We start from the raw sequence: 112,970 nt of genomic DNA on the forward strand, positions 1-112,970 counted from the left end.
GTGCTGGCGGTGGCCGCCGGCGGGGTGTGGTGGGGCATGCACCTGGGCGCGCAGCCCGTGGCCGTCCCGCACACGCCCGAGAACGAAATCATCACCGAGCGGGCCGAGCCGGCGGCGGTGCCCGTGGCCATGGCCGCCGCCGCCTCCGAGCCCGCTGCGGCGGCCTCCGCGGCGGTGCCGACGGAGCCGGAGGCTCCTGCCAGCGCGGCAGTGGCGGCTGCCGCTGCCGCGGCCTCCCGGGCTGCCGCGGTGTCGCCGGCCTTCGTCGTGGCTTCCGCGCCGAAGCCGCCGCGCCCGCCGGTCCGCAAGGCCTCCGAGGCCGTGGTGGTTCCAGCGCCGGCGCCCGTGCCGGCCGCGCCGGCCCCCGCCGTCGCTGCACGGCCCGCGCCCCGCGTCATCGGCCCGGACGAGGCCTGCGCCGATTCGGGGTTCCTGGCCCGGCCGATGTGCATCCACCAGGAATGCCAGCGGCCCGCCGTGGCGAACCACCCGCTCTGCGTCGAGAACCGCCGCCGGCTCGAAGCCGAGGAGCGCCGGCGCCAGCTGCAGCCGCAATAAGCCCGGGTTGCCAGGTGCGGACGGAATTTCATATAATGGCGGGCTTCGCAGCGAATTCCCAGGTCCCGCGGCGAGGCATGCACCCCACCTAAGAGGCTTCCATACAGAGAAGCACCGACCGTGGAAAAGGACCGCCAAACCCTCTTTTTGTGAAGAGAAAACTCATGTCCACTTTCAGCGCAAAGCCCGCTGAGGTCGTGCACGAGTGGTTTGTGATTGACGCGACCGACAAGGTCCTCGGACGAGTAGCCAGCGAAGTTGCTCTCCGTCTGCGCGGCAAACACAAGGCCATTTACACGCCTCACGTCGATACCGGCGATTTCATCGTCATCATCAACGCCTCCAAGCTCAAGGTCACCGGCACCAAGTCCCTGGACAAGGTGTACTACCGCCACTCCGGCTATCCCGGTGGCATCACGGCGACGAACTTCCGCGACCTGCAGGCCAAGCACCCCGGCCGCGCACTCGAGAAGGCCGTCAAGGGCATGCTGCCCAAGGGCCCCCTGGGCTACGCCATGATCAAGAAGCTCAAGGTCTACGGCGGCGCGGAACATCCGCACACCGCTCAGCAGCCCAAGGCGCTGGAAATCTAAGGAGCCGACATGATTGGTGAATGGAACAATGGCACCGGCCGTCGCAAGTCCAGCGTCGCCCGCGTGTTTCTGAAGAAGGGTTCCGGCAAGATCACTGTGAATGGCAAAGACATTCAGCAGTACTTCGGCCGCGAAACCTCCATCATGATCGCCAAGCAGCCGCTCGTGCTGACCAACCATGTCGAGACCTTCGACATCCAGGTCAACGTGCACGGCGGCGGTGAGTCCGGCCAGGCCGGCGCCACCCGCCACGGCATCACCCGCGCCCTGATCGACTACGACGCAGCGCTGAAGCCCGCACTGAGCCAAGCCGGCTTCGTGACGCGCGACGCCCGTGAAGTCGAGCGTAAGAAGGTCGGTCTGCACTCCGCACGCCGCGCCAAGCAGTTCTCGAAGCGTTAATCTCCGCTTTTCGCTGCACCCGGCCGGAAGTTCTCCCAGAAGGAGTGCTTCCACCACGAAAAACCGCCATCATTGGCGGTTTTTTGCATTGGGACGACCGCTTTTCTTGGAACGAAAGGGACCCGGTACATGCGACTCAAGCTGCTGCGTCGCCGGCTCACGGTGAGCGCCCCGCGCGTGGCCATCCGCAGTGCCATGCCCTGGCCGCTGCGCTGGATGGCGCTGGCCGTGGTCTTCGGCCTGTGCGCGGCCATCGCCCTCTGGGCCTTCGAGTTCGGCAAGAGCATCGCGGGGCTGGACTCCCGCTCGCGGGACGAACTGGTCGCGCTGCGGCAGGAGGTGGCCCGGCTGCGCGAGGAGACGCGCGTACGCGTCGATGCCTCCAGCGCCGAGGGTTCCCTGCTCACCGCCGAGCGCGCGGCCCTGGAGCGCGTGACGGCGCGCGTGCGCCAGCTCGAGGCCGACAACCGGACGCTGCGCGACGACCTGGGCTTCTTCGAGAAGCTGATACCGGCGGCCAGGGCGGACGGCGTCAGCATCCGCGGGCTGCAGGCCGAGCCCATCGGCGCCGGGCAGCTGCGCTGGCAGGTGCTGGTGATCCAGCCCGTGCGCAATGCCCCCGAATTCAAGGGCCGGCTGGAACTGCTGGTCGAAGGGACCCGGGACGGACGGCCGTGGACGCAGCCGCTGCCCGGCGGCGGGCAGGCGCTGCAGTTCGAGCACTACCGCCGCGTCGAGGGCGTGTCGGAGATCCCGGCGAATGCCGTGGTAAAAACCGTGACCGCGCGGGTTCTGGAGGGGAGCGCGGTGCGCGCCGTCCAGCACTTCCCGGTGGAGTGAGGTGAGTCCTGGCGCGCGCCTGCCGTCCCGGCGATCCCTCCGGCCATGCCGCAAGGAGATTCCCGCCATGTTTTCCCGCAAGAAGCAGCCGCCCATCAAGAGCCTGATCGCGCATGGCACCCGCATCAACGGCGAGGTCGTCTTCGCCGAAGGCCTGCGCATCGACGGCGAGGTGGCGGGCGACGTGCGCGCGCAGGATGGCGAGCACCCGACGATCCTCGTCGTGTCCGAGTCGGCGCGGGTGGAAGGCGCGGTGCATGCCGCCCACGTGATCATCAACGGCACGGTGGTGGGCCCGGTGCACGCGGCCGAGCTGCTGGAGCTGCAGCCCAAGGCCCGGATCACCGGCAACGTGCACTACAAGGCGCTGGAGATGCACCAGGGCGCCACCATCGCCGGCCAGATGAGCCCGACCACGGTGCTCATCGAGGAAAAGCCCACACTCAAATTGGCGTCAAAGGCGGGCTGAGGAGCGCGAAAACGCCGTTGCAGTACCATCGAAGGCCAATTCCTCCTTCAACCGGAGAACACCCCATGAGCGCAGTAGCCGAGAACGTACAGACCGAAATGCCCGCCCCCATCGTCTTCACCGACAGCGCAGCCGCGAAGGTGGCCGACCTGATCGCCGAGGAGGGCAATCCCGACCTGAAGCTGCGCGTGTTCGTGCAGGGCGGCGGCTGCTCGGGCTTCCAGTACGGCTTCACGTTCGACGAGATCACGAACGAGGACGACACCACCATGACCAAGAACGGTGTGTCGCTGCTCATCGATGCCATGAGCTACCAGTACCTGGTCGGCGCCGAGATCGACTACAAGGAAGATCTGCAGGGCGCGCAGTTCGTGATCAAGAATCCGAATGCCACCACCACCTGCGGTTGCGGATCGAGCTTCTCGACCTGATGCGCCGCTGACGCGATCCAAGCCGCCCGAGGGCGGCTTTTTCGTTCCCGAACCATCCCCCGACCCGTCCATGCCGCCGCCCAGCGCCTCCCCCGAATTCCCCGTGCCTCCGGCCCAGGCCCCCGCGGACCGCCGCATCCTGCTGTGGATCGTGGCGGTGGGGTTCTTCATGCAGACGCTGGACGCGACCATCGTCAACACGGCGCTGCCGGCGATGGCGGCGAGCCTGGGCGAGAGCCCCCTGCGCATGCAGTCGGTGATCGTCGCCTATTCGCTCACCATGGCCATGCTGATCCCGGCCTCGGGCTGGCTGGCCGACCGGTTCGGCACGCGCCAGGTGTTCCTCTTCGCCATCGCGGTGTTCTCGCTGGGCTCGCTGGCCTGCGCGGCGTCGCGGCACCTGAACGAGCTGGTGGCGGCCCGGGTGCTGCAGGGGCTCGGCGGCGCGCTGCTGCTGCCGGTGGGCCGGCTCGCGGTGCTGCGCACCTTTCCGCGCGGCGAATTCCTGGAGGCGATGAGCTTCGTCGCCATCCCGGGGCTGATCGGCCCGCTGCTGGGCCCCACGCTCGGCGGCTGGCTGGTGCAGAGCGCCTCCTGGCACTGGGTGTTCCTCATCAACCTGCCGGTGGGCGTGGCGGGTTTCCTGGCGACCGCGCGGTTCATGCCCAACCTGCGGGCGCCGGAGATCGACGGGTTCGACATCGCCGGCTACGCGCTGCTGGCCTTCGGCATGGTGTCGATCTCGCTGTCGATCGAGGCGGCCGGCGTGGTGGGGCGCGGCGGCGCCGCGGCGCTGGGCGTGGGCGGGCTGGTGGCGCTGGTGGTGTATTGGCTGCATGCTGCGCGGCACGAGCGGCCGCTCTATTCGCCGCAGCTGTTCCGCGTGCGCACGCTGTCGGTGGGACTGCTGGGCAACCTGTTCTGCCGCCTGGGGAGCGGGGCGATGCCGTTCCTGATCCCGGTGTCGCTGCAATTGCTGCTGGGCTATTCGCCGCTGCACGCCGGCCTGATGATGCTGCCCACGGCCCTGGCCGGCATGGCCATCAAACGGGCAGCGACGCCGCTCATCCGGCACTACGGCTACCGCAACACGCTGGTCGCCAACACCGTGCTGCTGGGGCTGATGATGGCCAGTTTCGCGCTGCGCGATCCGTCCTGGCCGCTGGCATGGCAGGTGGTGCAGCTGGCGGCGTTCGGGGCCGTGAACTCGCTGCAGTTCTCGGCGATGAACACGATCACCCTGAAGGACCTGGACGGCGCGAGCGCCAGCAGCGGCAACGGCCTGCTCTCGATGGTGCAGATGCTGGCCATGAGCCTGGGCGTGGCCGTGGCCGGCGCGGTGCTGTCGGAGTGGAGCCAGGCCTACGGCGGCGCGCAGGTGCCCGGCGCGGTGCTGCATGCGTTCCAGTCCACGTTCCTGACGGTGGGCTTCATCACGGTGGCGTCGGCAGCCGTGTTCTGGCAGCTGCCGCGGGAGGCGCGCATTCCGCCCAAGGAAGGGCCCGAGGTGTCGGGCCAGGGGTGATGCCAGCCGGCAGCAGGGTTCAGGCGGGATACAGCGCGCCGAGAACCCGCGGGCCGGCCGCACCCGTCACCTGCGGCAGGTTGCCCGGCAGGCGCTGCAGGGCGCGGCGCGCCAGCCAGGCGAACGCCGCGGCTTCGACCTGCTGGGAGGGCAACCCCAGCGCGTCGGTGGCATATACCCGCACGGCGGGCAGCAGGGCGGCCAGCCGGCGCATGAGATACCCGTTGCGCGCGCCGCCGCCGCAAACGGCCAGCTCCGTGCCGCCCTGGCCATGGGCATCGACGGCGAGCGCGCAGGCGCGGGCCGTGAACTCGGTGAGCGTGGCCTGCACGTCCACCGGGGCCGGTGCCGGCACGGGCAGCGCCTGCAGGTGCGCCTGCAGCCAGTCGGCATGGAACAGATCGCGGCCCGTGCTCTTGGGTGGAGGCGCGTGCAGATAAGGCTCGGCCAGCAGCCGGTCCAGCAGTTCCGGAACGACCTGTCCCTGTGCCGCCCAGGCCCCGTCGGCATCGTAGGGCCGCCCGGTGTGACGGTCGCACCAGAGGTCCATCAGCGCATTGCCCGGCCCGCAGTCGAAGCCCAGCACGCCGCCGTCCGCCCCGAGCACGCTGAGGTTGGCGATGCCGCCGATGTTCAGCACGCACACCGCCGTGCCGGCGCGGCCGAACACGGCCTGGTGGAAGGCCGGCACCAGCGGCGCCCCCTGGCCGCCCGCCGCCACGTCGCGGCTGCGGAAATCCGCCACCACGTCGATGCCCGTGCGCTCCGCGAGCAGGGCGGGGCTGCCCAACTGCAGCGTATAGCCCGTGCCATCGAACATCCCCGGCCGGTGCCGCACCGTCTGCCCATGCGCGCCGATCGCACGCACGTCCGGGGGCGCCAGCCGGGCTGCGCCGAGCAACCGCCCCACCACCTCCGCATAGGCCCGCGACAGCGCATTCCCCGCCAGCGCCGCCCGGTGCAGCTCATCCGCCCCGCCCGTGTTCAGCGCCAGCAGCTCCGCCCGCAGCGCCTCCGGCAACGGCGCCGACTGGAACCCCACCACCCGCAACCGATCCCCCTCGAACTCCACCAACGCCCCATCCACCCCGTCGAGCGACGTGCCCGACATGAGTCCGATGTAGCGTTCAGTCATCGAAGGAGGCGTCATACGGCTGGCGAAAGGAAGAGAAGAACGGCAAGAGACTGCGACTGTCCTCCGGTTGGGCATGCAAACGGCATGAAAGCCACCGCGGCCCCAGGCCAGCAGACGCCACGGAACCGGCTCCGCCGGGCCGTAGGCGTCGTCCCCCTTCCCGGCGAAGCCGAGAGAAGGGGGAAGCGGCGAAGCCGCTCAGGGGGATGTACCTTCTACTGCGCGCTGGCCTGCAACACCTGCGACGCGGCCGACAACTGCACGCGCATGTTGGAGGCCAGGCGTGCGAACGCGGCGCGCGATGCGGCGGACACGGGCTGCGCGGCCTCGCTCTGCTGCGCGATGGTCATCGGGTCCTGGTGCTGGCCGTTCACGCGGAATTCGAAATGCAGGTGGGGCCCCGTGGCCCAGCCCGTGGCGCCGACGGCACCGATCGTCTGGCCCTGCTCCACCGACTGGCCCTTGCGCACGTCGACGCGGCTCAGGTGAGCGTACACGGTGACGTGCTGGTTGCGGTGCTGCACGTAGACGACGTTGCCGTAGCCGTTCTGCACGCCGGCGAACTCCACCGTGCCGTCGCCGACGGTGCGCACGGCCGTGCCGGTGGGGGCCGCGAAGTCCGTGCCGAGATGGGCGCGCCACTTCTGCAGGATGGGGTGGAAGCGCATCTTGAAGCCGCTGGTCACGCGCGAGAACTCCACCGGCGAGGTGAGGTACGCGCGGCGCATGCTCTCGCCCTCGAGCGTGTAGTAGGCGCCCTTGGTGGCGCCGGGCTCCTGGAACCAGACGGCGTCGTAGGTCTTGCCGTTGTTGTGGAACTCGGCGCTCAGCACGCGGCCGCTGCGCAGCGGCTCGCCGTCGGCTTCCAGCGTCTCGTACACCACCGAGAAACGGTCTTCCTTGCGCAGGGCGCGGTGGAAGTCGATGTTGCTGGAGAAGACTTCCGCGAGCTGGATGGCCACGCCATCGGGAATGTTGGAGGCATCGGTCGCCGCGAACAGCGAGCTGCGGATGATGCCGCCGGCCAGGCGGTTGCCCACGGTGAGCGGTGCCGTCTCGATGCGCGAGGCGAACGTGCCGCCCTGGCGCTCGACCACGAGGCGGCGGAAGCTGCCGCTGTCGTCCTGCACCCAGCGGGCGGTGAGCTTCACGAGGCGGTGGTCGTCGGTCGTTTCGGCGGAGACGGAGCGGCCGCCGCGGCCCAGCAGGGTCTGGCGCACCTGCCCGTCGCCGCGCAGGAAGGCGGCGGCCTCTGGGTCGGCCACGCCCAGGCGCTGCAGGATGGCCTCGGCCGTATCGCTGCTGCGCGTCTGGTCGGTGCGGTAGAGGGAATAGCTGGGAATGTCCACCAGCGCGGAGAGCGGCTGGTCGGCCGCGAGGGATTCGACGGGGTACTCGACGATCGTGCGGGGCAGGTCGCCCGGATCGGGTGCGAACGACGCCACGGCGAAGGCGCCACCTCCGCCGGTGAGCAGGACGGCCGCGACGGCGGCGGTGATGCGCTTGGGATGGGTCTGGGCGAAACGCGAGAGCCGGTCCAGCAATGCGAGGCCGGCGGATGTCAAGCCGTTGTTCAAGAGTCTGTACCCCAGGGTGAAGCGCATGCAGGCCCGGAAGGGCGGCATGCGCGGAGTGTCTTTGGTCGCAGCGGGATGGCGCCGGGCCGGAAGGCGGAGCCGGCGGGCGCACTAGAATTCCGCTGCAAAGGTGGCAGGAAGTATAGCCACCGACCTACTTGGCGAACTCCGTAAAACCCTTATGAATCAATCCGCTGTTACAACATTCCCGGTCACCGATGGTGTAGGACGGGCGCTGGAGGTGTCGTTGCGCGGGACCGAAGAACTGCTGCCCCGGGAGGAGTGGACACGCAAGCTCGCGCGCTCCGAAGCGACGGGCGTTCCCCTGCGCATCAAGCTGGGGCTGGACCCCACGGCGCCCGACATCCACATCGGCCACACGGTGGTGCTCAACAAGATGCGCCAGCTGCAGGACCTGGGCCACCAGGTGATCTTCCTGATCGGCGATTTCACCACGCTGATCGGCGATCCTTCCGGCCGCAACTCCACGCGCCCGCCGCTCACGCCCGAGCAGATCAAGGCCAACGCCGAGACCTACTACACCCAGGCCGCCAAGGTGCTGGACCCGGCGCGCACCGAGATCCGCTACAACAGCGAATGGTGCGCGCCGCTGGGTGCCGCGGGCATGATCCAGCTGGCCGCCAAGTACACCGTGGCCCGCATGATGGAGCGCAACGATTTCCACCAGCGCTTCACGGACGGCAGCTCGATCAGCCTGCACGAATTCCTCTACCCGCTGCTGCAGGGCTACGACTCGGTCGCCCTGAAGAGCGACCTGGAGCTCGGCGGCACCGACCAGAAGTTCAACCTGCTGATGGGCCGCCACCTGCAGCAGGAATACGGCCAGGAGCCGCAGTGCATCCTGACCATGCCGCTGCTGGTGGGCCTGGACGGCGTGGACAAGATGTCCAAGTCCAAGAACAACTACATCGGCATCACCGAAGACGCCAACACCATGTTCGCCAAGGTGCTGTCGATCTCCGATACGCTGATGTGGGACTGGTACACCCTGCTGTCGTTCAAGAGCCTGGCCGAGATCGCCGCGCTCAAGGCCGAGGTGGCGGGCGGCCGCAATCCCAAGGACGCCAAGGTGGCGCTGGCCAAGGAAATCACCGCGCGCTTCCACAGCGCCGCCGCCGCCGACGCGGCCGAGCAGGACTTCATGAACCGCAGCAAGGGCGGCGTGCCCGACGAGATCCCCGAGGTGGCCCTGGGCGGCGCGCCGCTGGGCATCGGTGCGCTGCTCAAGCAGGCCAACCTGGCGCCTTCGACCAGCGAGGCCAACCGCCTGATCGACGGCGGCGGCGTGCGCGTGGAAGGCAGCGTGGTGAGCGACCGCGGCCTGAAGCTGGAGGCCGGCACGTACGTGGTTCAGGTGGGCAAGCGCAAGTTCGCCCGCGTGACATTGAACTGAGAAGGATCAGTCCAGGTCGTCGTTGAGGTCCGGGTCGGGCACCTCGCCGACGGCCTCGCGCGTGAGCTGCGCCTCGCGCAGCAGCCACTCGCAGAATGCCTTGATCTCCGGGCGCTGGCCGCTGCGGGGGCCCACCATCAGCCAGTACACCAGCGGTGAGTCCAGCCGGTAGCCGGGCAGGACCTCGACCAGGTCGCCGGTCGCCAGCGCATCGGCGATGAGCGGCATGCGCGCGAGGGCGAGGCCCTGGCCCGTGAGCGCAGCCTGCACGATCTGGTGGGCATAGTTGAAGTACAGCCACCGCTTGGGCTGCAGCTTGTCCTGGCCGTTCCGCTCGAACCAGCGCCGCCACGTCAGCCATTCGAGGTGCATCGTGCGGTGCGCGTCGCCCGCCTCGATGAGCGTGAACTGCGCCACGTCGGCGGGCTTGCGGATCGGCGGGCCGCTCTTGAGCAGCCAGGGGCTCGCCACCACGGCGAGCTGCTCGCCGAACAGGCGCTGCGCACCGTACACCTGCGAGCCCGGGACGGCATAGCGCAGCGCGAGGTCCACGTCGGCGGTTTCCAGATCGACGGGCAGGTCGCTCGCGTCGATGCGGATGTCGATGTCCGGGTTGTCGCGCTGGAATTCCTCCATGCGCGGAATCAGCCACATGGACGCGAAGCTCGCCCAGGTGGTGATCGCCACGCTCTTGCGGCCGGCCGTCTGGCGCACGAGCCGCACGCAGGCATCCACCCGCTCCAGTGCCGGGGCCACCGCGCGCTGCAGCTGCGCGCCCGCGCTGGTGAGTTCCACCGCCCGCGTGTGCCGCAGGAAGAGCGGCACACCCACCTCATCTTCCAGCGCCTGGATCTGCCGGCTCACGGCCGACTGGGTCAGCGACAGTTCTTCGGCGGCGGCGCGGAAGTTGAGGTGCCGGGCCACGGCGAGGAATGCGCGCCAGTGCCCGACCGCCACGGGCCGGGTGCGCAGGTGGGCGACGGGGGCGGGAAGGTTCATGGCGGCACGAAGGCAAATGGCATTGATGAAGGCGGCGCATGAAATTATGGCCGCGTTTTCATTGGACCGACGGGGTGTCCGCGAAAGAAACTCCTTCCATCTCAAAGGCTTGAGTGCCACAGGAGTCCGATCATGCAGCCGTCATCCGTTCCGCATCCGCAAGAATGGCCGCCCCGCGCCGCGACACCGACGCACCGAGATGGAGTCCATAGGCGGGCGGGCCACTGGCACCTGGCATGCGGCCAGGCCGTGGGCCTGCATCCGCGCCGCGGTGGCCGGCTGTCCATCGGCCAGGGCGCCGTGTGGGTCACCGTATCGGGGCCTGGGGCCGCTGGTGGCGACCAGTTCCTGGGCGAGGGCGAAACGCTCCTGGTCGCGGCAGGCCAGCATGCCGTGCTGGAGCCCTGGACCGGCGGTGGCCGCGCCCCGGCGGCCGTGGCGTTCACCTGGGCCGAAACCGGTGGGGCGGCGCGTTCGCCGGTGCGGACGGCCGGTGGCGAATTCGTCACGTCCCTGCGGGAGTCATGGCGCGCGCAGAGGGCGGTGGCGGCGGCGTTGCTGGGGCTGGGCCGGGCCGTGGCGGGCTGGATGGCCGGTCGAGCCCGCGGGGATGCCGTCGTGCCGGGGCATTGATGCGGCCTGCGCATGGAACGGGGCCGGTTTGCGCATTGATGCGAAAGGCGCATGGATGGCGATGCCGCTCTTCATTGGACGCAACCCATCCCCCAGAAGCACAATGGTTGAAAAATCAGGGTTAACCAGGGGATCAAGATGACCGCATCACAAGTTCTGAATTTTCAACAATCGCCCGCGCGCGACCGCTCTGCCGGGGCCGAGGTGTACCGCCTGGACGCGGGTTGCGCGCACAGCCTGCGCCCCCGGTCGCCGATGGCGCTGCGCATCGCCTCGGGCCGCGCATGGGTCACGGTCGACGACGGCCCGCAGGGGGGATGCGATCTCGCGCCAGGCGACATCTTCCTGCAGGCAGGCCAGACGTACTGGATCGCCGCCGGCCAGCATGCCGTGATCGAGCCGCTGGGGACCGAGCCCGTGCGGTACCGGTTCGACGCGGCGCGCGCCGTGAAGGGCGAGGCGGCTGCCGCGCACGGCGCGATGCCGGCCCGCGGACCGGTCGGCTGCGCCTGAACGGCTACATCTCCAGATCGACGGCGAGCGACTCGAACGCGGCCAAAGCGTGGTGGCCTGCCAGCGACTCCATGCGCGGCAGGGCATCCTCGTCCTCGAGCGTGCTGAACGCCAGGCTGAACCGCTGGAAGCGCCGTCGGTCCAGGGCCGCCTGGTGCAGCACTTCCATGCCCGTGTGCCGGGGGTCGGAGCGGATGCGCTCCACGAGCGAGAGCAGCGGGCCGCGCGGCCCCTCGAGCTGCTGGCAGAAGCGCTGGCCGTCGAACACGAGCAGGCCGGTGATGCCGTCGCGGATGTTGGAGAGGCGCGCACGCGCCGCTATGGCGGCCACGATGCCTACCGGCTGGCCGGGCGCCAGTGTGCTGACGTAGAGCACCTCGTGGAGGGGGGCCGTCAGCGGGGGGGATGAAAGGGTCATCAAGAGCCCACTGTAGGGTGGGCGGTGTGTGAAGGCAATGTCAAAAGACATAGCGCAGCAGCGCGGCCATTGCCTAGAATCGCCGCCGCGTTCGCCAACGCGTTCGCCTCCTCACCATCATTTCTTCCCTCGCATTCCTGGCCCCATGACCACCGATGCCGTTCCCGCGCGGGCCTTTCACGAGGCCCCGCGCGATTGCCATGCCTGCCGCCTGCGCCAGCGCACCCAGGCCTTCACCCCGGTCACGGACCAGGAGCTGGACTTCATCCAGGACTATCGCTGCGGCGTCGAGACGGTGAGGGCGGGCGGGGCGCTGATCCGCGAGCGCCAGACGGGTGCGCGGCTCTACACGCTCTACAGCGGATGGGCCTTCCGGTACAAGACGCTGTCGGACGGCCGCCGCCAGATCCTGAACTTCCTGTTGCCCGGCGACCTGGTGGGGCTGCAGCAGGAGTTCTCCGACACGGCGCTGCATGGTGTGGAGGCGGTGACGGACTGCTCGTTCTGCGCCTTCGACACGGATGGGCTGTGGTCGCTGTTCCGCGAGCACGCACGCCTGGCCTACGGGGTCACCTGGCTGGCCGCGCGCGGCGAGGGCATGGTGGACGACAACCTGCTCACGGCCGGGCGGCGCACCGCGATCGAGCGGGTGGCCGTGCTGCTGGTGCATCTCTACCGGCGGCTGGACCGGCTGGGGCTGGCCGAGGGCGGAACGGTGGAGTTCCCGATCAATCAGCAGCACATCGCGGATGCGCTGGGGCTCTCGCTGGTGCACACCAACAAGACACTGCGCCGGCTGGCCGACATGGGCCTGCACGAGATCTCCGGCGGCCGGCTGCGTCTCATCAACCCGCGCGCGCTCGCGCGCATCGCCGAGTACTACGACGCCATCCCCCGGCCGGTGCCGCTGCTTTGATACGGGTACGGATACGGACTCGGCATCACGGCGATCACCGCGTTGCTGCGCCTTGCCGTGCCGCAGCACGGTCCGCGGCTTCGCACCTTTTCTCGCTCTGGTGGTGAATCCTCGGGAAGCTGTGGCGCGGATAATGGGCTGCTCCCACCTCTCTCCTGATCTCCCATGAGCGCACTGGACATCATCATCATGGCCGCGGGCAAAGGCACGCGCATGAAAAGCCGCATTCCCAAGGTCCTGCAACGCCTGGCGGGCCGCCCGCTGCTGGGGCACGTGCTCGGCCAGGCGCGCGGCCTGCAGGCGCGGCGTGCCGTCGTCGTGACGGGCCATGGCGCGCCCGAGGTGGAGGCCTTCCTCGTGCGCGCGGCCGATGGGCTGGACGTGCGCTGCGTGCGCCAGGAGCCGCAGCTGGGCACCGGCCATGCCGTGCAGCAGGCGGTGCCGGCGCTGGCGGGCGACGGCACGGTGGTGGTGCTGTCGGGCGACGTGCCGCTCACGCGCGCCGACACCCTGCAGGCGCTCGTGGCCGCGGGCGCGGGCGGGCGCCTGGCGCTGCTCACCGTGACCCTGCCGGACCCGTCGGGCTACGGCCGCATCGTGCGCGGCGGCGACGGCGCGGTGCGCGGCATCGTCGAGCACAAGGATGCCGATGAGGCGCAGCGCGCGATCGACGAGGTCTACAGCGGCATCATGGCCGTGCCCGCGGCGCTGCTGGCCGGCTGGCTGGCGCGCCTCACCAACGACAACGCGCAGGGCGAGTACTACCTCACCGACATCGTGGCCATGGCCGTCGCCGACGGTGTGCCGGTGGTGGCGCACCGCATCACCGATGCGCTGCAGGTGGCGGGCGTCAACAGCCCGCTGCAGCTCGCGGAGCTGGAGCGGGCCCACCAGCTCGGCCAGGCGCGTGCCCTCATGGAGCAGGGCGTGCGCCTCGCCGACCCCGCGCGCTTCGACCTCCGGGACGATGCGCGCACCGGCGCGCGCGGCGAACTCGCCTGCGGCCAGGACGTGGAAATCGACGTGAACTGCATCTTCGCCGGCCGGGTGGAGCTGGGCGAGGGCGTGCGCATCGGCGCGCACTGCAGCATCGCCAACGCCCGCATCGCCGCCGGCGCCGTGGTCCATCCGTACACCCACATCGACGGTGAGCAGCCGGCCGGCGTGCAGGTGGGCGAGGGCGCGCTCATCGGGCCGTTCGCGCGGCTGCGGCCCGGCGCGCAACTGGGGCGCGAGGTGCACATCGGCAACTTCGTCGAAGTGAAGAATTCGCAGCTGGCCGACGGCGCCAAGGCCAATCACCTCGCCTACCTGGGCGATGCCACGGTGGGCGAGCGCGTGAACTACGGCGCGGGCAGCATCACCGCCAACTACGACGGCGCGAACAAGCACCGCACGGTGATCGAGGCCGACGTGCACATCGGCAGCAACTGCGTGCTGGTGGCGCCCGTGACCATCGGCGCCGGCGGCACGGTGGGCGGCGGCTCCACGATCACCAAGAGCACGCCCGCGGGCGCCCTGAGCGTGGCGCGCGGCAAGCAGATCACCAAAGAGAACTGGCAGCGGCCGGCGAAGCTGCCCAAGGCATGACGCAGGAGCACCGCGCCGGCGCCCCCGGGCCCTCCGGGCCAGGGACATCCCCGTACGACGGCCTGGATGCGCCCGTGCTGCGCGCGCTGCTGGCCGAGCGCGACCGGGCGCTCGCCGACATGGCGGCCGCGCACGACGAGTTCCTGCATGCGGCCTCGCACGATCTGCGCGCGCCGCTGCGGCACATCGTGTCCTTCGGCCCGCTGGTGCGGGAGCTGGTCGAGGACGGTGCGCAGGGCCTGCCCGCCGGTGCGCGCGAGGAGGCCTGCAGTTTTCTGGGCACCATGGACCAGGCGTCGCGCCGCATGGGCCGCATGCTCGACGGCCTGCTCGCGCTCTCGCGCATCGGCCGCGCGCCGCTGCACTGGGCGCTGGTGGATCTGAACGGATTGCTGGCGGGCATGCCGCCGGCGCTCGCCGGCGAGGCGCCCGGCCGCGACGTGGAGTGGCGCATCGCCCCCGGCCTGCCGACGGTGGCGGGGGATGCCGCGCTGCTGGGCCAGCTGTTCGCCGAGCTGCTCGGCAATGCGCTCAAGTTCACGCGCGGCCGCACGCCGGCGGTCATCGCCATCGACGGCGACATCGCCGAGGACGGCGCCCCCCGATTGACGGTGCGCGACAACGGCACGGGGTTCGATCCGGCGCGCGCCGGCATGCTGTTCGGCGTGTTCCAGCGCCTGCACCGCGATGCGGATTTCGACGGCATGGGCGTGGGCCTCGCCAAGGCGCGCGCGATCATGCAGCGCCACCGCGGCCGCATCGGCATCGACGCGGTGCCCGGCGAAGGCTGTACCGTCGTGCTGGCATGGCCGCCCGGCGGCGGGCAACCGACCTCGGCCTGAGCCGGTGTCTTAGAGGGGCTAACACGACCCTTCTGGCGTCGTTGGCGCATCTTGTCGTACTGCTCGTACTGTCTGCGATGCAGCGCCTAGCCAGAACCGCTTCGCTGGGTCGTGTTAGCCGCTCTCAGGAAGTGTGGGTGCCGTGCGGGCCGTGCGCGATGGCGTTGCGCCCGTGGCGCTTGGCCTGGTAGAGCGCCGCATCGGCCGCGTCCACCCAGTCCCGCACGCGGAGGTGCGCGGTCTCCATCGAGGCGACACCGATGCTGCAGGTGAACCGCAGCTCCGGCATGCCCTGCAGGCGTGCCTCCTGCACCTGCGTGCGGATGCGCTCGGCCACCACCCGGGCCGCCGTGCAGTCCTGGCCCGGCATGATGACCGCGAACTCGTCGCCGCCGTAGCGGCCGGCGCAGTCGGTGGCGCGCACGTTGGCGCGCACCACGCGGGCCACGGCCCGGATCACCTCGTCGCCCACGCTGTGCCCCCAGTGGTCGTTGATGTCCTTGAAGTGGTCGGTGTCCAGCATCAGCAGGCTGGTGGGCGCCTTGTCGGCGTGGAAGCGGCCCAGCGCGGCTTCCGCCTGTTCCTGCCAGTGGCCGCGCCCGTACAGGCCCGTGAGCGCGTCGATGCGCCGCAGCTCTTCGAGCTGCTGGTTCTGGTGGGACACCTTGCGGATCAGCCGGTAGCTGGCCAGGCTCACGGACAGCGAATGCAGCACCATGACGGGCAGACAGGCCAGGATGACCGCCATCGAGCTGTGCGGATCGAAGCGCAGGCCGGTGGCCGCGGCGCTCGCCAGCCCCGCGATCGCCATGCCCGGCAGCGAGCGCGCCCACAGCCCGCGGACGCCGCAGATGACCTTGTCCTGCATCGTCAGCAGGCACAGCAGCAGGCTGGGCAGCAGATCGAAGTGCATGAGCGGCACCAGCGATGCCACGAGCGCGGAATCCACCAGCAGATTGCGGACCTCGGCGCGGTAGGGGTCGGCGCTGCGCCCTGCCAGCACGAAGGCCAGGTGCGGCCATGCCAGCGTGACGGATGCGGCGAACGCCCACTCCGCGGCGGAGGCGCCGTGCTCCCACAGCACCGTCGCCACGGCAATGCCGCCGAGCCCCATGCCAAGGACGCGCAGGGGGTAGATGCGTTGGCGCAGCGGATGCTTGGCGGTGCCCATCGAAGCTGGAGGTGTGGAATGGCGGACTCGACTCTACCGTATGGCCTGGCGCCGGTGCACCGGGCGTTGTCCGGGACGCATTGTCCCTTCAAGTGCTGCGCACGAGTGGAACGCGCGTGTCGAACTTGGCGCGCTTGACGCCGAAGAACGCCTTCACGTTGCGCACGTTCGCATCCCCCGTGAAGAGCCGCTGGGTGAGCGCCAGGTAGCCGGGCATGTCCGGGGTATGGACCACCAGCATGAAATCCGGCCCCGGCGCCACGCGCCAGCACTGCTGCACCGCCGCGTCGGCCACGGCCCGCGCTTCGAAGGCATCGAGCAGTTCCGCCCCCTGGCGGTCCAGCGTCACCTCGACGAAGGCCGTCAGCCCGTGGCCCTGCAGCTGCGCGAGCCGGTCGGGCCGCAGGATCGCCACCTGCCGCTCCACCAGCCCGAGATCGTGCAGCCGCTTGGTGCGGCGCAGGCAGGTGGGTGGCGACACATGTGCCAGTTCGGCGATGGCCTGATTGCTCAGGCTGGCGTCCGTCTGCAGCAGATCGAGCAGCCGCAGGTCGGTACCGTCGAGTTCAATGGATTGCATCTATTGGTTATAGATGAAATTTTATTTCTCCATCAAAAATACAAGAAATAAAAGTCCAATCCGGATCAGAAATCGATCTCAAATTTTACGGAGCCCTGCCTACGATGGCACCCGCTCCGAACCTCTTACCCAAAGGACATCACCATGTGCGGCATCGTCGGCGCGGTCTCCACGCGCAACATCGTTCCCATCCTCGTGCAGGGCCTCCAGCGGCTGGAGTACCGGGGCTACGACTCCTGCGGCGTGGCGATCCACGACGCCAGCCTGGGCACCACGCCCACCGGCGGCCTGCGCCGCGCCCGCAGCACGGCGCGCGTGGCGGAACTGCTGGAGCAGGTGCGCACCGAGCACGTCGAAGGCGCCACCGGCATCGCCCACACGCGCTGGGCCACGCACGGCGCGCCGGCCGTGCACAACGCGCACCCGCACTTCAGCCACGGCTCCGGCCCGGACGAGCCGCTGCGCCTGGGCCGCGTCGCGCTGGTGCACAACGGCATCATCGAGAACCACGAGGCGCTGCGCGCATCGCTGCAGGCCCGCGGCTACGTGTTCACCAGCCAGACGGACACCGAGGTGATCGCCCACCTCGTGGACAGCCACTACAACGGCGACCTGTTCCAGGCCGTGCGCGCCGCCGTGGCCGAACTGCATGGCGCCTACGCCATCGCCGTGATCCACAAGGACGAGCCCCACCGCGTGGTGGGCGCGCGCGCCGGCTCCCCGCTGATCCTCGGCGTGGGCGAGGGCGAACACTTCCTGGCGAGCGATGCCATGGCGCTGGCCGGCGTCACCGACCAGATCGTGTACCTGGAAGAGGGCGACCTCGTCGATCTGCAGCTGGGCCGCTACTGGATCGCCGGCAAGGACGGCCAGCCGCTCGACCCCGCCAGCCGCCCCGTGCGCACCGTGCTGGCCCACAGCGGCGCGGCCGAACTGGGCCCGTACCGCCACTACATGCAGAAGGAGATCTTCGAGCAGCCGCGCGCCATCGGCGACACGCTGGAAGGCGTGCGCGGCGTGGCGCCGGAACTCTTCGACGGCGCCGACGGCACCTCGGCCTGGCGCGTGTTCAAGGAAGTCGATTCCGTGCTGATCCTGGCCTGCGGCACCAGCTACTACAGCGGCTGCACGGCCAAGTACTGGCTCGAATCCATCGCCGGCATTCCCACCCAGGTGGAGGTGGCGAGCGAGTACCGCTACCGCACCAGCGTGCCGAACCCGCGCGCGCTGGTGGTGACGATCAGCCAGTCCGGCGAAACCGCCGACACCCTGGCCGCACTGCGCCATGCGCAGGGCCTGGGCATGCAGCACACGCTGACCATCTGCAACGTCGCCACCAGCGCCATGGTGCGCGAATGCAAGCTGGCCTACATCACCCGCGCGGGCGTGGAGATCGGCGTGGCCTCCACCAAGGCCTTCACCACCCAGCTCGCGGGCCTGTTCCTGCTCACGCTGGCGCTGGCCCAGGCGCGCGGCCGCCTGAGCGAAGAGCAGGAGGCACGCCACCTGCAGGCCATGCGCCACCTGCCCGTGGCCCTGCAGGGCGTGCTCGCGCTCGAACCCCAGATCATCAACTGGGCCGAAGACTTCGCGAAGATGGAGAACGCCCTGTTCCTGGGCCGCGGCGTGCACTACCCCATCGCCCTGGAGGGCGCGCTCAAGCTCAAGGAGATCAGCTACATCCACGCCGAGGCCTACCCGGCCGGCGAACTCAAGCACGGCCCCCTGGCCCTGGTGACCAGCAGCATGCCGGTCGTCACCGTGGCGCCCAATGACGAACTGCTGGAAAAGCTCAAGAGCAACCTGCAGGAAGTGCGCGCCCGCGGCGGCGTGCTCTACGTGCTGGCCGACGCCAAGACCAACATCGACCCCTCCGACGGCATGCACGTGATCCGCATGCCCGAGAACTATGGCGCGCTCAGCCCGATCCTGCATGTGGTGCCGCTGCAATTGCTGGCGTACCACACGGCGTGCGCGCGGGGGACGGACGTGGACAAGCCGCGGAATCTGGCGAAGAGTGTGACGGTGGAGTGAGGCGGGGGCTCGCGGCCCCGGGTCCTTTAATTGACTAAAGTTGTGGACTTTCTCTAAACATAAACGCGAAAGTTGACAATTGTTTTTTGGTTGTGGACTTTTTCGACAAATAAGAATCAGAGGCGCTAGCGATGATCTGTACTGACTCCAAAAAATAAAGTGCGCCGGATGCAAACAAAGTCTGTCGGGGAAATTCCGCATTGGGAAATGAATACCGCCTCATGTGAGGCGGTTCATGTATCGAGGGATGTGTGCGGTGCCGTGTGCTTCAGGCTGCCTGCGGTCACTCGACGGGAGACCTGACCGCTGCATTGAATGCCGCAAACCGGTCACTGAGCGTCGAGGCCCCACTGCCGTCCATGATCCGATTGGCTAAAAGGGGCTCGCCGTTCAGCTTGGCCCTAGCTCGCAGGTATCCCGAGCAGCGCGGACCACTTCTGGCGCGTTCATGAGGGTCTCCGCTATGCCGCGGCTTCACGATCTGTGTGTGAGAAAGCGCCTGGGGAACCGTGTAGACCGGACGAGCGGGCACACAGGCATCGTTGAATCGACGCCACCAGCTCTCAGCCACCTGCGTAGCCATGTACGGCTCCATCAGCCAGAGCAGCAAGATCTCGACGCCTGTTGGTGAACTGGAAGATCAAAATCTTCAAAACTTGTTCTGCGATCCAATGGCAAGGTTGCAGGCAAGTTGCTGGACCGCCGTCAAACCCCGCTATGGATAGAGCACATGAGTTGGCCGGTCACCAAGATGCCGCCTACTGTCATCGAGCTGCGTCGTGTTCAAGGCATAGGTTCGAAGCAGCCATCTTGAGTGCCCGCCTATATCTCCGCCCACTTCTGCGCGGCCATGCAGGCACAGCCGATTGTTCACGAGCAGAACGTCTCCCGGCTCGATCGCCACAGGTTTGGCAATCTCGCCGCAAGCCGTTGCGAAATTCTCAGCTGCTATTTCTGCTGTCCCACCGGGTTCGGTTGGGGACACATTGGAGTGGCTAAAACGAACCTGAGGTTGCCCCTGAAAAGTGGAGTTCTTAACCCTTGTTGAAAATACCGACAAGGAGTTGAGCAATGAGTGACAAGCAAGTGCGTGCGCAGTACACGCGGGAGTTCAAACTGGAGGCGGTTCGGCAGGTGCGAGCTGGCCAGGCGATTGCGGTGGTGGCCAAGGTGCTGGGCATTCCCAAGGCCAGTCTGGGCAACTGGGTGCGACTGTCATCCAAGGGAGAGCTGAACGACGTTGGCAGCGCCGACAAGGCGACCAAAGTCTCGCCCGAGCAGATGGAGATTGCCCGGCTGCGCGCCGAGAATGCTCGCCTTCGCATGGAGCGCGACATCGCAAAAAAAGCTGCGGCGTACTTCGCGCAGGACACGCTGCGAGGTACGCCTGGATTGACCAAATGAAGTACCGTTACCCGGTGAGCGTGTCCTGCGGGGTGCTGGAGGTCAGCGCCAGCGGGTACTTCAACTGGCTGCGCCGGCGAGAGGATGGTCATGGCCGCAGCGGCCCTGGCCGACTCTACAGCGATGAAGCCCTGCTGGCGCACATCCGTGCCATCCACGCCGAGGTCAAGGGCGAATACGGCTGGCCACGCATGCACAAGGAGCTTGTGGCCCGAGGCATCCGGGTGGGCAAAGACCGGGTTCGCAAGCTCATGCAGCAGCACGGCATCAAGGCCAAAACGAAACGCAAGTTTGTGGTCACCACCGACAGCCGCCACAGCCTGCCGGTGGCACCTGACCTGGTGCAGCGGCGCTTCAACCCTGAAGCTCCCAACCAGCTATGGAGTGGCGACATCACCTACATCCAAACCGACGAAGGCTGGCTGTACCTGGCCGCCGTCATCGACCTGTTTAGCCGCCAGGTGGTGGGCTACGTCAAAAAGGCTCTCTTGCGGTTGCAAGATCCCCACGCCATGTAAGCCAGCAACATGCGCGGCGCCACGAGCGTCGTCGTGAACGTAAGGGGCCACTGCCGCCCAGCACAGTTGCAAAGGCAACAGTGCGATGAGCAGAGCGAGCAGTTTGGAGCGCATTCGAAAATTGTAGTGGCGCTGCCCGAGAACCTTCACTGCGAACGGCCGCGCCCATACAAAAAATGGCAGAAATCAGCCCAACGGAGAGAACTGGATAACGCTGAGTTTGCGCGCAGATTACATCTCTGTAAGGTAGCCCCATCGCAGTCGAAATTCGTTGACCTTGAAGCCACTACAAGCTTTCAAATAGACCCATCACTAAATGCACAGGAGGATGTGATGGGTTTATTCGACAAGCTTTTCAGCGGACATCACGGCGGTGGCCGCGGCCACCATGGCGGAAATTACCGAGACAGCGACCACAATCGCGGCTATGGCGATGGATCCAACACCCAACGACCAGCGAACCTCATTGCGTGCCCGAGCTGCAGTGGCGCTAACCAGCCAGGAGCAAGGTTCTGCCAACAATGTGGCACAAGCATGGTTGCAACGCAGTGCGCAAAGTGCTCTACGGTATTAGCACCCAACGCAAGATTTTGCGGTTCCTGCGGTCAGGGCAGAGGATGACGGAATCCAAATTGCTGCATGGCTAGCGCTGGAGCCGGGCTTGGGCCGGGCCCGCTGTTCCTTGGATAACGGTATCCAGGGCAGGATCTCGGTCAATCCGCTATGACACTACACGGAGCAAGGCGAGCAACATGCCATTGAAATTTCTTCGAGAGATCGAGGCTGGCACGTTGCCAAAGCAGATAACGAAGCCTGGCGACATCGACTTGCTCCGTCTGCTTTTGCACGCAGGGATGATTGAAGCAGAACTACCGGACGCAGCCGGCTCGGGCTTGGCAATGGTTAACCGGGTCACCGGCTTCGGTCGTGCATGGCTCGCTGCTGATGAAAGCAGTGCAAAAACGTCGATTCCTTCCTCAGCACTCAGGGCTTGATTGCACGGCGCATCAACGTGGCCCTTTGTAATTGGATGCCGCGGATACATGACGAACTTGTAATCTCTCGGTGCGCAACTTGTCGGCATACGGTCAGCAGACTGTCACACGTGCAATGTAGAGCGCCTGACGGTTGGTGCGGTCTGCAGAGCACGCCGATTCAACCAAGGAGAATCTCATGGCAGTTCGTACCGTACTCACCGCCCTTTCTTTCGTAGCCCTTGCAGCGCCCGCGATGGCAAGCAGTGTCATTCACCCTGCGCCTACTGAACTGGGCTACACCACCCATCCAGAACATGCCGAGCCTGGCAAGTCGCGGGAGCAGGTTCTCGCCGAGATGGACCAATCCAAGAAAGAGGGTACGTGGCAATACCACCGCTTCGGTGCACCAGTTCCAGCGAAGGGCAAGGCGATGACTCGCGAAGAAGTGCTGGCAGATCTGGAACGCTCCCAAAAGCACCCCAGTTGGGCTGCACGTCGTGTTGGTGCACCGGTCCCTGCCGTTCCCGCACCCTGACCCGGACACGCGTTGATTGCCCGTCAAATCCTTGTGATCGGGGTTTGACCGGCGACTCAGGGTTGAATGTCTGGGTCTATGCCACAGTCTTCATCACTACAAGGCCGATCTCGGTCGTTCCATTGACACTCGCTGCCGTGGTGCGACCTCCGTGCATGCGCGCAATCGCCGAGGTGATGGCCAAACCCAGGCCATGATTCTTCTGCCCATGTTCGCGAGAAGCAGAGGCGCGAAAGAATCTATCAAACATCCGCGCAAGGATCTCAGGTGACACCGTTTCGCCCTGGTTCGCGACGACCAGACTTACCTCTTTGTCTGACACTGCGGCTATGCTCACCTCAACCTCGGTGCCAGATTTGGCGTACTGCGTGGCGTTGCTGATCAGGTTGGAGACGGCACGCCGGAGCAGCGGTTCATCAAAATGGCCTGTACTGTCGCCTGCGACCTTCAGACGCAGATCAGCATCCGCCAAGGCTGCCTCGTGGTATTCAACGACCCTTTCGACAACTGCAGCGAGACTTGGAACAAAAGAACGTCTAGCGGTGGCGCCCCTATCTGCCTGCGACAGGAACAGCATATCGTTGATGATGCCAGTGAGGCGGTGTAGCTCCTCAAGGTTGGAGGACAGCACATCCGCCATATCGAAATTCCCCGGGTGACGCAGCGCAAGTTCATTGCTGGCGACGAGGATTGCTAAAGGAGTCCGAAGCTCATGTGAAACGTCTGCGTTGAATCCTTCGAGTTGGGTGTATGCAAGATCCAACCGGCCGAGCAGGCCGTTGAACTGCTCCACGAGAGGAACAAGTTCTGCGGGCTGGCCAGCACCATCCAAGCGCGGACGCAAATTGTCCGCGGACAAGGACCTCAGTTGGTGCGCAAGCCGTCGCACAGGAGCCAGACCGTAGCTCACGATGGACATGCCTCCGAGCGAAATGACGAACGTGCCCACGACAGCAGCGATCGCCAACGTGATGGCAAGTCGATTCAGGTGCTGGGCATCGGAGGAGATGTCCATTGATAGGTCGACGTTGAACGCCGGGCTCTTGTCATCCGCGGGCTGCACAGCGAACACCCGCGACACCCTCTGCGCGCTATCAGTATCCGGGGCGGCTTTGGGGAACACCAGGTCACCATCCTGGGTGCGCACGATCAGGCGAAAATCCTCGTGGCCTATGAGGAAATCGCTCAGCGGGTGCTCCTGCGAGCTTTCTTTGGCATGCTCGTCGATGTTGCTCAACAAGTGCCTGACGATGGCCTCTTTCTGAGCCAGGGTTTCTATCTGGCGTGCGCTGAGATTGTGGGCGGTGACCAGGTAGACGACGAGGCAAACGATGCCCAAGCCCACCAAACTCTGCACAGCGAGCCACAACGACAGACGAGCGCGCAACGAGTGCGCGCGCAGCGCGGGGTTCATTGCTGTCGGTCCTCCATCACATAGCCCATGCCACGCACTGTGTGAAGCAAGGTCTTGTCAAAGGGCAGGTCCATCTTCGTGCGCAGACGTCGAATTGCCACCTCCACCACATTAGTGTCGCTGTCGAAGTTCATGTCCCAGACCTGCTCCGCTATCTCAGTGCGAGAAAGGACTTCGCCCTTGCGGCGCAAGAACAATGCGAGCAGCAGGAACTCCTTTGCCGTGAGTTCAAGCCTCTGGCCTGCGCGTGTGGCCTTGCGACGTATTAGGTCGAGTTCAAGGTCCGAGATGCCCAACACTGTCGGTTCGCCGGCATCTCTGGCACCGTGCGCTCGGCGAAGCAGCACCTGCACGCGGGCAGATAGCTCTGAGAAGGCGAAGGGTTTGACCAGATAGTCATCAGCACCGGTTTGCAAGCCGCGCACCCGATCCTCGACGCTAACCCGCGCGGTGAGCATCAAGACGGGAGTCTGCTTCGTCTTGCGAAACGCCGTCAAAAGCGTGAATCCGTCGTAAGCGGTCAATAAACTACGCCCTTGCGCGTGGTGGCGGAGCCGATGCGCGCAGAGCGCTCTACGATGCGCCGAGCTCGATGTTCCGTAAGCGCTCTATTGACCACGCCCTTGCACTCGGGTGCCCGTTGAGGCAATGAATGTTCTCTCGGCGTGGTGCGGTCTGCGACGCGCGAGAATCTGGGTCAACGCCGCATTTCACATTCAGTTGATGACAGACCCATTTGCTCCCTTGTCCGAGGAAGAGTTCGAAGAACTCGACCACTTTCTGCTGTTCGGCGTTGACACGGAAGAAGGCATGACCATGGACATGGTCGATGGGTTCTTGCACGCCATTGCGGTCGGGCCGACGACCGTACATCCCAAGCAATGGCTGCCCAAGATCTGGGGTACCAAGGAGATGATGCCTCCGATGGGTTCCGTCGAAGAGCTGAACCACATGCTGGGCTTGGTCATGCGCCACTTCAACACCATCATTGCCGGCCTGGGGGATGACCCCCGGGAGATCAGCCCGTGCTGGTCAACGATGGCCTACGACGGTGACGAGCGTGAATACGACGACGCAGAATCGTGGGCGTACGGCTTTGTCCAGGGGATGAGGCTTTGCTGGAAGGACTGGCAACCGTTGCTGTCCACTCCCCAAGGGCAAGTTTGGTTCAGACCCATTGCCCTGCTGGGCGAAGACGACTATTGCGTGGATCAGGACGAACTCACCCGAACACCGGCCATGCGATCGGAGCTGGCTCAACAAATCCCGCCGGCTGTTCTGGACATGCACGCTCACTGGCTGCCACTTCGGCTCGCTGTCTATCAGCGGGAGATGGCCAAGTCGATGCAGCCCAAGGTGGGGCGCAATGATCCGTGCCCTTGTGGGAGCGGGGCGAAGTTCAAGAAGTGCTGTGGTGCTGCGGCCGATTTGCACTGAGCCATCTCGCGCCTCGAACTGTCAGGCGGTGGATCACCGCGCCAGTCGCCAGGGCAGCAAGGCCTCGTAGTCATCGACGGTCCTGGCCCGTGGAAGTGCCACTAGCAGCGAGCGCAGGTACTGGTACCCATCAACGCCGTTGACCTTGCAGGTCTCCAGCAACGAGTACAGGTTGGCGCTCGCGTTGGCGCCGGCCACGGTGTCGGCGAAGAGCCAGTTGCGTCTTCCGATGACAAACGGGCGGATCGAATTCTCGCAGCCGTTGTTGTCTATCGGGTAGTTGCCGCTGGTGACGAAGCGCTCCAGCTTGGCCCACTGCGAGGACAGGTAGTGCAGCGCCTTGCCCAGCAAACTGCCTGGCAGCACCGCATGAACGTTGGCCAGCAGCAAGGCCTGGATCTCTTGCAGCACGGGCACACTGTTGGCTTGGCGGCTATGCAGCAGCGCATTCGCATCCAGCCCTTGCTCTTTGGCCAGGGCCTCCACGCGGTAGAGCTTGCCGATCAGCGCGATGAACCTGGCCGCCAATTGCTCAGCCCCCCGGTTGGCTTTGGGCAAGGCCTGCAGCGCGTCATTGAAGTAACGCCGGCAATGTGCCCAACACCCGATTTGCACGAGCTTGTTCGCCAAGGCGATCTTGTTGTAGACCTCGTAGCCGTCGGTCATCAGCACGCCGCCCTCGCGCGCACCGACGTACAGAAGCTGCGCCGCCTCTGTGCTGCGTGAGGGTGAGTAGGCGAACAGGCGTATGGGCGGACCTGTGCCGCTGGCGCCTGAACCATCGGTCATCTGCGCCCACATGTAGCTCTTGGACTGGGCGCTGCGACCGGCCTCCTTGAGCACCTGAATCTCGGTCTCGTCACCGAAGATCAGCGGGGCGTCCAGCACCCGGTCGCGCAGCAGGTTGATGACGGGCTGCACCGCCTGGCCCACCCGCACCACGCTGGCGGCCATGGTGTTGCGCGAGAGGTCGCGGCCTCCGAAGCGCCCCAGCAAGGCCGCCTGGCGGTACAGCGGCAGGCCGTCCACATACTTGGAAGTGATCACCCAGGCCAGCAGGCCTTCGCTGAACAGCCCCTTGGGGATGACTTGCTCGGGCTTGGCCGCCAGGCGCAGCGTGCCATCGCAGCACGGGCAGGCGTACTTGACCCGCTCGTGGCGGATCACGCGCACTTGTTGCGGAATGATGTCGAGCTGCTCGCTGGCCTCCACGCCAATCTCCCGCAGCACGGCACCGTCGTGAGGACAGACACGCTCGGATTCGGGCAGTTCGTGGCGCACCACCTCGCGCGGCAGGGCTGGGTCCAGCGGCTTGCGCCCGCGCTTGGTCCGTTTGTGAGCGGGAACCTCGACAGTGTTGTCGTCGGCCTCGGTTTCTTCCTGGGCCGGCTGGGTTGCCGAGCCGAGCGCCTCGGCCTCGTTGAAGAACATGTCCTTCTGGTGGCCTGCGCTGGCCTCGCTCTTGGCGGCGAACAACTGGCGCTTGAATTTGTTGAGCTGCTCCTTGAGCAGGTCGCGCTCGGCGCGCGTGATGCGCAGCTCACCAGCGAGTGATTCGCTGGTCTGGGTGGCCTGGGCCAGCGCCTTTTGCAAGGCTGCAAATTCTTCGGCGGTGGGCATGTGAACCATCGCCTGCTTCGATCTGCTTGTCGCTCAGGCGGTTCCTTGTGCTGGGGATTTTGCGGCAAATATTCTCAGCAGTGGCATTGCTCATTTCGGCAGCACCAGCCTCACGCAACGCGCTCGTAGAACCGCTGTGGGTGTCGCTGTGTGACCGCCAGATCAATGCCATCAAGCAACCAGTGCAGTTGTTCCACCGTCAGCGTCGGCACCACCGCCTCGTCCGGCCAGATGAAGCGGTCTTGCTCCAGGCGCTTCATCAACAACCAGAAGCCGTTGCGCTCCCAGACCAGGATCTTCACCCGGTTGCGCTGGCGGTTGCTGAACACATACACCGCCGCCGCGAACGGGTTCATGCCCAGGGCTTGCTCCACCAGGATGGCCAAACCGTTGATGCCCATTCGGAAGTCGATGGCCGGGCGGTGCAGGTACACCGTCAGCGTGTCGTCGAGCCGGAACATGGCAGGCGCCCCAGAAGTTCAAGGACGGGCAGCAACCCACCCGGGTCTGCATCGCTGAGGTCGATCTCCACCCCATTGGGCAGTCGGGCGTGCAGGCGTGTCTTGACCTCAGCGGCGGTGACGGGAGATGCCTCGGGGGCCGCCAGCCGCAACGGCACAAAAGCACTGGTGCTGGCCATGGCCACGGTCGGCAGGTTGGCACGACTTGCCTTCAGGTCCGAGCCCATGCTCTGGGTGATCCAGCGGCGCAGCAAGTTGGCGTTGATGCCGCATTGCAGCGCCATGCGCGCCACCGACACATCCGGCTGCAGGCACGCCCGCACCACCTCGGCCTTGGCCTGCGGGTCGTACACGGCACGTCCATCGTTCTTGCGCCCCGTGACCAGGCGCCTCACCACCTCTGCATCGATCTCTGACATACGTGTCCACCTTGTTCTACATGGACACGTAGCTTCCCCTCTCAGACGCTCTGTGGGAAGACGTAGTTGGCGGATCGCTTACAATCCGTCAATGCCGGGCAGCATGCCATCCAGGATCAGGAGGTCGTACGCACCCTCCAGTGCCATATGCAGCCCATCAACACCGTTGTGAACGATATCGACGTTGTACCCCGCTTCGCCGAGGCCTTTTTTGAGGTACTCGGCGAGCTTGATTTCATCTTCAATGACCAAGATTTTCATGCATTGATTCTCCCGGAGATCGATCGCAGCATCGATTACAAATTCGTAATCTGAGTGTTTGCAACTTGTCCCCCCTGCCTTTTTAGAGTTCGCTGAAGGTCGTCGCACGTTGTGAGGACCATATCAAAAGGCAAACACCATGAACAAACAGACAAAACTCATTCTCTCGCTGACTGCCGCAGCCTTTCTGGCCCCAAGTGCAGCGATGGCCTCGTCCCTGTATCACGACGCAGGTGGCGAAATCGGCGCAACAACTAATCCGAGCCACACCTCCGATGACCTGATGCGCGGCGAAGTGCAGCGGACGGTTGACGCTGCACGCAAAGACGGATCGCTGGCCATTCTGTCTCGAGGAGGTGTGGTGCCGACCAAGGCCACTGAACCGGCAAAGACCCGAGAGCAAGTCCGCAACGAGTTTCTCAGCATGACGCCGCAGGAGAAGGCCAAGCTGAAAGAGATGCATGGCGGCTGATCTGCCGCACACCAGGTGCACCGACGGAATAGGTGCTCCCTGCGTGACCTCCATCGCGTCACGGTAGACCTACTGCGATAGCCAACCTTCACTTGAGTACATGCGGCCCATTGTGGGTCGATCCACCGTACTGATCAATGCCCTCGACACGAGATGAGCTTTAGACAGCGCGGCTTCGCGGAGCCTGGGCGATGGCCCACTCGTTGGGGGCAGTTGCTCCTGCGACGCCCTTCAATGGCAACAGAGAGTTTGGTTTTGTGGATCAGCGTGTACGTCGCGCTGGCCTACAACGGCTCTTTCCTGAGGGCGACCACGACTGGCCGCAGTTGGGAGGCGACAGAAACATGGTTTTTTGTCGGCGCACTGGTAATTTCATTGATTGCGCTGCACGGGCTGATCTTCAGCATCGCTGTGGCCAGGTGGAGCGTTCGCCCTCTGCTCACAGCATCGGTGCTGGTTGCAGCTTTTGCAACCTTCTACATGCAACGCTACGGCGTCTATTACGACCCAAGCATGCTGCGCAATGTGCTGCGGACAGACACTGCTGAAGCCAGCGAGTTGATCTCATGGAGCTTGATCGCTCACGTCTCGCTGTACTCGGCAGTCCCATTGTGGGCGATATGGCGCGTTCGCCTCACACGAACTTCCCTATGGCGCGCCGTCCTGCGGCGCATTGCCTTCAGTGCCTTCTGCGCGGTGGCAGTCGTGGCGGCTGTTCTCCTCATCTTCCAGGACTTCTCTGCGTTGATGAGAAACCAGAAGGAGTTGCGCTACCTGATCACGCCGGCCAACGTGATCTACTCGACAGCTCGCGTCTTATCGACCGATGCCGAGAGGCCCAAGATCAGGCAGTCCGTCGGCTTGGATGCGCGCGTGGCAACGCCATCGAGAACCCAGAAGCCTAAATTGCTCTTCATCGTCGTGGGAGAGACTGTGAGAGCAAGCAATTGGGGTCTTAACGGCTATGAGCGGCAAACCACACCGAACCTTCAGGCGCTCAACGCTCTGAACTTTGGCAATGTCACAGCCTGCGGAACAGACACAGAAACATCACTTCCATGCATGTTCTCGGCGATTGGAAGGCGAGACTACGATGAGGCCCGAATTCGCTCGTCCGAGTCGCTGCTTCACGTCTTGGCTCGTGCCGGCATTGCGGTGCATTGGAAGGACAACCAGTCAGGCTGCAAGGGCGTCTGTGATGACCTCAGCGTGATTCCTGTGGATCCGCCGGCCGCTGCGGGCCTGTGCTCAGAGGGTAGGTGCCTTGACGAAGCACTCCTGCATGGGTTGGAGTCCGTCGCAGAAGCCTCCGAGACCACTACGGTAGTAGTCCTGCACATGCTTGGTAACCATGGACCCGCCTATTTCAAGCGCTACCCTGCAGCTTTCAGGCGCTTTGAACCCACCTGTGACACGGGCGAGCTGCGCAAGTGCGATCGTCAGAGCATAGTGAATGCCTATGACAATGCAGTGCTCTACACCGACCATGTTCTGGGGCAGGCTGTAGCCTTTCTCAAGCGCCAGGAGAGCCGCTTCGATACGGCGATGCTCTACGTGTCCGACCACGGCGAGTCGCTGGGCGAGAAAGGGCTGTTTCTTCACGGCTTGCCCAGGGCGATTGCACCTGACGAACAGACCAAGGTACCCATGGTTTGGTGGTTGTCGGACGGCTTCAAGGAGAGTCGCATGATCAACAGCGATTGCTTGAAAGAAAAATCCCCGGCCGCCCTGTCGCATGACAACCTCTTTCACTCTGTACTTGGGCTACTGGGTGTGTCGACTCAGGTCTATGAGCAGGGCCTGGACATTTCAGCGGCCTGTCGGCCGATTGGTTGAGAAATATAAGTCCTCAGCACCTAGGGGCCCTTGCTTCAATGCCGCGCCTGTCGATCAGCGTCCTTCGGCTCCGGGATCGCATTTTTGTCAGCATTCCGTGACTCTCTTCGCGCCGGACGATGGAGCGTCAATCGAGTACAGCATGAGCGTTCACTCCATACCGCGCAGTCTGGCACCGCCCGAGCGATTCCGCTCGTAGATGGCGGTCTGGGCTTTAGATCCATTCCTGGCGGACCCCAGCAACCGCAGGCGTTTCGAGCAGTTGCGGCTGCTCCAGCAGGCCGGTGAGCCCATGCCGCACGCAAAGCTGTTTGAGACGGTGCTCGACCATTTCCGCTACACCTCAGCCAACGGCTGAATCAGCAGCGCAGACAATTGATGCCACGTGCAGGAAATTGAGTCCGCTGTATCAATCTAGGGAGATCACCTCGGCGGATTTAGTGGCACTGCGATTTGCAAGATCGTATGGTGATCTACAGCTTTCCGGCTTGCTTCCATCGACGCGGCAGCCACCACCATAGGAGAAATATCAACCCGGCTACCAGCGCAGCTGCCAAACTACCGACCACATGGCCAAATATTGTGGACAGTACAAGCTGCGCGCCGGAAACGAGAGCGCTCGCGAGCGCGACCGCGCCCGCCAGAATCTGGCGGGAAGCAAGCGACTTGAATCGAGGTCGATCAAGCAACGGCCGAATCAAGCGATGCTGCACAGCCGGTGCACTCAGAAGTACCAAGCCGACAACAGCCAGCACAAACGTCGCAAGGAAGACCCATTTCTCCGTGTAGGCGATTGCACTGAAGCCAGGGGTAAATGGCACAGTTATCAGGAAAGCAGACAGGAGCTGCGCGGTCGGCAATAGAACCCGAAGCTCCCCCAGCATGTCCGTTAAGTCGCCATCGTCCGAAAGTTCATCTGGCTCGTTGCCAAATCCTTCTGGTTTCGACATCAGTGTCCTCGTTTTTTGGCCAAGCTATCACGATAGTGCGTTCTCAGATTCGCGTATGCGCTATGCATAGCCTTCTGCTTGTCCACCAACGTGCTTTGCCGGCGCCGTAAAGCTGTCCATCTCATCCGCCAGACGACAGGGAACCGACTCCATCTGTAGCGTCGTATGAAAAACTGCGAACCTGTCAGCAAGAATCGCGTTGATGGCTTCCCGCACGATCTCAGGAGTGGACGAAGGGTCGTGCACGACATGTGCCGTGAGGCTGGGTTTGCCACTGGTCAGGGCCCAGATGTGCAGGTCGTGAACCGACGTCACGCCGCTTACTTTGGCAATGCTGGTCCTGACCTCGGCAATGTCCATCCCATTTGGCACACCCTCCAGCAGGATGTTCAAGCTTTCCTTAAGAAGAACCCACGTGCGCGGCAAGACCCACAGTCCAATCAGCACGGCGATGATTGCATCTACCGTCGTCCAGCCCGTGTAACGGATGATGATCGCTCCGATGATCACACCCAGTGAACCAAGCATGTCGCTCCAGACCTCGAGGTAGGCACCTTTAACGTTGAGGCTTGCATCCTTGCCGCTCTGCAGCAACTTCATGCTGATCAGATTTACGACCAGGCCCAGGATTGCGACCACCATCATCGCGCCGGTCTGTACCTCCGGTGGATTCTTAAAGCGAGAGTACGCCTCTATCAGGATGTAGATCGCAACCCCAAACAACATCAGGCAGTTGAAAGCTGCCGCCAAAATCTCAAATCGGTAGTAGCCGAAAGTCCGGAGAGAGTCTGCCTTCCTCTTGCCGATTTGTACTGCAGCAAGGGCGATAGCCAAAGCGGCCGCGTCGGTCAGCATGTGTGCCGCATCGGAAATAAGCGCGAGGCTGTTGGTGAGAATCCCCGCAACAACCTCGGCGATCATGAAAGACGCCGTCAGCCCAAGAGCGATCCAAAGCCGTCGCTCATTCCCAGTTGTTGGTAATGCATGTTCGTGTGAGGCACTCATACCGGTACATCCTATGTTTTCGCTTATTTAAAAAGCATTTGCACTACCACTATCTCAGCATCAATGGCGGCGGCGCCTATCGATGTTCTTTCCCTGCCGGGATTGCAACTGCAGCACCCTACGATCTCTGAGCCGCTTGGCCAAGCGCTGGCTGTACTTGAGGCCCTTGTCCCGTTCGGGATGCCGTTTTAGCCACATGTGGCGGACCCGCCAGAATGTGATCACTGTCACGATCAGGCTGATCCAGATCCAAAAAAGCTTGGCGGCGAGTCCGTAACCCATCTTTGAAACCGTTCAACGTGCTGACAAAACCTGGACCCTGTGCGGCGAGGTGCATCGCCAGGGGCAATTGCAACGATGACGGCTCATCGCAATTGAATTACTTCAAAGCGAAGCGGACCGATGCGACGGACTTGCCGCCTTTCGAGACTACTGCGACGGCTTTTGTGCCTGCGGCAAGCTTGAAGCTTCCCGACGCCTCCAGCTTTCCATCCACCGGCAGCAACTCGACGTCCTGCTTTTCTGAGCCTGTCAAAAGCGTTACCTTCGCAGTCATTCCGACAACGTCGGCTGGCTTGCCATGGTCCCGTACGTAAAGCTGCAACTTGGCTGCGCTGGTCACCAGTTCGTAGTCGATGTCTTTTGCCTGTGAAACGATGCCTCCGTGCATTGGTTTTGCGTCATGGTTGTTCGCGGCCATCGCAGTTCCAGAAATGGAAAGGGCCAGCGCGAGAAGGATATGCATTGCTTTCATGGTGTTTCCTGAGTACGTGAAAGAAAAAAATGGGCCCCGCAATTTGCGGAGCCCGAAGGCCCACTTGTCAGTGGGCGGAGGGAACAGGGTGCACGGGCTCTGCCGACACGTCTTCGTCCTTCTCGTCGGGCTTGTGAGCCAGTCGATAGAGGATTGGCAGCACCAACAGAGTGAGCAGAGTGGAGGAAAGAATGCCGCCAATTACCACCGTTGCCAGTGGGCGTTGAACCTCAGCGCCGGTACCTGTTGCAATGGCCATTGGAATGAAGCCCAGAGACGCCACGAGAGCGGTCATAAGCACAGGTCGCAGACGTGTCAACGCTCCATCGCGGATGGCATCGTCCAGCGGAACGCCTTCCTCTCTCAACGTCCGGATGTATGAAATCATCACAAGCCCGTTAAGAACAGCAACGCCTGAAAGCGCGATGAAGCCAACGGCCGCAGAGATCGACATGGGTATGTCGCGAAGCCATAGTGCCAAGATGCCACCAGTTAGCGCGAATGGAATTCCGGTGAAGACCAGCAGCCCGTCTTTGGCATTTCCAAACATTGCGAACAACAGAACGAAGACCAGCAGCAGTGAGACGGGCACCACAATCTGCAGACGCTTGGAGGCAGATTGCAGGTTTTCGAATGTTCCGCCCCAGCTCGTCCAGTAACCCGTGGGTATCTTGATCTGAGCCAGCCCTTGCTCTGCCTCCGCAACGAAAGATCCCACGTCGCGGCCACGCACGTTGGCGCTGACCACTATGCGGCGCTTTCCGTTCTCGCGGCTGACTTGATTGGGGCCAGGGGCGAGTTCGAAAGAAGCGACCTCGGCAAGCGGGATGAAATTGGTCCGTGCTTCGGCAGTGCCCACTGAGCGAGGCAGCGGGATAGGCAGTCGCTTCATGCCTTCCATGTCATTGCGGATCGTTTCGGGCAGGCGCACCAGGATGTCAAATCGCCGATCACCCTCGAACATCGTTCCGGCTTCACGTCCACCGATGGCTGTGGCCACGGTGTCCTGGATGTCGGCCACGTTCAGGCCATAGCGAGCCGCCTTCTGGCGGTCGATATTCACCGTGAGCATCGGCAGCCCGGTTGTCTGCTCGACCTTCACCTCCGATGCCCCTTGGATCTTCTGCAGCATCGAAGAGATCTCTTCTGCCGACTTGTTCAGGACGTCCATGTCGTCCCCGAAGATCTTGACCGCGACGTCGCTACGCACGCCGGAGATAAGTTCGTTGAAGCGCAACTGGATCGGCTGCGAGAACTCGTAGTTGTTGCCGGGAATCTTACCGACCACTTCCTGGATGGCGGTAAGCAGTTCGTCACGAGTCTTGCGCGGCTCGGGCCATTGGTCCATGGGCTTGAGCATGATGTACCCGTCAGAGATGTTCGGCGGCATGGGGTCCGAGGCAATTTCTGCAGTGCCGGTTCTGGCAAATACCCGGTCGATTTCAGGGAACTTCTCTTTCAGCGTCCCTTCGATCTGGCGCTGCATGGCGATAGATTGCGAGAGGCTGGTACCGGGGATTCGCAGCGCCTGGATGGCAAGGTCGCCCTCATTGAGTTGGGGAACGAACTCGCTGCCCATGCGGGTCGCGATCAATCCGCAGAGCACCACGGCCACCGCGGCAATGGAGAGCACCACGGCCTTGGCGGACATGACGCGATCCAGAAGGGGGGCATAGATTCGCTTCGCATGACCGAGAAGGAAGTTTTCCTTCTCGCTGACCCGGTTGCCTATGAACAGTGCGACCGCGGCTGGGATGAAAGTCACCGACAGGGTCATTGCGCCGACAAGTGCCGCGACCACGGTAAACGCCATCGGATGGAACATCTTTCCTTCGACGCCAGTGAGGGCGAAGATCGGCAGGTACACCACCATGATGATGAGCTGACCGAAAAGAAGGGCGCGGCGAGACTCTTTGGACGCCAGAAACACTTCGTGGAAGCGCTCGGCCCGGGTCAGTGGTCGACCATGGTGGGCTTGGGCGTGCGCCAGGCGGCGAACGCAGTTCTCCACGATCACAACCGCTCCGTCAATGATGATGCCGAAGTCCAGCGCTCCAAGGCTCATCAGGTTGGCGCTGACCTTGTAGTTCACCATGCCGGTGAACGTGAAAAGCATCGACAGCGGAATCACCGTTGCCGTGATCACCGCAGCCCGGATATTGCCCAGGAACAGGAAGAGAATCACGATCACCAGGATCGCGCCTTCCATGAGGTTCTTCTTTACCGTACTGATGGCCTTGTCCACCAGGACTGTGCGGTCGTAGACAGTGACCGCGTGCACGCCTTCGGGAAGGCTGCGATTGATTTCCACCATCTTCTTGTCCACGGCTTGTGATACCGTACGGCTGTTCTCGCCGATCAGCATGAACACCGTGCCCAGAACCACCTCACGGCCGTTGTCGGTGGCGGCGCCGGTACGCAGTTCGCGGCCCAGCGCGACCTCGGCAACATCGCGCACGCGCACAGGCACGCCGTTGGCGCTGCTCAATATGACGTTGCCGATGTCCTCGATGGACTTCACCTGGCCAGGCGCACGAATGAGGTACTGCTCGCCACGCTTCTCGATGTAGCCAGCGCCAACGTTTCCATTGTTGCGATCGAGTGCGGTGACGATGTCCTGGAGGGTTACGCCCAAGGACGCGAGCCGTTCGGGAATCGGGGCGATCTGGTACTCCTTGGCAAAGCCGCCAATGGAGTTGATTTCTGTCACACCAGGCACATTGCGCAGTTGCGGCTTGATGATCCAGTCCTGGATTTCACGCAAGTCGGTCGGGGTGTAGGGATTGCCGTCCGGCTTCTTGGCACCGTCCTTGGTCTCAACCGTCCACAGGTAGATTTCGCCCAGGCCAGTGGAGATGGGTCCCAGAGCGGGTGTGATGCCTGCAGGCAACTTGTCCCGTGCTTCCTGGATGCGTTCATTCACCAGTTGGCGAGCGAAGTAGATGTCCGTGCCGTCCTTGAAGATCACTGTGACCTGGGAGAGGCCATAGCGGGACAACGACCTCGTCTGCTCCAGGTTGGGCAGACCCGCCATGACTGTCTCGATGGGGTAGGTGACCCGCTGCTCGGTCTCAAGAGGCGAGTAGCCGGCAGCCTGTGTGTTGATCTGGACCTGGACATTGGTGATGTCCGGAACAGCATCGATGGGAAGTTTCTGGTAGTTGAAGACGCCCAGTGCACCCATCGCAAGGGCAGCGAGCAGCACTAGCCATCGCTGCTCGATCGAGAATCGAATCAGTTTTTCAAACATGTGTGAGGCTCCGTGGTCAGTGCGTGTGCTCGGCGGATGCCTTGCCCAGTTCGGACTTCACGACGAAGCTGCCCGACGCTGCGTAAGGCGTTCCAGGCTTGATGCCCTGAAGGACCTCGATCCGCTTTCCGTCGCTGCGCCCCAACTGCACGGGCTGCGCAATGAAGCCTCCATTGACCTTCAGGAAGACCACGGGTTTCTCGCCAACCGTCTGGACTGCGTCTGCTGCAATCGTCACGGGCACGGTGGCCTCGTCGGCCACGACCTCGACATTCACGAACAGGCCGGGCCGCCATGCTCCCTTGGGGTTGTCCAGCACCACCCGCGCCTTGGCGGTTCGGGTTTGCTCGCCGATGAGTGCGCCCACGAAGGCAACCGTACCCGTCGCTGAAGCGTCGAACGCGGTGGCCTTGATGGTGACCTTCTCGCCGACTCGCACGAGAGGCAGATCCTTGGCTGGAACATTGATTTCAGCCCACACCTGGGTCAGGTCAGAAATCGTGAACACAGCGGCGTCTTCCTTGACGGCTTCGCCGAGGCTCAGGTGCTTCTCGATGACGATTCCATCGAAGGGAGCACGCAGTTCGAGCCGGTTCAGGCCCGAAGCGGACGAGGAAGAGAGGCCCAGTGCGCCCAGCTTCTGGTTGGCGTTGGCGACGGCCACTTCTGCCTCGTTGAGCGCCTGCTTGGCCTGCAGGTAGTCCTGCTCTGCAGAGACTTTCTGTTCCCAGAGCTTCTTTTCCCGCTCGTAGGTTGTCTTTGCCAGCGCCATGCGCTTCTGGGCTGTCTGCAGTTCGCTTCGTTGTTCCGACGCCGTGGGACTGGCGATGGCGGCCAGCACCTGCCCCTTCTTGACGACCTGGCCCAAGCTGGCATTGACACTCTCGACCACGCCGGCAAGACGTGGGACTACGTGCGAGGTTCGATCTTCGTTGAGGCGAATCTCGCCAGGCAACAGCAGCGCGGACTTGATGCTCGCGGCGGATGCCGAGTCAACACCAATGGCTGCCGCCTTGATCTGGGCATCGGTCAGCTCTACCTTGCCTTCTTCTTTGCTCATCACGAACATGAAAGGCTCATTGCCCTTCTGCGCAATGATCTCGATGTCAAAGGCATGCGGCTCTGCCACATTCTCGCGGCTCACCCATCCATCCTTTTCCTGGATGAACGAGAGCGTCTGCTTTTCGCCGGTAGGCCGGGTGACCGTTGCGGCGACAGTGGCGGCGCTCTGTGGCAGCGACTTATCCTTGTCGAACATCCAGATGCGAAGACGTGGCTCACCACCGTCTTCTGCGAGCAGGGCTTCCAGGCCGAAGTCTCCCTCCTTGAAGAGGCTGCCACCGTTCGCACCCTTGGACTCACTCTTCTCGTGGTGTTCTCCGTCGGCGTGGCCCTTGTCGTCATCGTGGCCCTTACCGTCGGCTTTTCCGTGATGCTCGCCATCGCCGTGCCCCTTGGCTTCAGTGTGGGTGCCATGGCCGTGGCCGTCTCCCTCACCTGCCGCCGCCTTGGTCTTGCCCCCCTGCAGGATGAGGGCGCCAGCACCGACGCCCATCGCGATGACGACGGCGATGGCAATCAGGTGCTTCTTGCTGATGCTTGATTTGATGGAGTTCATGGTTGATCTCAGTTTTGCTGGTTGGTCGGTGCATTGGGAGTCGGACCGCCCAGCAAGCGGTCGATCTCCGCGGCTGCGCGGTGGGCTTCGGCCAACGCCTTGAGGTATTGCGACTTGGCGGTGAAATACGTGCGCTGTGCGTCAAGAACTTCGAGGAAGTTGAACTTGCCGTTCTCAAACCCAACGGTTGCGGCGTCGTAGGCCGACTTGGAGCCGGGGAGCACGTCACCTCGCAGTGCCTGTACTTCGGTGGCGATCGTGGAAAGCCGATCGTGGGCTTGAGTCACCTCGCTGTGCAGACGCACGGTGGTGGCTTGCAGTTCGTCCCTGGCTTTGTCTTCGAGCTTCAGGGCCTCCAGCAGGTTGCCTTGGTTGCGGTCGAAGACCTGGAGAGGTACCGACACTCCGAGCAGGAGCATGTTGCGCTGCGTCTCGTTGCTGCGCTGCATACCTGCGCTCACAGTGACGTCTGGCACGCGTTTGCTTTGCTCCACCTCGGTCAAGGCTCTGCGTCGGTCCACTTCTACCCTGGCCACAACAATGGCTGGAGATGATGCGACCAGGGATTGCAGTGCAGCGAGATCCGGGACGGCTGGAAGGCTCTCGGCTTCGCCTTCCAGCTGGAGGGCGGCCGCGGTGGTTCGACCCAACAGTGCATACAGGCGGGTCAGCGCATTGCGTTCTTCGCTCGCCGCCTGAGTCAGTTCCACCCGTATGCCGGCCTCCGCAACGCGTGCCTTCGTCTCCTCGACTGGGGAGACCTTGCCTGCAGCGACACGTTTGGCGACGGTATCCGTGGATGACTTGGCAAGCGCTGCGCTGTCCTTTGCCAGTGCCAGCCGCTCTTGGGCTGTCAGCGCGTCAAAGTAGGCGGCAACCACATTGGCGCGCACAGTGGACTTCACCTCGGCGAGCTGGGCTTGTGCCTGCTCCCGGGCCCTTTCCGCGGCTTTGGTCCGTGCGGCCCGCTTCCCGCCGAGTTCAATCGGAAGGTTGAGTTGCCAGCTTTGCGTGCGAGTTTTCGAGCGTGTGTCTTCGAGCGAGTACGCGAACTCTGGGTTTGGGCGCGCGCGTCCTTGAATGACTTGCCCTTCCGCCGCCTCAACCTGGCGCGTGGCCGCAGCAACGTCTGCATTTCCCTCCAGCGCCAAGTCGATGGCCCTGGCCAACGACATCGGAGCAGCGGACGATGCCGAGGCGCTGTGAACAACTACCGGCTGGCTTCCTACGGCGCCCGAAGACACGCCCTGGGCGAGCGCGATTGATCCAGCCGCAAACAACGTGGCTGCAACGATCGTTGTGACCGCAAAATTCTTCCGGCCGGGCGCAGCGACCAGACCATTTGAAATATGAATTCCCTTGAACATCCGATTCTCCAGTGACCTTGAAACACGAGGAAATCGGCGGTACGGCACTGACAAAGATGCCTGGCTGTTCAAGTCCATTTCGGCCACGACGCGCGCGGCGATACCGCCTTATCGAAGGCGGATGAAAAATGGATCGAGTAAGAAGCCCCGCCGACTAGGCGAGGGAGGGCCACTGAGGGCGATCGGGCGGGATAGGGCTGATGCCAGCTAACCGTGACAAGACCGGAGCATTCATGCCGCTGCCGCGATTGGCAGGCATTTTGGCAACTGGCACGTGGACTGCACCGAGTCCAAGGCCATGGCATGAGCGGCAATCGGGGTCGAACTTATCGAGGTTCTTTTCGCCTGCCTTGGTTTTGCCGCCAGAGGCACCTGAATCATGCTGGTGTTCGTGGTGACCTACATGCTGCACGGTAGAGGCGGACGTAGATCGCTCATGCTGGCAATACGTAGCTACCGCTGCCCAGCTGAACTGGAGCGGTAGCAATACGAGCATCAAAGCGACGACCCAGCGACTCATTTTTTTAGTCTAGCATGGCAGCCAGTCAGCGCCTTAAAGACTTTGGGAGTGGCCCGTGAAGCCACGCTCAGTGGCAACGTCAGTGTGGCTACCACGGTAGAGGCCAGGAAATACTTCCTTCACCGAGCGGCCGTCTTCGCCGTTTGCCATCATCTCGCCGTGGAAGATTGCTTCCTCCAGTTCGTGGCGAACCTCGTCTCGCGTCTTGGCCTGTGCGGTCACTGCCTGCGATGGATAGCTGCCGGGTGCAATTTCGTTGAGCTTGGCACCGGACTCACCGGCGGCCAGAATTTCTCCTGTCCGCATCGCCTGGTTCAGTTCCTGAGCCACTTGCGAGCGTGTCTTTGAGACAGTGGCTGCGGGGGCTGGGTAAGCACGCGGATTGATTTCTCGCAACGTCATGCTTGCCTCGCCGCGGGACAACATCTCGCCGCTACGCATCGCCTGCGAGAGTTCTGCGCGAACCTGTTCACGGGTCAGAGGTGCCGACTGGTCGGCAGCGAATGCGGGTGCGGCGCCCAACGAGAGGATCAGCAGTGCGGTCTTGAAGTTCATGATGGTTACCGCAAGCTCACCCTGGACATGCGCGACCTGGGAGAGCACTGCGGCAAACACCGCGTGGCTCGATTGCTCAAGCTCGAAGGGCTGCGCTCCCAGACTGGCTATCGCCGCCGCCCCGGCATGCGTGGCGGCAAGCCTGCTGTCGTGGCGCCCAACCATTTGCAGCGCCAGTTCACTGTGGCTCAGCCCAATCAGTCCTGGGTGACCGACATCACCTACATCCGCACCCACGAGGGTTGGCTGTACCTGGCCGTGGTAGTTGACCTGTTCTCACGTCAGGTGGTTGGCTGGTCAATGGGCAGCCGCATCGACACCGGGCTGGTGCTTGATGCGCTGCTGATGGCCTTGTGGCGTCGGCAGCCCAAGGCGCCGGTCACGGTGCATTCGGATCAGGGCAGTCAGTTCACCGGCCACGACTGGCAGGGCTTCCTGCGCGACCACAACCTGATCTCCAGCATGAGCCGTCGCGGCAACTGCCACGACAACGCCGTGGCCGAGAGCTTCTTCCAGTTGCTCAAGCGCGAGCGCATTCGCCGCCAGATCTACCCGACCCGCGACGACGCAAGAGCCGATGTTTTCAGCTACATCGAGATGTTCTACAACCCCAAGCGGCGCCACGGCACTGCCGGAGATACTTCACCGGTAGAGTTCGAACGACGCCATTCCCAACGGCTCACGAGTGTCTAGGGAATCCGGGGCGATTCAGCTGAGAGTTTGCAGATCCATCCTATGACGCTGATCGCGACAGCGTATTGCCAAGGTTTGGAGCTGAGGGTGTGCAGAATTTTGTGTAAACGGACAATCCACCGCCGGCGTAAGCCGGCCTGTCCGTAAGCACAATGAACACCAAGAAACACGACGTACCCGAAGAACTGCTGTCTGGCCTGCTGGCCAACTACAAGAAGCCCGAAGACCTCATCGGCGAGAACGGTCTGCTCAAGCAACTGACCAAGCTGCTGGTCGAGCGAGCCCTGGACGCTGAGCTGACTGAGCACCTGGGCCATGAACGCAACGAGGCGGTGGCCAAGGGCTTCCCTGACGCCATTGAGGCCGTCTTTCCCAAGGCGGTGGTGCAACTATGCATCGTTCACATGGTGCGCCACAGCCTGAACTACGTCTCATGGAAGCGCCGCAAAGAGGTGGCGGCCGACCTGCGCCGCATCTACACGGCCACCACCGCCGAAGAGGCCGAGCTGATGCTCGGTGAATTCGAGGCCCGCTGGGATGCCGAGTACCTGCCCATCGGCCAGTCCTGGCGCAGGAACTGGAGCCGCTTGACCCCGTTCTTTGACTACCCGCCGGAAATCCGCAAGGTCATCTACACCACCAATGCCATCGAGTCGGTGAACATGAGCCTGAGGAAGCTGACCAAGAACCGGGGCTCGTTCCCCAGCGACGAGGCGCTGACCAAGCTGTTCTACCTGGCGCTGCGCAACATCAGCCAGAAGTGGACCATGCCCATCCGGGATTGGAAGGCCGCGCTGACCCGCTTTACCATTCAGTTCGGAGACCGCATCTCCGTCAATTGAAGTCCGACCCGTTTACACAAAAATTCGGACACGCCCGAGAGATTCAGATCGACTAACGACTAGCCAACTCCCTGCCTTTGCTTACGAGTACGCACCAGATTGGGCTCGCGAGAGCAAGCTCCTCGCTACCTCCAGGCCATCGGGCTCATTGAGCACATCGATAGGTCTCCGATTTCCCAATGCTGGGACCACACCGGTAAGCCAACGGTCAAGCCACGCTCTTGCATCAAAACCGGCTATTTCTCCTGACTCTGCGAGCATGCCGTCAAACCCTCATAGTTTCTAGAGGCATGCAGTTGGCAGGGGAAAAGGCCCCTTGCATGCAGGCTCCCAGTTCACACACTACGTTAAGTCGCTTCGCATCAGCTATAGGCAGTTTCGCGGCGACTAGACGCCAGTGGCGCAGCGCGGCAGCAAGCGATCAGCTAAGGCGCAATTAAACTGTATTTAAAAGCAGACTGTATGTTTATACTGCGCTACTGGTAGTGTATTGACACTGGTTGAGACCCATATATAGTGTTTCTTAGCACTCGCCATCGCGGAGTGCTAGAAACAACCAGTTATCCCCAATGCCCCACAATGTGCGCAAGCCCTTTCAGATTCTCGCCCTCTCTGGTGGAGGCTTCCGAGGGCTGTACACCGCAAAAGTCATAGCGGATGTGGAGAAAGAGATCGAAGCGCCGCTTGCATCGCGTTTCGATCTGATCACAGGTACTTCAATCGGTGGGATCCTGGCGTTGGCACTTGCCCTCGAGATTCCGGCGCAAGATATCGTAGACCTGTTTGTCGACCACGGGGAGGAGATTTTCGACAAGCGCTGGTCACTCTTCGGATTCTGGCGGTCGCCTTATTCACCGGAGCCGCTGAAGAAGCTACTTTCTAACTCCAAGCTATTTGGCGACCGGCTGTTGGGTGCATGCAAACACCCTGTCATCATCCCGAGTCTGAATTACTCTACCGGTGAACCGGTAGTTTTCAAGACGCCGCATCATGTCGATTTCAAGCGGGACCGCCATTTCACCATCGTAGACGTCGCGATGGCCACCAGCGCAGCCGCGGCGTACTTCCCAAGACACTGCTTCAACAACAGCCAGTACGTCGATGGCGGCTTATACGCCAATGCCCCCGGGCTCCTTGGTTTGCATGAGGCCCACAAGTTCTTCGGCCAGGACATCGACAACGTCCGCCTGATGGCGGTCGGCACGATGTCGTCACGCTTCACTGTGGACCCCAGGCAAGACCGGGAAGGTGGGGTCCGAGACTGGGGCGGCGGGTGGCCGATCAAGATGTCCCGGCGTCTCTTCGGCCTCTCCATTTCGGCGCAGGAGGTCTTGAGCGATTTCATGCTGACGCACCGCCTGGGAAAACACTACTGTCATGTAGACGACGAACTTCACGACGAACGTGCCCGTGCTGTCGCATTGGACATTGCAGACAAAAACGCCCGCGAGGTTCTGCTGAGCGCAGCTACCCAACGCTCCAAAGTTTGCATCAGCAAGCCGGAATTCCAAACCTTTTTGGAGCACTCGCCCTCCAAACCGGTCTTCTTCCACGGCGAGAACGCAAGCACCTGAGGCCCTAGAAAACATGCTCAAACTCAACCGCCTGCTCTTCGCTACCGCCGAAGAAGTTTTCATCAACAGTATCGAACCTACCAAGGACCAGCGCCGGGTACTGGTTGAAGCCAAGAACGAGATACGCGATCACTTGCGGCCACGAATCCGAGAAGCGACGATCAAGGCGCTGGGCATGGACAAGGCCGTCACCCCGCGTTTCCGGACACAAGGCTCGTGGTCGTACCAAACCTGCGTGCAGCCAGCCTGGCATCCGCCCCAGGAAATGGACTGGGACTTCGGTGTCTACCTGCCAGTGTCTTTGTGGGAGGAAAGTGGGCCTCCGCACGCCATGGCCCAGCTCTACTTCAAACTGGTCGAAGGCCTCTTGAAGGATCTTTGCAAAGAAAAGGGCTGGAAGCTGTACAGCGGCAAGGACACATGCATTCGGGTGCAGATAAATGCCTGGGCGCATATCGATATCCCGTTGTACGCGGCGCCGGAAGCACAGTTTGCGCAAATCGTCGAGAAACGCGTGTTCGATGCGGCCGCTAAATCGGACGCACGTGAAGCGCTCGCCGCAGAATTTGCAGAAGAGGATTTCACCCTGCAGCAGTGGGAGGACATGGTCGACATCATGATGGCGACGCGCTCGGGCGAATGGAAACCGTCGGACCCCGAAGAGGTATCTCGGTGGTTCCTTGACCGTGTCGAGGAGCACACCGAGCAACTGCGGCGCGTGTGCCGTTACCTGAAGGCCTGGCGTGACCTGCACTGGAAGGCCGGCGACGGCCCCACTTCAGTGTGCATCATGATCGCCGTGGCGCAAGCCTTCGAACCCAAGCGTGGGCGCGATGACGTGGCGCTCGAGAGATCCGCGCGGGCGTTGTCGATCGCGCTGAAGGGCAACGTGCACGAGCCCGCTATCGCAGAAGGCAAGGAAGATTTCAACAAGCGCCTGGATGCCAATGGCCGCCAACACGCATCGACCCTTGCTGCAACACTGGCTTCCCAGATCCAGGCAGCCAGAATGAAAGCATCGCACTTGGCAGGTGACGCGATCGATATCCTCCGAGCACAGTTGGGCAGCCGCTTGCCCTACCGGACGGACCTGGTTGAGCCGGACAGCGGCGACGACGTCGTCCGGCTGGTCGGCGCAGATCGGGTATCTCGCCCAGTAGTGAATTCGACAAGCGCAGGCTGAGCAATGCCGGAGGCTGCGGCATCGCTCCTTGGCGAGGCGCTCCGACTGCTGAGGTCGCGCGGCTTCACGCCCAGCGGCTATCGGCGAGGCACGCGGTCATTCGATGGAGCACTTCCGTGCAAGGGCGGGCCGATCAAGGTTAGGCTCAGCGTCACCGACTGGGACTTTCTGACCTACCCCTCGATCAGGATCCTCGATCACCTCGATGTCCTGCCGCCCCTATCGCCGCACGTGTATGCATCGGGAGGTCTGTGCTACTTTGCCTCTGGCGCAGTGGTGTTGGACCGGTTCGATCCGGCAGAATCGATTGCGCAGTGCCTGGACCAGGCGCAACTCGTGCTGGATCGCATCCGGCATGACCCTGATTTCAGGCACGACGACATCCAGGACGAATTCCTGCAGCACTGGTCCCACGGCGAATCCTCATCCGTCTATTCGGTGCTGATCGGGAACGTTGACCGAACGACCCAGTCGTCGAACTACTGGTTCTTGAACATTGCAGGTGCTTCGCACGCCGTTGTCGCCGATAACAAGGAGGAAGTCGAAGCGCTTGCCTTGGCGTTAGGGGCCCAACCTCCCAAAGAGACGAAGTGTCCGTGCTGGCTGTTCGCAACGCAGACGCGGCCTGCGGTACCGAAAGCAATTCCGGCGACCATCAAAGAGCTATTCGCGTGGCTCCAGGCATGGGATCACCGGCTGTACCAGCAACTTCAACGCGTGCTCGAACGCGAGACGCAGTATCTCAAGTACTCCATCGCAACGTTCGCCATCCACACACCGCTGGGGTGGCTAGGGTTCGGTTTCGATCTGGATCCGCTACATCGGCTTGGCGCTGCCAGGAAGCCTAGGCTCTATCGCCAATTTCTCCACACGAGAGGGGGAACGAGCAAGATCAGCAGGCTGGCGATCACCGAGTTCGGCCCGGACTTCGTCCACAGCCGCAATCTGACGTTCCCCGACCTGAAAGGAAAGAAGATCACCGTAGTCGGCTGCGGTGCCATCGGCTCGCATGTTGCACCGGGTCTGGTGCGGCTGGGCGCCGGCACGGGGGCAGGATGTCTGGACCTTGTGGACTACGATGACATGAAGCCGGAGAACCTTGGCCGGCATGTGCTGGGCTACCCTGCGCTCTTCAAGAGCAAAGCCGAAGCATTGGCCGAAGAGCTCAAGCGACAGTTCCCATTCGCAAAAATCCGGGCGCGCGTCCGCAGTGTCAAGGGACGGACTCCCAGACCTCTTCGATGCGGATCTGGTGATTGATGCAACTGGCGAGGAGATTGTGAGCGAGATGATCAACGCCATGCGCCTGGACAAAGGCACTGAAGTACCGGTGCTCCACGTACGGATCCGGGGGAACGGGGAATGCGTCCAGACTTTCTGGGCGGAGGGGCGCCGCCTCGGATGCTTCCGATGCCTGTTGCAGGCTGAGCACAAGCACTATCGGCAGGAGCGCTTCCCGGTCCTGAAAGAGCTGCCCACGCGCAAACAGCTGGGCTGCAATGGCTTCACGCCGTACGCGGTCAGCGCACCGATGGCTGCGGCGGCGCTGTGCTTGGAAGTTGTAGTCGACTGGCTTCAATACGGACGGGCAAGCCCGCGATTCCGAACCAGCGCGATGGCCAATGCGAACGTCTACGGCGTCAAAAATCAGGACGTCTCTCGATTGGCTGCCTGCCCCGCTTGCGGGCCTCGTGATGCTCAAGCCACTGCCATTCGGCCGTAATGGCGCGATGCTGCTCATTGAGCCGCAATTATTGGAGCGGCTATTGGGCCTCAGGCAGCTGACGGCGTCCGCACCCGAGGCTGGCGGCATTCTGATGGGCTACCGCCGCGGCCCCCACACCCACGTGACAGAAGCTACCTTCCCGACGGTGGCAGATGTTCAGCGGCGTTTCGGATTCTTCCGTCATGCCACACATCACCAGCGGGTGGCGCGGCGTCGTTGGAAAGAAAGCGGCGAGACAATAGACTACGTCGGCGAATGGCACACGCACCCTGAAGACGTCCCCTTGCCATCAGGCGTCGACCTCAAGCACTGGCAGGACATTGCGCAGGGGGTTTCTAAACCGATGGTCTTCTTGATCGTCGGCCGAGTGTCTAACTGGTGCGGAGTTGGTATGGGGGCAGAATTGACATGCGTCTCCGACATGTAGGCCTCAATTCAAATCGCTGACCAATCAAAGATTGCCCCCCTGCAAACGGATCCATATTGGTGATCGTTTTTACAGCGTGCGTCGGAACTCGAAATGACCGCCGGATTCACGACTGGTGAAATAGTTGCCGCTGAGGCGATCATAGGTGGCGACATCGACGACCAAGGACGCGGCTCCCTGGTACACCATGTTCTGCCCGGGCGATTGATACTTTTCCCTCACCTCGTAGATGTAGTGGAGCAAGGGCCGCGCGGATTCCGGATCTTTCTTGACTGAAAGCGCTATGGTGCGCGACTCAGATCGTGGGGCATCCATCTCAATAGAAAGCGTGAAAAAATTCTGTTTGATCGACACGGTACCCAGTGCACGACCAGTTTTTCCATCCTTTACCCAGTCAATGGATGCAGCCCAGGTTCCGTTGAGATCGGGATAGAGCCATTGATTGAGACGGGGCACTTTTTCCCATATCCAGCGCCAACCAACGTAGACGAAGAACAGTAGTCCGAGATCGATCACTACCGCACCGCTAAACACGCGAAGGAAGCTGACCTCAATACCTAGCCGTTCCATTCCAAGCGCCACAAGAAAAGCCAGCAGCGCATACAGTCCAGCTAGCATCGAAATCACTTTTGTCATCGGAAGAAGGCTAAACATCACGCCACCTTTCCGTGCTCAAAAACTATCGGGCCATATTGCTTCGACACAACTCCCGTGCAAATCACGCCCTCAAGGCAAGACCCGAAGGCAGCTGCAAGGTAGCGCCCACCGAACCTCAGTCCGTTCGCTGGAGTCTCCACTTGCGCGGAAATCGCGGGTGAAAAATAGACTGACACCTGGATGAGCGCAAGAGCTGTGTCAACGACGTGAAATCCATCGTGAAAAGGGCTCCCCTCCCGCGAGATATTCATCAAGACTTCAAATGTGGTTTTTTCATGGATGCCCCTTGGCTGTTCACTTCGCATAGGGAGAATTGGTATCGTAGACACGCCATCCCACACAATGACCCCCAGTCCAGAGAACGTTGTGTCAACCTGGGTATGAATCCTATGGAGGAGCGCCTTGAGCTTAGTTTTAGGCTCCATGGACTCTGGGGGCTTAGAAATCATGTGATTGGGTGGGCACGAGTTGCGTAACGTATTGTCCGCCAGTATCTCCCGCATGCTCGTAGCGAACGCAGTAGGCTTACGCCACATCTCGTGGTAGATCTGATGTTGGCCGGAGCACAGGAACCATTTTTATACCCAGCAACTTTAACCGGCACCATACCCTGGTCAGGTCAGGTCAGGTCAGGTCAGGTCAGGTCAGGTCAGGTCAGGTCAGGTCAGGTCAGGTCAGGTCTGGTCTGGTCAAGTAGACACGGAACGCGTGGTTACCTTGCAGTGTACTTTGTGGTCAAGTGCATCTGGCTTCCGTAGCAATATACCTCTGCCGTCACATGCCTCCTGTATGGCCACTAAGACAATTGCTTTTAAAACGGTTGGTCCTGTGGGTAGTAGTCAATTTAGTCACTTTTGCTGCATCACTTAATTGATGTCTCACATTTTAGGTTCAGGCGACGAGTGAATGGCGCCTTGTCATCGTAATTTATGTGTTTGATGGTGCTGTAAATGCCGTCTGGCCCCCTCGAAGTTCTAGGCGCTGAGGAGGTCGGGTTCGTAGGGGGTACGGTATCAGCATCGGCGGCAAGCCGCCTCCGCAGCACTTGAAGGATTTTAGTTGAATGATTATTCGAGATATTTGACTAGAAGATGTTGCTTGTATTAATTGAGACGTTTTTAATCGGCTCGGGTGAGGCGGTGTAATCGGGCTATCTGCTCTGGGTCTGTGTTAGAAGATTCACGAATTGCTTGACGACTTAATCCACTTGAAAGCAAATCGATTGCAGAGCGCGCGTGTTCCCTGTTACGGGACGTCGTGTTGAGCCCTGCCGCTAGCAGAACTGTTGCAGGCGTCATATTCACCTCTGCAAGAGCTAACGCTTGTGCTGCCCACAGAGCCAATCTACGATCTTTGTCGGCATTGATTTTGCTTATCATTGTGTGCAGCCTACTGCCGGGTGGGGTTGCTCTGGTAATTGAAGAAACTCCTCTTGATGATAGTTGAGAAAGTCTCGATCTGGTGATTTTATGAGGGCGTCGTTCTATGCGAATTGCCTTCATTAATGCGAATGCGAGGTCTCTTTCAATATCATTTATTTTTGGATTTTTATGTTCTTTTTTTCTATTGGTGAGAGTGCTCAATTTTTTGGAGGCAGGGGTTTTTGTCGATGTGAGTTTGGTGATTGGTTTGAGTGGGTGATCTGTAAAATCTGATGGGCTTAATTTTGCAGTGCTTATCAGCCAGTCCTGGTCCCTTACAAGTGCTCTAAAGAGGGCGCGCGATGCACTAGCGAATATTTTTTTAAAATCTCCATTTTTCTTTAGTAGTCGGCCTAACTTCTCTCTATCGCTATCAATGGGCGGCAGTGTTTTCAACTTTGGACACCATCTTTTAATCGAATCTGGATGATGGATCCTCAGGAGCCAGTAGAGTCGAGGGTGAGCTCTCTGGAATTTCGTAGCCACCTCGCCTGGGTATGCTTTTGAAAATTTCAGGAGGACTTCTTCGGCGTGCTTCAAACCGTAGACGTACTTCGGACTCCTTTGCTTGATGTGAATGCCGACAGTTCTATTTTTTGAAATTAATAGGGCGGATTCGTCGAAGGTTAGTCCAGCGGCAGTGAAGAGGGATGCAAAGTCCTCAGCTTTAAACCTTCCCAACTCCAGATTGAGTCTGAGATGGCAGTCGCTGCTTGGTGGTGCGATAACGAATTTGTGAGGAGAAATGCTGATTGGCTTGCCGTAAACTTTGATAAGAGATTTGATATATCCTGTGGAGAAGTCATGCGGCGATAGTCCAAGAGCTTCGCTGGCGGCGGACTTGACTTGAGCGTGCGACCACAGTGAATTTTTAGAAAAAATTGAATCCGCACAAAATTGACTCAATCGCTTGAAGGCGCTGCTTGCTGGCGATTTTCTGACCGGCAATGACCGTAGATCCGCGCCGCATTCGCAGACGATGGGCATAGGTCGAAGTATCATTCTATTAATTGGCACAACAAGCATTTTGCACTTAGGGCATGAAATTCTTAACCATTCTTCATGAATTGTGCACGTCAATGCGGGCTGCATCTGATGAATTCGATGAAGATAGGGCTCACCGTATTTTTTGAAGTCCTCATCAAGGCAGGAAGGACAGAAACGCACAGCGGGTTGGTGATTGCAAGGAATGAATCCAAGGGACCTAAGTCTCCCACTTCGTGTTCCATACCCCGCTGTCTCTAGGTCCAGCGGTCTCTTGTGAGCCGTGTTGAATACTCGAAAGAATTGACTTGTAGTTAACCTATCGGTGACTTCATTTCCTGGTAGCCCCATTTGATCAGTGATGAATGCTACGACTGCAGGATGAGGCGGGCTTGCCTGATAAATTGAAAGATTGGGACTGAGGTGGGCTACAGAATTGGATATTTTTCGAAAAACACTCTCACCATTGTGAACTACAAATCTTGTGAGAGCCGAGCACAGAACTTCGTCTGGGTAAGGGGTGGGAACGTATGGCAGGAATACCATGAAGGGGCTTAGAGAGTTAGTTGGTGCCCAAGACCTTTAGGGAAGCTCATTGATTCGTCGTTGAGCGTACGCGATAAGGTCCGCAGGCCATATACGAAGGCCTGCAGCACGCTGAATTTTCCATAATTTAATGTCGGACTCTCGTTGCACTAAAGAATCGATTGCGAAGTTAACCCGCCGAATTCTGAACGACTCAGGTGTCTCCGAAAAACGTGACAAGAGCGCCTTAAAGTGGGGTAGTTTGTCGCGGCGCCATTGAGAAGATTGCCCCAGCCCTGAGCAAAGCCGAGCTACTGAGATTCGCATGGGTGGTTCAGCCCTTAATAGCAAGATCATCCTAGTGAGAACTTTCGAGCAGAGTTCCTGATCTCGGGCCGGCCAATTCACCGTACCACGCTTGCTCACCGATTTGCGATATTGCGCATTGGAAGTAAGTAGCCAACTACGATCATGTCGATAGAGCCAAGCATAGTCAGAAAAGCCCAGAGATCTTGCTTTAGAGATTCCCTCAACGCCAGGCGTTTTTAACACTCCCATCCACCGGTCACGCCGAGACGTAAGTTGTGCCATGAAAAGTGAACGTTGGCGGTGCAGTTTGGTGTCCTTCTCGTACGCTAATTCCCGATATATAGTTTGCACGGAAACCCCATTACGAAGGGCAATAGATTGCAATTCCAAACCTGACAGCAAGTCGTGCCCTATCGAAGTTCGAGTTTGGGCGCCGACGAATTTACGACGCTCTTTCACTTCGATTTTTCGCTGTCTACGATACTTGACGATGGTGCCGACACTCTTGCCCGTTTGTTGAGCTATCTGACGGCACGACAATGACGGGTTGCGTAGGAGATGTTCTATTTCAAGGCCTGGTACTTGTAGGGATGTCTTTGTCTCACCACGAGGAATCGTGTGCGCACTTCCTCGTGTCGCTTCGCGTGAAGACCGCTCTGCGTCAACTGCCAAGCTGAACTCTGCTATGGAGCCAAATAAAAAATCAATCATTAGCAGGTGGCATATCGGATGCAATGAGCGGTCAGGACGCTCAACCAGATCTTCAATCCAGCGCAAAGGACTTCTGGCGGTCTGCAGCAGTCGGGATTGATGCTGAAAGTTAGCGAAGTCGGCAAAGTAGTGCCTCACCTCAGTTGCAACTAATCGGTAGTCGAGGCTCCGACGGCTCGACTGAAAGCCTTTTGCCGACAGGCGGTTTCGATATACGTTGGAGCGATCGGCATTGTTTATCGGCGGTAGGGCTGCCAGCAGGAGATCCGCCGATAGTTGCGCAAATCGGAATTGAAAACCACATTCAGGGGTGGTGCATTCCTCGCCGCTAGGAAGGCCTGGATACATTAAGGGTTGGCCAAATAGGCCTTCCTTCGGGATACTTTGTTGTTGCAACTGCAGAGAATGGCGGACGCAGCAGATCACTCCGGGTAGATGGTGCTGCCGATGCCAGTAGTGGCAGCCGTTCATCTCAATATCTTCGGCTACACATGCGGGGCAAAAGCGGTGTGGCGTGTTGATTCCGAACCGGTTTGCAACGAGACCAAGCCGCAGTTTCAAGTCAAGGGAGTTACCTGAGCGCGAGTCCTCCATTAGTTGTGCATAGCGCTCGTGATCCAAGAACGGCCTGTGATACGGTAGCAGCGTACTAACTTCCATAAGATCGGCGAAAGAGTCGTGTGGCAGCGCCCTCGCGCATCGCTCGTTCATGGCATCGAAGTGACTGGGAAGGGTAAGGCTGGGTGTAACCGTCCTGCCGCCAAAAATTTTCCTCACTGCGTCTCGGCCCGTTCCCCACGCATTCAAGATTGCTAACCTGCACAGCCATGAATACAGCAGTTCGTCGTGGAGCAGCTCAGGCGTGTAGCAGATAGTGGTTGAAGCGAGACGAGCGCGGTACACGTTTGCTAACTCCAGTCAATCAGCAGTCTCGCGGGCCAGCGGATCTTCTAAGGGGAGGTCAACCGGCTCAACCGGCCGGGGCGTGGCCTTTTTTTTGTTCTTTGTCGCAGGGGGACTGGGGGGCATGCTCTCTTCGTGTACATCGTCAAACTCTTCGTTTTTTACCCCTTTGGGTCGAGCAGGCTCCTCTGCCCCAAGCAGGGCGCGCATAGCTTTGTACCTAGGACTGAACAGCAGATCGTCAAACATTCGAAGCTTTGCAGGCTTCTTGCTGAGCAAGGCTGCAATTGCCGGGCCAAGAAATGCCATGTCAGTCGCCGCGGTTCGCTGAAACGCAGTAGCGTCGATAATTTCGCGCCCGCCAATCTCATTGTGCTGAGATAGTGTGAACGCGAGCGCCGCGAAAGCCGTATTTCCAGCTGAGGCCGTGTACCAAGCATCAAGGATTTCTTTCGTCAGCTTTGTCTTGGTCTTGACAAACGTATAGTCCCAATACGTATCGCAGAATTCTTCCCACTGAGGGCTATTCCTTGCCATCGGCTCAAGTACCAAGCTCCCGAAGGAAGCAAGTTTGCGGGTGTTTCGTACTGCCCCTTCTACGACAGCTTGGACCGCTGGTGTTGCAAGCGCCAATAAGCTAATGCCGAGCCGCTCAATGATTTCACTGAACAGGTTTAGAACAAGCTCCGCATTTTGGGCGCGCGCGCTGCGCAAATTCTGAACTTCATCAACGACAATAAAGCCCAAGGAGACAGCTGTTGCGACCTTGTTCATCAAGTCGACCATGGGTGCAATATTGCGTAGCGCTGCCGCCTTCCTCGAATAGTCGGTTCCTAGCAGTCGGTCGATCTCGTTGAAGAATTGAAGGCATAACGACTTGAGTGTTGCGTCGTGAGGCACTCTTAGAAGAACGTATACGACCTGATGGCATTTCAGATCAGCTCCGTGATAATTAGAGTGGCAAATAACCTGCTTGTATCTCAGTAAAGCTGCAGCTGCGAAAGTAGTCTTGCCTTGCCCGCTAACAGACATCATAAAGTAGCCTTTAGCCGAAGGTTTCCAGTCAGCAGGCATTGGTAGACCATTGGTTCCGGTGGTGGCAATTGCGTGCCTCCTCTGCCGGTCCATCGCAGTCAAAGGGTGGCGCGCTACATAAGTGTCGCGGGCCATCTTGGCCAGGGTGAAGCCAGCCTTTTGATATTCTGGGAAAGGGTAGACGATGTCGTTGATGGTGGACAGCTCCATCAGTCTAACGACCTCACTACTCCTGCGTAGCGTTGCCGATGGCTTCGCTGGGTAGTGCGCGAGGTTAGTCAAAAAGTCACTTTTGCTTTGCTCCAGAGGCGGCATTGCCTCAATGAACGGATTGCCTGCAAAGCGAGAAACTCCTGTATCGTGATACACCGCAGGGAATATCTCAACATCCTTCATCGCTTGCTCCTGTTTAGCTTCACTAGTTCTACCAATCGAGCCTTCTCCTCACGCTCTACTTCGCTCCAGCTTTTCCCAACGGACGCAGTGACCGTGTGCTCCTCGAACTCTGTCCGTGTTTGGGCATGCAACTGGTTTTTGAGTTTTGCGGTTTCTTGATACCTAGCTCGTTGCATATCAGCATTGGGCAAACGTTCGGCGGGGGCGCTCTTCTGCCGGTTGTTGACAGGCTTGGCCGCCTTTGCGGCAACCCGTACGCGTCGACTTTCATGGTCGGAGCGGGCCCAAAGGCGTGCACTGACAGTCGCGAAAGCCTCTTCCTCTTCAATTGAAATTCCTTCGCTGTCCCTTGCGTCACCAGCGCCCATCACGAAACACGGCCATTCGCCGTGTCTGCTCGCTATCATGATTACCGCTGGCTGCGTCTTGTCGAGTCGGATGTCCAGAGAAGGCCTGTTTCTGGGCGATCGCCTGATGTAGTCGATTGCGGCCTCGTTAGAGGGATGATATGCACGAGTCTTGTAGCGAAGAACACCTCCTGAAATACTCGCTTTATCTGAACTGAGTAACAGTCGGTAATAGTCTTCTTCCGTGTACGGTGCAGACCGAAGTCCCGTTATGTTTTCGAGTCCCCAAACGTACGCATTTTTCGGCGTAGGTTCGATGCCGTGTTGTGTAAGGATTTTTCGACGCTTGAGAGCTCGATGGGGACGGTTGTTGTAGTCCTTCACAATTTCGATCAACGCTCGGTACGCATCCGCAAGTGTGTGCACTGCAGCAGCTTCAGCCTTACGTGCAGCCCTTCTTGATTGAGGATCTAAGGGACGGTCTGCGTAAACACCTTTCATCCCCGATGCAGCCATGCGCTGCTTGATAGTGCGGATTAGCCTCTCTACTATTGCTTTGCCGTCTGGGCATAGAGGGGGGAGTGGCGTCAGGTCGATGCGCAGATCATCGACCACGCTTTGCAACATAGATCCACTCATGAAGTCGGATCCACGATCAGGACAGATAACGGCTGGAATACAGCCTATAGGCCATTGATTGTCAGAAACTTCTATGCCCAATCTCGAGAAGCGTTTTTCGCGAGAGGTAAATGCAATTAAGAGCGTGTTGCGAACTTCCTCGTACGAAGGCGCGCGCAAAGAGATGTACGCTGAGACGATAAATCTACTCCACCGGTCAATTAGGAAGTAAATGGTTGGTTTGCCTACCACTACAGGATTTTTTTCGCTGGAGACTAGGTAGAGTCGCCCTCCGGTGGAGTCGATCTCATATATTTCACCTGGACCTGCCGAAACTAGCGAGTTGGTGTTGGCCGGGTCACGACGAAGCCTGCGCTCATTTCGTGCCAAGTCTTCCGTAAGCTGCAACTCGCCATTTATGTAGTAGCAAAACTGGCGATAGGTTACTGGCTCTGATATCTGTTTGTTTATGTACTGGCGATAAGTATCAGGGTGGCTCTTCTGGAAAAAAGTGCTTAAGTAGGTTTCGTGCGCAATGGTCTTATTTGTTGGCCCCTTTCTGAGCAATTGCTTATAGCATCTGAGCATGTCGTCGACATCATCCGGAGTGACAACAAAATTGTTAGGACTTAGTTCATCGCTCAGAATATTTTTCCGGCCGCGGCGATTATTGGTCTTATCCGGAATTTCGCCATTTGCATGGTCTTTTTCACCTGACTCTTCACGACCCCTCTTGGTGCGCTTGGGGCCGCGAGGCAGTGCAACCAGTGCTATTTTTGTGCTGCCGAAGTAGTAGTAACGAAGGATGAGACGGTGCAGCGTCTTTTCCGCAACGTCTATGCTTAAAGCTCTCTCTCGAATTAAGGCGGTAAAGTGATGTCTCGATAGGTTTGTCCTATTTTCAAATGCCTGTATTACAGGCGCGATCTGGTCCCATGCTGATTGAATTTTTACTGCCTGAGAACTACCGCTTTCGGCTGGCACGGAGAGCTGTTGTGGAAGTACTATGCGACCCCATTTCGATGTAGGTGAGGTGAGCGCGCTAAGTTGATTCCAAGAATAGAAAATCGGTCGTTTGGCATACCTGGCTTCTTCGGGTGTGCCCACCCACATCGCATATGCCCCATCCTCAAAAATATGAGTTAGGCGAAGATACCGACCTGGTCGTTCGGAGTCATGCAGTGCCAAGCCTGCGTGAAGGGTTGGCTGATTGGGTAGCGCACGAAAATCAGTCATCGCTTCTTCTGATTCAAAAACAGTGGTCGATTGAGCGCCAACGGATGACCAAGCGAGATATCTATTTGACCTGACCAAGCGCAGTACCGAAACATGTCCAGCACCTGCGAATTGGGGAGTCGAAGAGTCTTGGTGAGCCTTGCCACTAACTCGCTGAGCAACTCGTTGCTTTTGTAGACGCTCTCGAAAGCAAGTAAGAAGCGTGGATCAAGCTGTGTTTCCGGATTGAAACGATGGCGAAACCACCCACGCATGAAGCGGAGGATTTCGAGCAGCGTCTTATTGAAGCGCGACGTATCTACCAAAGTCCAAGGTATGCCTCGTTCTTGACACCATCTGTGCTCCACCTCTAAACGCAATCTCTTTGAGGGATCGGCCGCATCTTCAGAAGTCTTAACGCTCGCTGCACGGTAGCTCTTTCCGTCCGCCGTCAGTTCCGTGATCAGAAAGTCGATCGTGAAGGGCTCCGGCAACCCTCTCTTGTATATGTGTCGAACCTCAAGTTCCGTACAGAGCTCGAGAGTTCTATCCAAATCCAAGATAGGCCATTGCTCTCGAATGTCTATCACACTCTCACGACGTTCCATAAGGTACAGATAGGTGGCCTCCAGATCGGAAAGACCTTGATGCGGGCGACCCGTAACGATGCCATGCCCACCCAACGAAGTGCCGCGCGAAGGAACGTCGCGTATGTAAAGCCAAGGCAGGTACTCGGCGCCCTGGAGCAGGCCTCGTCCCCTCTTGACGCGTGCTCTTAGATGGCTGGGGTAGAGGAGGGGGTCTGCTTTCCAATGCACGCGTCCATTGTGAGGGAATCACCAAAAAAGTCCATAAAAATTGTTTAAAAAGTCCAAAACATTAGTCGAGTAAGGGGGTCATCGCTTCACGGCCGCGCCGAGGTGGTCGAGGGCGCCCAATTGCTTCAACCAGACGGACAGCTGGTTGTAGCAGTGGAATGCCTCCACCTTGCCGTCCCGAAGCCGGAAGACGTCGCAGCAGGGGACGTCGAAGGTGCGGCCCGTTGCGGGCAGGACGCCTTCACTGGTCATGAAATCCCCTTGGTGCGTGCCTTGCAGCCTGAGTTCGACGATCACCGCGTCGCCTGCCGTGTAGACCCGCAGCAGCTCGCGGTGCATGTCGGGAAAGGCTGCCGCAATGGCATGGATCAGTTGGCCCACGTCCCGGCCGGTCAGTCGCATGCCTGAGGCTTCGTCCTGGAAGAAGCCATCGGCGTGGAACAGGTCGGCGAACTGGTCCGCATCCCGGCCGGCGCCTTCCGCCAGGGTATAGAGGTGCCTGATGATGTCTTCGTTGGTGGCCATCTTCGTGTCGTGGAAGGATGAATGAATGTCCGTCTCTGGAGTTCCTGGGAAGTCCCGGACCGGATACGGCTTGTGTGAACGACGTTGGGGGGATGCCTGCGTTTTTCCAGCCCGCCGTTTTGTGAGCGCATTAACAAAAAGTGTCCGCCGACGCGCGGGGACTCTTGGATGCACCGTATGGCTGCCGTGACGGCCCGCCCCGAAGGCCCGTCATACCCCCAGCAACTTCTCCAGCACCTCCACCCGGTGCCGCCGCGGCACCGTGATGGCGTAGAAGCTCTCGGTCAGCTCGCTCGACTGGCCGGCAATGACCAGCAGGCCGCTCTTCAGCTCGTCCTGCACCACCACCTCGGACAGCAGCGCGAGCCAGCCGCTGTCGCGGGCGATCAGGCGCAGCAGGGCCATGTCGTCCACTTCGGCGCGCAGGCGGGGGGCCACGCCGGCCGAGGCGCAGAGCGCGTCGAAGGGGCCGCGCACGGCATGGCGGGGGCCGGGCAGGGCGATGTCCATGCCGTGCAGGTCCTGCGGTACGCGCAGTCCGCCAGCGGGCCAGCGGTGGGCCGGGCCCACGATCGAAATCGCCTGGCTGGCCAGGAAGCGGCAGTGCAGCGGCCGTCCGGGTTCGGCCGGCACGCTCTGGTTGGCCAGCACGACGTCCAATTGGTGCTCCATCAGCCGCTGCAGCAGATCGTCCAGCAGGCCGGATTCGAGGGTCAGCACCACGTCCGGATCGACCAATAGCGGGCGCAGCAGGTTCTCCTGGTAGTTGCGCGACATGGTGGCGACCGCGCCCACGCGCAGCCGCGTCAGCCCCTGGCTGCGGCCCTGCAGCCGGCCCAGCATTTCCTGCCCCAGGCCGAAGATGTCCTCGGCATACGACAGCACCACCCGGCCCGCTTCGGTGAGCACCAGCCGCCGGTTCTCGCGCGTGAACAGCGGCTCGCCCAGCCGCTCTTCGAGCTGGCGGATCTGCGCCGACAGGGCCGACTGCGAGGCATGCACTTCCTCGGCCGCCCGCGTCAGGTGGCCCAGTTTGGCCACCCGCCAGAAATAGAAGAGGTGGTGGAAATTGAGCTGTTCCAGGCGCATCGTTCTTTTTAAAAGATCAATTCGTTTCGTTTAATGAATTTTACAGAACAAGCGCCGAGCGCGACCATGGCGACCCATGAAAGCCCTCGACTCCGTTCTCTCCCTGGCCGCGCTGCTGCCCGCGGCGCTGATGCTCTGCACCGCGGCCGGCCTGTCGCTCCACCGCGGCGCGGTCCGCCCCGCCTGGAAGGCACTGCGTGCGGCGTCCGCGCTGGGCCTGTTGGCTGCGTTGGCCGGCTTGGTGGCCGTGGTGGTGGGCGCTCCGACACCGCTCGCTCCCTGGATCCGCCCCACGGTGCCCGGTACCGCCGTCGCAATACTCGTGCAGGCGCTGGGCGGGGTGGTGGGGGTGTTCTCCGCCCGCTACCTGGAGGGTGAACCGCGCCAGGCCCGCTACGCCGCCGCGCTGGCCGCGGTGCTGGGCGGCGTGCAGCTGTTGCTGCTGGCCGACCACTGGGCCGTGCTGATCGCCGCCTGGGCCGGCATCGGCCTGGCGCTGGAGCGGCTGCTGTGCTTCTACGCCGACCGTCCGTTCGCGCTGCTGGCCGCGCACAAGAAGCGCGTGGCGGACCGGGCGGCCGATGGGCTGCTGGTCGCTGCCGCAGTGCTCTGCTGGCAGGCCGTGGGCAGCGGCTCGCTGAGCGATCTCGCCGTGCACGTGCGGGCCGAGGGCCTGTCGGTGCCGCTGCAGGTGGCCGCGGTGCTGCTGGTGGGCGCCGTGGTGCTGCGCACCGCGCTGATGCCGGTGCACGGCTGGCTGATCCAGGTCATGGAGGCGCCCACGCCGGTGTCGGCGCTGCTGCATGCCGGCGTCGTCAACCTGGGCGGCGTGGTGCTGATCCGCTGCGCGCCGCTGCTGGAGCACGCCACGCCGGCGCGTACCCTGCTGGTGGTGCTGGGCCTGGCGACGGCGCTGGGCGCCGGCCTGGTGATGCTCACCCGCATCAGCATCAAGGTGCGGCTGGCCTGGAGCACCGTGGCGCAGATGGGCTTCATGCTGCTGGAATGCGGGCTGGGCCTCTACACCCTCGCGGCGCTGCACCTGCTGGGCCACTCCATCTACAAGGCGCATGCCTTCCTGGCCGCGTCCGACGCGGTGCGGCACACCCGGGCGCACGCGCTGCGGCCACCGCAGCAGCCCGCCCCTGCCAGCCTGCTGGCCGCGCCGTTCCTGGCCGGCGCGGTCGTGGTGGCCGTGGGCAGTGGCTGGCCGCTCTGGTGGACGGGGGTGATGGCCCTGGCCTGGGCGCCGTTGCTGTGGGTGCCGGCGCTGCCGCCGCTGCTCACCGGCCTGGCCGCCACGGCGCTGCTGACGGCGGTGGCCCGCGCCGCCCATGCGCTGCCGCTCGGCCTGCACGACGCGCCGCATGGCGTGCTGGGGCTGCTGGCCCTGGCCGGCATGGCCGTGCTCTACACCGTGCTCGTCGCGCTCCAGTGGCGGCCCGAGGCGCTGCGCAGCGCGCGGCGCTGGAGCTACGCCGGTTTCTACCTCGACGAGTTCTACACCCGCTGGAGCCTGCGCCTGTGGCCGCGCCGATGGACGCCCGCACGGCCGACACCGCCCACACCCCGCTCCGCCACCACGATCTGACCGCAAAGGACGACGCCATGCACACCGATACCCTCGAACGCGACGCCCTGGCCCGGGCCGAGCCGCACGCCCGCATCCAGGCCGCCTGCGCGCAGGCCTGCAGCGCGATCGCCCCCGCCTGGCCGCTGGACCGCGCCATCGCCGTCAATCCGCACTGGCAGCGCACGGGCCAGCCGCTGCGCCGCGTCGCTGCGCGCATGGCGCTGCTGGGCGGCATCCAGGTGTTCCCGCCGCGCGAGCGCCAGGCGGAGGCCTGGCACGGCGGCCACATCGCCCCGCAGGATCTGGCCCTGGCGTTGCAGCGGCTGCCGGATGCGGCAGGCCTGGGCGCGGAGGATTGCGTCGCCGCGCTGGGCCGCCCTGACGGGCTGCGGCCCCTGCCGCTGCTGATCGACGTGCTGGACAACGACCCGGCCCGGGACATGCGCCTGACCTGGCGCCAGGCCGTCACCCACCAGGTCAGCCAGACCTGCGCGGCGTTCTTCGACCGGGCGCAGGCCGACTGGCAGCCCGAGCGCGGCCCGGGCCTCTACGCCTTCTGGCGCGAGACGCTGACGCACGACCACGGCATCGGCACGCTGATGGGCCTGCCCGGCCTGCACCGCGGCGTGCAGGCCCTGCCGGCGACGCGCGAGGACGCGCAGGCCTGGGCGATGCGCCATCTGCAGCTCCCTGATGGCGCCTGGGCCGACTACCTGGAGGCGGTGCTGCTCACCGTCAACGGCTGGGCCTCGTGGTGCGCGTACCTCGCCTGGCAGGCGCCCGAGGGCGCGCCGGAGCGCGAGCACCTGCGCGATTTGCTGGCCATCCGCCTGGCCTGGGGCGCGGTGCTGCTGGAGTGCAAGGAGGACGCCGCCGCGCGCCAGGCCTTCGCCGCGCTGCAGGCCGAGTGGCGCCGCGCGCCCGAGCGGCTGCGGCAGGCCGAGCAGGCGCTGGTCGTCGACGAGGTCTGGCAGCTCGCGCTGGAGCTGGGCTACCAGCGCACGCTGGCCCGGGAACTGGCCCAGTCCCCGGGCGTCCGGCCCGCCGAACCCGAGGCGCAGGCCGTGTTCTGCATCGACGTGCGCAGCGAACCGCTGCGCCGCGCGCTGGAGGCCGTGTCGCCGACGCTGCAGACGCTGGGCTTCGCCGGCTTCTTCGGGGTGCCGGCGGCGTACACGCCGCTGGGCACCACGGCGCGCCGGCCGCAGCTGCCGGGCCTGCTGCAGCCGGCGGTGGAAGTGACCGACCAGCTGCCCGACACCGCAGCCGCCATCGCCGCGCGCCACCGCCGCCTGGGCTGGGCCGCGCAGTGGGAGTCCGCCACGCGCTGGCCCGGCGCGGCCTTCTCCTTCGTCGAGGCGCTGGGCGCGGGCTACCTCGGCAAGCTGGGCGGCTGGCTGTGGCCGCGCGAACAGGCCCGCGACAGCGGCGACCACGACGGCCTGCCGGCACGCTACCGCCCCGTCTGCCGGCCCATGCTGAGCGGCCTGTCGCTGCAGGAGCGCGCCGCGCTCGCCGCGCGCGTGCTCAAGGGCCTGGGCCTGGCCCGCGGCGCCGCGCCGCTGGTGATGCTGGTGGGCCATGGCAGCCAGTCGGCCAACAACGCCCAGGCCGCCGCGCTGGACTGCGGCGCCTGCTGCGGCCAGACCGGCGAGGTCAATGCGCGCGCCCTGGCGCTGCTGCTGAACGATGCCGGGGTGCGTGCCGCGCTGCCGGCGCTCGGCATCGCGCTGCCCGAGGCCACGCGGTTCGTCGCCGCGCTGCACAACACGACCACCGACGAGATCGAGGGCTTCGACCTCGATCTGCTGACGCCCGAGGCGCGGGCGCGGTGGGAGCGCTGGCAGCCGGTGTTCACCGCCGCGGGCGACCGCGTGCGCCGCGAACGCGCCCCCTCGCTCGGCCTGGACGCGCAGGCCGCGGCCGGGGACCTGCTGTCCGCGCTGCGCCGCCGCGCCAGCGACGGCGCCCAGACCCGGCCCGAATGGGGCCTGGCCGGCAATGCCGCCTTCGTCATCGCGCCGCGCGCCCGCACCCGGGGCGCGGAGCTGGGCGGCCGCGCCTTCCTGCACGACTACGACCCCGGCCAGGATGCCGACGGCAGCCTGCTGGAGCTGCTGATGACGGCACCCATGCTCGTGACGCACTGGATCAACTGGCAATACCACGCCTCCACCTGCGATCCCGAGCGCCTGGGCAGCGGCAACAAGCTGCTGCACAACGTGGTGGGCGGGCACATCGGCGTGTTCGAGGGCAATGGCGGCGACCTGCGCATCGGCCTGTCGCGCCAGTCGCTGCACGACGGCCAGCGCTGGATGCACGAGCCGCTGCGGCTCACCGTGGCCATCGACGCGCCCGCGGCGGCGATCGATGCGGTCATCGCAAAACACGCGGTGCTGCAGCAACTGCTCGGCCACGGGTGGCTGCACCTGTGGCGGTTCGGGGAAGCGGGGCTGGAGCGGCGCGATGGGGGGCGGTGGTGCGCTGTGGAAGCGGGTCCATCCACGGTGTGAACGGGGAGCAGCGGCAGACCGCCTACCGCGGGGCAGGGGGCCACGTGCCGGCGGCCAGGCGCGCTTCGAACCATCGGGGCATGGCCGCATCCTCGACCGCGTACTCGCCGCGTGCCGATTTCCATACCAGGGCCGGTGTGCGCTGCCGCAGCGATTCCAGCGCCTTCTGCGCCTGCTGAACGCTCACCGGGCGGTCCAGCTTCTCGCGGTAGAAGCGCAGGGCTTCGGCATCGTAGGGGCGGAAGCGCGGCCCCTGCGCCAGCATGCGCCACAGCACCGCCTGTTCGATCGGCTTGAGGCCCAGGTAGTCGGACTCCATCTGCGCTTCGTCCTGCGCCTGCTGGTCCTCGGCGGCCTGTTGCAGCGCCGGCTCGAAACGGCCGCTGTGGTCCGACAGAGGGCTGAGCACGGCGCCCATCGCCGCCATGAAGAACTGTGGCCGGTGACCGAAGGCGGCGAATGCCGCTTGCAGTGCAGCCCGGTCCACGGGGACCAGGTCCGGCCGCTGGGCTTCCACCCGCCCGGCCACGTGGGCGATGAAGTCGGTATCCAGCGGCGGCAGTGCCTGGATCTGCGAACCGTAGAACGGAGCCCCCGCGCTCACCACCAGACGCAGCAGCTTGTCGCGGTCGGAGCCCGACATCACCAGCATCAGGTTCACCCGACCGGGCTGGTTGATCTGGTCCCGCGCGGATTTCAGGGCCGTCATCGCCGCTTCTCCCGCCTCGCTGGTCAGGGCATGCTGCGCCTCGTCGATGATCAGCGCCACGGGCCTGCCCGCTGCCTGCTGCAGGCTGCGCAACGCGTCCACCAGGGTCAGACCGTCGATCTGGCCGATCCGGCTGGTGTCGATGTCCAGCGCGCCGGCCACCTTCACGCTCTTGACGCCGGCCTTCTTCGCGGTGCGGGCCACGAGCCCGAGATGGGACTGCAAGGCCTGTGCGATGGCCTCGGCAATCAGGGTGCCCGGATCGCGCCGGATGTCGGCCCACAGGTCCACATACACCACTTCAACGCCCGCCTGTTGCAGGGCCGGTGCGAGGTCGCCCTGCAGGAACGTGCTTTTGCCGGTGCGGCGGGGCGCAGCGAGGAACAGGCCATTGTGTGCATCGCCCAGCAGCAGGCGCCCCCCCAGGGCCTGCACCATGTGCTGCGCCAATGCCGCGCGGTGGTAGGCGATCATGCGATTACCCTTTTTTATCCGTAGAAAGATATTTTATCTTTTTTTGGATAAAACTCGATAGTCGATGCCCGCCGTTCAGCCGATGGATGACGCACCGCGTCGCCGGGCCGGTGGACAATTCCTTTCCACATGCTCACCATCCACGCCGACACCTCGCACGTCATCCAGCTCGCGGTGGGGCCCGCGTTCATGCTGGCCGCCATCGGCGGCACGCTCACGGTGCTCACCAACCGGCTGGCCCGCATCAACGACCGCACCATCAAGCGCCGGGACGATCTGGAACATGCGTCGGGCGAAGCCAGCCCGGCGCTGCAGCAGGAGCTGCAGGCCCTCAACCGCCGCGCGAAGGTTGTCAATGCCGCGATCACCGTCGCCGCCGGCTGCGCGATCCTGGTGTGCTTTCTGATCGTGTCGCTTTTCGTGGGCAACGAGCTGGGCATCGCCTTCGACCGGCCGGTGGCGGGCCTCTTCGTGCTCGCGATGCTGGGGCTCGTGGGCACCTACACGCTCATGCTGGTGGAGATCTACCTGGCGCAGCACAGCATCAATCCGACGTGACGGCAGATGGCGCCGGTGCGGGGCCGAGAAGCGTTCGCACCATTTCTCCGAGCGGCCCGCGCCAGCGGCGATGATGCGGGTACTACTACCCCAGGAGCCTCCATGTCCCGGCTGATGACTTTTCTTGCTTTCGTAGGCGTGCTGGCCGCGCTGTACTTCGCGTACCGTTACGGCGTTTTCTGAGCCGGCGAGGCGGGCCGAACGCAGGCGCGGCATACCATGGGCTGCCGCGCCCGCCCGGGGTCACCCCGCGTGCGCCCGCATCCACGCCACGATGTCGGCCGTCACTTCGTCCCGGTTGGTTTCGTTCACGATCTCGTGCCGGCCGGCGGGGTACAGCCTCACCGTCACATCCCGCAGGCCCGCGTCGCGGTAGCGCTGCCCCAGCAGCTGCAGCCGCTCGCCGCCGGCGGCGAGCGGGTCGGCGTCGCCGGAGGCGATCAGCAGGGGCAGGTCGCTGCGGATGCGCGCGAGCTGCGCCGGGTCGGCCACGCGCGGGGCGGGCGAAAGGAGGGCGGGGAACACGTCGGCGGGCACGTCCCATCCGCACCACGGGTCGGCGATGTAGGCATCGACCTCGGCGGCATCGCGCGACAGCCATTCGTAGCCCGTGCGGTGCTCGAAACCCGCATTGAGCGCCGCGAGGCCGGAGGGCGCGCCCGCCGGAGCCCGGGCCATGCCGGCCGCGAACAGATCCAGCGCGGTGGAGCCCGACAGCACCACGCCCGACCACGTGGCCGAGTGGTCGAGCAGGGCGGCCTGGGCCGCGAAGGAGCCCATCGAGTGGGCGAACAGGAACAGCGGCAGGTCGGCATGCCGGGACCGCAGCGCAGCGCCGAACTGGGCCACGTCGGCGATCAATCCGCCGAACCCGGCCGGGCCGAAATCACCCATGCGCCCGGCGGCGGTGCGCCCGTGCCCGCGGTGGTCGACGGCATGGACCAGGAACCCGGCGGCGTTCAGCGCCTTCGCGAACCGGTCGTAGCGCTCGCCGTGCTCGGCGAGTCCGTGGGCGATCTGCACCACGCCCGTGGGCGTGCCCGTGACGTCGGTCCAGGCGTACGCTGTGACGGGCGTGCCGTCCGCATCGGAGAGGAAGGAGGAGGTCGATGTGCTCATCGTTCCATTCTCACACCGCGGCGGCAGGGTCCGCCAGCGCGGTTCCCTCAGTCGCTGTCCGCGTCCGCGTCCGAATCCGTGTCCATGTCCGTATCCGGGCCGATGCCGGAATCCGCGCCGCGCTGGCAGTGCGGGGGCGGCGGCCATCCGCCTTCCCTGCCTCCCGCGCCATCGCGCCGTGCGCTTTCCTGCTGCCGCCACTCGCGGGGCGAGAGTCCGCATTGCGCCTTGAAGGCCCGCGACAGTGCCGCCTCGCTGCCGTAGCCCACGTCCACGGCGATGGCCTTGAGCTGCCGTCCCTGCAGCAGGGCCTGCTGCGCGAGCCGGATGCGCCAGACCTGGAGGTAGCCGCCCGGCGTGCAGCCCAGGGTGTCGCGGAAGGTGTTGGCGAATGCCGTGCGCGACATGCCGGCGGCGGCGGCGAGGGCGTCGAGCGACCACTCCTGCTCGGGCCGTTCGTGCAGGGCCACGAGCGCCCGGCGCAGCTTGGGATGGGACAGGCCGGCCAGCATGCCGCCCTCGATCCCCTGCGTTTCCATGAGGTGCCGCAGCACCTGGATCAGCACCACGCCGAACAGCCGGTCGATCAGCGCATGGCGGCCGCAGTTGTCGCCGAACGCTTCCGTGAACAGCAGCGAGAGCACGCCGGCCGCGCCATCGATGGACGCGAGCGGCACGCAGATCTCGTCCGGCAGGGCGCGGGCGACGGGATTCGCGGCACCGCCCTCGAAATCCAGCCGTGCGCACACCAGGTGCGCCCCCAGCTCCGTGCCGCACACGAACTGCCGCGGTACCGGCCGGGGATAGAGCAGCAGGCTGGGGACGTTCACCGTGAGCGGCGGATGCCCCGGCCGCACCACGCCGACCGGGCCGGAGCGGACCAGGTGCATGTGGCCGCCTTCGCCCGGGGCGAGGAGGTCCGTGACGCCGCACAGGGAGCCTGCGTGGAACATGTGCGTGCGCACGGGGAAATGGGTCAGCAGGGCTTGCAAGCGATCGGTGCAGGATTCGATCATTTGGTACTCGCTGTCAAGTTTTAGGTATTTTATGTGTTCTTCGATTCAGTCTTTCACTCTACAGTGTAGTTCGCGTTCGGCCTCTTCCCCCCATTCCCCTCTGCCAGGAGACATTCATGACCTCGGAACCCGTTCTGTACCGCGCTCTCACGGCCACCGCCGGACACAGTCCGGTGTGCGATGCCTCGCTGCAGGATGTCCTGAAGGGGCCCATGCCGTGGGACCGGTACGGAGACGGCGGACGGCCCGGCCTCTCCGCCGCGCAGCCGGCGCTGACCGGCTATTCGGCGTGTTTCCTCAGCGCACTGCAGTTCGTGGCGGCGCAGGACCGGGTGAGGTTGCCCGCCACCATCGTGGTCACCGAGACCGCGGCCCTCGCGGCCATTCCCACCGGCTTCGCCATCCAGGTGGATCTGCGCGTCAACGTGCCCGGGATGCCCCCGGGCCTGGCGCGCGAGTTGATCGACAAGGCCCACATCGTCTGCCCCTATTCGCGGGTGACGCGCAACACCGTCGACGTGCGCCTGACGCTGGTCTGAATTCCGCTGCCGCCCGCCGGGGTGCCCGGCGCGCGCGCAGCCCTTACCGCTTCAGGCGCTCGATCTCCGCGCGCAGCTGCTCGATCATCAGGCGCTGCTCCGCGATCGCGTCGCGCTGCTCCTTGAGCAGCGTGTGCAGGCCCTGGATCGCGACGAGGGCCGCGCCGTCGGCGTCCACCGTGTTGATGGTGGTGTCGTTCTCGCCCAGGCCGAAGGCCGCGCGGAAATCCTGCGCGGTGGGCCCGAGGTGGCGGATGGCCGGGGCCTGGGTCTTGTAGTTCCAGGTCTGGATCGGCATGGCCGCGATCTTCTCCAGCACGGCGACCGGGTCCACGTCCGCGAAGTTCTCTTTCTTGTTCCGGTCGCTGATGCTGTTCCATGCGCCCCCGCCGGCGGCCACGGTGACCCCTGAGGACAGGTTCTGGCTGGTATAGAAATAGATGCCGCCGCAGCCACGGGCGACGAACTGGTTGTTGGCGGTGGTCCGGACGTCGTCGCTGGAAAAACTCGCGCACCCATCGCCGAGCACGATGGCGCCCTGGTGGCTTGCAGTGGCATTCTTGCCGATGGCCACGCTGAACTGCCCCGTGGCCTTGTTCTGCAGGCCGATCGCCACGCCGAAGTTGCCGGTCGCACGCGAGGGCCCGATCGTGATCGAGGCAAGGCCGCTGGCAATGGAACTCGGCCCCAGGGCCAGTGCGTCGTCGTAGGTGGCTTGCGCGCCGCTGCCGATGGCGACCGCACCCACGCCCGATGCCGTGCCGTTGAAGGCGAGGGTGCGGTCGGATTGGGCGGTGCCGCTGTTGCCCAGCGCGACGGAGCTGTCGCCATGCGCAGAGGTGCTCTGACCGGCCGCGAAGCTGTTGGGCCCCACTGCCCGCGTGTTCGACCCGAACGCGGCGGAGGCATCGCCGATGTTCGCGTCGTCCCAGTAGGCTGCGCCGAAGCTGTCCACGCGGCCCGCGCGGAACGCGGACTTGGAGGGCACCCACATCATCCGCACGCCGGCCCCGCTGGCGGGCGTGGTGCCGTTGCCGGACGTGCCGCCGACGGTGAAGGCACCGTCGTCGGACAGCCGCATCAGGGCCTGGTCGCCGCCACCGGTGGCGACGTTGACCAGCGCGGCGGTGCCGGTGCCGATCGCGTTCGCCGACGCGATGTTCACCAGCGGCAGCGTGGCGCTGGCCTGGATGGCGGCGGGGGAGAGCCCGACCACCGTGCCGGAGGTGTCCGCGCCCCTGGCGGCCAGCAGCGACCAGTCGGCCGTCTGGCCCGGCGTGCTGCCCGCCGCCACCACGGAAGAGATGGCGACGTACGAGGAACCGAGGTATTGCACCGCGTCGCGCGCGACGTAGGAAGCAGAGGCCGACCATGCGCCCTGCCAGGTGAGTCCGATCGGGCCCTGGATGCCTGCAGGGCCGGTCGTTCCCTGCACGCCTTGCGGGCCGGCGGGGCCCGTGGCCCCGGCCGAACCCACGGCCCCTGCAGGTCCGGTCGCGCCGGTGGTCCCGGTGGCGCCCGCTGCACCGGTCACCCCGGCCGGTCCCGTGGCGCCGGTTTCTCCCCGGGGGCCCATGGCTCCGGTGGCACCGGTGGCACCGGTGGTGCCCCGGGGGCCGGTGATCGCTGCGGGATCGCAGTTGCCCACTACGCCGGTCGCATCGCGGCAGACGACCTGCTGGAACGTCGCCGACGTGTTGGGTAGCCCCGGCAGTTGCACGCCCCCGGGACCGGCGCGCAAGGCCGGCGTGTCGGGGTTGGAATTCAGGACCACGCTGCCTCCAGGGGGCGGGGTGAGCGTGATGTCGGCAGCGAGGGCGGGCGCGCCGACCAGGGCCGCAATGGCCCAGAAGCAGGGATGGGGAGTCATGAGGGATGCATGGGAGGCGGCAGGGCTGCCACCGGAGGGAGCGCCGTGAACGAAGGGATTCGCCAGGATCGCCATAGGATAGGAGCGCGGTTGCAAAAACTTGCAACTTCTTTGCCGGTTTCCGAAAGCCACTGTCGCGTGATCGGCCCTGCCCCGGCAGCTCGACTGTGCGTCGTTCCTTAGTCCTACAGTGACGCGCACGTGCGGGGGCTAATTTCTTGCCCATGCCGGAAAAAAATCTCAAGAGTTCGTGGGCCCTCGCCAAGCAGGCGGTGTCGTCCTGGGTCGACGACTACGCGCCCAGCATGGGCGCGGCGCTGTCGTACTACAGCGTGTTCTCGCTCGCGCCGCTGCTGGCGATCGTCATTTCCGTCGCGGGCCTGGTGTTCGGCGAGGAGGCTGCGCGCGGCGAGGTGTTCGCGCAGTTGAGCGGGCTGATGGGCGCGGACGCCGCCGCCGCGGTGGAAGAGCTGCTCAACGCGGCGGCCAAGCCGTCGACCGGCATCACGTCCGCCGTGATCGGTCTGGTGATGCTGGTGGTGGGCGCCACCACCGTGTTCGGTGAGCTGCAGGACGCGCTCGACCGCATCTGGCGGGCGCCGGTGCGTGAAGGCTCGACGGGTCTCTGGGGGCTGCTGCGCTCGCGGTTCCTGTCGTTCGGGATGATCCTCGGCATCGCCTTCCTGCTCATGGTCTCGCTGGTCATGAGCGCGGCGGTGTCGGCGCTGGGCAAGTGGTGGGCGCCCGCATTCGGCGGCTGGGAGCTGCTGGCGCAGGGGATCAACGCGGTGGTGGGATTCGCGCTCACCACCGTCGTGTTCGCGATGATCTACAAGATCATGCCGCGGGTGCACGTGCGCTGGCACGACGTGTGGCTCGGAGCGGCCATCACCGCGGTGCTGTTCACCGTGGGCCGGATGCTGATCGGGCTCTACATCGGCAAGACCGCCCTGGCCTCCGGCTTCGGTGCCGCGGGGTCGCTGGCGGTGATCTTCGTGTGGGTGTACTACTCGGCGCAGATCTTCCTGATGGGGGCGGAATTCACCTGGGTATATGCGCGCACTTTTGGATCGATGCGGGACCGGGTGGACGGCCCTCCGGCGGGCAATGCGTCTTCGGCCTCCGCGTCCCGCAGTGGTGGGCCGGGCGCCGTTCCCGATGGGCCCCGCGCCGCAGGCTCCGGGCGCGCCGCAGGCTCCGTGGCGTCCTGAGGGCCGCCGAGGGCGGCGCCACAAGCCGGCCCAGTGCCATTCCATTCAGACCCGGCACGAACGCCAGCCCAGGGCCTGGGCCGGCCACCAGCCGCTCAGCGAAACCCGTGCCTGCGCACCTCCGGCCCCTGCCCGATGCGGTGCAGCGCCTGCTGGCATTCCGCCAGGGTGCGTTCCCGCCGGGCCGCCAGCCAGCCCACGGCGAACCAGGCCTGTGGGTCGCGGCGCGCCATCTTCCGGTACAGCCCTTCAGCCACCTGCTCGTCGTTGAGGCGTCCCAGCGCATCCTGGGCGGGCTCCAGCCGGCGCAGGAATTTGCGGCCACGGCCCTGGAGTGCCGGCGCGAAGAACTCCGTGAGATAGCGCAGGCGCTTGATGCGCTTGCGCACGCCGTGCCGCGTTTCCGCCGGCAGGGCGGCAAAGCCTTTCGCTTCCTTGCCGATCTTGCGGTGCAGCCGGCGCAGGGCCTTGCGGACCGTGCGCCGCGTGCCACGGGCATCCAGCGCCGGCGGGTGCGTGCCCGTGGGCAATGGCTTCGCGGGCGCGGAAGCACCCGCGGCGGCGAAGCCCATCAGCGCGATCAGCGCGGCCTGGAATGCGCCGTCGCCCACGACCTCCTGCGCCGAGGTGGACGGCGGCTCGTGCGCTGCGATGGACGGGCCGTCGGAAGCGCGCAGGGCTTGGTCGAACGATTCCAGCACGTGCTCGCCGTCGCGCAGCTCGCCCAGGCGCCGGAACGCGGTGCGCAGCGGCGCCTGCCAGTCTGGATCGAAGCGGCCGGGCGCGAAGGCGTCGAGTTCGCGCAGGGCGGTGCGCAGCCGGCGGATGCCCACGCGCAACTGGTGCACGTGCCCATCGTCGCCGTGGCCCTGCGCGATCACGCTGGCATTGGGAAGGATCTGCTCCAGGCAGTTGCCCACCACCGCCCGCTGCAGCGCTTCGCCGCTCGGCAGGCGGTGCTTCTTCGCGCGCATCGGCACGGCCTTGGTGGCCGGTCCGGCGGCGTGGCCGGCGCGCAGACGCTCGCCGCGTTCGGCCTTGGAGACGGTGCTGACGCGCAGGCCGTGGCTGCGCGCCCAGGCGGACGCCACCTGCACGAGGGCCTTGACGGAGCCTTCCTTGAGTTCCAGCTCCAGCTCGCTGAGGGGCAGGGAGGCCTCCTCGGGCGTTCCGCGGTGCGCCACGACGCGGCCGGTGTCGAGCGCGATTTCCACCATGCCGCCGCCCTCCAGCGGCAGTTCGCGCGTCACGCGTTCGAACTCCGTGCCGTAGGTCTCGACCACGCCGGCCTTCGCGGCGGCCAGCACCTTCTCCAGCTGCCGCCCGGCGGCCGAGCCGGCATGCAGCGACGCATCGGGGCGGGGCACTTCGGCCGGATCGGCGGGGCGCGGCAGGTCCGCGTTGTGCTCTTCGCGCGCGAGCGGGCCGTCGCCCAGCGTCTTGACGGTCTGCACCCAGGTGCCGCCTTCGTTGCGCACGCGCCAGGCGATGCCGTGGCGGGCCAGATCGCCATCGGGCGTGTCGAAATAATGCGCCTGCATGCGGCGCGCGGTGAAGTGGCCCTGCTGCATGGCGGCCTCCACGCCGGCGAGGCGGTGCGGGGGGATCAGGAACTTGAATTCGGTTTCCATGGCGGCTCCTTGGAATGGGTCGGTAATGGAGGGGGGCAGGGTGCCGGATGCTATCGGCCCGGCGATGGGCTCGGCAGGTTTCCCGGCTGTGCAGCGAGGGCTTCTGCGAGATAGGGCGCGGTGCGGGAGGGCGTACAGGCGGCGGCCTCCTGCGGCGTGCCCGCGCACACGATGCGGCCCCCGGCATCGCCGGCGCCGGGCCCGACGTCGATCACCCAGTCGCAGGCCGCGACGAAGTGCATGTCGTGCTCCACGGCCACGACGGTGTGGCCCGCGCGCACCAGGGCATCCAGGTGCTGCAGCAGGCGATCGGCATCCGCCGGGTGCAGGCCGGTGGTCGGCTCGTCCAGCACGTAGAGCGTGTGGCCGCGCTGCGTGCGCTGCAACTCGGCCGCGAGCTTGATGCGCTGCGCCTCGCCGCCCGACAGCTCGGTCGCGGGCTGGCCCAGGCGCAGGTAGCCCAGGCCGATGTCCCGCAGCACCTGCAGCGGGCGCAGCACCGCAGGCTCTTCGGCGAAGGCGTCGCAGGCCGCGTCGACGGTCAGTCCCAGCACGTCGGCGATGTTCAGGCCGCTCCAGGTGATGGCGAGTGTTTGGGGGTTGTAGCGCGCGCCGTGGCAGGTGGGGCAGGGCGCGTAGGTGCTGGGCAGGAAGAGCAGTTCCACGCTGACGAAGCCCTCGCCCTGGCAGGTGGGGCAGCGCCCCTTGGCGACGTTGAACGAGAACCTGCCCGCGTCGTAGCGCTTCCTGCGCGCGGCCGGCGTGGCGGCGAACAGCTTGCGGATCGCGTCGAACAGGCCGGTGTAGGTGGCGAGGTTGGAGCGCGGCGTGCGGCCGATCGGCTTCTGGTCCACGTTCACGAGCCGCCGGACCGTGTCGACGGCGCCCGCCAGCCGGCCGGTGCAGCGCCCGTCCCCCTCCGCCGCGGTGGAGGCACCCGGGTCGTCGTCCGCGCCGATGGGCGGCGCGGCATGCGGCAGCGCGGCGTCGTCGTCCCCGGAGCCGCCCTGCGCAGCGTGCGCATCCTGCCCCAGGTGGTCCGCGACCAGCGACAGCAGCGCATGGCTCACGAGGCTGGATTTGCCCGATCCCGACACGCCGGTCACCGCCGTGAGGCAGCCCAGGGGGATGCCGGCCTGCACGCCGTGCAGGTTGTGGCAGTGCACGTCCTCCATCCGCAGCCACTCGGACGGAGTGCGGCGCTCCCGCCCGGCGCGCGCGCCGGGCTCGAACAGGTAGGGCCGGGTGCGGGAGTCCGCCACGCCCTGCAGGCCTTGCGGCGGGCCGCTGTAGAGCACGCGGCCGCCGCGCTCGCCCGCGTCGGGGCCCACGTCCACCAGCCAGTCGGCGCGGCGCATCGTGGCCACGTCGTGCTCGACGACGACGATGGAGTTTCCGGCGGCCTTCAGGCGATCGAGCGCCGCCAGCAGCGATTCGCCGTCGGCCGGGTGCAGGCCCGCCGAGGGCTCGTCGAGCACGTAGACCACGCCGAACAGCTGCGACGCCAGCTGCGTGGCGAGCCGCAGGCGCTGCAGCTCGCCCGGCGAGAGCGTCGGCGTGGCGCGGTCGAGCGACAGGTAGCCCAGGCCCAGGCCGACCAGCGCGCCCACCCGCGCCAGCAGTTCCTGCGCGATGCGCTGCGCGGCCAGGCGTTTTTCCGCGGAGAGGTGGGGCGTGCGGCGCACGTCGGGCGCGGCTGCGTGGGCGGAGCCGCCGGCCGCCACCCGGCGGGCCGTGGCGCGCGCGCGGGCGGAAGCGGGCAGCGTGCCGCCGTCGGGCTCGCCCGAATCCACCGTGCCCTCGGCGACGGGGCGCAGCACGTCGGCCAGCGCGGCAAGCGGCAGGTGCGTGAATTCGCCGATGTCCATGCCCCGGAAGGTCACGGCAAGCGCCTCCGGCTTGAGGCGCTTGCCGTGGCAGACGGGGCAGGCCTGGCCCACCATGAACTGCGCCACCCGGCGCTTCATCATCGCGCTCTGGCTGGTGGCGAAGGTCTGCATCACATAGCGCCTGGCGCCCGTGAAGGTGCCCATGTAGCTGGGCGGCTGCCCGCTCTTGCGCGCGCGCTTCACTTCCTCGCGGCTGAAGCCCGCGTACACCGGCACCGTGGGCTGCTCGTCGGTGAACAGGATCCAGTCGCGGGTCTTGCGCGGCAGGTCGCGCCAGGGCACGTCGATGTCGTGGCCCAGGGTGGTGAGGATGTCGCGCAGGTTCTGCCCCTGCCAGGCCGTGGGCCAGGCGGCGACGGCGCGCTCGCGCAGGGTGAGCGAATCGTCCGGCACCATGGACGCTTCCGTCACCTCGTACACGCGCCCGAGGCCGTGGCAGTGCGGACAGGCGCCCTGCGGCGTGTTGGGCGAGAAATCTTCCGCATACAGCATCGGCTGGCGTGCAGGGTAGTGGCCGGCGCGCGAATACAGCATGCGCACCAGGCTGGAGATGGTGGTCACGCTGCCCACCGACGAGCGCGCGCTCGGCGTGCCGCGCTGCTGCTGCAGCGCCACGGCCGGCGGCAGGCCCTCGATCGCATCGACCTGCGGCACGCCCACCTGGTCAATCAGGCGCCGCGCATAGGGCGCGACCGATTCGAAATACCGGCGCTGCGCTTCGGCATAGATGGTGCCGAAGGCGAGCGAGGACTTGCCGGAGCCGGAGACGCCGGTGAACACGACGAGCGCGTTGCGCGGGATGCGCACGTCCACGTTCTGAAGGTTGTGTTCGCGTGCGCCGCGCACTTCGATGAACCCGTCGAAGTCGGTGTCGTCGGGCGAGGGCACTGCAGGGGGCGTCTTGGGAGGGGTTTTCATTGCCGCGGAGCATGGCCCGCCGGCAGCTGGCGAGGTGTAGGCGCGGTCCCGATATTGCCCGCAGCCAACGTCCGCTTTCTCGATCGTGCCCTTGAAAACATCCATTGACCATCCATATGGATGGTAATAGGATGGCCCATGACTTCGCTTCCCACTGCCCCGCGCCCAACCAAACCGGGCGATTCCGAAAAGATCACCATCAACCTCGGGTACGTCGATCTCGGCCATATCGATCTGTTGGTGGCCGAGAGCTTCTACGGCAACCGCACGGATTTCATCCGCACGGCGATCCGCAACCAGCTCGCGGTGCACGCCGACGCGCTGCGGCAGGTGGTGGCCCGCAAGATGCTGGTGCTGGGCCTGCAGCGCTTCTCGGCAGCCGATCTGGAGGCCGCGCGCGCGGCGGGCCAGCGGCTGCAGATCCGCGTGCTCGGCCTGGCCACCATCGATCCGGACGTCACCCCCGAGCTGGCGCTGGCCACCATCGAGTCCCTCACCGTGCTCGGCGCACTGCAGGCCAGCAGTGCCGTGAAAACCGCGCTGGCCGGACGCATCCATTGACCCCTTCCCCCCCACGAAAGCCCCCTGTGAACCCACTTTTTCAGCAATTGATGGCCGATGCCGCGCGCTCCACGCGCGGCGGCCGGCTCGGCGAAGCCACCGAGGCCATCCAGCGCGCGCTGCGCGGGGCGGCCGCCCAGGCCCAGGCGGCGGCTTCCGCGGCCGCAGCGGGTTCGGCTCCGGCATTCCGGAGCGCCCCGGTGCCGTCGGCGAACCCGATGGTGCTCGACGGCCTGGTGCGCGAGGTGCGGGAGCAGGACGGGGCGGGCGAAGTCCACGCGGAGCCGGGACCTGCGGGCACGGCGACGTCCTGCAAGGTAAGCGGCGAGCGCTGGCAGGCCGGCAGCTTCAGCCACCAGAACCGCACGCTCGCCTACCGGCTCTACCTGCCGCCGGACGCACCGGGCGACGGCGCGCCGCGGCCGATGGTGGTCATGCTGCACGGCTGCACCCAGCACGCGGAGGATTTCGCGGCGGGCACGCGCATGAATGCGCTCGCGCGGGAGCTCGGCGTGGTGGTGCTCTACCCGGAGCAGACGCAGCATGCCAATGCCCAGAAATGCTGGAACTGGTTCAAGCCGCAGCACCAGCGGCGCGGGCGCGGCGAGCCGGCGGTGATCGCCGCCCTGGCGCGCTCGATCGCCACCAAACACCATGTGGACCCGGCGCGGGTGTATGTCGCGGGCCTGTCCGCGGGCGGCGCGATGGCGGACGTGGTCGGGCACTGCTACCCGGACGTGTTCGCTGCCGTGGGCGTGCATTCCGGACTGCCGTACGGTTGCGCGGCGGACGTCGGCTCGGCGCTGTCGGCCATGCGCAGCGGCCCGGGGCCGGCAGGGGCCGGCACGGCAGGATCGCGCGGCACGGCACTGCCCACCATCGTGTTCCACGGCGATGCGGACGGCACCGTCCACGTCCGCAACGCGGAGGCATTGGTGGAGGCGCTGCGCAATGGCCCAGGGCAGGGCGCTGGCGCAGCAGCAGCCCCACGCGTGACTCGGGGCCAGTCCAGCCGCGGCGCGCGGCACACGCGCAGCGTCTATACGGATGCGGCCGGCCGCGACGCGCTCGAATACTGGCAACTGCACGGCGCCGGCCATGCCTGGTCGGGCGGCAGCGCCAGCGGCAGCTACACGGACCCGTCCGGCGCGGATGCGAGCGCGGAGATGCTGCGCTTCTTCCTTGCCCATCCGCGTGCGGCAGGCTGACCGGGCGCCGCTGCCTGCTGCGCGACACCTCCCCTGGATACTGGCACGCCGCATGGGGGCTTCGGAGCCAACGGACCGGATCGTGCCTACACTGCCAGCCATGACCTCCCTGGTTTGCGCCTTCGCCACCCTGGCCGCTCTGCTGCACGCAGCGGCCGGCGCGCGAGCGGCCGCCAAGCGGATGCGCCGCCCGCTCCTTCCCGCACATTCCTGAGCCCGGCGGCCCCCTCCCTTCCCCCCTTCACCGTTCCTCTTGCGCAACCCTCCGCCGCCGGGCTCCTGCCTTGCGCGAACGAACGCGGTCGTCCTCCTGTGCTGAACAGCAGCGGGCGGCCACACCCCACCAAGGAGTGCCTTCCCATGCATGCAGCGGTCCAGGTCCAGGTTCAGGTTCACGGCGAGCGCGTGCTCACCGATCTCGATTTCGCGCGCCTGTCGCGCCTCGCGGGCCAGCAGCCCGCGCCCCCGTCGCTGGCGGATCTGCTGGAGAACGCGGACGTCACCAGCTCCCGCACCGTGGAGGCGGACGTGGTCACGATGTACTCGCGCGTGGAACTGGTGGACACCGCGACCGGCGCCCGCCAGGTGCTGACGATCTGCTATCCGCGGGATGCGGATCTCGCGGCGGGTTTCGTCTCGGTGCTGTCGCCCGTGGGCAGCAGCCTGCTGGGCCTGCGCGTCGGGCAGACCGCGCGGTGGAGCACGCCGCGCGGCGAGGCCTGCGAGGCCACCGTGGCCGGCATACAGCACCAGCCCGAGGCCGAGGGCGACTACCTGCGCTAGGAGCGCCTCATGCCACCGACCACGCGAAGACGGCCAGCGCGATGAACACCGTCTCGCCGAGCAGCAGCACCACCGGACGCCAGCCCAGCTGCATCAGGTCGGAGAAGTGCGTCTTGATGCCGGCCGCGCCGATCGCCGCGACCAGCAGCCAGCGCGAGGTCCCGTTCGCGGCCGCCGCGGTGGCGGGGCCGATCACGCCCAGCGACGTGAGCGCCACGAAGAACAGGAACCACAGCAGGAACGGCGGGAACGCGGGCACGCGCGCGCCGAGGGACGCGGCCGCCCGGTCGCGGTAGAGCACCGCGATCACCGCCACGATCGGCACCAGCAGCGCGACGCGGAACAGCTTCACGATCGTGGCCGTCTCGCCGGCCTCGGGGCCGAGGATGAGGCCTGCCGCCACCACCTGGGCGATGTCGTGGATGGTGCCGCCCAGGAAGATGCCCGCGGCCTGCGGGGGCGCGTGCAGCGCGGTGAGCAGCAGCGGATACAGCACCATCGCGAGTGTGGACAGCAGCGTCACCCCGACCACGGCGAGCAGCGTGAAGCGCTCGTTCTCCTTCGTCGGCGGCAGCGCCGCGGCCACCGCCAGCGCCGCCGATGCGCCGCAGATGCCGACCGCGCAGCCGGACACCACGCCCTCTTCGCGCGGGCGCCGCATGGCCTTCGCCAGCACGATCCCGAACACGATCGTTCCCACCACTGAACACACGATGCCGATGCCGGTGGCGAGCCCCAGGCGGGCCACCTGGTCCACCGTGATGCGCGCGCCCAGCAGCGCCACGCCGCAGCGCAGCCCCGTGCGTGCACAGGCCGCCACACCCGCCGACACGCGCGGCACGTTCGCCAGGAAGTTGCACGCCAGCCCGATCAGCAATGCATAAAGCAGTTGCGGGCCGCCGTGGTGTTCGGCGATGAACGTGGCGGCGAGCGCGATCACGGCGCACACGAGGATGCCGGGCCACAGCGCGGCGGCATGGGAGGCGGCCGGGCCGAAGGCGAGGCGCTGGCGCAGCGCGGTAGGGCTATATGACTTCATCGAAGAAAAGCATATGTTTTTCGCATAAGGCAAAAAACGGATAATTCCGCTCGATATGACCCAAAAATCAGGTCAACAAAGCGAGCGAGTGCGGTTCACCTTCCGGCAGCTGGAGGTGTTCCTCGCGACCGCGCACGACGGCTCCACGCGCGCCGCGGCGGAGCGCATCGCCCGCTCCCAGTCGGCGGCCAGCAGCGCCCTGGTGGAGCTGGAATCCCTGCTCGGCGTGCCGCTGTTCGACCGGGTCGGGCGCCGTCTGGTGCTCAACGAGAACGGCCGCGCCTTCCTGCCGCGCGCCGCATCGCTGATGGAAGCCGCCGGCGAACTGGAGCACCTCTTCAGCGGCCGGCATGCCGCGCCCCTGCGCGTGGCCGCGAGCATGACCATCGGCGAACACATCCTGCCCCCGCTGCTCGCGCGCTGGAAGGTCTCGCATCCGCACAGCGCGGTGCAGCTGCGCATCGCCAACACCACCGGCGTGCTCGCGGCCGTGGCGGCCTTCGATGCCGACATCGGCTTCATCGAGGGCCCGCAGACGCATGCGGACCTGCTCGTGCGCGAATGGATGACCGACGAGATGGTGATCGTGGCCGCGCCTGCCCACCCGCTCGCGGGCCGCGCCGCCGTTCCCCGCGCCGCCCTGCGCGCCGCCCGCTGGGCCCTGCGCGAGCGCGGCTCCGGCACGCGCGAAGCGGCCGACCGCTGGCTGCTCGCCCAGCTGGGCCAGGTGCAGATCGATTTCGAGCTGGGCACGCCGGAGGCCCTCAAGGCCCTGGTGGCCGCGGGCGACGCCCTCGCCGTGCTGCCGCGCCACAGCGTGGCGGCGTCCCTGGCGCGCGGCGAACTGGCGGAACTGCCGACCGCGCTGCCGCGCGCGGCGCGCGTGCTGGCGGTGGTGACGCACCGCGAGCGGCGGCTGGGGGCGGGGGGCGAGGCGTTCCTGCGGTATTGCTTTGGGGTGCAGGACTGCGAACTTCCGTGCTGAGCCCGGTTGCAGTCCCCTTCACGCCGATCAGCGTGCAGCCGGCCCCTGGAACGTCTTCGTGCTGTACCACTCCCGCGGCAGCCGCTTGAGCACCGGCAACCCCGTCGCCCCATCCTTCCCCTGCTTCTCGATGTAGCTGAAGAACACATCCGCATCCAGCACCCCGATATCCAGCCGCCGCGCCGCAGGCACCGCAGCCAGCGTCTTGTACCCATCGCCGCCGGTGGCATTGAAGCTCAGCACGAACAGCTTGTACGTCTTCGTGGCGTTGAGCGGCTCCCACGCGCCGGAAGCCGCGTTGCGCACTTCGATGCCGGAGACGCGCTGGCCGGCCGCGGCAGCGGCGTTCACGTCGAAGCGCAGGCCGCCGGTGTAGGGATACGGGCCGGTGGAGCCGCCGGTGCCGAAGACGGCTTCCATGCCGTCTTCCAGCATGGCCTTCACTTCCGTGCCGGTCACGTCGAGGCGGAAGAGCATGTTGCCGAAGGGCAGCACCTGGATGACCTGGGCGGCCGAGACGGTGCCCTGCAGGGGGATGCGCACGCCGCCGCCGCTCTGCAGCGAGATGTCGGCGCCGCCGTAGCGGGTGTTGGCCACGTCGAGGTACGCCTGGGCGACGAGTTGCTGGATGTCGCCGCCGCGCGCGCCCACGCTGCCTTCGGCGTTGCAGGCGGCGCTGGAACGGCTGTAGTCGGAGGAGCCGGCGCCGCCGGGCACGCGGCGGGAGCACAGTTCCTCGGGCGCCACGGCGACCTGGGTGCGGTTGAAGACGGCCACGCGGTCCTTGAAGGGCTGCAGGGTGGCGGTGGCCGCGGTGGAGGGCTGGGTCACGCGCAGGAAGCCGCTGGCGGCCACGCTGGCCTGCAGGGCTTTCGCTTCGGCCTCCGTCGGGGCCTTGCCGCCGAGGGTGAAGGTGTCGCCGATCAGCACGTGCGGGGTGCCGGCGCACTGGGTGACGTTGCCGTCGGCGTCGAAGCTCACCTTCAGCTCGCCCACCACCTGGGCGTACTCCCAGGCCTGCACGATGCAGACCGTGCGGCCGTCCTTGTCGGTGGTGCGCGTCGGGTAGGTACCGCCGGGCGTGCCCACGCCGGTGGCCTTGAGCGCGTCCGGGCCGAGCAGGGTGTGCGAATCGGCGCCCACCACCACGTCCACGCCCGAGAGCCTGGGCACGATCTGGCGGTCGGCGTCGTAGCCGATGTGGCTCATGAGCACGATCTTGTTGATGCCCTGGCCGCGCAGGCGGTCGATCTCGCGCTGGGCGGCGGTGGCTTCGTCCTCGAAGGTGGTGTCCGGGTCGGGGCTGGAGGAGGCCTTGGTCTTGCCGGCGACGGTGAGGCCGACGATGCCGATCTTCTGGCCGGAGCGTTCCACGACGGTGGAAGCCTGAACGGCGCCCGGTGCCTTGGCGGCATTGAGCGCGGAGCCGGCGCCGAAGCGCACGTTGGCGCTCAGCGCGGGCGTCTGGCAGGGGCCCTTGTGCAGCAGGTCGAGGAAGTTCTTCAGGCCCGTGTCACCCTTGTCGAACTCGTGGTTGCCGAGCGTGAAGGCATCGAAGCAGACGGTGTTCATCAGGGCCGCATCGGCCTCGCCGTCGGCACCCGCGCGGTTGAAGTACAGCGTGCCGGTGAGGGCGTCGCCCGCGTGCAGCTTGAGCACGTTGGGCGAGCGCCTGGAGAGCTCGTCGATCGCCGCGGTGACGCGCGGGAAACCGCCCGCGTCCACGGCCACGGCGACCGGCGCGGACCCGCCCGCGGAAAGCTGCAGTGTCTTGGTTTTGGATTCCAGCGTGGAGTGGTGGTCGTTGACGTGCAGGATGGTGAGTTCCATCGGCTGGCCGCCCAGGCCGCCGCCCCCCGATCCCCCGCCGCCGCAGGCCGCCAGCAGGGCGGCCGTGGTCACCAGCGCGCCGCCCAGCGCGGCGCGCCGCACACCCCTGTTGCTTCTCCACACCTTGGCCACCATGAGGCTCTCCTTCGTTGCGTGTTGTTTGACAAAAGCACGCATGCTTGCGGCGCCGCATGACAACGCGATGAATGGGCGGTCGACGGGGAGGTGCTTTGGTGCGCGGGCGCAGGCACACTCCGGGGTATCCGCGATTCCTCCGCTTGCCATGGCCGCGCCTCCATCCGCCGCATCCTCCCCTTCCCGTTCGCCTTCCCTGTCGGGCACCGACTTCCCTCCCGTCCTCTGCACCGTGGACGTGGTGCTGCTCACCCTCCAGGGCGGGGCGCTGCATGCCGTGCTGCTGCGGCGCGAGGAGGGGCCGCACGAGGGCGCGTGGGCGCTGCCGGGCGGCTTCATCCATGCGCAGGAAGACGGCACGGCCTGGGACGCGGCGGCCCGCGTGCTGCGCGAGAAGACCGGCATCGAGAGCCCCTACCTGGAACAGCTCGCGACCTATTCCGGGGCGCGGCGCGATCCGCGCGGCTGGTCGGTATCGATCGTCTATTGCGCGCTGGTGCCGGTGGAGCTGCTGGCCGGGGAGCGCGGCGGCGCCGTTGGCGAAGGCACCGGCGCCCGGTGGCAGATGGCGCCGGTGGGCGCGCTGCCGGCCCTGGCCTTCGACCACGCCGACATGGTGGGGCTGGCCGTGGCGCGGGTGCGTTCCAAGAGCCAGTACTCGTCGCTGCCGGTGTATTTCTGCGGGGAGCGCATGACGCTGCCGCAGTTGCAGTCGGTGTACGAGGCGGTGCTCGGCGAGCCGGTGAACAAGGTGAGCTTCCGGCGCAAGATCGACGAGCTGGGCATGCTGGAGCCGGTGGAAGGGCTGCTGGAGTCCGGCGCGGCGCACCGGCCGGCGCAGGTGTACCGGTTGCGGGAGGAGTTCCGGCGGTCTCTGTCCGTGGTGGCGCGGGGGCTGAACAGCTAGAGCGGTTCACTCTCGGGATGGCTGTTGGGCCCTGGCGCTGTGGGGCCACCCAGGCCTTCCTAGAATGCGGGCACGATGTCCGCCGGCCTGCCTCCGTCCTCTGTCTCCGCTCCGCCGTTCCCCGTGCCGCTGCGTCCGGAATGCCCGCCGGGCGTGTGCAATTGCGACCTGCAGGCGCTGCTGGAATCGCCGGAGGCCGACCGCCGGGTGCTGCGCCTCACGCGCGAGGAGGAAAAGCGCCTCGTGCAGCGGCTGGAGACCATCGAAAGCCTGGCGGACCTGCGGCGCATCGAGGGCCGTCTGGAGGAGCAGCTGGGTATCCGCCTCGGCATCTCGCAGGGCGCGAGCGAGGTGCGCACGCTGCGCGGCATCGCGATCCTGGTGCACGAGCAGCGCGGGCTGTGCCGCAAGACGCGGCAGGCGATCGCGGCAGCCATCCGGCGTGGCATGGAGCGGCGGCCGGAGATCGCCTTCGCGCTGCTGGACGAGGGCGGGCTGTTCGGCTGACGCGTGCCGACGGCCCCGGCGCTGCCTGCGTCTCTAGCACGATGCGCAATTCCCCGTGCGAGCACGGACACGCGGCCGTTCCTACACTCGGCCGTTCCTGAAACCCTCTACCCAACAACCAGGACCGATCCCATGGAATTGCTCGACGTACTGCAGTGGCGCTATGCCACGAAGAAGATGGACCCCGCCCGCGCCGTGCCGCAGGACAAGGTGGACCGCATCGTGGAGGCCGCCCGGCTGGCGCCCACCTCCAGCGGCCTGCAGCCCTTCGAGATCGTCGTGGTGACGAACCCCGACGTGCGCGCCCGCATCCGCGAGGTGGCGTGGAACCAGGCCCAGGTGACGGACGGCTCGCACCTGCTGGTGTTCGCCGCGTGGGACGACTACACGGCAGAGCGCATCAACGCGATGTTCGACTACACCAACGAGGTGCGCGGCTTCCGCAACGAAGGCTGGGAGAACTACCGCAACATGCTGCTCGGCTCGTACCCGCAGCGCGGCGCGGAAGTGAACTTCCAGCACGCCGCGCGGCAGGCGTACATCGGTTTCGGCGCGGCGATCATCGCCGCGGCGGCCGAGCAGGTGGACAGCACGCCCATGGAAGGCTTCCAGCCCGAGGCGGTGGACGAGATCCTGGGCCTGCGCGCGCGCGGCCTGCGCAGCGTGCTGCTGCTGCCGCTGGGCTACCGCCAGCCCGAGGGCGACTGGCTGGTGAACCTGGAGAAGGTGCGCCGCCCGCGCGGCGAATTCGTCTCCGAAGTGCGCTGAATCTCTGACGAGGTCGGCGGCGGCGACGGCGGCATGCACTGCTGCCGCCGTCGCTGTCGCCGCCCGGTCAGAACAGCCGGCGCACCAGTGCGATCAGGGCCAGTGCCAGCCCGGCGAGGGCCGCCACGGCGCGCAGCGCCCGCTCGCGGTGCTCGCGCCAGTGCGCGTTCAATCCCATCTCCTGCAGTACCTGGGGCACGCGGCCATGCACCAGGTCCTGTACCAGGCCTTCCAGCACGTTCACGCGGTCGGCCAGCAACAGCAGCAGCCAGTGGCGCACGTCGCTCTCGCTCAGGCGGAAGGCCAGCCGGCGCAGCATGCCGCTCGCGCCCGAGGGCGGCACGGTGGTGCCGAAAACGGGCGTGAGCCCGGGGCGCTCGATGGAGTGCAGCACCTCCACCGTGGGGACCTGTGCTTCGGGTTGGTCCCAGGGCACGTCGAGGCGCGGCGGGGTGCGCTCGCGCGGCACGGCGGGGCGGTTCTCGCGGCGCAGGTCGGCACCCCAGCCGGGGATGTTCGCGGCGTCGGCGCGGGCGCGCGGGCCCGGCGGGGTCGCGTCGATGTGGATGGTGGCGGTGGTCATGCGGGTGTCCTTTCTCTTGGCTCTTTCTTCGCGGGCGATGCGGTGGCTCTGGCTTAGGCCGCGGACGGCACGATCACGGGCTTGATGCAGCCGTCCAGCTTGCTGGAGAAGGTGTGGTAGGCCTCGGCGATGTCCTCCAGCGCGAAACGGTGGGTGATGATTTCGCGGGGCTTGATGCGCCCGGCCTGGATGTGCTCGATGAGCCGGGGCAGGTGGCGCTTCACGCTGGCCTGGTTCATGCGCAGCGTGAGGCCCTTGTTCACGGCATTGCCGATGGGCACGGCGTTGAAGGTGGGACCGTACACGCCGACGATCGACACGGTGCCGCCCTTGCGCACGGAGTTGATGCACCAGTGCAGCACCGTGGCCGCGCCGCCCTGCAGCTTGAGCCGCACGCCCGTGAGCGATTGCGCGAACGAGCCTGCGGCTTCGCAGCCCACGGCGTCGATGCAGACGTCGGGGCCGAGGCCGTCGGTCATCTGCTTGAGATGCACCGCCATGTCGCGCACGCTCTTGAAGTCCACCGTTTCGCAGGGTGCGTACTGGCGCACGAAGTCGAGGCGGTATTCGACGTGGTCCACCACGATCACGCGCCCGGCGCCGAGCAGCCAGGCGCTGCGCGCCGCGAAGATGCCCACGGGCCCGGCGCCGAACACCACGACGGTGTCGCCCTCCTGGATGTCGCCCATCTCTGCGGCCTGGTAGCCGGTGGGCAGCGCATCGGTGAGCAGCACCGCGTCGTCCAGGTCGAGGTCCGACGGGATGACCTGGGGCCCGACGTCGGCGAGCGGCACGCGCACGTACTGCGCCTGACCGCCGTCGTAGCCGCCGGTGGTGTGCGAATAGCCGTAGATGCCGCCCACGGCCGTGGCCTCCGGGTTGGTGTTGTGGCAGTTGCTGTACAGCTCCTTTTGGCAAAAGTAGCACGAGCCGCAGAAGATGTTGAAGGGCACCAGCACGTGGTCGCCGGGTTTCAGGTGGCGCACCGAGGGCCCCACGGCCTCGACGACGCCGGTGAACTCGTGGCCGAAGGTCGTGCCCACGCGGGTGTCGGGGACGAGGCCGTGGTACAGGTGCAGGTCCGATCCGCAGATGCACGAGCGTGTGACGCGCACGATGGCGTCGTTGGGATGTTCGATGTCGGGCTCGGCCTTGTGCGATGCGCGCACGCGGTAGGGGCCGCGGTAGTTCATTGCCAGCATGGAGGGTGTCTGCCTTTCGCGAAGTCGTGGCGCGAAAAACAAACGTCCGCGCTCCGGGGCATCTTGCGGAGCGCCTGCGCGGCGGTAATGTAGGACGGGCGAACGCTTACGAATCCCGACCCCGCCGTTACAGAAGCGCGTGTGCGTCCTCTCCACCACTCTCCAGATCGGCCGGCGTGTCCACGTCCCGCACGATGCCCGGATCGTCGACAGCGACGGTGCGGGCGGCGTCCCAGTCGATGCGGTGCGCGGCCGCCTGCGCGCCCGAGGCCTGCGCGAGGGATGCGAAGCAGCTTCGCGGAATGCCGCGCGGGTTGCCGGGCCGGTCCCGCCAGAGCGGCATCGCAGGTTCTCCGGGGAATCGCACCAGCGCATCGCGCAGCGCCGCCAGCGTGTCTTCATGCACCCACGGCATGTCCGCCAGGCCCACCACCACGGCCTCCAACCCGGGCTGCGCGAGCGACCACTGCATGCCCGCAGCCAGCGAGGTGCCCTGGCCTTCGCGGCAGCGGGCGTTCGGCACGGCCTCGAGCCCGAGGCGGGCGCAGAGCTCCAGGCCGAAAACATCATCAGGCGGCAGCACCACGGCGGTCCGCGCGAACACCCGGGAGAAGGACTGGCCCACGGCGACCAGCAGCGGCGTGCCGTCCGGCAGCAGCGCGCGGCGCTTGTCGCTGCCGAAGCGCGACGCTGCGCCGGCCGCGAGGATGATGCCGGCTACCGCGGTCGCGCCGGGCAATTCCGGCGTCGTGGAGGCGCCGATGCGGGAAGGCTGCGGATGGAAGGACGGCGCGGAAGAAGCGGGGCAGGCGTGTGGCATGCCGCAGCATACGGCCATGCCTGGCACCTGCGCCGCAAGCCGACCGTGTGCGCGCGCTCCTCCTACAGGGTGCGCGGTGCCTGACGGCGACACTGTCCGGTCCACCGGCCGTGAAGGAAGCGAGATGTCATCCAGCCACCCCACGTCGGTCGCCCGCGCCAGCGGTCCGGCCGAATCCGCCGTGTCGGTCCATACAGTGCGCCTGCACGTGAATGGAACGCCACAGCACCTCGATATTCCCTGCTGGGTCACGCTGCTCGACACGCTGCGCGACCTGCTCCGGCTCACCGGGACCAAGAAAGGCTGCGACCACGGACAGTGCGGCGCCTGCACGGTGCTGGTGGACGGGCAGCGCATCAACAGCTGCCTCACCCTCGCCGTGATGCACGACGGCGCGCATATCACCACCGTCGAAGGATTGGCGGGATTGCGCGATGGTGCCGGGGCCGACGGCGGCAACGCCCCAACCGATGCGCCGCAGGGCGGCGATGCACTGCATCCGCTGCAGCAGGCCTTCATCGACCACGACGCCTTCCAGTGCGGCTACTGCACGCCAGGGCAGCTGTGCTCCGCCGTGGGCCTGCTGAGCGAAGGCGGCGTGCGCACGGCCGACGACATCCGTGAACGCATGAGCGGCAACCTGTGCCGCTGCGGTGCCTATCCGCAGATCGTGCAGGCGATCGCCGAAGTGGCGGGCGTGCCGCTGCGTGGCCCCATGCGGTCTTCCTCGCAGCCGTCGCAGCACCCGCACCAGACCCCGATGGCGCCTGCCGGGGAGGACGCAGCATGAGAGGCTTCGACTATGTGCCGGCGACCGACATCGGGATGGCGCTCGCCACCATGCCGCAGGGCATGCACCACGCGAGCGAGCGCGCGCTGCCCGCGAAATTCATCGCCGGCGGCACCAACCTCATCGACCTGATGAAGGAAAGCGTGATGCGGCCGCGCCGCCTCGTGGACGTGGGGCGACTGCCGTTCGCGGGCATCGAAGAGGCCGAGGGCGGCGGCGTGCGCCTGGGGGCGCTGGCCCGCAACGCCGCCACCGCGCACCATCCGCTGGTGCGCGAGCGCTATCCGCTGCTCGCGGCCGCGATCCTCGCCGGGGCCTCGCCGCAAATCCGCAACATGGCCACCAACGGCGGGAACCTGATGCAGCGCACGCGCTGCCACTACTTCTACGACGTGGCCGTGCCGTGCAACAAGCGCGAGCCGGGCACGGGCTGCCCCGCGCGCGACGGGCTGGCGCGGCAACTGGCGATCCTGGGCACGAGCGACCAGTGCATCGCCACGCACCCGTCCGACATGTGCGTGGCCCTGGCGGCGCTGGAGGCCGTGGTGCATGTGCGCTCCCCGCGCGGCGAGCGCACGGTTCCCTTCTCGGACTTTCACCGGCTGCCCGGCAGTGAACCCGACCGCGACACGGTGCTGGCGAGCGACGAACTCATCACCCACATCGCGCTGCCGGCGCAGGGGTTCGCACAGCATGGCGCCTACCTGAAGGTGCGCGACCGTGCCTCGTACGCGTTCGCGCTGGTGTCGGTCGCGGCGGGGCTGGACCTGGGCGGGGACGGCCGCATCCGCGCGGCGCGCATCGCCGTGGGCGGCGTGGCCCACAAGCCCTGGCGCGTGCCGGAGGCCGAAGAGGCGCTGGCGGGCCGCGAGCCCACGGCCGAGGCGTTCGCGCAGGCGGCCGAGCGGCTGCTGCAGGGTGCGCGCGGCCACGGCGCGCCTGGCGGCCCGGGCGACAACCGCTTCAAGATCGAACTGGCCCGGCGGGCCATCGTGCGCGCGCTGGAGATGGCACGTGACGGCGAACTCACCAACACCGGCGAACTGGGCGCCGGCCACGTACAGGACGCGCAACCATGAACGCACCGATGCCGAACGAAGCGGCGGACCGCGCACAAGCAGGGCAGCAGCCCCGCGCCGATGCCGGCACCGGGCCGGTGAAGCTGGGCATGCCGGTCTCGCGCGTGGACGGCCGCCTGAAGGTGACGGGCCAGGCCCGGTACGCGGCCGAGCACCACGACGAGGGCATGGCCTTCGGCGTGGTGGTCAACAGCAGCATCGCCAAAGGCCGCATCCTGCGCATGCACCTCGAGCGGGCCCGCGCCGTGCCGGGCGTGCTGGACATCATCACCCACGAGAACCGCCCGAAGGTCCGCTCGATGGACCTGTTCTACAAGGACATGACGGCGCCCGGCGGCTCGCCCTTCAAGCCGCTGCTGGACGACGTGGTGCGCTACAGCGGCCAGCCCGTCGCGCTGGTGGTGGCCTGCACGTTCGAGGCGGCGCGCTGCGCGGCCTCGCTGGTGGAGATCGACTACGAAGTGGAGCGCCACGAGACGCACCTGCTGCGCCATCTGGGTCGCGCGCGCGACCCCAGCCGCATGAAGGCCGGCTACTCGCCGCCGTCGAAGCCCCGCGGCGATGCCGACGGCGCCTTCGAGCGCGCGCCCGTGAAGATCGAGGCCGAGTACTACAGCGGCGTGGAGCACCACAACCCGATGGAGATGCACGCCTCCACCGTGCTGCGCGGGGACGACGGCCACCTCACCATCTACGACAAGACGCAGAGCCCGCAGAACAGCCGCTGGCTGGTCTCGCGCGTGTTCGGCCTGGGCGAAGACGAAGTCACCGTGCGCAACCCGTTCGTGGGCGGCGCCTTCGGCTCCGGGCTGCGCCCGCAGTACCAGCTCGTGCTCGCGGTGATGGCGGCGCTGCACCTGCAGTGCTCCGTGCGCGTGGTGCTCACGCGCCAGCAGATGTTCACCTTCGGCCACCGGCCCGAGACCTGGCAGCGCCTGAAGCTCGCGGCCGACCGCGACGGCACGCTGCGCGCCATCGTGCACGAGGCGGTGGCGGAAACCTCGCGCATGGAGGACTACGTGGAGGTGGTGGTGAACTGGTCCGGCCAGCTCTACCGCTGCGACAACGTGCGGCTCGGCTACCGGCTGGTGCCGCTCGACCAGTACACGCCGCTGGACATGCGCGCGCCCGGCGCCGCGCACGGCGTGCATGCGCTCGAGGTCGCCATGGACGAGCTCGCCTACGAACTGCGCATGGACCCGCTCGCCCTGCGCCTGAAGAACTATGCCGACCGCGACGCATCGAAGGACCTGCCGTTCTCCACCAAGGAGCTGCGCGCCTGCTACGGCCTGGGCGCGGCCCGCTTCGGCTGGGACGGCCGGCCGATCGAACCGCGCTCGATGCGCGAGGGCCGCGAACTCGTGGGCTGGGGCATGGCCACCGGCACCTGGGATGCGATGCAGATGTTCGCCAAGGTGCGCGCGGTGCTGCATGATGACGGCCGCCTGGAAGTGAGCAGCGCGGCGTCGGACATCGGCACCGGCACGTACACGGTGATGTCGATGATCGCGGCCGAGGCCATGGGCCTGCCGCTCGAGCGCGTGACCTTCCGCCTGGGAGACTCCACGCTGCCGATGGCGCCGATCGAAGGCGGTTCCTCCCACGTGGCGACCGTCGGCTCGGCGGTGGAGGGCGCCTGCGAGAAGCTGCGCCGCCTGCTGTGGGCACTGGCGCAGCGCACGCGCGGCTCGGGTTTCGAGCGCACGCTGTTGCGCGACGTGGAGTTCGTGGACGGCCGCATGCGCCGCCGCGGCGCGCCCGCGGAAGACCGCGGCATGGCGCTCACCGACATCCTCGCCGCCCAGGGGCGCTCGCAGGTCGAGGCCCGCTACCTGCTGCTGCCCAACGTGCTCAAGCAGAAGAACTATGTGCGCGCCACCCACTCGGCCGTGTTTTGCGAGGTGAAGGTGGACGAGGAACTGGGTACCGTGCGGGTGACCCGCGTGGTCAGCGCGATCGCGGCCGGGCGCATCCTGAGCGCCAAGACGGCGCACAGCCAGATCACCGGCGGGGTGGTCTGGGGCATCAGCCAGGCGCTGCACGAAGAGACGCAGACCGACCATGCGCTGGGCCGGTTCATGAACCACAACTACGCCGAGTACCACGTGGCCTCGAACGCCGATACGCCCCCCATCGATGTGATCTTCGTGCAGGAGGACGACCGCATCGTGAGCCGCCTGGGCGCCAAGGGCGTGGGCGAGATCGGCATCGTGGGCGTGGCCGCTGCCGTGTGCAACGCGATCTTCCATGCCACGGGCCGGCGCGTGCGCTCCACGCCGATGACGCCCGACAAGGTGATGCGGCCCGCGCCCGACGTGCCGCCCAAGCCCATGGAGCACGTGCCCGCCGCGGTGGCGGCACAGGCGATGGACGCACCGCAGTGACGCACGACTCCGCACCCGAACTGCGCGTGGCCCGCGCGCTGCACGGCTGGCGCGCCGCCGGCCGCCACGCGGTGCTCGCCACCGTGCTGCGCACCTGGGGCTCGTCGCCCCGGCCCGTGGGCTCGTGGATGGCGCTGCGCGACGACGGCCTGATCGAAGGATCGGTCTCCGGTGGCTGCATCGAGGACGACCTGCTGCGGCGTTGCCTGCCCGGCGCCGCGCAGTGGGGAGGGCGGGCGCCGGAGCGTGTGCGCTACGGGCTCACCGCCGACGAGGCGCACCGCTTCGGCCTGCCCTGCGGCGGCACGCTGGAGCTGCTGCTCGAATATGACCCCGAGCCTCTCTGGCTGCAGCGCCTCGTGCAGTGGCTGCAGGAGCGCCGCGTGGTGTGGCGGCACCTGCGCTGCGCGGACGGCGCGGTGACGCTCTCCACCGAGGCCCTCGCCGCGCCCGTGCAGGGCGCTCTGGCGCTGCTCGACCACGGCGACACGCTGGCGCAGCGCCTCGGGCCCTCGCACCGCATGCTGCTGATCGGTGCGGGAGCCCTGACCGAATGCCTGGCCTCCATGGCGATGCCCTGCGGCTTCGCGGTGGCGGTGTGCGACCCGCGCGAAGAGCACCGGCAGGGCTGGAGCCTGCCCGGCGCGGAATGGGTGGACGGCATGCCCGACGATGCCGTGCTGGCGATGGGCATGGATGCGCACACCTGCGTCATCGCGCTCACCCACGATCCGAAACTGGACGATCTCGCGCTGCTGGAAGCCCTGCAGGGCGAGGCTTTCTACGTGGGCGCCATCGGTTCCGCCGCCACCACGGCCGCGCGGCGGCAGCGGCTGCGCGAGCATTTCGACATCGGCGAGGACGCGCTCCTGCGCCTGCGCGGACCGATCGGCCTCGCGATCGGCAGCCGCACGCCGCCGGAGATCGCCGTGAGCGTGCTGGCCGAGGTGCTCGCCGCGAAGAACGGCGCCGTGCTGCCGGCGGCATCGCGCATGACCGAATCCGCGCTCATCCACGGGGGGACCGCGCCGGGCGCGGCCTGCGGCTGGACGCCCCACGGGGGCGCTGCGGCTGCCTGACGCGGGCACGGCGCCTGCGCCGATGGGGCCGTAGGAGGGGGCCGACCGGCAGGGGGGCGACGCACCGATGGAGTGCAGCCCCATGCTGGGGAACCATGGAGCCATACGCCACCGGTACCCCATCATGAGAACTTCCACCCTGATCGCTCCCACCTCCGACGCTGCCGACGACGCCCGCCCGTCCCCTCGACGAACGCCCGCGCACGCGCCCGTGCGCGCACCGGAAGGGCGCTACCAGTCGCTGCACACCGCACTGCACCAGACGGCCCCCACAGCCGAGGCGCGGCGCCAGGGTGCCGCACTGCTGCGCGAAACGCAGGCCCGTGCCGACCTGCCGGCGGCCACGCTGCCGGAGCGCCCGGAAGACCTGCACGACTGGATGGCCGCGAGCCACGCCGCCGTGTCGGCCCAGTACGGCGAATACCTCGCCGCGCGGCAGGCAGGCGAAGGCCGGCGGTACTTCCGCAACCGCGCCCATGCGCTGCACTTCCTGCGAGCGGTGGCGCCGACCAAGCTGGTGGACGGCAGCTGGCTCTATGGCGTGCTGCGCCATGCGCGCAACCCGCGGATGGAGGAACTGGTGCGTACTTACCTCGAAGAGCTGGGCGATGGCGCGCCGGACAAGAACCACGTGCTGCTCTACCGCCAGCTGCTGTCGCGCTATGGCCTCTCGCAGGGCCCGGCGCTGCCCGACGCGCTCTACGAGCAGGGCGCGGTGCAACTGGCGCTCGCCTGGAACGCGGAAGAGTTCCTGCCCGAAGTCATCGGCTTCAATCTGGGCTACGAGCAATTGCCGCTGCATCTGCTGATCACTTCGTACGAGCTCAACGAACTGGGCATCGATCCGTACTATTTCCAGCTGCACGTCACGGTGGACAACGCCGACACGGGCCACGCCCGCCAGGCCTGCGATGCCGTGCTCGCCCTGCTGCCCCGCCATGGCGACCCGGAGGCCTTCTGGCAGCGCGTGCGCCAGGGTGCCCGCCTGGGCGATGCGGGCCTGGGCACCACCCGCGTCATCGCGGACTTCGACATCCGCGCCGAAGTGGTGCGCATTTTCCAGGCCAAGTGCGGTGCCGGCCAGGGCATGCATTCGGACTACTGCAAGGTGGCCGGCCGCAGCGTGAACGACTGGCTGTCGGCGCCCGAGGGCATGGATGCGTTCCTGGAAGCGCTGGTGCAGGCGAACTGGATCAAGCCCGGCCGCCCGGTGGCCGAAAGCCGCTTCTGGGGTCTGCTGCAGGGCCCGCGCTCGGAGATGTTCGGCGTGTTCTCGCCCTATGAACTGCAGGTGATCCACGACTGGATCCGCGGTGACGAGGCCAGTGCCGATGGCCAGGCGTTCTTCGAGCCTGCTTCCGCCAACGAGACGCGGCGGCGCCCCACCTTCCGTGCGCTGCAGCGCGCGCGCAAGAGCGATGCGGGCGCGGCAGGGTCGGCGGATGTGCTCGATCCGGACCTGGTGGCCTTCAAGGAGCGCCTGGCGACGCTGGACGCCGACGCCCAGTTCGATGCGCTGGTCACCGCCATGTCGCCCTCCGAGCACTGGACGCCGGTGGGCCTGTTCGCCACGCGCCGCTTCGTGGCATCGCATCCCTGAGCCGATCGGGCCGGCCGGGGTAGGCCGGCGCGGAACCCCCTCCCCATGGAAAAAGCCGCCACGCGAAGAGCGTGGCGGCTTTTTCCATGGATGTTCGCCGTTCAGGCGCTGCGCAGTGCCAGGGCCGGCTCGGCATCCGCCACGGCGACCGCGGCATCGTTGGCCGCTGCCCGGCGCCGGCGCGCCTTGCGCACGTATTCCGGATGGAAGCACCGCTCGCTGCCGTCCGAGAATGCCACGGTGATCGATTCCGAAGCGATCGCGCGCACGGTGCCTTCGCCATAGCGCTTCACGCGCACCGGCATGCCGAGTTCGAACACGGGCCGCGCGGGCGCGACGGCCTTCGCATCGGCCGCGGCGGCGTCCGGCGCCGGCACGACGATGGCCGATACGTCCGATGGCTTTCTGCGGGCCGTGCCCAGTGCGGCCGGCGTGAGCGTGGGCGGCACGGCCGCCGCCGACGCCGCCGCGTTCGCGATCGCCTGCTGCGCATCGAGCGCGGCGATGCGGCGGCAGTTGTCGCAGGTGCCGCAGCGCTGCGTCTCGCGCGCGTGGCCGAAGTAGTCGAGCAGCACTTCCCAGCGGCAGCCGCCGGTCTGCGCGTAGAACACCATGCGCTCCAGCCCGTCCTGGTCCTGCGTGCGCTTCTGCGCATAGTCTTCCAGCAGGGCGATGAGCGATTCGCTGTCGATGTCCGCGCGGCGCAGCGCCAGACGGCCGTCGGCCTTCTGGGTGACGATGCGGCGGCGGCGCAGCAGGCCGAGCGCGACCTGCAGCTTGGAGCGCGGGCGGTCGAGCGCCTGCTGCAGGAGGTCGAGCGTCCAGCCCTCGTGCGCGCCGGGCGGCGGCGACTGCAGCGCGCCATACAGCGCGTCGAGGTCGTCGGGCGTGGGATAGCGGCCCGCCAGGAAGAACTGCTGCACCGCCTTGTCCTTGCGCAGGAAGAGCAGGGTGCACTGCGCCGGCTGGCCGTCGCGCCCCGCGCGGCCGGACTCCTGGTAGTACGCATCCAGCCCGCCGGGCATCTGGTAGTGGACCACGAAGCGCACGTCCTGCTTGTCGATGCCCAGGCCGAACGCATTGGTGGCCACCATCACCCGCAGGTCGCCGGCCATGAAGCGGTCCTGCGCCTCCCCGCGTTCGGCGGCCGGCATGCGGCCATGGTAGATGCCTGCGGATTCGCCGGCGCCGGCCAGCAGCGCATGCACTTCTTCCGCCGCCTTCACCGTGGCGGTGTACACGATGCCCGAGCCCGTGGATTCCTTCACGGTGCGCAGCAGGCGGTCGCGCTTTTCCTTCTCGTCCGCGAGCTGCTCGGCACGGTAGTGCAGATTGGGACGGTAGGTGCCGGTATCGACCACGCCTGCGGCAGGAATGCCCAGCTGCCGGCGGATGTCCTGCGCCACGGGGCCGGCGGCGGTCGCGGTGAGCGCCAGCACCGTCGGGCGGCCCAGGCGCGGCAGGGCCTGGGCGATGTCGAGGAAGGCGGGGCGGAAGTCGTGGCCCCATTGCGAGATGCAGTGCGCCTCGTCCACGGCCAGCAGGTCCACTGGCCCGCCGGCCTCGAGCAATGCCTGGAAGCCGGCGTCGGCCAGCCGTTCGGGCGTGGTGAGCACGATGCGCGCGCTGCCGTCGGCCACGGCCGCTTCGGCGGCGCGCGTTTCCTCGGCGTCCAGCGCGCTGTGCAGCTGCACCGCCGGCACGCCGCGCTCGCGCAGCGCATCGCACTGGTCGCGCATGAGCGCGATGAGCGGCGACACCACCACCGTGCGGCCCGCGAGCAGCAGCGCGGGCAACTGGTAGCACAGCGACTTGCCGGCGCCCGTCGGCATGATGGCCAGCGTGTTCTCGCCGCGCAGCACGCGGTCGATCACGTCGCGCTGGCCCGCGCGCAGGGCGCGCAGGCCGAAGGATTGCTTCAGGGCCGCCTGGATGCGGGCCTGGCTGGGAGGCCGCTTGGGGGCAGCCTGGGAGGTGGAGGTGGGCATGGCGGCGATCCGATCGTTGCAGGGCCGTGCACCGGGCGCCACGATGGCGCTCCGGTACGTGCCCCTATGCTCGGGCCCGGGCCTGCCGCGGCGCGTGGGACGCCGCTTACCGGCGGTGTCATCCGGGAGCGTGCGCTGTCAGAACCGCGCCTGCAGACCCACGGCCACGGTGCGCCCGCCGCCGGGCGTCACCCACAGCCGGCTCACGGACGTGGCGTAGTAGGTCTTGTCGAACACGTTGTCCACGTCCAGCGTAAGCCGCACCATGGGCGTGAGGCGCCAGTACGCGACGATCTTCGCCGTGGTGTAGGCGGGCAATTCGAAGGCGGGCGTGCCTGCCTGGGCTTCGGCCTGCGTGCGCGCCGCGCCCAGCCGCTGGCCCACGTGGGTGACGCCGCCGCCCACGCCGTAGCGCTGTCCGTTGTCCAGCGCATCCTCGTACACCGCGAGCAGGCTGCCGTTCACGCGGGGCACGTTGATGAGGCGGCCCCCGATCTCCAGCTGGTTGTCGCGCAGCACGTCCACGTCGTTCAGCACCAAGCTGGCGTTCAGGCGCCAGTGCGTGCTGAGCTGCCCGGCCAGGTCGAACTCCACGCCGCGGCTGCGCACCTTGCCCGCCGTCACCTGGAAGCTGCCGTCCAGCGGATCGGTGGTGAGCATGTTGCGCTTGGTGATATCGAACAGCGCCGCCGTGGCGCCCAGGCGCTGGTCCGCGCTCTCCCACTTCACGCCGAGTTCCAGCGCGCGGCCCTTCTCGGGTTCCAGCGCCAGGCCGCCGCGGCCCACGGCGGACGTGAAGCCGCTGTTCGGGCGGAACGATGTGCCCGCATTGGCGTACAGCGTCCACTGCGCATCGGGCAGCCAGCTCACGCCCACGCGCGGGGAGACGGCCGTGGGATCCTGCCCGTCGGTGGTGCCGGTGCGGTGGTTGTCGTAGGTCTGCCGGTAGTGGTCGAAGCGCGCGCCGGCCAGCACGCGCCACTGCGGTGCGATCTGGATCGCGTCCTGTACGTAGAGCGCCGTGTTGCGCTGGCGTTCGGTGAAGTCGGTGTTCGGGCCGGGCGTTGGCCGGGGCTGGCCGTAGACCGGCCGATAGATGTCGATGGCATACGGCGCTGCGGCCGTGGGGTTGATGCGCAGCATGCGCGCGTCCAGCGTGTAGCGGTAGCTCTCCACGCCCAGCAGCAGCTCGTGGGGCGTGCCGCCCCACCGCAGGTTCCCGATCAGTTCGCCCTGCAGGGCCGTGTCGTCGGACGAAAAATCACGCATGCGCCGCTGGCGGCGCAGGGTGCCGTCGGCCTGCAGCGCCGAGGCTTCGGTCGAGAAGCCTTCCAGCCCCGTGGTGCGGTAGGAGAGCGCGAAGCGGCTGCGCCATTGCGTATTCCACTCGTGCAGCAGCGACAGCTGGTGCGTGGTGTTCTGCACGGTCACGTCGCCGTCGCCCGGCTCGCCCAGGAATCGGCTGCGCGGCACGTCGCCGAGCCGGTCGCCCACCGCCACCACGCCCCGGTCCAGCGGCGCGCGGTGACGCAGGTATTCGCCGCTGTAGTCCAGCACGGTGCTGCCGCCGAGCTTCCAGGTAAAGGCCGGGGCCACCACCTGGCGCTGTGCGCTGACGAAGTCGCGGAAGCTGTCCCGGTCTTCCAGGGCCACGTTGAGCCGGTAGGCGAGGTTCTCGCCCAGCGGGCCGGTGCTGTCGAGCGCCGCGCGGCGGTAGGCGTGGCTGCCCGCATAGGCTTCCACCGCGTGCGCGGCTTTCCACTGTGGTCGCTTGGTGACGATGTTGAGCGTGCCGCCGGGCTCGCTGCTGCCGTAGAGCGCGGCGGCCGGCCCTTTGAGGAATTCGACGCGCTCCACGCCCGCCATGTCGCGCGGTGCGTTGAAGCCCCGGTTGCCGGAGAAGCCGTTGAGCAGGGTGGCCGAGCCGGTGTTCTCGTTGCCCGGCAGGCCGCGGATGGCGACGTTGTCCCACAGGCCGCCGAAGTTGTTCTGGCGCGAGACGCCGCCGACGTAGTCGAGCACCTCGTCCAGGCGCGTGGCCCCGAGGTCGTCGATGGCCTGCCGGGTGATGACCCGCACGGACTGCGGCAGCTCGCGCAGCGGCAGATCGGTCTTGGCGCCCGCGGCCTCCTGGGCCTGGTAGGTGCCGGAATCCGTGCGGCCGACGATCTCGACGGTGGACAGCTGGGCCTCTCCCGCGGGAGGAAGGGCCGGGGCGGACTGAGCGCCCGCACCGCCGGCGGAGAGTGCTGCCGCCGCCACCGCGAGGGGCAGGGTCTTGAAAGGGGAATGGCTGATAAGAACAGTCATGGAATCGGTGACGCAAAAAAAAGTGGACCGCAACCCGCGCCGGCATGCCGCGGCACCCTGGTGCGCGGCATCCGGCCTCCAGCGATCGCCCGTCAGAAGACGGCGATTCCGGAACGGGAAGCAGGAAAGGGACAAGGAAGGAAGCGGCCGTACAGCCGCGCGCTTCAGGCCACCCCGGCCGGGGCCGCGGGCGCGAAGGCGGGGCCTGCCGGAGGGGCACGCGCCAAGAAGGGCCGCGGGATGCGGCGTCCACGTGCCGTTCCCGCACGCTCCACGGGTCTTTGCGAGGCCTGGGGATCTTCCGGCCAGGGCACCTGCGGTGGTTGCGGCGGAGCAGCCTGCAGGTGGGCGAAGGCCAGGCAGACCGCACATGCCCCATGGAACGGGTCCGTGCCGCCAGGGGACGTTTCGGGCAGGTCGACGGAGGCGGAAGGACCATTCGCCTGCTCCGCCATTTCCGCCATCGCCGTCACTGCCAGCATGCGTTGCGCAGGCTGCAGGGCCTGCCGCAGGTGCCCGGCCTCGTGCCACGACCAGCCCAGGCAGGCGTTCAGCCAGAGGGCCAGCAGCAGGAAGAGGGTGACGCGGCGCGGGTGTCGCATGGTGGCTTTCAGAGCGCGGGATGATAGCCGCGAGCTCGACCGTGCGGCGACTTGCCGGGACGCCGTTACATTCCGGGGGCGTGGGTCCGCATCAGATCGTGGCCGGCGCCACGCAGACCCGGTCGCGGCCTTCCTGCTTGGCCTGGTAGAGCGCCTTGTCCGCACGCTCGAGGATGGTGGCGAGCGGTTCGCCGCCGCCGTGGCAGAAGGCCAGCCCGATGCTCACCGTGAGGTGCCCCACGCCGGGGAAAGGCGCATGGCCCACCGCGATGCGGATCTTCTCGGCGACCAGCCGGCCTTCCTCGCGGTCGCTCGGCTCGGGCAGCAGTACGACGAACTCCTCTCCGCCGAAGCGGGCGACGAAATCGGTGGAACGCACGCAGCCCGCGATCAGCCCCGCCAGGTGCCGCAGCACCGCATCGCCCGTCTGGTGGCCATGGGTGTCGTTCACGCGCTTGAAATGGTCCGCGTCGATGACCATGAGCGCGAACCGCCGGCCGGATTGCCGGCACGTCGCGGCGTATTCCTCCAGCTTCTCGTCGAACCGCCGCCGGTTGTAGAGGCCGGTGAGCGGATCGCGCACCGCAAGGCTCTCCAGTTCCCGGTTGGCACGGTGCAGGGCCTGGGTGCGCTCCTCGACCTGGTTCTCCAGCGAGGCGTTGAGGCGCGAGAGTTCGCGCTCGCGCTCCAGCAGCGATGCGGTCATGGACTGGAAGGAGCGGTTCATCTGGGCCACCTCGAGGGTGTCGCCCTCCGGGTAGCGCGGCTCGCCGTCGCGGCGCTCGATGGTGCGGGCGGCCTGCGCCAGCAGTTCCAGCGGGCGGCTGAACCGGGCCGCCAGGCGGTAGGCGAAGAGGCCGCAGACCAGCGTGGCGGCCAGCCCGAGCAGGGCGAGCTGCCACTGCATCGCGCGCACCGGTGCCAGTGCCTCCCGTAGCGGCTGGCGCACGACGATGCGCCAGCCGAGGTCCGCACCCGTCACCGCCGGCATCCGCACGATGCTGCTCAGGTACTCGGTGCCGTCGGCCCACAGCAGCCGCTCGTAGCGGGCTCCCCTGCGGTCCGCGCCGTCCGGCAGCCGGGTCTGTCCTGCGAGCCGGAACGGATAGAGCACGTTGCCCGCGCGGTCGGCGATGAGCACTTCGGTGCTGGCCCCGGCGGCGCGGTCCACCGCCACGGCCTCCACCGTCTCGGTCACCCAGTGCCAGTGCGCATGCGCTCCAAGCACGCCGCGCAGCTGCCCCGTGGAATCCAGGATGGGCGCCGCGAAATCGATGAAGCGCAGCGGCTGGTCCAGGTGCCTGTTGGGCAGCCGCTTGGCGAGCAGCACCGCGTCATGCACATCGCCCACGAAAAGACGCGTGCGGGCCTCGCGGAACCAGTCGCGCTGGTCCACCTTCTCTCCCACCAGCATGCCGCCCGCGGCCTGCAGCACCTGCCCGTCGGGGCTGGCCACGCCGATCCAGGCGTACTCCATGTGGGCGTCCTTGCGCACATCGAGCGCGTCGCGCAGGGTGTCGCCGTCCAGGTCGCCCTGCATGAGCAGCGGCGACTTGCGCAGCAGGTCGATCTCGAGCGCGCGCTCGCGCAGGTTGGAGGCGAGCAGGTCGGTGGCGGAGCGCGCGGTGGTGTGCAGGATCTCGCCTGCGAAGCGCGCAAGATCCTGCGTGGCGACGCGTCCGAGGTACAGCCCCACGCCCAGCACGCTCGCGAGCGTGAGAGTGCCGAACCACAGCGTGAGCCGTCCCCGCAGGCTGGGTACGCGTGCGGACGGCTGGCGGATTGAATGCATGCGGCATTGTCGGGCAACCCCCGGACAGGGAATCCGCCGTTCGGGGAGATTCCGCGGCGGCCGGCGCGCTCCGCGGCGCTCTCCTAAAATGCCGCCCCTTCGCGGCCTGCCGACCGTCCGGCGGCCCGCACACCGGATTCCTTCCCAATGTCCATCATCGTCAACGAAGAACTCAAGGCCTACATCGACCCGCTCACCCCCGAGGAGCACGCCGCGCTGGAGCGCAGCCTGCTGGCCGAGGGCTGCCGCGACGCCCTCGTGCTCTGGGGCGACATCCTCATCGACGGGCACAACCGCTACGGCATCTGCCAGAAGCACGGGCTGCCCTTCAACACGGTGCAGCATCCGCATTTCCGCTCCATGGAAGACGTCCATCTGTGGATGATCGACCAGCACCTGGGACGCCGCAGCGTCTCGGACTTCCAGCGCGGCGTGCTGGCGCTGCGCAAGCGCGAGATCCTGGCGCAGCGCGCGGCATCGGCCGGGGCCCCCGGCGATGCGCAAGCCGCTCCGGAGGCCGCGACGGCAGCGCCGGCCGGCGCGGCGGATGCACCCTGGGACGGCCCGGCGGACGCCGCACCCGCGGCAGCGCAGGCCGGCGCAGCCGCCGCGGCGCCGCAGGCCGAGCCGCTGCGCAGCCGCGAGGCGATCGCCCGCGCGGCACGGCTGAGCAGCAGCCAGGTCGTGATGATCGAGAAGATCCAGAAACAGGCGGCGCCCGAGCTGGTGGCGGCCGTGCGCTCGGGGGCGATCTCCATCAATACCGCCGCCGTGGTGGCCACGCTCCCCGAAGAGGAGCAGCGCGCCGCGGCCCTGGCGGGCAAGGATGAGCTGCGGCAGGCCGCCAAGCGTGCGCGCGACGCGCGCCGCAAGCCCCGCGCCGAGGCGCCGCAGGAGCCCGTGGAAAACGGAGGTTCCGCAGCGGAGAACGCCCCGGCCGCGGCTGCCGCGGACGCGGATGAGATCGGCGCGCTGCGCCGCCAGGTGGCCTCCCTCACGGCCGAAAACGAGGCCCTGCGCGCAGAGGTCGCCCGGCTGCGCGCGCTCACTGTAGAGTAAGGCTGGGTGCCGGACGGCTGCTCCTTCTTTTGCAGGATACGGCCTACGCTGGGTTGCGGCGCGCAGCCCTATCATCGTCGGCTCTCCCCACTCCGCCGCCATGCCGTCCCAACCTCTCCCGAACGAAAAGATCCAGAGCAGCATGCCGCTGCGCATGCTCATGGGTTTCGTGCTGGCCGCGCTGGCCACTGCGGTCATCGCCATCTTCACGTACCAGTCGCAGCAGGAGCGCTCGGACGCGGTGCGCCGCATCAACACGGCCGTCGAGTCGGTGGTGCAGATCCAGTACGTGCTGTCCATCATCAAGGATGCCGAAACCGGCCAGCGCGGCTACCTGCTCGCCGGCGAGCCGCGCTACCTCGGGCCCTACGAGACGGCCGAGGCCTCGCTGGTCTCCGAGCTGGAGCGCCTGCGCCTGCTCGTCAGCGATTCCCCGCGGCAGCTGCGCCGCTATGAACAGCTCGCGCCGCTGGCACGCCAGAAGATGGCCGAGCTGCAGGAGACGATCCAGCTGCGCCAGTCCGGCCAGATCGACGCGGCCCTCGCCGTGGTGCGGACCGACCGCGGCCGCGCCACGATGGACGCCATCCGTTCCCTGGTGCGCGAGATGATCACGGCCGAGCGCGAGGAACTGGAAGAGCGCCGCGCGATGTGGGAGGACTCGGCCCGCTTCGCCGCCTATTTCACCTGGGGCGGTTCGCTGGTGCTGCTGGCGTTCATTCTCGGCTCCGCCGCGATGACCGGCGCGGACCACCGGGCCAAGGCGCGCGAGGCCTGGATCCGCAGCGGCGTGATGGGCCTGTCGGACGAAATGCGCGGCGACCTGCGGCTCGACGAACTCGGCCCGCGCGTGCTGTCGTACCTCGCCCGCCGGCTGGGCGCGCGCGTCGGCGCGGCCTATGTGGCCGAGGGCCATGGCCTGTTCCGCCGCTTCGGCGGCTATGCGCTCTCGGGCGCTCCCGGGCCGGAGCGCGTGGCCGAAGGCGAGGGCCTCGTGGGCCAGGCCGCCCAGTCGCGGCAGACGGTGCATGCCCGGCACGTGCCCGCCGCCCACCTCGAAGTGCAGTCCGGCGTGGGCCACAGCGCGCCGGGTGAACTGGTGGTGCTGCCCGCGGTGCACAACGGCAGCGTGCAGGCCGTCATCGAACTGGGCTTCTTCCGTCCGGTGCAGGACGTCGACCTGGAACTGCTCGCCCGCGCTTCCGAGCAACTGGCCATCGCCGTGCGCTCGGCCAAGGATCGCTCGCAGCTCGAGACGCTGCTCGACGAAACCCAGCGCCAGGCCGAGGAACTGCAGGCCCAGCAGGAAGAGCTGCGCGTGAGCAACGAGGAGCTCGAGCAGCAGAGCCGCGTGCTGCAGGAGTCGCAGGCGCAGATGGAAGCGCAGCAGACCGAGCTGGAGCAGAGCAACGCCCAGCTGGAAGAACAGACCCAGCAGCTCGAATACCAGAAGCAGCAGCTGCTGCGCGCGCAGGACGCGCTCTCCGACAAGGCGCGCGACCTGGAGCAGGCCAGCCAGTACAAGAGCGAGTTCCTGGCCAACATGAGCCACGAGCTGCGCACCCCGCTCAATTCCAGCCTCATCCTCGCGAAGCTGCTGGCGGACAACAAGGGCGGCAACCTCACGGCCGAGCAGGTGCGCTATGCCGAGACGATCCACGGCGCCGGCAACGACCTGCTCACGCTCATCAACGACATCCTCGACCTGGCGAAGATCGAGGCGGGCCAGGCCACGGTCGACATCGAGTCGGTGAACCTCGCGCGCGCGGTGCAGTCCATCGCCGATCCGCTGCGGCCGCTCGCGCGCGAGAAGAACCTCGCGTTCAGCGCGGTCGTGGAGCCCGGAGTGCCCGAGCAGATCCGCACCGATGCGCAGCGGCTCGGCCAGATCCTGAAGAACCTGCTCTCGAACGCGATCAAGTTCACCGAGCGCGGCGAGGTGGCCCTGCGCGTTTCGGCGCAGCCGGACGGGCGGGTGGCGTTTTCCGTGCGCGACACGGGCATCGGCATCCCCGAACACCAGCAGAAGCTGATCTTCGAAGCCTTCCGCCAGGCCGACGGCAGCACCCACCGCAAGTACGGCGGCACGGGGCTGGGCCTCTCGATCTCGCGCGATCTGGCGCAGTTGCTGGGCGGCAGCGTCTCGGTGCAGAGCACGCCGGGGCAGGGCAGCGTGTTCACGCTGGTGCTGCCGCTGCAGGCCCCGGAGCCCGCACAGTCCGGCGAAGACACCGCTGCTTCCGGCTATGGCCTGCCCCAGCGCGCCGTGGCCACGGCCAGCGCCACGCCGGCCAGCCCCGCCATGCCGGCCGACATGGCGCCGGCCGCGCCGGCACTCGCCCCCGTCCCGGAGGCGCCGCGCCGCCCGGCCTCGGCCGTGGCGGACGACCGCGACAGCCTGCAGGCCGGCAAGCGCACCATCCTGGTGGTGGAGGACGACGTGCGCTTCGCGCGCATCCTGCACGATCTCGCGCACGAAATGGGCTTCCAGTGCATCGTCACCCACAGCGGCGGCGAGGGGCTGGCGGCCGCCACCGACTACATGCCCAGCGCCGTGGTGCTGGACATGAACCTGCCCGATTTCTCGGGCCTGGGCGTGCTCGACCAGCTCAAGCGCAACCCCGCCACGCGCCACATCCCGGTGCACGTCGTGTCGGTCGCCGACTATTCGCAGGAGGCCCTCGGCCTCGGGGCCATGGGCTACGCGCTCAAGCCGGTCAAGCGCGACGAACTCGTGCAGGCCCTGGAGCGCATGGAGGCGAAATTCACCCAGGCCCTGCGCCGCGTGCTGGTGGTGGAGGACGACGACCGCCAGCGCGAGAGCATGGGGCACCTGCTCGCCAACGGCGACGTGGAGATCGTCGGCGCCGAGACCGCCCAGCGCGCGCTGCAGCTGCTGCGCGAGAGCACCTTCGACTGCATGGTCATGGACCTGAACCTGCCCGACCTGAGCGGCTACGAACTGCTGGAGCAGATGGCCGGCCAGGAGGACGTGGCCTTCCCGCCGGTGATCGTCTACACCGGCCGCTCGCTTTCCCGCGACGAGGAGCAGCGGCTGCGGCGCTTCTCCAAGTCGATCATCATCAAGGACGCGCGCTCTCCCGAGCGCCTGCTCGACGAGGTCACGCTGTTCCTGCACCAGGTGGAGTCGAGCCTGCCGACCGACCGCCAGCAGATGCTGCGCCTGGCGCGCGACCGCGAGGCCTCGTTCGAGGGCCGCAGCATCCTGGTGGTGGAGGACGACGTGCGCAACATCTTCGCGCTCTCCAGCGTGCTGGAGCCCACGGGCGCCAAGGTGCAGATCGCGCGCAACGGGCGCGAGGCGCTGGAGGCCCTCGAGCGCTCGCAGGCCGGCGATGCCCCGCAGGTCGACCTCGTGCTCATGGACATCATGATGCCGGAGATGGACGGCTTTACCGCCATGCGCGAGATCCGCAAGCGGCAGGAGTGGCGGCGTCTGCCGATCATCGCCCTCACGGCCAAGGCCATGAAGGACGACCAGGAGAAGTGCCTCGCGGCCGGCGCCAACGACTACATCGCCAAGCCGCTGGACGTCGAGAAACTGCTCTCCCTGGTGCGCGTGTGGATGCCCAAGTGACCCCCGACGACGAAGCCGGCTCGGCCCTGCGCCGCAAGACCTTCGACATCGAGCAGCACCTGCTCGTGGAGGCCATCTACCGCCGCTACCACTACGACTTCCGCGGCTACGCGCAGGCCTCGCTCAAGCGGCGCCTGCAGTCGGCGCTCACGCGCTTCCACTGCCGCACGCTCTCGCAGCTGCAGCACCTCATCCTGCACGACCCGGAAGTATTCCCGGCCATGCTCGAATACCTCACCGTGCAGGTGAGCGAGATGTTCCGCGACCCGAGCTACTTCCGCGCGCTGCGCGAGACCGTGGTGCCCGTGCTGCGCACCTACCCGTCGCTCAAGATCTGGGTGGCCGGCTGCAGCACTGGCGAGGAGGTGTATTCGCTCGCCATCCTGCTGCGCGAGGAGGGCCTGCTGGAGCGCACGCTGATCTACGCGACCGACATCAATGCGAACGCGCTGCAGAAGGCGGAGGCGGGCGTGTACGCGATCGAGCGGGTGCCGTCCTTCACCGAGAACCACGCCCGCTCGGGCGGCCGCGGCTCGCTGTCCGAGCACTACACCGCCGCCTACGGGCGCGTGGTGTTCGACAAGAGCCTGCGCCGGCACATCGTGTTCTCGGACCACAGCCTCGCCACGGACAGCGTGTTCGCCGAGGTGCACCTCGTCTCCTGCCGCAACGTGCTCATCTACTTCGACCGCGCACTGCAGGACCGCGCGCTCGGCCTCTTCCACGAGGCGCTGTGCCGCAAGGGCTTCCTGGGCCTGGGGTCCAAGGAGTCGCTGCGGTTTTCATCGCATGCGCAGACCTTCGACGAGCTGGTCGCGCCCGAGCGCATCTACCAGAAGAAGGGGGGAGCGTGATGCGTCTGGCCGCCGCGCCGCCCGCCCCGGCGAAACCCTTCGACGCCATTGTCATCGGCGGCTCCGCGGGCAGCATCGAAGCGCTCGCGGTGCTGCTGCCGGCCCTGCCTGCCCGCCAGCGGGCTTCGGTCTTCGTGGTGCTGCACCTGCCCCGCGACCGGCCCAGCCTGCTGTGCGACATCTTCCAGCCGCGCTGTGCGCTGCCGCTGCGCGAGGCCCAGGACAAGGAGCCCGTCGAGGCCGGCACGGTGTATTTCGCGCCGCCGGACTACCACCTGCTCGTCGATGCCGGACCGTCGCTCGCCCTGTCCGTCGACGACCCGGTGCATTTCTCGCGCCCCTCCATCGATGTTCTCTTCGAATCCGCCGCAGACGCCTATGCCGGGCGCCTGCTGGCCATCCTGCTCTCCGGCGCCAACCACGACGGCGCCCGGGGCATCGCCGCGGTGCAGGCCGCCGGCGGCACGACGATCGTGCAAGATCCCGAAAGCGCTCCCATGAGTTCCATGCCCGAAGCGGCGCTGCAGTTGTGCACGCCGGCCCACGTTCTTCCGCCGCAGCGCATCGCCGACTGGCTCGCCGCGCTGCCGCAGGGAGGGCGCGCATGATCGCGCCGCCGCGCATGCCCGCGGCGGACGCCGCTCCCCAGCGCCCGCCCATGCCCGTCAAATGCCTGCTGGTGGACGACGTGCCCGAGAACCTGATCGCGCTGGAGGCGCTGCTGCGCCGCGACGGCGTGCACATCCTCAAGGCCGCGTCCGGCCCCGAGGCGCTGGAGCTGCTGCTCGCCCACACCGACGTGGCGCTCGCCATGCTCGACGTGCAGATGCCCGAGATGAACGGCTTCGAACTGGCCGAGCTGATCCGCGGCAGCGAGCGCACGCGCCACATCCCGCTCATCTTCATGACCGCCGGCTCGCGCGACCAGAACTGGCAGTTCAAGGGCTACGAGAACGGCGCCGTCGACTTCCTCTACAAGCCGATCGATCCGCACATGCTGGTCAACAAGGCCAACGTGTTCTTCGATCTGCACCGCCAGAAGGTGGCGCTGGCCTGCGAGCTGCAGGACCGCACCCAGGCCCTGAAGCTCAGCGAGATGTTCATGGCCGTGCTCAGCCACGACCTGCGCGGCCCGCTCGGCGCCATCCTGGCGAGCGCGGCGGTGCTGCGGCGCACGCAGGAGCCCGACAAGGTGCTCGCCATGGCGGACAAGGTGCACATCAGCGCGCAGCGGATGGGCCGCATGATCGAGGACCTGCTCGACGTCACGCGGGCGCGCCAGTTCGGCGGCCTGCCGGTGCGCGTCGCGCCGTCGGACCTGGGCGAGCTCGTGCAGCGGACCGCGGCCGAATGGCGCACGAGCCACCCGGACCGTGCGATCGACGTGGAGCAGTCGGGCGACCTCGGCGGGCTCTGGGACGCCGAACGGCTGTGCCAGGTGGTCGCCAACCTGCTGGGCAACGCCATCCACCATGGCGACGCACAGCAGCCCGTGCAGGTGGTGCTGGACGGCAGCGGCCCGCAGCGCGTGGCGATGGAAGTGCGCAATGGCGGGGAGATTCCCGCGGCGCTGATCCCGCAGCTCTTCGATCCCTTCCGCGGCCGCGAGCGCGAGCCGGGCCGGCACCAGGGGCTGGGGCTGGGGCTCTACATCGTCCACCAGATCGTCGAGGGCCACGGCGGGACCATCCGCGTGCATTCTCAGGCGGGCCGCACCGTGTTCCGCGTCGAGCTGCCGCGCGAGGCACCGCCCTGCAAGGTGCCGGGCGCTTAAGTGACCCGCGCGCGGCTGGCGGCACCGCGGTGCACGCCAGGGCAGGGCAGTGCGGTGCAGGCTGTGCGTGTCCGGTCCCTTCCGCGGCGAAGGGCCCGGTCCATCAGGCGGCCGGCGGCGACCGCAGCGCGTTGCTGATCGATTCCATCAGCGCTTCCAGGTCTTCGAGTTCGAACGGCTTGAGCAGCGCGCGCACGTTGGGGCCCAGCGTGTCGAGCCCGTGGCCGAACTGGTAGCCCGAGCACAGCACGATCCAGCGCCGGGGCGCGTCCGCCAGCAGGCGGCGGCAGAGGTCGGTGCCCGACATGCCCGGCAGGCTCACGTCGGTCACCACGATGTCGAAGGGACGCGGCGCGTCCAGCTGGAGCGCTTCCTCCGCCGTGGCGCAGGAGACGACCTCTCGGTCGTCCCCTTCCAGCAGCATGCCGATGGTTTCACGGAGTTCGGCGTTGTCTTCCACGTAGAGGATACGCAGCGGGGTCATGGAGATCTGTTGTCCTTCGGAGGATTCGCTGGGCGAAAAAGGGTGGGCTGCGCCCGCCAGGGGCGCGGTCGCGGCGGGCTGCATCATGCCAGCATCCGCACCTTCGGTTCGCGTTCCCACTGGCGCGTCGCGGCGGCCTTCAGGAAGGCGGCCGTGTCTTCCGGGTTCAGCACGCCGGCATCGGGCTCGATGCCCGCGGCATCGAGGATCGGCTGCGACCCCTTGCAGGCGGCGATGGCCTTCAGGTGGCCGAACGCGTCGCGGAACCAGTCCACCGCCGCGGCTTCGCGGGCCAGCTGCGCGCCGGCCTGCGGCGACAGCACCGAGGCTACCGCGTCGAACACCGCCGAGGGCATGCCGGCGAGCTGGCCGTCGGCCGGCAGGCGGGTGCCGTCCGCGAGCAGGGCACCGCCCACCTTCGGGGCGACGATCTTCACCTGCGCGCCGGCCTTCTCCACGGCCTTGCGCAGCGCGGCGATCGGCTCGGCGGCCGAGCCGTCGGCCACGAGGATGCCCACGCAGCGACCCTTCAGGGTGGGGCGCATGCGGTCGATGATGCGCAGCGCCGGGGAGAGCGGCAGATCCTGCACGGGCGCCGCGGCCGGGAACGCGGCGGGCAGCTCGGGCAGGCCCAGGCCGTCGGCCACGCGCTGCGCGAGGTGTTCGTCCACGTTCAGCAGTTGCGCCACCACCGCCACGCGCACGCGCTCGGTTTCCACCTTCGAGAGTTCGAACACCAGGGCGGAGGCCATGTGGGCCTGCTCGATCTCGCTCTGGCTGCGGAAGAACATGCGCGCCTGGCTGTAGTGGTCGGCGAAGCTCTCCGGCCGCATGCGGCCCTTGGCGCCGTCGTCGGCCAGCCGCTCCGCGAAGTGGCGGAACCCCTGCGTCGTGGAGGCGCGCGGCGTGTCCGGCTGCAGGCTGCTGGGCTCGTAGGCGACGCGGCCCTTAGGCACCTGCATCTGCATGTGGCCGTCGCGCTGCATGTGATGGAACGGGCACTTGGGCGCGTTGATCGGCAGCTGCACGAAGTTCGGGCTGCCCAGTCGCGAGAGCTGCGTGTCGAGGTACGAGAACAGGCGGCCCTGCAGCAGCGGATCGTTGGAGAAGTCGATGCCCGGCGGGACGTTGCCGGGGCAGAACGCCACCTGCTCGGTCTCGGCGAAGAAGTTGTCGGGCCAGCGGTTCAGCGTCATGCGGCCGATCACCTTCAGGGGCACCAGCTCCTCGGGCACCAGCTTGGTCGGGTCGAGATGGTCGAACGGGAAGCGCGCCGCTTCCTCTTCAGTGAAGAGCTGCACGGCCAGGTCCCACTCGGGGAAATCGCCCGCCTGGATGGCCTCGAACAGGTCGCGCCGGTGGAAGTCGTTGTCGGCGCTCTGCAGCTTCACCGCCTCGTCCCACACGGTGGACTGGATGCCCAGGCGCGGGCGCCAGTGGAACTTCACGAACGTGCTCTCGCCCGCGGCGTTCAGCAGGCGGAAGGAGTGCACGCCGAAGCCTTCGATCGTGCGCAGGCTGCGCGGGATCGTGCGGTCGCTCATCGCCCACATGATCATGTGCAGGCTCTCGGGCATCAGCGAGATGAAATCCCAGAACGTGTCGTGCGCGCTCGCGGCCTGCGGGAAGGCGCGGTCGGGTTCCATCTTCACGGCATGCACCAGATCGGGGAACTTCATCGCGTCCTGGATGAAGAACACGGGGATGTTGTTGCCCACCAGGTCCCAGTTGCCCTGGTCGGTATAGAACTTCACCGCGAAGCCGCGCACGTCGCGCGGCGTGTCCACCGAGCCCGCGCCGCCGGCCACCGTGGAGAAGCGGCAGAACACGGGCGTCTGCTTGCCGACCTCGGTGAGGATGCGCGCGGTGGTGTACTTCTCGAGGCTTTCGGTGAGTTCGAACACGCCGTGCGCGGCGCTGCCCCGCGCATGCACGATGCGCTCGGGAATGCGCTCGTGGTCGAAATGCATGATCTTCTCGCGGAGGATGAAGTCCTCCAGCAGCGTCGGCCCGCGCGGCGTGGGCCGCAGCGAGTTCTGGTTGTCGGCGACGGGAATGCCCTGCTGCGTGGTGAGCACCGGATGGTCGCCGCCGGCCTGCTGCTGCAACTCGCCTCCCTGCCCGCGGGCGCTGTCGCCCGCCGCTGCCGCGGACGCGGGTTTCAGTGCTTTCTTGCCCTTGGCTTCGGAAGAAGAGGGCGAGGTGGAAGATGTCTTGGGCATGGGGTTCCTCGTGGGGTGCCGACGGTCTCGGTAACGTAGCAGGCATCTTTTCCCCGTGGCCGGGCTGCGGGCTGTAGGACAAGCGCGCTTGGTTCCGTCCCGCCCGGCGCGGCGATGCGCCTTCCGCTGACAGCCCGCACGCGAGGCCGCGCGGATACTGGTTGGTACGCGAAACGGCGGACGCTGCGGGCAGGTTGCGGCGGCCGGTTCGCCATCACCCCTTACCGCATCGAGAACCACATGATCCGAATCAAGCTCCAGGTCGAATTGGAGTACCAGGTGGGCGAAGGCCCGGGCGCGGACTTCGTCTTCAACATCCATGCCGCGCAGACGGGCAGCCAGAGCGTCGTGGACGAGAGCCTCGAGATCAGCCAGCCCGTCACGCCGCAACTGCACACCGATCCCGTCACCGGCACGCGCTGCATGCGCCTGCACGCCGGTTCCGGGCCGCTCGCCATCGCGTATGCGGCCACGATCGACATGGACCACCACACCGCCGATCCGGCGCGCATTCCGGAAGTGCCGGTGCGCGAGCTCCCGCCGGAGGTGTTCGGCTACATCCTGCCGAGCCGCTACTGCCAGTCCGACCGGCTCGCCAATCTGGCGATGCGCGAGTTCGGCCACCTCTGGCAGGGCTACAGCCGCGTGCAGACCATCTGCGACTGGGTGCGCAGCCACGTGGCCTTCCGCTCGAACACCTCCAACTCGACCACCTCGGCCGTCGACACCTTCGTGGAGCGCGTGGGCGTGTGCCGCGATTTCGCGCACCTCATGATCGCCCTGTGCCGCGCACTGAGCATTCCGGCGCGCATCGCCACCGGCACCGACTACGGCGCCGATCCCGCCCTCGGCCCGCCGGACTTCCATGCCTACGTGGAGGCCTACCTGGGCGACCGCTGGTACGTGTTCGATCCGTCGGGCACGGCGATTCCCATGGGCATGGTGCGGCTGGCCACCGGCCGCGATGCGGCCGACGTGGCGTTCGCGACCATCTTCGGCAGCGTCCAGGCGAGCGCCCCGAAGATCCGCGCCTGGGCCGTGCAGGACCCGGCACGGGGCTTCGAGCTTCCGCAGCATTCGTCGCTGGCCCTGTCCACCGACGCGCCCGCCGGTCAGGACGTGCCGCGCGCTCCGGTCCACCCGGGCCATGGCGGCGGCGCGATGGCGGCCCGGCGCGTATCGGCCCGGGCCTGAGCGCGGCGGCAGGGCGCGGGCGGGGCCGTTCCCGGCCGCCGGTTCAGCCCGCGCGGCGGAAGGTGAGGTTCACCCGCGCATCGCCCCATTGCGGATGCGCCCCCTCGCGCACCGGCAGCACGCCGTGGAAGCGCAGCCGGTCCGGCCCGCCCCACACCACCACGTCGCCGTGCTGCAGCGGCACACGTTCCGCGCGCCCGGTGCGCGCGAGCCCGCCCCAGAGAAAGACCGCGCCGAGCCCGAGCGACACCGACACGATCGGCGCCTGCAGGTCGCGCTCGTCACGGTCCTGGTGCAGCGAAAGCCGCGTGCCCGGGGCATAGCGGTTGACCAGACAGCTGTCGGGATCGAAGCCGGGGTGGCCTGCCGCCGCAGCGGCCTCGCGGGCCAGCGTGCGGAACATGGCCGGCATCGTGGGCCACGGCGCGCCGCTCACGGGGTCGCGGGCGACGTAGCGGTAGCCGCGGCGGTCGCTCACCCAGCCGAGGTCGCCGCACGACGTGGTGGCCACCGACATCTGCCGCCCACCCGGCGTTTCCATGTGCCGCCAGGGGGCGGACCGGGCGATGGCCAGCACTTCGTCCCGCAGCGCCTGCGCCACCGGCAGCGCAAAGCCGCGCAGCAGCGCCGCGCCAGGGCCCAGTACGAGGGGGCCGGAAGGGGGCGCGCCCAGCGGGTCGCCGTCGAACAGATCGGGTGTCATGGAAGTGGAGGCCGAACGGGGCAGGGGAACACAGTCCCAGGATGGTGGCATCGGCGCTCTCCTGCAAGGGCTCTCGCGCCCTGGCATGCTCTGCGGGACAGTCCCCTGCCGGGACACGAGCCTCCAGGAGCCCATCCATGACCGACACCGTTTCCGCCGCTGCCACCCCTGCCGATGCCGCCGTCCCGCTGCGGATCGATTTCGTCTCCGACATCTCCTGCCCGTGGTGCGCCATCGGCCTGCAGTCGCTCGACCGTGCGCTGCAGTCGCTCGGCGGTGCCGTGCAGGCGGAAGTGCATTTCCAGCCGTTCGAACTGAACCCCGGCATGCCCGCGGGCGGCCAGGACATCGGCGAGCACCTGGCCGAGAAATACGGCGCCACCGCCGAGCAGACCGTGCAGACGCAGCGCGCCATCGCCGAGCGCGGCGCGGCCCTGGGTTTCGAATTCCGCATGGACCGCCGCAGCCGCATCTACAACACCTTCGATGCGCACCGGCTGCTGCACTGGGCGCAAGAGACCGCCGGCCCGCAGGGACAGGCGAAGCTCAAGCGGGCGCTGTTCCACGCCTACTTCACCGAGGGCCGCGACCCCGGCGACCGGGCCCTGCTGGCGGAGCTGGCCGCGGGCGCCGGCCTGGATGCCGCGCGCGCGCAGGAAGTGCTCGATTCCGATGAATACGCCGACGCCGTGCGCGAGCGCGAGGCCTTCTACCAGCAGCACGGCATCCACTCCGTGCCGGCCGTGATCGTGAACGAGCGGCACCTGATCCAGGGCGGCCAGCCGCCCGAGGTGTTCGAGCAGGCGCTGCGGCGGATCGCCGCACAGGGATGAGCCGGCCGGCTGGCCAAGGGCCAGCTCTTCCTTAAGATTGGCCTAAGTCAAGAGGAGCACATTAGCGGTTCGGCAGCCGCTGTCTCTTCTCCCTCCCTCCTTACATGGCTGCTGTTCACCCGCTTCGGCGGGTATTTTTTTGCCCGCGCGGCCATGAAAAAACCCCGGCGGCTGCCGGGGCGGGGTCGGGATCAGGCGAGGGCCAGGGCGGCGTCCTGCCGCCTCCGACTACTTGCGCAGCGGGATCGGCGTGGCCCGGTCCACCGGCACGGCCGTCACCGCATTCTGCGGCGAGCCCTCGATCAGCTTGTCCGAATACGTGAGATAGACCAGCGTATTGCGCTGCGCGTCCACCATGCGCACTATGCGCAGCCGCTTGAAGAGAATGGACATGCGCTCGCTGAACACCTCTTCCTGGGCCTTGAGCGGCTGCGCAATGGCGATGGGTCCCACCTGGCGGCAGGCGATGGAGGCCTCGGCCTTGTCTTCCGCCAGGCCCAGCGTGCCCTTGATGCCGCCCTTGCGGGCCCGCGAGACGTAGCAGGTCACGCCCTGCACGGCGGGATCGTCGTACGCTTCCACGAGGATGTCGTGGTCGCGCCCGATCCACTGGAAGGCGGTGTCGACCGAACCGATCTTCTGGCCGTCCGCGGCCGCGAGGCCCGCCGTGCCGGCCAGCACGCAGGCCAGCAGGGGGCGTGCGAGCCGGCGCAGCAGCGGGGTGTGCGCGGCGGCGCTCATGCGGCGGCCCCGGCGTCGCCTTCGGCGCAGCGCTTGGCGAGGTGGGCCAGCGCCTCCTCCACCTGGTCGACCAGCACCAGGCACAGGTCGCCCGGCTGCAGGCGGTCGAGCGCGGCGTCGATGGCCACGAACTCGCCGCGGATCTCGTCGACGTACTTCGTGCGCGAGGCCCGGGCGAGGCCCTCGCGCAGCAGCGCCATCACCTCGCCGTCGGCCCGGCCGCGCTGGGCGGCGTCCTGGTAGAGGATCACGTCGTCGAAGGCCGCGCCCAGGATCACCGTCTGCTCGCGGATGTCCTCGTCGCGCCGGTCGCCCGCGCCGCTGATGACCACGCTGCGTCGGTTGCCGGGCAGGGCGTCCACGGCCGAGACCAGCGCGCGCATCGCGTCGGGGTTGTGGCCGTAGTCGGCGATCACGGTCGCGCCGCGGAAGTCCATCACGTTGAAGCGGCCCGGGGCGTTGTCGCTGTCGTTCACGAAGCCCGAGAGCCCGCGGCGGATGGTCTGCCACGGCAGGCCGGCGCCC

General features: G+C 66.3%; 98 protein-coding genes and 6 pseudogenes (1 of these 104 running past the window's edge). 53 read left to right on the top strand and 51 right to left on the bottom strand.

Features of this window, described 5'->3' with window-relative positions; all coding sequences use genetic code 11:
• From Q9R47_RS10860 to mdtD, 7 genes and pseudogenes are all read left to right on the top strand, one after another.
• A pseudogene (locus tag Q9R47_RS10860) lies at positions 1-558 on the top strand (serine/threonine protein kinase); the annotation flags it as partial.
• Between the two features lie 164 nt (positions 559-722).
• Positions 723-1,151 (top strand): 50S ribosomal protein L13, encoded by a 429-nt coding sequence (gene rplM, locus Q9R47_RS10865; RefSeq protein WP_011797080.1) that lies wholly within the window; start codon positions 723-725, stop codon positions 1,149-1,151.
• Positions 1,152-1,160: 9 nt separating this feature from the next.
• The gene (gene rpsI, locus Q9R47_RS10870) at positions 1,161-1,553 is read left to right on the top strand and encodes a 30S ribosomal protein S9 (RefSeq protein ID WP_013596333.1); all 393 of its coding nucleotides are present in this window, start codon (positions 1,161-1,163) and stop codon (positions 1,551-1,553) included.
• Positions 1,554-1,682: 129 nt separating this feature from the next.
• Positions 1,683-2,393: a DUF6776 family protein gene (locus tag Q9R47_RS10875; protein ID WP_311233225.1), complete on the top strand. Its 711-nt coding sequence runs from the start codon at positions 1,683-1,685 to the stop codon at positions 2,391-2,393.
• Between the two features lie 67 nt (positions 2,394-2,460).
• Positions 2,461-2,862: a polymer-forming cytoskeletal protein gene (locus tag Q9R47_RS10880; RefSeq protein ID WP_311233226.1), complete on the top strand. Its 402-nt coding sequence runs from the start codon at positions 2,461-2,463 to the stop codon at positions 2,860-2,862.
• 65 nt (positions 2,863-2,927) lie between these two features.
• Positions 2,928-3,293 carry an iron-sulfur cluster insertion protein ErpA gene (gene erpA / locus Q9R47_RS10885; RefSeq protein WP_311233227.1) on the top strand — a complete coding sequence of 122 codons (366 nt, stop codon included), beginning with the start codon at positions 2,928-2,930 and terminating at the stop codon, positions 3,291-3,293.
• A 70-nt stretch (positions 3,294-3,363) separates the two neighbouring features.
• Positions 3,364-4,818, top strand: coding sequence for a multidrug transporter subunit MdtD (mdtD, locus tag Q9R47_RS10890; protein ID WP_311233228.1), 1,455 nt, complete (start codon positions 3,364-3,366; stop codon positions 4,816-4,818).
• 19 nt (positions 4,819-4,837) lie between these two features.
• Here the strand turns inward: mdtD and Q9R47_RS10895 are convergent, their stop codons facing one another.
• Together Q9R47_RS10895 and Q9R47_RS10900 are read right to left on the bottom strand one after the other, a co-directional pair.
• A complete protein-coding gene (locus tag Q9R47_RS10895; RefSeq protein WP_311233229.1) occupies positions 4,838-5,953 on the bottom strand; it encodes an anhydro-N-acetylmuramic acid kinase in 1,116 nt (371 codons plus the stop codon).
• Positions 5,954-6,168: 215 nt separating this feature from the next.
• Complete coding sequence (locus tag Q9R47_RS10900; RefSeq protein WP_311233426.1) at positions 6,169-7,530, bottom strand: peptidoglycan DD-metalloendopeptidase family protein; 1,362 nt, start codon at positions 7,528-7,530, stop codon at positions 6,169-6,171.
• Positions 7,531-7,711: 181 nt separating this feature from the next.
• Between Q9R47_RS10900 and tyrS the strand changes: the two genes are divergently transcribed.
• A complete protein-coding gene (tyrS, locus tag Q9R47_RS10905) occupies positions 7,712-8,944 on the top strand; it encodes a tyrosine--tRNA ligase (protein ID WP_311233230.1) in 1,233 nt (410 codons plus the stop codon).
• A gap of 6 nt (positions 8,945-8,950) precedes the next feature.
• On the opposite strand, the gene Q9R47_RS10910 is transcribed toward tyrS, so the two are convergent.
• Complete coding sequence (locus Q9R47_RS10910) at positions 8,951-9,943, bottom strand: LysR substrate-binding domain-containing protein (RefSeq protein WP_311233231.1); 993 nt, start codon at positions 9,941-9,943, stop codon at positions 8,951-8,953.
• A 132-nt stretch (positions 9,944-10,075) separates the two neighbouring features.
• On the opposite strand from Q9R47_RS10910, the gene Q9R47_RS10915 reads away from it, so the two are divergent.
• Both Q9R47_RS10915 and Q9R47_RS10920 read left to right on the top strand, forming a co-directional pair.
• Positions 10,076-10,576: a DUF2917 domain-containing protein gene (locus Q9R47_RS10915; RefSeq protein ID WP_311233232.1), complete on the top strand. Its 501-nt coding sequence runs from the start codon at positions 10,076-10,078 to the stop codon at positions 10,574-10,576.
• Positions 10,577-10,714: 138 nt separating this feature from the next.
• Positions 10,715-11,089, top strand: coding sequence for a DUF2917 domain-containing protein (locus Q9R47_RS10920; RefSeq protein WP_311233233.1), 375 nt, complete (start codon positions 10,715-10,717; stop codon positions 11,087-11,089).
• 4 nt (positions 11,090-11,093) lie between these two features.
• Here the strand turns inward: Q9R47_RS10920 and Q9R47_RS10925 are convergent, their stop codons facing one another.
• Complete coding sequence (locus Q9R47_RS10925; protein WP_311233234.1) at positions 11,094-11,507, bottom strand: BLUF domain-containing protein; 414 nt, start codon at positions 11,505-11,507, stop codon at positions 11,094-11,096.
• Between the two features lie 145 nt (positions 11,508-11,652).
• On the opposite strand from Q9R47_RS10925, the gene Q9R47_RS10930 reads away from it, so the two are divergent.
• From Q9R47_RS10930 to Q9R47_RS10940, 3 genes are all read left to right on the top strand, one after another.
• On the top strand, positions 11,653-12,423 hold the full coding sequence (locus Q9R47_RS10930; protein ID WP_311233235.1) for a Crp/Fnr family transcriptional regulator: 771 nt from the start codon (positions 11,653-11,655) through the stop codon (positions 12,421-12,423).
• 165 nt (positions 12,424-12,588) lie between these two features.
• Positions 12,589-14,013, top strand: coding sequence for a bifunctional UDP-N-acetylglucosamine diphosphorylase/glucosamine-1-phosphate N-acetyltransferase GlmU (gene glmU / locus Q9R47_RS10935; protein WP_311233236.1), 1,425 nt, complete (start codon positions 12,589-12,591; stop codon positions 14,011-14,013).
• On the top strand, positions 14,010-14,855 hold the full coding sequence (locus Q9R47_RS10940) for an ATP-binding protein (protein ID WP_311233237.1): 846 nt from the start codon (positions 14,010-14,012) through the stop codon (positions 14,853-14,855). Before glmU ends, Q9R47_RS10940 begins: the two co-directional genes overlap by 4 nt.
• A 124-nt stretch (positions 14,856-14,979) precedes the next feature.
• Here Q9R47_RS10940 and Q9R47_RS10945 read toward each other — a convergent pair whose 3' ends face one another.
• Positions 14,980-16,026 carry a diguanylate cyclase gene (locus Q9R47_RS10945; RefSeq protein WP_311233238.1) on the bottom strand — a complete coding sequence of 349 codons (1,047 nt, stop codon included), beginning with the start codon at positions 16,024-16,026 and terminating at the stop codon, positions 14,980-14,982.
• An 88-nt stretch (positions 16,027-16,114) separates the two neighbouring features.
• Positions 16,115-16,606, bottom strand: coding sequence for an Lrp/AsnC family transcriptional regulator (locus Q9R47_RS10950; protein ID WP_311233239.1), 492 nt, complete (start codon positions 16,604-16,606; stop codon positions 16,115-16,117).
• Between the two features lie 144 nt (positions 16,607-16,750).
• On the opposite strand from Q9R47_RS10950, the gene glmS reads away from it, so the two are divergent.
• The 5 genes and pseudogenes from glmS to Q9R47_RS10970 all read left to right on the top strand — a co-directional run bounded on the left by glmS (position 16,751) and on the right by Q9R47_RS10970 (position 22,074).
• Positions 16,751-18,640 (top strand): glutamine--fructose-6-phosphate transaminase (isomerizing), encoded by a 1,890-nt coding sequence (gene glmS, locus Q9R47_RS10955; protein ID WP_311233240.1) that lies wholly within the window; start codon positions 16,751-16,753, stop codon positions 18,638-18,640.
• Between the two features lie 1,071 nt (positions 18,641-19,711).
• Positions 19,712-20,517: pseudogene (locus tag Q9R47_RS10960) on the top strand (IS3 family transposase); the annotation flags it as partial.
• A 378-nt stretch (positions 20,518-20,895) separates the two neighbouring features.
• A complete protein-coding gene (locus Q9R47_RS24300) occupies positions 20,896-21,183 on the top strand; it encodes a zinc ribbon domain-containing protein (RefSeq protein WP_404977127.1) in 288 nt (95 codons plus the stop codon).
• 131 nt (positions 21,184-21,314) lie between these two features.
• The gene (locus tag Q9R47_RS10965) at positions 21,315-21,557 is read left to right on the top strand and encodes a hypothetical protein (protein WP_169828552.1); all 243 of its coding nucleotides are present in this window, start codon (positions 21,315-21,317) and stop codon (positions 21,555-21,557) included.
• Between the two features lie 178 nt (positions 21,558-21,735).
• Positions 21,736-22,074, top strand: coding sequence for a DUF4148 domain-containing protein (locus tag Q9R47_RS10970; RefSeq protein WP_311233241.1), 339 nt, complete (start codon positions 21,736-21,738; stop codon positions 22,072-22,074).
• 76 nt (positions 22,075-22,150) lie between these two features.
• Here Q9R47_RS10970 and Q9R47_RS10975 read toward each other — a convergent pair whose 3' ends face one another.
• Together Q9R47_RS10975 and Q9R47_RS10980 are read right to left on the bottom strand one after the other, a co-directional pair.
• A complete protein-coding gene (locus Q9R47_RS10975) occupies positions 22,151-23,488 on the bottom strand; it encodes a heavy metal sensor histidine kinase (RefSeq protein WP_311233242.1) in 1,338 nt (445 codons plus the stop codon).
• Positions 23,485-24,015, bottom strand: a pseudogene (locus Q9R47_RS10980) (winged helix-turn-helix domain-containing protein); the annotation flags it as partial. The pseudogene Q9R47_RS10980 and the gene Q9R47_RS10975, both read right to left, overlap by 4 nt.
• Before the next feature lie 217 nt (positions 24,016-24,232).
• On the opposite strand from Q9R47_RS10980, the gene Q9R47_RS10985 reads away from it, so the two are divergent.
• Positions 24,233-24,925, top strand: a complete 693-nt coding sequence (locus Q9R47_RS10985; RefSeq protein ID WP_311233243.1) for a UPF0149 family protein — start codon at positions 24,233-24,235, stop codon at positions 24,923-24,925.
• A gap of 33 nt (positions 24,926-24,958) precedes the next feature.
• On the opposite strand, the gene tnpC is transcribed toward Q9R47_RS10985, so the two are convergent.
• From tnpC to Q9R47_RS11005, 4 genes and pseudogenes are all read right to left on the bottom strand, one after another.
• Positions 24,959-26,554: an IS66 family transposase gene (gene tnpC, locus Q9R47_RS10990; protein WP_082437602.1), complete on the bottom strand. Its 1,596-nt coding sequence runs from the start codon at positions 26,552-26,554 to the stop codon at positions 24,959-24,961.
• A 101-nt stretch (positions 26,555-26,655) separates the two neighbouring features.
• The gene (gene tnpB, locus Q9R47_RS10995) at positions 26,656-27,006 is read right to left on the bottom strand and encodes an IS66 family insertion sequence element accessory protein TnpB (RefSeq protein ID WP_008903079.1); all 351 of its coding nucleotides are present in this window, start codon (positions 27,004-27,006) and stop codon (positions 26,656-26,658) included.
• Entirely contained in the window at positions 26,982-27,425 is a 444-nt protein-coding gene (tnpA, locus tag Q9R47_RS11000; RefSeq protein WP_008903080.1) for an IS66-like element accessory protein TnpA, read from the bottom strand. The genes tnpB and tnpA overlap by 25 nt, the downstream gene beginning before the upstream one ends.
• Before the next feature lie 81 nt (positions 27,426-27,506).
• Positions 27,507-27,686, bottom strand: a pseudogene (locus Q9R47_RS11005) (response regulator); the annotation flags it as partial.
• A gap of 139 nt (positions 27,687-27,825) precedes the next feature.
• Here Q9R47_RS11005 and Q9R47_RS11010 point away from each other — a divergent pair.
• The 3 genes from Q9R47_RS11010 to Q9R47_RS11020 all read left to right on the top strand — a co-directional run bounded on the left by Q9R47_RS11010 (position 27,826) and on the right by Q9R47_RS11020 (position 30,352).
• A complete protein-coding gene (locus Q9R47_RS11010; protein ID WP_243080347.1) occupies positions 27,826-28,158 on the top strand; it encodes a hypothetical protein in 333 nt (110 codons plus the stop codon).
• A 234-nt stretch (positions 28,159-28,392) separates the two neighbouring features.
• Positions 28,393-29,994, top strand: coding sequence for a phosphoethanolamine--lipid A transferase (locus Q9R47_RS11015; protein ID WP_311233244.1), 1,602 nt, complete (start codon positions 28,393-28,395; stop codon positions 29,992-29,994).
• A gap of 199 nt (positions 29,995-30,193) precedes the next feature.
• Entirely contained in the window at positions 30,194-30,352 is a 159-nt protein-coding gene (locus tag Q9R47_RS11020) for a hypothetical protein (RefSeq protein ID WP_171410738.1), read from the top strand.
• Positions 30,353-30,467: 115 nt separating this feature from the next.
• Here the strand turns inward: Q9R47_RS11020 and Q9R47_RS11025 are convergent, their stop codons facing one another.
• From Q9R47_RS11025 to Q9R47_RS11060, 9 genes are all read right to left on the bottom strand, one after another.
• Entirely contained in the window at positions 30,468-30,944 is a 477-nt protein-coding gene (locus tag Q9R47_RS11025; protein WP_311233245.1) for a DUF6328 family protein, read from the bottom strand.
• Between the two features lie 60 nt (positions 30,945-31,004).
• Positions 31,005-31,949 carry a cation diffusion facilitator family transporter gene (locus Q9R47_RS11030; RefSeq protein WP_311233246.1) on the bottom strand — a complete coding sequence of 315 codons (945 nt, stop codon included), beginning with the start codon at positions 31,947-31,949 and terminating at the stop codon, positions 31,005-31,007.
• Between the two features lie 60 nt (positions 31,950-32,009).
• Positions 32,010-32,231 carry a hypothetical protein gene (locus tag Q9R47_RS11035; protein ID WP_060984176.1) on the bottom strand — a complete coding sequence of 74 codons (222 nt, stop codon included), beginning with the start codon at positions 32,229-32,231 and terminating at the stop codon, positions 32,010-32,012.
• A 97-nt stretch (positions 32,232-32,328) separates the two neighbouring features.
• Complete coding sequence (locus Q9R47_RS11040) at positions 32,329-32,703, bottom strand: hypothetical protein (protein ID WP_060984175.1); 375 nt, start codon at positions 32,701-32,703, stop codon at positions 32,329-32,331.
• A gap of 67 nt (positions 32,704-32,770) precedes the next feature.
• The gene (locus Q9R47_RS11045; protein ID WP_311233247.1) at positions 32,771-35,953 is read right to left on the bottom strand and encodes a CusA/CzcA family heavy metal efflux RND transporter; all 3,183 of its coding nucleotides are present in this window, start codon (positions 35,951-35,953) and stop codon (positions 32,771-32,773) included.
• A gap of 16 nt (positions 35,954-35,969) precedes the next feature.
• Positions 35,970-37,571: an efflux RND transporter periplasmic adaptor subunit gene (locus tag Q9R47_RS11050; RefSeq protein WP_311233248.1), complete on the bottom strand. Its 1,602-nt coding sequence runs from the start codon at positions 37,569-37,571 to the stop codon at positions 35,970-35,972.
• Between the two features lie 8 nt (positions 37,572-37,579).
• Positions 37,580-38,938: a TolC family protein gene (locus Q9R47_RS11055; protein WP_060985309.1), complete on the bottom strand. Its 1,359-nt coding sequence runs from the start codon at positions 38,936-38,938 to the stop codon at positions 37,580-37,582.
• A 154-nt stretch (positions 38,939-39,092) separates the two neighbouring features.
• Positions 39,093-39,458 (bottom strand): cation efflux protein, CzcI family, encoded by a 366-nt coding sequence (gene czcI / locus Q9R47_RS24305; RefSeq protein WP_404977128.1) that lies wholly within the window; start codon positions 39,456-39,458, stop codon positions 39,093-39,095.
• A gap of 33 nt (positions 39,459-39,491) precedes the next feature.
• Positions 39,492-40,013 (bottom strand): DUF4148 domain-containing protein, encoded by a 522-nt coding sequence (locus Q9R47_RS11060; protein ID WP_060985308.1) that lies wholly within the window; start codon positions 40,011-40,013, stop codon positions 39,492-39,494.
• A gap of 3 nt (positions 40,014-40,016) precedes the next feature.
• Here Q9R47_RS11060 and Q9R47_RS11065 point away from each other — a divergent pair.
• Both Q9R47_RS11065 and Q9R47_RS11070 read left to right on the top strand, forming a co-directional pair.
• Positions 40,017-40,706 (top strand): annotated as a pseudogene (locus tag Q9R47_RS11065) (IS3 family transposase); the annotation flags it as partial.
• 152 nt (positions 40,707-40,858) lie between these two features.
• Positions 40,859-41,548 carry a transposase gene (locus tag Q9R47_RS11070; RefSeq protein ID WP_311233249.1) on the top strand — a complete coding sequence of 230 codons (690 nt, stop codon included), beginning with the start codon at positions 40,859-40,861 and terminating at the stop codon, positions 41,546-41,548.
• An 81-nt stretch (positions 41,549-41,629) separates the two neighbouring features.
• Here the strand turns inward: Q9R47_RS11070 and Q9R47_RS11075 are convergent, their stop codons facing one another.
• Positions 41,630-41,809: an antitoxin Xre/MbcA/ParS toxin-binding domain-containing protein gene (locus Q9R47_RS11075; RefSeq protein WP_311233250.1), complete on the bottom strand. Its 180-nt coding sequence runs from the start codon at positions 41,807-41,809 to the stop codon at positions 41,630-41,632.
• Positions 41,810-42,117: 308 nt separating this feature from the next.
• Between Q9R47_RS11075 and Q9R47_RS11080 the strand changes: the two genes are divergently transcribed.
• From Q9R47_RS11080 to Q9R47_RS11100, 5 genes are read left to right on the top strand one after another with little or no spacing between them, the layout of a single operon-like run.
• Positions 42,118-43,122: a CBASS cGAMP-activated phospholipase gene (locus Q9R47_RS11080; protein WP_311233251.1), complete on the top strand. Its 1,005-nt coding sequence runs from the start codon at positions 42,118-42,120 to the stop codon at positions 43,120-43,122.
• Positions 43,123-43,135: 13 nt separating this feature from the next.
• Positions 43,136-44,305 (top strand): CBASS cGAMP synthase, encoded by a 1,170-nt coding sequence (locus Q9R47_RS11085; protein WP_311233252.1) that lies wholly within the window; start codon positions 43,136-43,138, stop codon positions 44,303-44,305.
• A gap of 3 nt (positions 44,306-44,308) precedes the next feature.
• Positions 44,309-45,565, top strand: coding sequence for a ThiF family adenylyltransferase (locus tag Q9R47_RS11090; RefSeq protein WP_311233253.1), 1,257 nt, complete (start codon positions 44,309-44,311; stop codon positions 45,563-45,565).
• Positions 45,566-45,584: 19 nt separating this feature from the next.
• Entirely contained in the window at positions 45,585-46,028 is a 444-nt protein-coding gene (locus Q9R47_RS11095) for a hypothetical protein (protein ID WP_311233254.1), read from the top strand.
• Positions 46,000-46,458, top strand: coding sequence for a Mov34/MPN/PAD-1 family protein (locus tag Q9R47_RS11100; RefSeq protein ID WP_311233255.1), 459 nt, complete (start codon positions 46,000-46,002; stop codon positions 46,456-46,458). The genes Q9R47_RS11095 and Q9R47_RS11100 overlap by 29 nt, the downstream gene beginning before the upstream one ends.
• Positions 46,459-46,527: 69 nt before the next feature.
• Here the strand turns inward: Q9R47_RS11100 and Q9R47_RS11105 are convergent, their stop codons facing one another.
• From Q9R47_RS11105 to Q9R47_RS11140, 9 genes and pseudogenes are all read right to left on the bottom strand, one after another.
• Complete coding sequence (locus Q9R47_RS11105; protein ID WP_311233256.1) at positions 46,528-47,112, bottom strand: hypothetical protein; 585 nt, start codon at positions 47,110-47,112, stop codon at positions 46,528-46,530.
• Positions 47,113-48,233: 1,121 nt separating this feature from the next.
• The gene (locus tag Q9R47_RS11110; RefSeq protein ID WP_311233257.1) at positions 48,234-49,523 is read right to left on the bottom strand and encodes a hypothetical protein; all 1,290 of its coding nucleotides are present in this window, start codon (positions 49,521-49,523) and stop codon (positions 48,234-48,236) included.
• 84 nt (positions 49,524-49,607) lie between these two features.
• Positions 49,608-50,066: pseudogene (locus Q9R47_RS24310) on the bottom strand (TniQ family protein); the annotation flags it as partial.
• Between the two features lie 36 nt (positions 50,067-50,102).
• Entirely contained in the window at positions 50,103-51,968 is a 1,866-nt protein-coding gene (locus Q9R47_RS11115) for a TnsD family Tn7-like transposition protein (RefSeq protein ID WP_311233258.1), read from the bottom strand.
• Between the two features lie 15 nt (positions 51,969-51,983).
• Positions 51,984-53,399 (bottom strand): ATP-binding protein, encoded by a 1,416-nt coding sequence (locus Q9R47_RS11120; protein ID WP_311233259.1) that lies wholly within the window; start codon positions 53,397-53,399, stop codon positions 51,984-51,986.
• Positions 53,396-55,600: a hypothetical protein gene (locus tag Q9R47_RS11125; RefSeq protein WP_311233260.1), complete on the bottom strand. Its 2,205-nt coding sequence runs from the start codon at positions 55,598-55,600 to the stop codon at positions 53,396-53,398. Before Q9R47_RS11125 ends, Q9R47_RS11120 begins: the two co-directional genes overlap by 4 nt.
• Positions 55,597-56,187, bottom strand: a complete 591-nt coding sequence (locus tag Q9R47_RS11130) for a TnsA endonuclease N-terminal domain-containing protein (RefSeq protein WP_311233427.1) — start codon at positions 56,185-56,187, stop codon at positions 55,597-55,599. The genes Q9R47_RS11125 and Q9R47_RS11130 overlap by 4 nt, the downstream gene beginning before the upstream one ends.
• 288 nt (positions 56,188-56,475) lie before the next feature.
• On the bottom strand, positions 56,476-56,922 hold the full coding sequence (locus Q9R47_RS11135) for an ester cyclase (RefSeq protein ID WP_311233261.1): 447 nt from the start codon (positions 56,920-56,922) through the stop codon (positions 56,476-56,478).
• Positions 56,923-57,132: 210 nt separating this feature from the next.
• Complete coding sequence (locus Q9R47_RS11140) at positions 57,133-58,011, bottom strand: LysR family transcriptional regulator (RefSeq protein ID WP_311233262.1); 879 nt, start codon at positions 58,009-58,011, stop codon at positions 57,133-57,135.
• 76 nt (positions 58,012-58,087) lie between these two features.
• Here Q9R47_RS11140 and Q9R47_RS11145 point away from each other — a divergent pair, with 76 nt between their 5' ends.
• Together Q9R47_RS11145 and Q9R47_RS11150 are read left to right on the top strand one after the other, a co-directional pair.
• The gene (locus Q9R47_RS11145) at positions 58,088-59,602 is read left to right on the top strand and encodes an NADH-quinone oxidoreductase subunit L (RefSeq protein ID WP_311233263.1); all 1,515 of its coding nucleotides are present in this window, start codon (positions 58,088-58,090) and stop codon (positions 59,600-59,602) included.
• Positions 59,603-59,619: 17 nt separating this feature from the next.
• A complete protein-coding gene (locus Q9R47_RS11150) occupies positions 59,620-62,097 on the top strand; it encodes a DUF2309 domain-containing protein (protein ID WP_311233264.1) in 2,478 nt (825 codons plus the stop codon).
• 22 nt (positions 62,098-62,119) lie between these two features.
• Here Q9R47_RS11150 and Q9R47_RS11155 read toward each other — a convergent pair whose 3' ends face one another.
• On the bottom strand, positions 62,120-63,280 hold the full coding sequence (locus tag Q9R47_RS11155) for an AAA family ATPase (RefSeq protein WP_311233265.1): 1,161 nt from the start codon (positions 63,278-63,280) through the stop codon (positions 62,120-62,122).
• Positions 63,281-63,409: 129 nt separating this feature from the next.
• Between Q9R47_RS11155 and Q9R47_RS11160 the strand changes: the two genes are divergently transcribed.
• Positions 63,410-63,838: a DUF2721 domain-containing protein gene (locus tag Q9R47_RS11160; protein WP_311233266.1), complete on the top strand. Its 429-nt coding sequence runs from the start codon at positions 63,410-63,412 to the stop codon at positions 63,836-63,838.
• A 243-nt stretch (positions 63,839-64,081) separates the two neighbouring features.
• On the opposite strand, the gene Q9R47_RS11165 is transcribed toward Q9R47_RS11160, so the two are convergent.
• Positions 64,082-64,957: an alpha/beta fold hydrolase gene (locus tag Q9R47_RS11165; RefSeq protein ID WP_311233267.1), complete on the bottom strand. Its 876-nt coding sequence runs from the start codon at positions 64,955-64,957 to the stop codon at positions 64,082-64,084.
• Positions 64,958-65,004: 47 nt separating this feature from the next.
• A complete protein-coding gene (locus tag Q9R47_RS11170; protein WP_311233268.1) occupies positions 65,005-65,973 on the bottom strand; it encodes an AraC family transcriptional regulator in 969 nt (322 codons plus the stop codon).
• A gap of 116 nt (positions 65,974-66,089) precedes the next feature.
• Here Q9R47_RS11170 and Q9R47_RS11175 point away from each other — a divergent pair, with 116 nt between their 5' ends.
• The gene (locus tag Q9R47_RS11175) at positions 66,090-66,512 is read left to right on the top strand and encodes an OsmC family protein (RefSeq protein ID WP_311233269.1); all 423 of its coding nucleotides are present in this window, start codon (positions 66,090-66,092) and stop codon (positions 66,510-66,512) included.
• Between the two features lie 43 nt (positions 66,513-66,555).
• Here the strand turns inward: Q9R47_RS11175 and Q9R47_RS11180 are convergent, their stop codons facing one another.
• The gene (locus Q9R47_RS11180) at positions 66,556-68,382 is read right to left on the bottom strand and encodes a tail fiber domain-containing protein (RefSeq protein WP_311233270.1); all 1,827 of its coding nucleotides are present in this window, start codon (positions 68,380-68,382) and stop codon (positions 66,556-66,558) included.
• Positions 68,383-68,606: 224 nt separating this feature from the next.
• Between Q9R47_RS11180 and Q9R47_RS11185 the strand changes: the two genes are divergently transcribed.
• On the top strand, positions 68,607-69,593 hold the full coding sequence (locus Q9R47_RS11185; protein ID WP_311233271.1) for a YihY/virulence factor BrkB family protein: 987 nt from the start codon (positions 68,607-68,609) through the stop codon (positions 69,591-69,593).
• Positions 69,594-69,688: 95 nt separating this feature from the next.
• Here the strand turns inward: Q9R47_RS11185 and Q9R47_RS11190 are convergent, their stop codons facing one another.
• The gene (locus tag Q9R47_RS11190) at positions 69,689-71,224 is read right to left on the bottom strand and encodes a CHAD domain-containing protein (RefSeq protein WP_311233272.1); all 1,536 of its coding nucleotides are present in this window, start codon (positions 71,222-71,224) and stop codon (positions 69,689-69,691) included.
• 50 nt (positions 71,225-71,274) lie between these two features.
• Entirely contained in the window at positions 71,275-74,031 is a 2,757-nt protein-coding gene (locus Q9R47_RS11195) for an excinuclease ABC subunit UvrA (protein ID WP_311233273.1), read from the bottom strand.
• Positions 74,032-74,169: 138 nt separating this feature from the next.
• On the opposite strand from Q9R47_RS11195, the gene Q9R47_RS11200 reads away from it, so the two are divergent.
• From Q9R47_RS11200 to Q9R47_RS11210, 3 genes are all read left to right on the top strand, one after another.
• A complete protein-coding gene (locus Q9R47_RS11200) occupies positions 74,170-74,592 on the top strand; it encodes a CopG family transcriptional regulator (protein ID WP_311233274.1) in 423 nt (140 codons plus the stop codon).
• Between the two features lie 26 nt (positions 74,593-74,618).
• Complete coding sequence (locus tag Q9R47_RS11205; protein WP_311233275.1) at positions 74,619-75,800, top strand: PHB depolymerase family esterase; 1,182 nt, start codon at positions 74,619-74,621, stop codon at positions 75,798-75,800.
• A 360-nt stretch (positions 75,801-76,160) separates the two neighbouring features.
• The gene (locus Q9R47_RS11210; RefSeq protein ID WP_311233276.1) at positions 76,161-76,583 is read left to right on the top strand and encodes a GreA/GreB family elongation factor; all 423 of its coding nucleotides are present in this window, start codon (positions 76,161-76,163) and stop codon (positions 76,581-76,583) included.
• 7 nt (positions 76,584-76,590) lie between these two features.
• Here Q9R47_RS11210 and Q9R47_RS11215 read toward each other — a convergent pair whose 3' ends face one another.
• Complete coding sequence (locus tag Q9R47_RS11215) at positions 76,591-77,622, bottom strand: putative sulfate exporter family transporter (protein WP_311233277.1); 1,032 nt, start codon at positions 77,620-77,622, stop codon at positions 76,591-76,593.
• Positions 77,623-77,677: 55 nt separating this feature from the next.
• Between Q9R47_RS11215 and Q9R47_RS11220 the strand changes: the two genes are divergently transcribed.
• Positions 77,678-78,607 carry a LysR family transcriptional regulator gene (locus tag Q9R47_RS11220; protein WP_311233278.1) on the top strand — a complete coding sequence of 310 codons (930 nt, stop codon included), beginning with the start codon at positions 77,678-77,680 and terminating at the stop codon, positions 78,605-78,607.
• Positions 78,608-78,634: 27 nt separating this feature from the next.
• On the opposite strand, the gene Q9R47_RS11225 is transcribed toward Q9R47_RS11220, so the two are convergent.
• Positions 78,635-80,572 carry a 5'-nucleotidase C-terminal domain-containing protein gene (locus Q9R47_RS11225; RefSeq protein WP_311233279.1) on the bottom strand — a complete coding sequence of 646 codons (1,938 nt, stop codon included), beginning with the start codon at positions 80,570-80,572 and terminating at the stop codon, positions 78,635-78,637.
• A gap of 148 nt (positions 80,573-80,720) precedes the next feature.
• Between Q9R47_RS11225 and Q9R47_RS11230 the strand changes: the two genes are divergently transcribed.
• From Q9R47_RS11230 to Q9R47_RS11240, 3 genes are all read left to right on the top strand, one after another.
• Positions 80,721-81,479, top strand: coding sequence for an NrtR DNA-binding winged helix domain-containing protein (locus tag Q9R47_RS11230; RefSeq protein WP_311233280.1), 759 nt, complete (start codon positions 80,721-80,723; stop codon positions 81,477-81,479).
• Between the two features lie 75 nt (positions 81,480-81,554).
• Positions 81,555-81,986 carry a hypothetical protein gene (locus Q9R47_RS11235; protein WP_257080552.1) on the top strand — a complete coding sequence of 144 codons (432 nt, stop codon included), beginning with the start codon at positions 81,555-81,557 and terminating at the stop codon, positions 81,984-81,986.
• A 132-nt stretch (positions 81,987-82,118) separates the two neighbouring features.
• Positions 82,119-82,754, top strand: a complete 636-nt coding sequence (locus Q9R47_RS11240) for an NAD(P)H-dependent oxidoreductase (protein ID WP_311233281.1) — start codon at positions 82,119-82,121, stop codon at positions 82,752-82,754.
• A 67-nt stretch (positions 82,755-82,821) separates the two neighbouring features.
• On the opposite strand, the gene Q9R47_RS11245 is transcribed toward Q9R47_RS11240, so the two are convergent.
• The 3 genes from Q9R47_RS11245 to Q9R47_RS11255 form a co-directional block, all read right to left on the bottom strand.
• The gene (locus Q9R47_RS11245) at positions 82,822-83,337 is read right to left on the bottom strand and encodes a hypothetical protein (protein WP_311233282.1); all 516 of its coding nucleotides are present in this window, start codon (positions 83,335-83,337) and stop codon (positions 82,822-82,824) included.
• A 53-nt stretch (positions 83,338-83,390) separates the two neighbouring features.
• Positions 83,391-84,539 (bottom strand): zinc-dependent alcohol dehydrogenase, encoded by a 1,149-nt coding sequence (locus tag Q9R47_RS11250; RefSeq protein WP_311233283.1) that lies wholly within the window; start codon positions 84,537-84,539, stop codon positions 83,391-83,393.
• A gap of 127 nt (positions 84,540-84,666) precedes the next feature.
• Positions 84,667-85,359: a nucleotidyltransferase family protein gene (locus tag Q9R47_RS11255; protein WP_311233284.1), complete on the bottom strand. Its 693-nt coding sequence runs from the start codon at positions 85,357-85,359 to the stop codon at positions 84,667-84,669.
• Between the two features lie 124 nt (positions 85,360-85,483).
• On the opposite strand from Q9R47_RS11255, the gene Q9R47_RS11260 reads away from it, so the two are divergent.
• From Q9R47_RS11260 to Q9R47_RS11280, 5 genes are all read left to right on the top strand, one after another.
• Entirely contained in the window at positions 85,484-86,149 is a 666-nt protein-coding gene (locus Q9R47_RS11260) for a 2Fe-2S iron-sulfur cluster-binding protein (RefSeq protein WP_311233285.1), read from the top strand.
• Entirely contained in the window at positions 86,146-87,228 is a 1,083-nt protein-coding gene (locus Q9R47_RS11265) for a xanthine dehydrogenase family protein subunit M (protein ID WP_311233286.1), read from the top strand. Before Q9R47_RS11260 ends, Q9R47_RS11265 begins: the two co-directional genes overlap by 4 nt.
• Positions 87,225-89,612: a xanthine dehydrogenase family protein molybdopterin-binding subunit gene (locus Q9R47_RS11270; RefSeq protein WP_311233287.1), complete on the top strand. Its 2,388-nt coding sequence runs from the start codon at positions 87,225-87,227 to the stop codon at positions 89,610-89,612. Before Q9R47_RS11265 ends, Q9R47_RS11270 begins: the two co-directional genes overlap by 4 nt.
• Entirely contained in the window at positions 89,609-90,691 is a 1,083-nt protein-coding gene (locus tag Q9R47_RS11275; protein ID WP_311233288.1) for an XdhC family protein, read from the top strand. The genes Q9R47_RS11270 and Q9R47_RS11275 overlap by 4 nt, the downstream gene beginning before the upstream one ends.
• Positions 90,692-90,815: 124 nt before the next feature.
• Positions 90,816-92,291: an iron-containing redox enzyme family protein gene (locus tag Q9R47_RS11280; protein ID WP_311233289.1), complete on the top strand. Its 1,476-nt coding sequence runs from the start codon at positions 90,816-90,818 to the stop codon at positions 92,289-92,291.
• Between the two features lie 101 nt (positions 92,292-92,392).
• On the opposite strand, the gene Q9R47_RS11285 is transcribed toward Q9R47_RS11280, so the two are convergent.
• The 4 genes from Q9R47_RS11285 to Q9R47_RS11300 form a co-directional block, all read right to left on the bottom strand.
• Positions 92,393-94,279, bottom strand: coding sequence for a RecQ family ATP-dependent DNA helicase (locus Q9R47_RS11285; protein WP_311233290.1), 1,887 nt, complete (start codon positions 94,277-94,279; stop codon positions 92,393-92,395).
• A 138-nt stretch (positions 94,280-94,417) separates the two neighbouring features.
• Positions 94,418-96,589 carry a TonB-dependent siderophore receptor gene (locus tag Q9R47_RS11290; RefSeq protein WP_311233291.1) on the bottom strand — a complete coding sequence of 724 codons (2,172 nt, stop codon included), beginning with the start codon at positions 96,587-96,589 and terminating at the stop codon, positions 94,418-94,420.
• Positions 96,590-96,753: 164 nt separating this feature from the next.
• Positions 96,754-97,191 (bottom strand): DUF2946 family protein, encoded by a 438-nt coding sequence (locus Q9R47_RS11295; RefSeq protein WP_311233292.1) that lies wholly within the window; start codon positions 97,189-97,191, stop codon positions 96,754-96,756.
• Positions 97,192-97,282: 91 nt separating this feature from the next.
• A complete protein-coding gene (locus Q9R47_RS11300; protein WP_311233293.1) occupies positions 97,283-98,983 on the bottom strand; it encodes a diguanylate cyclase in 1,701 nt (566 codons plus the stop codon).
• 147 nt (positions 98,984-99,130) lie between these two features.
• On the opposite strand from Q9R47_RS11300, the gene Q9R47_RS11305 reads away from it, so the two are divergent.
• The 5 genes from Q9R47_RS11305 to Q9R47_RS11325 all read left to right on the top strand — a co-directional run bounded on the left by Q9R47_RS11305 (position 99,131) and on the right by Q9R47_RS11325 (position 106,268).
• Positions 99,131-100,042, top strand: coding sequence for a plasmid replication/partition related protein (locus Q9R47_RS11305; RefSeq protein ID WP_311233294.1), 912 nt, complete (start codon positions 99,131-99,133; stop codon positions 100,040-100,042).
• Positions 100,043-100,142: 100 nt separating this feature from the next.
• Positions 100,143-103,640, top strand: a complete 3,498-nt coding sequence (locus Q9R47_RS11310; RefSeq protein ID WP_311233295.1) for a response regulator — start codon at positions 100,143-100,145, stop codon at positions 103,638-103,640.
• Positions 103,637-104,494, top strand: coding sequence for a protein-glutamate O-methyltransferase CheR (locus tag Q9R47_RS11315; RefSeq protein WP_311233296.1), 858 nt, complete (start codon positions 103,637-103,639; stop codon positions 104,492-104,494). Before Q9R47_RS11310 ends, Q9R47_RS11315 begins: the two co-directional genes overlap by 4 nt.
• Positions 104,494-105,102 carry a chemotaxis protein CheB gene (locus Q9R47_RS11320; protein ID WP_311233297.1) on the top strand — a complete coding sequence of 203 codons (609 nt, stop codon included), beginning with the start codon at positions 104,494-104,496 and terminating at the stop codon, positions 105,100-105,102. The genes Q9R47_RS11315 and Q9R47_RS11320 overlap by 1 nt, the downstream gene beginning before the upstream one ends.
• Positions 105,099-106,268: a hybrid sensor histidine kinase/response regulator gene (locus Q9R47_RS11325; protein WP_311233298.1), complete on the top strand. Its 1,170-nt coding sequence runs from the start codon at positions 105,099-105,101 to the stop codon at positions 106,266-106,268. Before Q9R47_RS11320 ends, Q9R47_RS11325 begins: the two co-directional genes overlap by 4 nt.
• Before the next feature lie 103 nt (positions 106,269-106,371).
• Here the strand turns inward: Q9R47_RS11325 and Q9R47_RS11330 are convergent, their stop codons facing one another.
• Positions 106,372-106,743 carry a response regulator gene (locus Q9R47_RS11330; RefSeq protein ID WP_311233428.1) on the bottom strand — a complete coding sequence of 124 codons (372 nt, stop codon included), beginning with the start codon at positions 106,741-106,743 and terminating at the stop codon, positions 106,372-106,374.
• 92 nt (positions 106,744-106,835) lie between these two features.
• Complete coding sequence (locus Q9R47_RS11335; RefSeq protein WP_311233299.1) at positions 106,836-108,974, bottom strand: catalase; 2,139 nt, start codon at positions 108,972-108,974, stop codon at positions 106,836-106,838.
• A gap of 240 nt (positions 108,975-109,214) precedes the next feature.
• On the opposite strand from Q9R47_RS11335, the gene Q9R47_RS11340 reads away from it, so the two are divergent.
• Positions 109,215-110,168 (top strand): transglutaminase family protein, encoded by a 954-nt coding sequence (locus Q9R47_RS11340; RefSeq protein ID WP_311233300.1) that lies wholly within the window; start codon positions 109,215-109,217, stop codon positions 110,166-110,168.
• 43 nt (positions 110,169-110,211) lie between these two features.
• Here Q9R47_RS11340 and alkB read toward each other — a convergent pair whose 3' ends face one another.
• Positions 110,212-110,871, bottom strand: a complete 660-nt coding sequence (alkB, locus tag Q9R47_RS11345; protein WP_311233301.1) for a DNA oxidative demethylase AlkB — start codon at positions 110,869-110,871, stop codon at positions 110,212-110,214.
• Between the two features lie 137 nt (positions 110,872-111,008).
• Between alkB and Q9R47_RS11350 the strand changes: the two genes are divergently transcribed.
• The gene (locus Q9R47_RS11350; protein WP_311233302.1) at positions 111,009-111,704 is read left to right on the top strand and encodes a DsbA family oxidoreductase; all 696 of its coding nucleotides are present in this window, start codon (positions 111,009-111,011) and stop codon (positions 111,702-111,704) included.
• Between the two features lie 228 nt (positions 111,705-111,932).
• Here the strand turns inward: Q9R47_RS11350 and Q9R47_RS11355 are convergent, their stop codons facing one another.
• A complete protein-coding gene (locus Q9R47_RS11355) occupies positions 111,933-112,445 on the bottom strand; it encodes a CreA family protein (RefSeq protein WP_311233303.1) in 513 nt (170 codons plus the stop codon).
• Positions 112,442-112,970, bottom strand: the 3' portion of a protein-coding gene (cphA, locus tag Q9R47_RS11360; RefSeq protein ID WP_311233304.1) for a cyanophycin synthetase. The gene runs 2,057 nt beyond the window's last position; the window shows 529 of its 2,586 coding nt (coding positions 2,058-2,586); the start codon falls outside the window, past its right edge; its stop codon occupies positions 112,442-112,444. The genes Q9R47_RS11355 and cphA overlap by 4 nt, the downstream gene beginning before the upstream one ends.

This window comes from Acidovorax sp. PRC11 (genome assembly GCF_031844105.1).
In the GTDB taxonomy this organism is placed as follows: Bacteria; Pseudomonadota; Gammaproteobacteria; order Burkholderiales; family Burkholderiaceae_C; genus Paracidovorax.

Bases quoted from the DNA above. Each gene is read 5' to 3' on its own strand.
- Q9R47_RS11320 (WP_311233297.1), top strand. From the start codon at position 104,494: ATGCGTCTGGCCGCCGCGCCGCCCGCCCCGGCGAAACCCTTCGACGCC.
- Q9R47_RS10910 (WP_311233231.1), bottom strand. From the start codon at position 9,943: ATGAACCTTCCCGCCCCCGTCGCCCACCTGCGCACCCGGCCCGTGGCG.
- mdtD (WP_311233228.1), top strand. From the start codon at position 3,364: ATGCCGCCGCCCAGCGCCTCCCCCGAATTCCCCGTGCCTCCGGCCCAG.
- Q9R47_RS10945 (WP_311233238.1), bottom strand. From the start codon at position 16,026: ATGGGCACCGCCAAGCATCCGCTGCGCCAACGCATCTACCCCCTGCGC.
- Q9R47_RS10925 (WP_311233234.1), bottom strand. From the start codon at position 11,507: ATGACCCTTTCATCCCCCCCGCTGACGGCCCCCCTCCACGAGGTGCTC.
- Q9R47_RS10920 (WP_311233233.1), top strand. From the start codon at position 10,715: ATGACCGCATCACAAGTTCTGAATTTTCAACAATCGCCCGCGCGCGAC.
- Q9R47_RS11300 (WP_311233293.1), bottom strand. From the start codon at position 98,983: ATGCATTCAATCCGCCAGCCGTCCGCACGCGTACCCAGCCTGCGGGGA.
- Q9R47_RS11195 (WP_311233273.1), bottom strand. From the start codon at position 74,031: ATGAAAACCCCTCCCAAGACGCCCCCTGCAGTGCCCTCGCCCGACGAC.
- czcI (WP_404977128.1), bottom strand. From the start codon at position 39,458: ATGAGTCGCTGGGTCGTCGCTTTGATGCTCGTATTGCTACCGCTCCAG.
- tyrS (WP_311233230.1), top strand. From the start codon at position 7,712: ATGAATCAATCCGCTGTTACAACATTCCCGGTCACCGATGGTGTAGGA.
- Q9R47_RS10875 (WP_311233225.1), top strand. From the start codon at position 1,683: ATGCGACTCAAGCTGCTGCGTCGCCGGCTCACGGTGAGCGCCCCGCGC.
- rpsI (WP_013596333.1), top strand. From the start codon at position 1,161: ATGATTGGTGAATGGAACAATGGCACCGGCCGTCGCAAGTCCAGCGTC.
- Q9R47_RS11035 (WP_060984176.1), bottom strand. From the start codon at position 32,231: ATGGGTTACGGACTCGCCGCCAAGCTTTTTTGGATCTGGATCAGCCTG.
- glmS (WP_311233240.1), top strand. From the start codon at position 16,751: ATGTGCGGCATCGTCGGCGCGGTCTCCACGCGCAACATCGTTCCCATC.
- tnpA (WP_008903080.1), bottom strand. From the start codon at position 27,425: ATGTCAGAGATCGATGCAGAGGTGGTGAGGCGCCTGGTCACGGGGCGC.
- Q9R47_RS11150 (WP_311233264.1), top strand. From the start codon at position 59,620: ATGCACACCGATACCCTCGAACGCGACGCCCTGGCCCGGGCCGAGCCG.
- Q9R47_RS10915 (WP_311233232.1), top strand. From the start codon at position 10,076: ATGCAGCCGTCATCCGTTCCGCATCCGCAAGAATGGCCGCCCCGCGCC.
- Q9R47_RS11350 (WP_311233302.1), top strand. From the start codon at position 111,009: ATGACCGACACCGTTTCCGCCGCTGCCACCCCTGCCGATGCCGCCGTC.
- Q9R47_RS10930 (WP_311233235.1), top strand. From the start codon at position 11,653: ATGACCACCGATGCCGTTCCCGCGCGGGCCTTTCACGAGGCCCCGCGC.
- Q9R47_RS11295 (WP_311233292.1), bottom strand. From the start codon at position 97,191: ATGCGACACCCGCGCCGCGTCACCCTCTTCCTGCTGCTGGCCCTCTGG.
- Q9R47_RS11085 (WP_311233252.1), top strand. From the start codon at position 43,136: ATGCTCAAACTCAACCGCCTGCTCTTCGCTACCGCCGAAGAAGTTTTC.
- Q9R47_RS11250 (WP_311233283.1), bottom strand. From the start codon at position 84,539: ATGCTGGCAATGAACTACCGCGGCCCCTACCGCGTGCGCGCATCGCAC.
- Q9R47_RS11075 (WP_311233250.1), bottom strand. From the start codon at position 41,809: ATGCTCGCAGAGTCAGGAGAAATAGCCGGTTTTGATGCAAGAGCGTGG.
- Q9R47_RS11140 (WP_311233262.1), bottom strand. From the start codon at position 58,011: ATGCGCCTGGAACAGCTCAATTTCCACCACCTCTTCTATTTCTGGCGG.
- Q9R47_RS11045 (WP_311233247.1), bottom strand. From the start codon at position 35,953: ATGTTTGAAAAACTGATTCGATTCTCGATCGAGCAGCGATGGCTAGTG.
- Q9R47_RS11160 (WP_311233266.1), top strand. From the start codon at position 63,410: ATGCTCACCATCCACGCCGACACCTCGCACGTCATCCAGCTCGCGGTG.
- Q9R47_RS11170 (WP_311233268.1), bottom strand. From the start codon at position 65,973: ATGATCGAATCCTGCACCGATCGCTTGCAAGCCCTGCTGACCCATTTC.
- Q9R47_RS11110 (WP_311233257.1), bottom strand. From the start codon at position 49,523: ATGCCCATCGTCTGCGAATGCGGCGCGGATCTACGGTCATTGCCGGTC.
- Q9R47_RS11105 (WP_311233256.1), bottom strand. From the start codon at position 47,112: ATGTTTAGCCTTCTTCCGATGACAAAAGTGATTTCGATGCTAGCTGGA.
- Q9R47_RS11100 (WP_311233255.1), top strand. From the start codon at position 46,000: ATGCTCAAGCCACTGCCATTCGGCCGTAATGGCGCGATGCTGCTCATT.
- Q9R47_RS11240 (WP_311233281.1), top strand. From the start codon at position 82,119: ATGGAATTGCTCGACGTACTGCAGTGGCGCTATGCCACGAAGAAGATG.
- Q9R47_RS11080 (WP_311233251.1), top strand. From the start codon at position 42,118: ATGCCCCACAATGTGCGCAAGCCCTTTCAGATTCTCGCCCTCTCTGGT.
- Q9R47_RS10950 (WP_311233239.1), bottom strand. From the start codon at position 16,606: ATGCAATCCATTGAACTCGACGGTACCGACCTGCGGCTGCTCGATCTG.
- Q9R47_RS11180 (WP_311233270.1), bottom strand. From the start codon at position 68,382: ATGACTCCCCATCCCTGCTTCTGGGCCATTGCGGCCCTGGTCGGCGCG.
- Q9R47_RS11125 (WP_311233260.1), bottom strand. From the start codon at position 55,600: ATGACTGATTTTCGTGCGCTACCCAATCAGCCAACCCTTCACGCAGGC.
- Q9R47_RS11070 (WP_311233249.1), top strand. From the start codon at position 40,859: ATGAACACCAAGAAACACGACGTACCCGAAGAACTGCTGTCTGGCCTG.
- Q9R47_RS10975 (WP_311233242.1), bottom strand. From the start codon at position 23,488: ATGAACCCCGCGCTGCGCGCGCACTCGTTGCGCGCTCGTCTGTCGTTG.
- glmU (WP_311233236.1), top strand. From the start codon at position 12,589: ATGAGCGCACTGGACATCATCATCATGGCCGCGGGCAAAGGCACGCGC.
- Q9R47_RS11220 (WP_311233278.1), top strand. From the start codon at position 77,678: ATGACCCAAAAATCAGGTCAACAAAGCGAGCGAGTGCGGTTCACCTTC.
- Q9R47_RS11340 (WP_311233300.1), top strand. From the start codon at position 109,215: ATGATCCGAATCAAGCTCCAGGTCGAATTGGAGTACCAGGTGGGCGAA.
- Q9R47_RS11230 (WP_311233280.1), top strand. From the start codon at position 80,721: ATGGCCGCGCCTCCATCCGCCGCATCCTCCCCTTCCCGTTCGCCTTCC.
- Q9R47_RS11290 (WP_311233291.1), bottom strand. From the start codon at position 96,589: ATGACTGTTCTTATCAGCCATTCCCCTTTCAAGACCCTGCCCCTCGCG.
- Q9R47_RS11260 (WP_311233285.1), top strand. From the start codon at position 85,484: ATGTCATCCAGCCACCCCACGTCGGTCGCCCGCGCCAGCGGTCCGGCC.
- Q9R47_RS11335 (WP_311233299.1), bottom strand. From the start codon at position 108,974: ATGCCCAAGACATCTTCCACCTCGCCCTCTTCTTCCGAAGCCAAGGGC.
- erpA (WP_311233227.1), top strand. From the start codon at position 2,928: ATGAGCGCAGTAGCCGAGAACGTACAGACCGAAATGCCCGCCCCCATC.
- Q9R47_RS11305 (WP_311233294.1), top strand. From the start codon at position 99,131: ATGTCCATCATCGTCAACGAAGAACTCAAGGCCTACATCGACCCGCTC.
- Q9R47_RS11025 (WP_311233245.1), bottom strand. From the start codon at position 30,944: ATGTCGAAACCAGAAGGATTTGGCAACGAGCCAGATGAACTTTCGGAC.
- Q9R47_RS11235 (WP_257080552.1), top strand. From the start codon at position 81,555: ATGTCCGCCGGCCTGCCTCCGTCCTCTGTCTCCGCTCCGCCGTTCCCC.
- Q9R47_RS11285 (WP_311233290.1), bottom strand. From the start codon at position 94,279: ATGCCCACCTCCACCTCCCAGGCTGCCCCCAAGCGGCCTCCCAGCCAG.
- tnpC (WP_082437602.1), bottom strand. From the start codon at position 26,554: ATGGTTCACATGCCCACCGCCGAAGAATTTGCAGCCTTGCAAAAGGCG.
- Q9R47_RS24300 (WP_404977127.1), top strand. From the start codon at position 20,896: ATGGGTTTATTCGACAAGCTTTTCAGCGGACATCACGGCGGTGGCCGC.
- Q9R47_RS11145 (WP_311233263.1), top strand. From the start codon at position 58,088: ATGAAAGCCCTCGACTCCGTTCTCTCCCTGGCCGCGCTGCTGCCCGCG.
- Q9R47_RS11190 (WP_311233272.1), bottom strand. From the start codon at position 71,224: ATGGAAACCGAATTCAAGTTCCTGATCCCCCCGCACCGCCTCGCCGGC.
- Q9R47_RS11030 (WP_311233246.1), bottom strand. From the start codon at position 31,949: ATGAGTGCCTCACACGAACATGCATTACCAACAACTGGGAATGAGCGA.
- Q9R47_RS11355 (WP_311233303.1), bottom strand. From the start codon at position 112,445: ATGAGCGCCGCCGCGCACACCCCGCTGCTGCGCCGGCTCGCACGCCCC.
- Q9R47_RS11270 (WP_311233287.1), top strand. From the start codon at position 87,225: ATGAACGCACCGATGCCGAACGAAGCGGCGGACCGCGCACAAGCAGGG.
- Q9R47_RS11210 (WP_311233276.1), top strand. From the start codon at position 76,161: ATGCATGCAGCGGTCCAGGTCCAGGTTCAGGTTCACGGCGAGCGCGTG.
- Q9R47_RS11215 (WP_311233277.1), bottom strand. From the start codon at position 77,622: ATGAAGTCATATAGCCCTACCGCGCTGCGCCAGCGCCTCGCCTTCGGC.
- Q9R47_RS11310 (WP_311233295.1), top strand. From the start codon at position 100,143: ATGCCGTCCCAACCTCTCCCGAACGAAAAGATCCAGAGCAGCATGCCG.
- Q9R47_RS11245 (WP_311233282.1), bottom strand. From the start codon at position 83,337: ATGACCACCGCCACCATCCACATCGACGCGACCCCGCCGGGCCCGCGC.
- Q9R47_RS11050 (WP_311233248.1), bottom strand. From the start codon at position 37,571: ATGAACTCCATCAAATCAAGCATCAGCAAGAAGCACCTGATTGCCATC.
- Q9R47_RS11135 (WP_311233261.1), bottom strand. From the start codon at position 56,922: ATGGCCACCAACGAAGACATCATCAGGCACCTCTATACCCTGGCGGAA.
- Q9R47_RS10965 (WP_169828552.1), top strand. From the start codon at position 21,315: ATGCCATTGAAATTTCTTCGAGAGATCGAGGCTGGCACGTTGCCAAAG.
- rplM (WP_011797080.1), top strand. From the start codon at position 723: ATGTCCACTTTCAGCGCAAAGCCCGCTGAGGTCGTGCACGAGTGGTTT.
- alkB (WP_311233301.1), bottom strand. From the start codon at position 110,871: ATGACACCCGATCTGTTCGACGGCGACCCGCTGGGCGCGCCCCCTTCC.
- Q9R47_RS11130 (WP_311233427.1), bottom strand. From the start codon at position 56,187: ATGGAACGTCGTGAGAGTGTGATAGACATTCGAGAGCAATGGCCTATC.
- Q9R47_RS11165 (WP_311233267.1), bottom strand. From the start codon at position 64,957: ATGAGCACATCGACCTCCTCCTTCCTCTCCGATGCGGACGGCACGCCC.
- Q9R47_RS11090 (WP_311233253.1), top strand. From the start codon at position 44,309: ATGCCGGAGGCTGCGGCATCGCTCCTTGGCGAGGCGCTCCGACTGCTG.
- Q9R47_RS11325 (WP_311233298.1), top strand. From the start codon at position 105,099: ATGATCGCGCCGCCGCGCATGCCCGCGGCGGACGCCGCTCCCCAGCGC.
- Q9R47_RS11060 (WP_060985308.1), bottom strand. From the start codon at position 40,013: ATGAACTTCAAGACCGCACTGCTGATCCTCTCGTTGGGCGCCGCACCC.
- Q9R47_RS11265 (WP_311233286.1), top strand. From the start codon at position 86,146: ATGAGAGGCTTCGACTATGTGCCGGCGACCGACATCGGGATGGCGCTC.
- Q9R47_RS11155 (WP_311233265.1), bottom strand. From the start codon at position 63,280: ATGATCGCCTACCACCGCGCGGCATTGGCGCAGCACATGGTGCAGGCC.
- Q9R47_RS10895 (WP_311233229.1), bottom strand. From the start codon at position 5,953: ATGACTGAACGCTACATCGGACTCATGTCGGGCACGTCGCTCGACGGG.
- Q9R47_RS10970 (WP_311233241.1), top strand. From the start codon at position 21,736: ATGGCAGTTCGTACCGTACTCACCGCCCTTTCTTTCGTAGCCCTTGCA.
- Q9R47_RS11055 (WP_060985309.1), bottom strand. From the start codon at position 38,938: ATGTTCAAGGGAATTCATATTTCAAATGGTCTGGTCGCTGCGCCCGGC.
- Q9R47_RS10880 (WP_311233226.1), top strand. From the start codon at position 2,461: ATGTTTTCCCGCAAGAAGCAGCCGCCCATCAAGAGCCTGATCGCGCAT.
- Q9R47_RS11020 (WP_171410738.1), top strand. From the start codon at position 30,194: ATGGCGGTCTGGGCTTTAGATCCATTCCTGGCGGACCCCAGCAACCGC.
- Q9R47_RS11200 (WP_311233274.1), top strand. From the start codon at position 74,170: ATGACTTCGCTTCCCACTGCCCCGCGCCCAACCAAACCGGGCGATTCC.
- Q9R47_RS11175 (WP_311233269.1), top strand. From the start codon at position 66,090: ATGACCTCGGAACCCGTTCTGTACCGCGCTCTCACGGCCACCGCCGGA.
- Q9R47_RS11280 (WP_311233289.1), top strand. From the start codon at position 90,816: ATGAGAACTTCCACCCTGATCGCTCCCACCTCCGACGCTGCCGACGAC.
- Q9R47_RS11015 (WP_311233244.1), top strand. From the start codon at position 28,393: ATGGCAACAGAGAGTTTGGTTTTGTGGATCAGCGTGTACGTCGCGCTG.
- Q9R47_RS11040 (WP_060984175.1), bottom strand. From the start codon at position 32,703: ATGAAAGCAATGCATATCCTTCTCGCGCTGGCCCTTTCCATTTCTGGA.
- Q9R47_RS11120 (WP_311233259.1), bottom strand. From the start codon at position 53,399: ATGAAGGATGTTGAGATATTCCCTGCGGTGTATCACGATACAGGAGTT.
- Q9R47_RS11255 (WP_311233284.1), bottom strand. From the start codon at position 85,359: ATGCCACACGCCTGCCCCGCTTCTTCCGCGCCGTCCTTCCATCCGCAG.
- Q9R47_RS10940 (WP_311233237.1), top strand. From the start codon at position 14,010: ATGACGCAGGAGCACCGCGCCGGCGCCCCCGGGCCCTCCGGGCCAGGG.
- Q9R47_RS11225 (WP_311233279.1), bottom strand. From the start codon at position 80,572: ATGGTGGCCAAGGTGTGGAGAAGCAACAGGGGTGTGCGGCGCGCCGCG.
- Q9R47_RS11185 (WP_311233271.1), top strand. From the start codon at position 68,607: ATGCCGGAAAAAAATCTCAAGAGTTCGTGGGCCCTCGCCAAGCAGGCG.
- Q9R47_RS11010 (WP_243080347.1), top strand. From the start codon at position 27,826: ATGAACAAACAGACAAAACTCATTCTCTCGCTGACTGCCGCAGCCTTT.
- tnpB (WP_008903079.1), bottom strand. From the start codon at position 27,006: ATGTTCCGGCTCGACGACACGCTGACGGTGTACCTGCACCGCCCGGCC.